Annotated in this window: 110 protein-coding genes, 2 tRNA genes, 1 pseudogene and 1 riboswitch (1 of these 114 cut by a window edge); of the genes and pseudogenes, 51 read left to right on the top strand and 62 right to left on the bottom strand. The window is 57.7% G+C overall.

The window, feature by feature from the left end:
- Positions 1-397: the 5' end (the start) of a ribonuclease D gene (gene rnd / locus PSES9_RS0106295; RefSeq protein WP_010485151.1), read on the bottom strand. 752 nt of this gene lie to the left of the window's left edge; 397 of the gene's 1,149 nt are visible here — the first part of the coding sequence; the start codon lies at positions 395-397; the stop codon falls past the left edge of the window.
- 267 nt (positions 398-664) lie between these two features.
- Here rnd and PSES9_RS0106290 point away from each other — a divergent pair, with 267 nt between their 5' ends.
- Positions 665-1,723: an SMP-30/gluconolactonase/LRE family protein gene (locus PSES9_RS0106290; protein WP_010485149.1), complete on the top strand. Its 1,059-nt coding sequence runs from the start codon at positions 665-667 to the stop codon at positions 1,721-1,723.
- A gap of 42 nt (positions 1,724-1,765) precedes the next feature.
- Here the strand turns inward: PSES9_RS0106290 and PSES9_RS0106285 are convergent, their stop codons facing one another.
- The 3 genes from PSES9_RS0106285 to PSES9_RS0106275 form a co-directional block, all read right to left on the bottom strand.
- Positions 1,766-2,449: a spermidine synthase gene (locus PSES9_RS0106285; RefSeq protein ID WP_010485147.1), complete on the bottom strand. Its 684-nt coding sequence runs from the start codon at positions 2,447-2,449 to the stop codon at positions 1,766-1,768.
- Between the two features lie 68 nt (positions 2,450-2,517).
- Positions 2,518-2,904 carry a VOC family protein gene (locus tag PSES9_RS0106280; protein WP_010485146.1) on the bottom strand — a complete coding sequence of 129 codons (387 nt, stop codon included), beginning with the start codon at positions 2,902-2,904 and terminating at the stop codon, positions 2,518-2,520.
- 36 nt (positions 2,905-2,940) lie between these two features.
- Entirely contained in the window at positions 2,941-3,312 is a 372-nt protein-coding gene (locus tag PSES9_RS0106275) for an STAS/SEC14 domain-containing protein (RefSeq protein WP_010485144.1), read from the bottom strand.
- A gap of 169 nt (positions 3,313-3,481) precedes the next feature.
- Between PSES9_RS0106275 and PSES9_RS0106270 the strand changes: the two genes are divergently transcribed.
- The 3 genes from PSES9_RS0106270 to PSES9_RS0106260 all read left to right on the top strand — a co-directional run bounded on the left by PSES9_RS0106270 (position 3,482) and on the right by PSES9_RS0106260 (position 6,491).
- On the top strand, positions 3,482-4,336 hold the full coding sequence (locus PSES9_RS0106270) for a sulfurtransferase (RefSeq protein ID WP_010485143.1): 855 nt from the start codon (positions 3,482-3,484) through the stop codon (positions 4,334-4,336).
- A 226-nt stretch (positions 4,337-4,562) separates the two neighbouring features.
- Positions 4,563-5,042 carry a hypothetical protein gene (locus PSES9_RS0106265; protein ID WP_029529398.1) on the top strand — a complete coding sequence of 160 codons (480 nt, stop codon included), beginning with the start codon at positions 4,563-4,565 and terminating at the stop codon, positions 5,040-5,042.
- 198 nt (positions 5,043-5,240) lie between these two features.
- Positions 5,241-6,491: an OmpP1/FadL family transporter gene (locus PSES9_RS0106260; RefSeq protein WP_010485141.1), complete on the top strand. Its 1,251-nt coding sequence runs from the start codon at positions 5,241-5,243 to the stop codon at positions 6,489-6,491.
- Positions 6,492-6,629: 138 nt separating this feature from the next.
- Here the strand turns inward: PSES9_RS0106260 and PSES9_RS25490 are convergent, their stop codons facing one another.
- From PSES9_RS25490 to ttcA, 25 genes are all read right to left on the bottom strand, one after another.
- On the bottom strand, positions 6,630-6,755 hold the full coding sequence (locus tag PSES9_RS25490; protein WP_274377980.1) for a hypothetical protein: 126 nt from the start codon (positions 6,753-6,755) through the stop codon (positions 6,630-6,632).
- Positions 6,752-7,960, bottom strand: coding sequence for an MFS transporter (locus tag PSES9_RS0106250; RefSeq protein ID WP_010485139.1), 1,209 nt, complete (start codon positions 7,958-7,960; stop codon positions 6,752-6,754). The genes PSES9_RS25490 and PSES9_RS0106250 overlap by 4 nt, the downstream gene beginning before the upstream one ends.
- A 30-nt stretch (positions 7,961-7,990) precedes the next feature.
- Positions 7,991-8,416, bottom strand: a complete 426-nt coding sequence (locus PSES9_RS0106245; RefSeq protein WP_010485137.1) for a MarR family winged helix-turn-helix transcriptional regulator — start codon at positions 8,414-8,416, stop codon at positions 7,991-7,993.
- A 74-nt stretch (positions 8,417-8,490) separates the two neighbouring features.
- The gene (locus PSES9_RS0106240) at positions 8,491-8,760 is read right to left on the bottom strand and encodes a hypothetical protein (RefSeq protein ID WP_010485135.1); all 270 of its coding nucleotides are present in this window, start codon (positions 8,758-8,760) and stop codon (positions 8,491-8,493) included.
- A gap of 23 nt (positions 8,761-8,783) precedes the next feature.
- Positions 8,784-9,518: an adenosylcobinamide-GDP ribazoletransferase gene (locus tag PSES9_RS0106235; protein ID WP_010485133.1), complete on the bottom strand. Its 735-nt coding sequence runs from the start codon at positions 9,516-9,518 to the stop codon at positions 8,784-8,786.
- Entirely contained in the window at positions 9,515-10,111 is a 597-nt protein-coding gene (locus PSES9_RS0106230; protein ID WP_010485131.1) for a histidine phosphatase family protein, read from the bottom strand. The genes PSES9_RS0106235 and PSES9_RS0106230 overlap by 4 nt, the downstream gene beginning before the upstream one ends.
- Complete coding sequence (gene cobT, locus PSES9_RS0106225; RefSeq protein ID WP_010485129.1) at positions 10,108-11,163, bottom strand: nicotinate-nucleotide--dimethylbenzimidazole phosphoribosyltransferase; 1,056 nt, start codon at positions 11,161-11,163, stop codon at positions 10,108-10,110. Before cobT ends, PSES9_RS0106230 begins: the two co-directional genes overlap by 4 nt.
- Positions 11,160-11,681, bottom strand: a complete 522-nt coding sequence (cobU, locus tag PSES9_RS0106220) for a bifunctional adenosylcobinamide kinase/adenosylcobinamide-phosphate guanylyltransferase (RefSeq protein ID WP_010485127.1) — start codon at positions 11,679-11,681, stop codon at positions 11,160-11,162. The genes cobT and cobU overlap by 4 nt, the downstream gene beginning before the upstream one ends.
- Positions 11,682-11,709: 28 nt before the next feature.
- Complete coding sequence (locus PSES9_RS0106215; protein ID WP_010485126.1) at positions 11,710-13,185, bottom strand: cobyric acid synthase; 1,476 nt, start codon at positions 13,183-13,185, stop codon at positions 11,710-11,712.
- Positions 13,182-14,174, bottom strand: a complete 993-nt coding sequence (cobD, locus tag PSES9_RS0106210; protein WP_010485124.1) for a threonine-phosphate decarboxylase CobD — start codon at positions 14,172-14,174, stop codon at positions 13,182-13,184. Before cobD ends, PSES9_RS0106215 begins: the two co-directional genes overlap by 4 nt.
- Complete coding sequence (gene cbiB / locus PSES9_RS0106205) at positions 14,167-15,075, bottom strand: adenosylcobinamide-phosphate synthase CbiB (protein ID WP_010485122.1); 909 nt, start codon at positions 15,073-15,075, stop codon at positions 14,167-14,169. The genes cobD and cbiB overlap by 8 nt, the downstream gene beginning before the upstream one ends.
- Positions 15,072-15,869, bottom strand: coding sequence for a cobalamin-binding protein (locus PSES9_RS0106200; RefSeq protein ID WP_010485120.1), 798 nt, complete (start codon positions 15,867-15,869; stop codon positions 15,072-15,074). The genes cbiB and PSES9_RS0106200 overlap by 4 nt, the downstream gene beginning before the upstream one ends.
- Positions 15,869-16,513 carry a 5,6-dimethylbenzimidazole synthase gene (bluB, locus tag PSES9_RS0106195; RefSeq protein WP_010485119.1) on the bottom strand — a complete coding sequence of 215 codons (645 nt, stop codon included), beginning with the start codon at positions 16,511-16,513 and terminating at the stop codon, positions 15,869-15,871. The genes PSES9_RS0106200 and bluB overlap by 1 nt, the downstream gene beginning before the upstream one ends.
- Positions 16,510-17,802, bottom strand: coding sequence for a cobyrinate a,c-diamide synthase (locus tag PSES9_RS0106190; protein ID WP_010485116.1), 1,293 nt, complete (start codon positions 17,800-17,802; stop codon positions 16,510-16,512). The genes bluB and PSES9_RS0106190 overlap by 4 nt, the downstream gene beginning before the upstream one ends.
- Positions 17,799-18,410, bottom strand: coding sequence for a cob(I)yrinic acid a,c-diamide adenosyltransferase (gene cobO, locus PSES9_RS0106185; RefSeq protein WP_010485114.1), 612 nt, complete (start codon positions 18,408-18,410; stop codon positions 17,799-17,801). Before cobO ends, PSES9_RS0106190 begins: the two co-directional genes overlap by 4 nt.
- The gene (locus tag PSES9_RS0106180) at positions 18,407-18,979 is read right to left on the bottom strand and encodes a hypothetical protein (RefSeq protein ID WP_029529396.1); all 573 of its coding nucleotides are present in this window, start codon (positions 18,977-18,979) and stop codon (positions 18,407-18,409) included. The genes cobO and PSES9_RS0106180 overlap by 4 nt, the downstream gene beginning before the upstream one ends.
- A 55-nt stretch (positions 18,980-19,034) precedes the next feature.
- Positions 19,035-20,885 carry a TonB-dependent vitamin B12 receptor gene (btuB, locus tag PSES9_RS0106175; RefSeq protein ID WP_010485110.1) on the bottom strand — a complete coding sequence of 617 codons (1,851 nt, stop codon included), beginning with the start codon at positions 20,883-20,885 and terminating at the stop codon, positions 19,035-19,037.
- Between the two features lie 129 nt (positions 20,886-21,014).
- A riboswitch (cobalamin riboswitch) is annotated at positions 21,015-21,244 on the bottom strand.
- An 85-nt stretch (positions 21,245-21,329) separates the two neighbouring features.
- Positions 21,330-21,650, bottom strand: coding sequence for a hypothetical protein (locus tag PSES9_RS0106170; protein ID WP_010485108.1), 321 nt, complete (start codon positions 21,648-21,650; stop codon positions 21,330-21,332).
- 22 nt (positions 21,651-21,672) lie between these two features.
- Positions 21,673-22,335 carry an O-methyltransferase gene (locus tag PSES9_RS0106165; protein WP_010485106.1) on the bottom strand — a complete coding sequence of 221 codons (663 nt, stop codon included), beginning with the start codon at positions 22,333-22,335 and terminating at the stop codon, positions 21,673-21,675.
- Positions 22,336-22,377: 42 nt separating this feature from the next.
- Positions 22,378-22,896 carry a C40 family peptidase gene (locus tag PSES9_RS0106160; protein ID WP_010485104.1) on the bottom strand — a complete coding sequence of 173 codons (519 nt, stop codon included), beginning with the start codon at positions 22,894-22,896 and terminating at the stop codon, positions 22,378-22,380.
- Positions 22,897-22,937: 41 nt separating this feature from the next.
- On the bottom strand, positions 22,938-23,594 hold the full coding sequence (locus tag PSES9_RS23035; protein ID WP_083840247.1) for a C40 family peptidase: 657 nt from the start codon (positions 23,592-23,594) through the stop codon (positions 22,938-22,940).
- A 138-nt stretch (positions 23,595-23,732) separates the two neighbouring features.
- Positions 23,733-24,338 (bottom strand): C40 family peptidase, encoded by a 606-nt coding sequence (locus PSES9_RS0106150; protein WP_010485101.1) that lies wholly within the window; start codon positions 24,336-24,338, stop codon positions 23,733-23,735.
- A 75-nt stretch (positions 24,339-24,413) separates the two neighbouring features.
- Complete coding sequence (locus tag PSES9_RS0106145) at positions 24,414-25,172, bottom strand: NAD-dependent deacylase (protein WP_010485099.1); 759 nt, start codon at positions 25,170-25,172, stop codon at positions 24,414-24,416.
- Positions 25,173-25,207: 35 nt separating this feature from the next.
- Positions 25,208-25,879 carry a DNA-3-methyladenine glycosylase I gene (locus tag PSES9_RS0106140; protein ID WP_010485097.1) on the bottom strand — a complete coding sequence of 224 codons (672 nt, stop codon included), beginning with the start codon at positions 25,877-25,879 and terminating at the stop codon, positions 25,208-25,210.
- Between the two features lie 53 nt (positions 25,880-25,932).
- The gene (ttcA, locus tag PSES9_RS0106135) at positions 25,933-26,757 is read right to left on the bottom strand and encodes a tRNA 2-thiocytidine(32) synthetase TtcA (RefSeq protein ID WP_010485095.1); all 825 of its coding nucleotides are present in this window, start codon (positions 26,755-26,757) and stop codon (positions 25,933-25,935) included.
- A 404-nt stretch (positions 26,758-27,161) separates the two neighbouring features.
- On the opposite strand from ttcA, the gene PSES9_RS0106130 reads away from it, so the two are divergent.
- From PSES9_RS0106130 to PSES9_RS0106115, 4 genes are all read left to right on the top strand, one after another.
- A complete protein-coding gene (locus PSES9_RS0106130; protein WP_010485093.1) occupies positions 27,162-27,770 on the top strand; it encodes a DNA-J related domain-containing protein in 609 nt (202 codons plus the stop codon).
- A gap of 166 nt (positions 27,771-27,936) precedes the next feature.
- Positions 27,937-28,536, top strand: coding sequence for a Yip1 family protein (locus PSES9_RS0106125; protein WP_010485091.1), 600 nt, complete (start codon positions 27,937-27,939; stop codon positions 28,534-28,536).
- A 113-nt stretch (positions 28,537-28,649) separates the two neighbouring features.
- The gene (locus PSES9_RS0106120; RefSeq protein WP_010485089.1) at positions 28,650-29,150 is read left to right on the top strand and encodes a SprT family zinc-dependent metalloprotease; all 501 of its coding nucleotides are present in this window, start codon (positions 28,650-28,652) and stop codon (positions 29,148-29,150) included.
- Between the two features lie 157 nt (positions 29,151-29,307).
- Positions 29,308-30,042, top strand: a complete 735-nt coding sequence (locus PSES9_RS0106115) for a S1 family peptidase (RefSeq protein WP_010485087.1) — start codon at positions 29,308-29,310, stop codon at positions 30,040-30,042.
- A 32-nt stretch (positions 30,043-30,074) separates the two neighbouring features.
- On the opposite strand, the gene PSES9_RS0106110 is transcribed toward PSES9_RS0106115, so the two are convergent.
- Complete coding sequence (locus PSES9_RS0106110) at positions 30,075-31,256, bottom strand: CaiB/BaiF CoA transferase family protein (protein WP_010485085.1); 1,182 nt, start codon at positions 31,254-31,256, stop codon at positions 30,075-30,077.
- Positions 31,257-31,568: 312 nt separating this feature from the next.
- Between PSES9_RS0106110 and PSES9_RS0106105 the strand changes: the two genes are divergently transcribed.
- The 3 genes from PSES9_RS0106105 to PSES9_RS0106095 all read left to right on the top strand — a co-directional run bounded on the left by PSES9_RS0106105 (position 31,569) and on the right by PSES9_RS0106095 (position 36,333).
- Entirely contained in the window at positions 31,569-33,959 is a 2,391-nt protein-coding gene (locus tag PSES9_RS0106105) for a glucose/quinate/shikimate family membrane-bound PQQ-dependent dehydrogenase (RefSeq protein WP_010485083.1), read from the top strand.
- A 93-nt stretch (positions 33,960-34,052) separates the two neighbouring features.
- On the top strand, positions 34,053-35,216 hold the full coding sequence (locus PSES9_RS0106100) for a lactonase family protein (protein WP_010485081.1): 1,164 nt from the start codon (positions 34,053-34,055) through the stop codon (positions 35,214-35,216).
- Positions 35,217-35,334: 118 nt separating this feature from the next.
- The gene (locus PSES9_RS0106095; RefSeq protein ID WP_010485080.1) at positions 35,335-36,333 is read left to right on the top strand and encodes an AraC family transcriptional regulator; all 999 of its coding nucleotides are present in this window, start codon (positions 35,335-35,337) and stop codon (positions 36,331-36,333) included.
- Between the two features lie 18 nt (positions 36,334-36,351).
- Here PSES9_RS0106095 and PSES9_RS0106090 read toward each other — a convergent pair whose 3' ends face one another.
- Positions 36,352-37,536, bottom strand: coding sequence for an MFS transporter (locus PSES9_RS0106090; protein ID WP_029529395.1), 1,185 nt, complete (start codon positions 37,534-37,536; stop codon positions 36,352-36,354).
- 208 nt (positions 37,537-37,744) lie between these two features.
- Between PSES9_RS0106090 and PSES9_RS0106085 the strand changes: the two genes are divergently transcribed.
- The 10 genes from PSES9_RS0106085 to lpcA all read left to right on the top strand — a co-directional run bounded on the left by PSES9_RS0106085 (position 37,745) and on the right by lpcA (position 46,656).
- Complete coding sequence (locus PSES9_RS0106085) at positions 37,745-37,912, top strand: periplasmic nitrate reductase, NapE protein (protein WP_010485076.1); 168 nt, start codon at positions 37,745-37,747, stop codon at positions 37,910-37,912.
- A gap of 47 nt (positions 37,913-37,959) precedes the next feature.
- Positions 37,960-38,220: a chaperone NapD gene (locus tag PSES9_RS0106080; protein WP_010485074.1), complete on the top strand. Its 261-nt coding sequence runs from the start codon at positions 37,960-37,962 to the stop codon at positions 38,218-38,220.
- Entirely contained in the window at positions 38,217-40,721 is a 2,505-nt protein-coding gene (napA, locus tag PSES9_RS0106075; protein WP_010485072.1) for a nitrate reductase catalytic subunit NapA, read from the top strand. The genes PSES9_RS0106080 and napA overlap by 4 nt, the downstream gene beginning before the upstream one ends.
- A gap of 11 nt (positions 40,722-40,732) precedes the next feature.
- Positions 40,733-41,221 carry a nitrate reductase cytochrome c-type subunit gene (locus PSES9_RS0106070; RefSeq protein ID WP_010485070.1) on the top strand — a complete coding sequence of 163 codons (489 nt, stop codon included), beginning with the start codon at positions 40,733-40,735 and terminating at the stop codon, positions 41,219-41,221.
- A 9-nt stretch (positions 41,222-41,230) separates the two neighbouring features.
- Positions 41,231-41,827: a cytochrome c3 family protein gene (locus PSES9_RS0106065; protein ID WP_010485069.1), complete on the top strand. Its 597-nt coding sequence runs from the start codon at positions 41,231-41,233 to the stop codon at positions 41,825-41,827.
- Between the two features lie 112 nt (positions 41,828-41,939).
- A complete protein-coding gene (locus PSES9_RS0106060) occupies positions 41,940-42,782 on the top strand; it encodes an EamA family transporter (protein WP_010485067.1) in 843 nt (280 codons plus the stop codon).
- An 87-nt stretch (positions 42,783-42,869) separates the two neighbouring features.
- The gene (locus tag PSES9_RS23030; RefSeq protein WP_010485065.1) at positions 42,870-43,874 is read left to right on the top strand and encodes an alpha/beta hydrolase; all 1,005 of its coding nucleotides are present in this window, start codon (positions 42,870-42,872) and stop codon (positions 43,872-43,874) included.
- 104 nt (positions 43,875-43,978) lie between these two features.
- Positions 43,979-44,707: a 4'-phosphopantetheinyl transferase family protein gene (locus PSES9_RS0106050; protein ID WP_010485063.1), complete on the top strand. Its 729-nt coding sequence runs from the start codon at positions 43,979-43,981 to the stop codon at positions 44,705-44,707.
- 64 nt (positions 44,708-44,771) lie between these two features.
- Positions 44,772-46,061: a M18 family aminopeptidase gene (locus tag PSES9_RS0106045; protein ID WP_010485061.1), complete on the top strand. Its 1,290-nt coding sequence runs from the start codon at positions 44,772-44,774 to the stop codon at positions 46,059-46,061.
- 7 nt (positions 46,062-46,068) lie between these two features.
- The gene (gene lpcA, locus PSES9_RS0106040) at positions 46,069-46,656 is read left to right on the top strand and encodes a D-sedoheptulose 7-phosphate isomerase (protein WP_010485060.1); all 588 of its coding nucleotides are present in this window, start codon (positions 46,069-46,071) and stop codon (positions 46,654-46,656) included.
- Positions 46,657-46,810: 154 nt separating this feature from the next.
- Here lpcA and PSES9_RS0106035 read toward each other — a convergent pair whose 3' ends face one another.
- Positions 46,811-47,527, bottom strand: a complete 717-nt coding sequence (locus PSES9_RS0106035) for a UTRA domain-containing protein (protein WP_010485058.1) — start codon at positions 47,525-47,527, stop codon at positions 46,811-46,813.
- Between the two features lie 325 nt (positions 47,528-47,852).
- On the opposite strand from PSES9_RS0106035, the gene PSES9_RS0106030 reads away from it, so the two are divergent.
- The 8 genes from PSES9_RS0106030 (at position 47,853) to PSES9_RS0105995 (ending at position 54,108) form a co-directional block, all read left to right on the top strand.
- Complete coding sequence (locus tag PSES9_RS0106030; protein ID WP_010485056.1) at positions 47,853-48,911, top strand: ABC transporter substrate-binding protein; 1,059 nt, start codon at positions 47,853-47,855, stop codon at positions 48,909-48,911.
- Between the two features lie 91 nt (positions 48,912-49,002).
- Positions 49,003-49,809 (top strand): alkaline phosphatase family protein, encoded by an 807-nt coding sequence (locus PSES9_RS0106025; RefSeq protein WP_010485055.1) that lies wholly within the window; start codon positions 49,003-49,005, stop codon positions 49,807-49,809.
- Positions 49,806-50,660 carry an ABC transporter permease gene (locus tag PSES9_RS0106020; RefSeq protein WP_010485053.1) on the top strand — a complete coding sequence of 285 codons (855 nt, stop codon included), beginning with the start codon at positions 49,806-49,808 and terminating at the stop codon, positions 50,658-50,660. The genes PSES9_RS0106025 and PSES9_RS0106020 overlap by 4 nt, the downstream gene beginning before the upstream one ends.
- Positions 50,647-51,444, top strand: a complete 798-nt coding sequence (locus tag PSES9_RS0106015; RefSeq protein WP_010485052.1) for an ABC transporter permease — start codon at positions 50,647-50,649, stop codon at positions 51,442-51,444. Before PSES9_RS0106020 ends, PSES9_RS0106015 begins: the two co-directional genes overlap by 14 nt.
- Entirely contained in the window at positions 51,441-52,430 is a 990-nt protein-coding gene (locus PSES9_RS0106010) for an ABC transporter ATP-binding protein (RefSeq protein WP_010485051.1), read from the top strand. Before PSES9_RS0106015 ends, PSES9_RS0106010 begins: the two co-directional genes overlap by 4 nt.
- A complete protein-coding gene (locus tag PSES9_RS0106005; protein WP_010485048.1) occupies positions 52,430-53,083 on the top strand; it encodes an HAD family hydrolase in 654 nt (217 codons plus the stop codon). Before PSES9_RS0106010 ends, PSES9_RS0106005 begins: the two co-directional genes overlap by 1 nt.
- A 237-nt stretch (positions 53,084-53,320) precedes the next feature.
- Positions 53,321-53,764: a peptide-methionine (R)-S-oxide reductase MsrB gene (msrB, locus tag PSES9_RS0106000; RefSeq protein WP_010485047.1), complete on the top strand. Its 444-nt coding sequence runs from the start codon at positions 53,321-53,323 to the stop codon at positions 53,762-53,764.
- A 62-nt stretch (positions 53,765-53,826) separates the two neighbouring features.
- The gene (locus PSES9_RS0105995; protein WP_010485045.1) at positions 53,827-54,108 is read left to right on the top strand and encodes a DUF427 domain-containing protein; all 282 of its coding nucleotides are present in this window, start codon (positions 53,827-53,829) and stop codon (positions 54,106-54,108) included.
- Between the two features lie 28 nt (positions 54,109-54,136).
- Here the strand turns inward: PSES9_RS0105995 and PSES9_RS0105990 are convergent, their stop codons facing one another.
- On the bottom strand, positions 54,137-54,535 hold the full coding sequence (locus PSES9_RS0105990) for a nuclear transport factor 2 family protein (protein WP_010485043.1): 399 nt from the start codon (positions 54,533-54,535) through the stop codon (positions 54,137-54,139).
- A gap of 189 nt (positions 54,536-54,724) precedes the next feature.
- On the opposite strand from PSES9_RS0105990, the gene PSES9_RS0105980 reads away from it, so the two are divergent.
- The 7 genes from PSES9_RS0105980 (at position 54,725) to PSES9_RS0105950 (ending at position 63,152) form a co-directional block, all read left to right on the top strand.
- A complete protein-coding gene (locus PSES9_RS0105980) occupies positions 54,725-55,921 on the top strand; it encodes an ABC transporter substrate-binding protein (RefSeq protein ID WP_010485041.1) in 1,197 nt (398 codons plus the stop codon).
- Positions 55,922-55,970: 49 nt separating this feature from the next.
- Positions 55,971-56,840 carry a branched-chain amino acid ABC transporter permease gene (locus tag PSES9_RS0105975; RefSeq protein ID WP_010485039.1) on the top strand — a complete coding sequence of 290 codons (870 nt, stop codon included), beginning with the start codon at positions 55,971-55,973 and terminating at the stop codon, positions 56,838-56,840.
- Positions 56,837-59,329, top strand: a complete 2,493-nt coding sequence (locus PSES9_RS0105970; protein WP_010485037.1) for a branched-chain amino acid ABC transporter ATP-binding protein/permease — start codon at positions 56,837-56,839, stop codon at positions 59,327-59,329. Before PSES9_RS0105975 ends, PSES9_RS0105970 begins: the two co-directional genes overlap by 4 nt.
- Complete coding sequence (locus PSES9_RS0105965) at positions 59,326-60,585, top strand: amidohydrolase family protein (RefSeq protein WP_010485035.1); 1,260 nt, start codon at positions 59,326-59,328, stop codon at positions 60,583-60,585. Before PSES9_RS0105970 ends, PSES9_RS0105965 begins: the two co-directional genes overlap by 4 nt.
- A 33-nt stretch (positions 60,586-60,618) precedes the next feature.
- Entirely contained in the window at positions 60,619-61,203 is a 585-nt protein-coding gene (locus PSES9_RS0105960; RefSeq protein WP_010485033.1) for a TetR/AcrR family transcriptional regulator, read from the top strand.
- Between the two features lie 212 nt (positions 61,204-61,415).
- The gene (locus PSES9_RS0105955; protein WP_010485031.1) at positions 61,416-62,453 is read left to right on the top strand and encodes an NADP-dependent oxidoreductase; all 1,038 of its coding nucleotides are present in this window, start codon (positions 61,416-61,418) and stop codon (positions 62,451-62,453) included.
- 21 nt (positions 62,454-62,474) lie between these two features.
- Complete coding sequence (locus PSES9_RS0105950) at positions 62,475-63,152, top strand: type 1 glutamine amidotransferase domain-containing protein (RefSeq protein ID WP_010485029.1); 678 nt, start codon at positions 62,475-62,477, stop codon at positions 63,150-63,152.
- Between the two features lie 26 nt (positions 63,153-63,178).
- Here the strand turns inward: PSES9_RS0105950 and PSES9_RS0105945 are convergent, their stop codons facing one another.
- Together PSES9_RS0105945 and PSES9_RS0105940 are read right to left on the bottom strand one after the other, a co-directional pair.
- A complete protein-coding gene (locus PSES9_RS0105945; RefSeq protein ID WP_010485028.1) occupies positions 63,179-63,874 on the bottom strand; it encodes a GntR family transcriptional regulator in 696 nt (231 codons plus the stop codon).
- A gap of 87 nt (positions 63,875-63,961) precedes the next feature.
- Entirely contained in the window at positions 63,962-65,530 is a 1,569-nt protein-coding gene (locus tag PSES9_RS0105940) for a gamma-glutamyltransferase family protein (protein ID WP_010485025.1), read from the bottom strand.
- 178 nt (positions 65,531-65,708) lie between these two features.
- On the opposite strand from PSES9_RS0105940, the gene zapE reads away from it, so the two are divergent.
- Together zapE and PSES9_RS0105930 are read left to right on the top strand one after the other, a co-directional pair.
- Positions 65,709-66,881, top strand: a complete 1,173-nt coding sequence (gene zapE / locus PSES9_RS0105935) for a cell division protein ZapE (protein WP_010485023.1) — start codon at positions 65,709-65,711, stop codon at positions 66,879-66,881.
- A gap of 91 nt (positions 66,882-66,972) precedes the next feature.
- Positions 66,973-67,848 carry a YihY/virulence factor BrkB family protein gene (locus PSES9_RS0105930; RefSeq protein ID WP_010485021.1) on the top strand — a complete coding sequence of 292 codons (876 nt, stop codon included), beginning with the start codon at positions 66,973-66,975 and terminating at the stop codon, positions 67,846-67,848.
- A 29-nt stretch (positions 67,849-67,877) separates the two neighbouring features.
- On the opposite strand, the gene PSES9_RS0105925 is transcribed toward PSES9_RS0105930, so the two are convergent.
- Entirely contained in the window at positions 67,878-68,936 is a 1,059-nt protein-coding gene (locus tag PSES9_RS0105925) for an NAD(P)H-dependent flavin oxidoreductase (RefSeq protein ID WP_010485020.1), read from the bottom strand.
- A gap of 94 nt (positions 68,937-69,030) precedes the next feature.
- A complete protein-coding gene (gene hmpA / locus PSES9_RS0105920) occupies positions 69,031-70,209 on the bottom strand; it encodes an NO-inducible flavohemoprotein (RefSeq protein WP_010485018.1) in 1,179 nt (392 codons plus the stop codon).
- A gap of 172 nt (positions 70,210-70,381) precedes the next feature.
- Between hmpA and norR the strand changes: the two genes are divergently transcribed.
- Both norR and PSES9_RS0105905 read left to right on the top strand, forming a co-directional pair.
- The gene (gene norR, locus PSES9_RS0105910) at positions 70,382-71,935 is read left to right on the top strand and encodes a nitric oxide reductase transcriptional regulator NorR (protein ID WP_029529394.1); all 1,554 of its coding nucleotides are present in this window, start codon (positions 70,382-70,384) and stop codon (positions 71,933-71,935) included.
- Between the two features lie 90 nt (positions 71,936-72,025).
- Positions 72,026-72,487: a nuclear transport factor 2 family protein gene (locus PSES9_RS0105905; RefSeq protein ID WP_010485013.1), complete on the top strand. Its 462-nt coding sequence runs from the start codon at positions 72,026-72,028 to the stop codon at positions 72,485-72,487.
- Between the two features lie 148 nt (positions 72,488-72,635).
- Here the strand turns inward: PSES9_RS0105905 and PSES9_RS0105900 are convergent, their stop codons facing one another.
- Positions 72,636-73,304 carry a TIGR04211 family SH3 domain-containing protein gene (locus tag PSES9_RS0105900; protein WP_010485012.1) on the bottom strand — a complete coding sequence of 223 codons (669 nt, stop codon included), beginning with the start codon at positions 73,302-73,304 and terminating at the stop codon, positions 72,636-72,638.
- 358 nt (positions 73,305-73,662) lie between these two features.
- On the opposite strand from PSES9_RS0105900, the gene PSES9_RS0105895 reads away from it, so the two are divergent.
- Positions 73,663-74,217 carry a UPF0149 family protein gene (locus PSES9_RS0105895; protein ID WP_010485010.1) on the top strand — a complete coding sequence of 185 codons (555 nt, stop codon included), beginning with the start codon at positions 73,663-73,665 and terminating at the stop codon, positions 74,215-74,217.
- Between the two features lie 16 nt (positions 74,218-74,233).
- Here the strand turns inward: PSES9_RS0105895 and PSES9_RS0105890 are convergent, their stop codons facing one another.
- The 5 genes from PSES9_RS0105890 to PSES9_RS0105870 all read right to left on the bottom strand — a co-directional run bounded on the left by PSES9_RS0105890 (position 74,234) and on the right by PSES9_RS0105870 (position 80,795).
- Positions 74,234-75,733 carry a flavin-containing monooxygenase gene (locus PSES9_RS0105890; protein WP_010485008.1) on the bottom strand — a complete coding sequence of 500 codons (1,500 nt, stop codon included), beginning with the start codon at positions 75,731-75,733 and terminating at the stop codon, positions 74,234-74,236.
- Positions 75,734-75,905: 172 nt separating this feature from the next.
- On the bottom strand, positions 75,906-77,153 hold the full coding sequence (locus PSES9_RS0105885) for a c-type cytochrome (RefSeq protein WP_010485007.1): 1,248 nt from the start codon (positions 77,151-77,153) through the stop codon (positions 75,906-75,908).
- A 10-nt stretch (positions 77,154-77,163) separates the two neighbouring features.
- Positions 77,164-79,344 carry a xanthine dehydrogenase family protein molybdopterin-binding subunit gene (locus PSES9_RS0105880; RefSeq protein WP_010485004.1) on the bottom strand — a complete coding sequence of 727 codons (2,181 nt, stop codon included), beginning with the start codon at positions 79,342-79,344 and terminating at the stop codon, positions 77,164-77,166.
- Between the two features lie 14 nt (positions 79,345-79,358).
- On the bottom strand, positions 79,359-79,811 hold the full coding sequence (locus PSES9_RS0105875) for a (2Fe-2S)-binding protein (protein WP_010485003.1): 453 nt from the start codon (positions 79,809-79,811) through the stop codon (positions 79,359-79,361).
- A gap of 318 nt (positions 79,812-80,129) precedes the next feature.
- The gene (locus PSES9_RS0105870) at positions 80,130-80,795 is read right to left on the bottom strand and encodes a phosphatase domain-containing protein (RefSeq protein ID WP_010485001.1); all 666 of its coding nucleotides are present in this window, start codon (positions 80,793-80,795) and stop codon (positions 80,130-80,132) included.
- A 344-nt stretch (positions 80,796-81,139) separates the two neighbouring features.
- Here PSES9_RS0105870 and PSES9_RS0105865 point away from each other — a divergent pair, with 344 nt between their 5' ends.
- On the top strand, positions 81,140-82,573 hold the full coding sequence (locus PSES9_RS0105865; protein ID WP_010485000.1) for a catalase: 1,434 nt from the start codon (positions 81,140-81,142) through the stop codon (positions 82,571-82,573).
- 247 nt (positions 82,574-82,820) lie between these two features.
- On the opposite strand, the gene lpdA is transcribed toward PSES9_RS0105865, so the two are convergent.
- Positions 82,821-84,224 (bottom strand): dihydrolipoyl dehydrogenase, encoded by a 1,404-nt coding sequence (gene lpdA / locus PSES9_RS0105860; RefSeq protein ID WP_010484998.1) that lies wholly within the window; start codon positions 84,222-84,224, stop codon positions 82,821-82,823.
- A 61-nt stretch (positions 84,225-84,285) separates the two neighbouring features.
- Positions 84,286-85,494 (bottom strand): MFS transporter, encoded by a 1,209-nt coding sequence (locus PSES9_RS0105855; protein WP_010484996.1) that lies wholly within the window; start codon positions 85,492-85,494, stop codon positions 84,286-84,288.
- 144 nt (positions 85,495-85,638) lie between these two features.
- Here PSES9_RS0105855 and PSES9_RS23025 point away from each other — a divergent pair.
- Both PSES9_RS23025 and PSES9_RS0105845 read left to right on the top strand, forming a co-directional pair.
- Positions 85,639-86,178 (top strand): annotated as a pseudogene (locus PSES9_RS23025) (PaaI family thioesterase).
- Between the two features lie 92 nt (positions 86,179-86,270).
- Positions 86,271-86,834 (top strand): TetR/AcrR family transcriptional regulator, encoded by a 564-nt coding sequence (locus PSES9_RS0105845; protein WP_010484994.1) that lies wholly within the window; start codon positions 86,271-86,273, stop codon positions 86,832-86,834.
- A 77-nt stretch (positions 86,835-86,911) separates the two neighbouring features.
- On the opposite strand, the gene PSES9_RS0105840 is transcribed toward PSES9_RS0105845, so the two are convergent.
- The 4 genes from PSES9_RS0105840 to PSES9_RS0105825 form a co-directional block, all read right to left on the bottom strand.
- Positions 86,912-87,706 carry an SDR family NAD(P)-dependent oxidoreductase gene (locus PSES9_RS0105840; RefSeq protein ID WP_010484992.1) on the bottom strand — a complete coding sequence of 265 codons (795 nt, stop codon included), beginning with the start codon at positions 87,704-87,706 and terminating at the stop codon, positions 86,912-86,914.
- A gap of 293 nt (positions 87,707-87,999) precedes the next feature.
- Positions 88,000-89,556: an alkyl hydroperoxide reductase subunit F gene (gene ahpF / locus PSES9_RS0105835; protein ID WP_010484990.1), complete on the bottom strand. Its 1,557-nt coding sequence runs from the start codon at positions 89,554-89,556 to the stop codon at positions 88,000-88,002.
- 179 nt (positions 89,557-89,735) lie between these two features.
- Positions 89,736-90,299 carry an alkyl hydroperoxide reductase subunit C gene (gene ahpC, locus PSES9_RS0105830; protein ID WP_010484989.1) on the bottom strand — a complete coding sequence of 188 codons (564 nt, stop codon included), beginning with the start codon at positions 90,297-90,299 and terminating at the stop codon, positions 89,736-89,738.
- 261 nt (positions 90,300-90,560) lie between these two features.
- The gene (locus PSES9_RS0105825; protein WP_010484987.1) at positions 90,561-91,604 is read right to left on the bottom strand and encodes an alcohol dehydrogenase catalytic domain-containing protein; all 1,044 of its coding nucleotides are present in this window, start codon (positions 91,602-91,604) and stop codon (positions 90,561-90,563) included.
- Between the two features lie 127 nt (positions 91,605-91,731).
- Between PSES9_RS0105825 and PSES9_RS0105820 the strand changes: the two genes are divergently transcribed.
- From PSES9_RS0105820 to PSES9_RS0105810, 3 genes are all read left to right on the top strand, one after another.
- Positions 91,732-93,813, top strand: a complete 2,082-nt coding sequence (locus PSES9_RS0105820; RefSeq protein WP_238530366.1) for a carboxy terminal-processing peptidase — start codon at positions 91,732-91,734, stop codon at positions 93,811-93,813.
- Positions 93,814-93,961: 148 nt separating this feature from the next.
- Complete coding sequence (locus PSES9_RS0105815) at positions 93,962-95,722, top strand: bifunctional diguanylate cyclase/phosphodiesterase (RefSeq protein WP_010484984.1); 1,761 nt, start codon at positions 93,962-93,964, stop codon at positions 95,720-95,722.
- A gap of 137 nt (positions 95,723-95,859) precedes the next feature.
- On the top strand, positions 95,860-96,906 hold the full coding sequence (locus tag PSES9_RS0105810) for an FUSC family protein (protein WP_010484983.1): 1,047 nt from the start codon (positions 95,860-95,862) through the stop codon (positions 96,904-96,906).
- 25 nt (positions 96,907-96,931) lie between these two features.
- Here PSES9_RS0105810 and PSES9_RS0105805 read toward each other — a convergent pair whose 3' ends face one another.
- From PSES9_RS0105805 to PSES9_RS0105775, 7 genes are all read right to left on the bottom strand, one after another.
- A complete protein-coding gene (locus PSES9_RS0105805; RefSeq protein WP_010484980.1) occupies positions 96,932-97,399 on the bottom strand; it encodes an SEL1-like repeat protein in 468 nt (155 codons plus the stop codon).
- 4 nt (positions 97,400-97,403) lie between these two features.
- Positions 97,404-97,769 (bottom strand): hypothetical protein, encoded by a 366-nt coding sequence (locus PSES9_RS0105800; protein WP_010484977.1) that lies wholly within the window; start codon positions 97,767-97,769, stop codon positions 97,404-97,406.
- Positions 97,766-98,083: a helix-turn-helix domain-containing protein gene (locus PSES9_RS0105795; protein ID WP_010484976.1), complete on the bottom strand. Its 318-nt coding sequence runs from the start codon at positions 98,081-98,083 to the stop codon at positions 97,766-97,768. Before PSES9_RS0105795 ends, PSES9_RS0105800 begins: the two co-directional genes overlap by 4 nt.
- Positions 98,084-98,285: 202 nt before the next feature.
- The gene (locus PSES9_RS0105790) at positions 98,286-98,735 is read right to left on the bottom strand and encodes a YkvA family protein (RefSeq protein WP_010484975.1); all 450 of its coding nucleotides are present in this window, start codon (positions 98,733-98,735) and stop codon (positions 98,286-98,288) included.
- Positions 98,736-99,114: 379 nt separating this feature from the next.
- Positions 99,115-99,873 (bottom strand): FKBP-type peptidyl-prolyl cis-trans isomerase, encoded by a 759-nt coding sequence (locus PSES9_RS0105785; protein WP_010484974.1) that lies wholly within the window; start codon positions 99,871-99,873, stop codon positions 99,115-99,117.
- 215 nt (positions 99,874-100,088) lie between these two features.
- A tRNA-Asp gene (locus tag PSES9_RS0105780) sits at positions 100,089-100,165 on the bottom strand.
- A gap of 22 nt (positions 100,166-100,187) precedes the next feature.
- Positions 100,188-100,263: transfer RNA gene (locus PSES9_RS0105775), tRNA-Val, on the bottom strand.
- A gap of 287 nt (positions 100,264-100,550) precedes the next feature.
- Between PSES9_RS0105775 and rdgC the strand changes: the two genes are divergently transcribed.
- From rdgC to sugE, 3 genes are all read left to right on the top strand, one after another.
- Positions 100,551-101,471 (top strand): recombination-associated protein RdgC, encoded by a 921-nt coding sequence (rdgC, locus tag PSES9_RS0105770; RefSeq protein WP_010484973.1) that lies wholly within the window; start codon positions 100,551-100,553, stop codon positions 101,469-101,471.
- A 113-nt stretch (positions 101,472-101,584) separates the two neighbouring features.
- A complete protein-coding gene (locus PSES9_RS0105765; protein ID WP_010484972.1) occupies positions 101,585-102,532 on the top strand; it encodes a bile acid:sodium symporter family protein in 948 nt (315 codons plus the stop codon).
- 143 nt (positions 102,533-102,675) lie between these two features.
- Positions 102,676-102,990 carry a quaternary ammonium compound efflux SMR transporter SugE gene (sugE, locus tag PSES9_RS0105760; RefSeq protein WP_010484971.1) on the top strand — a complete coding sequence of 105 codons (315 nt, stop codon included), beginning with the start codon at positions 102,676-102,678 and terminating at the stop codon, positions 102,988-102,990.
- Between the two features lie 56 nt (positions 102,991-103,046).
- Here sugE and PSES9_RS0105755 read toward each other — a convergent pair whose 3' ends face one another.
- From PSES9_RS0105755 to PSES9_RS0105735, 5 genes are all read right to left on the bottom strand, one after another.
- A complete protein-coding gene (locus PSES9_RS0105755) occupies positions 103,047-104,921 on the bottom strand; it encodes an MFS transporter (protein ID WP_010484970.1) in 1,875 nt (624 codons plus the stop codon).
- Positions 104,922-105,165: 244 nt separating this feature from the next.
- Positions 105,166-105,495 carry an AzlD domain-containing protein gene (locus PSES9_RS0105750; RefSeq protein ID WP_010484969.1) on the bottom strand — a complete coding sequence of 110 codons (330 nt, stop codon included), beginning with the start codon at positions 105,493-105,495 and terminating at the stop codon, positions 105,166-105,168.
- Positions 105,495-106,244, bottom strand: a complete 750-nt coding sequence (locus tag PSES9_RS0105745) for an AzlC family ABC transporter permease (RefSeq protein WP_010484968.1) — start codon at positions 106,242-106,244, stop codon at positions 105,495-105,497. The genes PSES9_RS0105750 and PSES9_RS0105745 overlap by 1 nt, the downstream gene beginning before the upstream one ends.
- A gap of 88 nt (positions 106,245-106,332) precedes the next feature.
- On the bottom strand, positions 106,333-107,175 hold the full coding sequence (locus PSES9_RS0105740; protein ID WP_010484967.1) for a helix-turn-helix transcriptional regulator: 843 nt from the start codon (positions 107,173-107,175) through the stop codon (positions 106,333-106,335).
- Positions 107,176-107,179: 4 nt separating this feature from the next.
- A complete protein-coding gene (locus PSES9_RS0105735) occupies positions 107,180-107,752 on the bottom strand; it encodes a GNAT family N-acetyltransferase (protein ID WP_010484966.1) in 573 nt (190 codons plus the stop codon).
- Positions 107,753-108,035: 283 nt separating this feature from the next.
- Between PSES9_RS0105735 and PSES9_RS0105730 the strand changes: the two genes are divergently transcribed.
- The gene (locus PSES9_RS0105730; RefSeq protein ID WP_010484965.1) at positions 108,036-111,512 is read left to right on the top strand and encodes a hybrid sensor histidine kinase/response regulator; all 3,477 of its coding nucleotides are present in this window, start codon (positions 108,036-108,038) and stop codon (positions 111,510-111,512) included.
- Positions 111,513-111,551: 39 nt separating this feature from the next.
- On the opposite strand, the gene rmuC is transcribed toward PSES9_RS0105730, so the two are convergent.
- Complete coding sequence (gene rmuC / locus PSES9_RS0105725) at positions 111,552-112,907, bottom strand: DNA recombination protein RmuC (protein ID WP_177313040.1); 1,356 nt, start codon at positions 112,905-112,907, stop codon at positions 111,552-111,554.
- Between the last annotated feature and the right edge of the window lie 127 nt (positions 112,908-113,034).

The following is a 113,034-nucleotide window of genomic DNA, read 5'->3' as shown; positions in this document are numbered from 1 at the left end:
GCAACTCGATATCCAGCACAGCCTTGACCAAGCGAGAGTAACCCATTGAAAACCCCAGATTGAGGTATCCAGCCGCAATCTGGCTGTCAAACAATGGCACAGGCAGGCTGCCGGTCAGGCGCAGGAAAACCTCAAGGTCTTCGCTGCAGGCGTGAACCACCTTGATCACCTCGGGATTTTCGAGCAGCGCCGCGAACGGCGCCCAATCACTGATCAACAGCGGATCTATCAGGTAGGCACGCTCACCTTCGCTAACCTGAATCAGGCCGGCAATCGGGTAGAAGGTATCCACCCGCATAAACTCGGTATCCAATGCCACAAAGCCCAAGCGCTGCCATTGCTCGCAGTGCTGGGCCAGGCCCTGGTTGTCACTGATCCACTGAATATCAATCGCCACGCGGCTCTCCCATGCTGAATGGCAAGCAGTATATATGCCTGCGCCCTATCTCGGGGCCTGGTTGAATGATAACAAGCGATAAGACTCGTACTTGACCCTGTTGCCGCCCATGCAAAGCTTAGGCAACCCACTGCGCGCCGTGCCGACCGTCCGGCTGAATGATGCAACCACAAAATGCTGCATAGTTACGCAACCCTTGCTCCGAAACCTGTAGTCTGCCGCTTGGCCTCAACGTGCTGCGCCCATCACTCAACAGGGAAAATAATAATGAAAAAACTGCTTGGTCTTTTGATACTGCTGATCGCCTGCGTTGCGGTCTTCCTTGCCGTCACTCCCAGCCCGATCAATCCAGTCGCCTGGCAGGCACCCAAAGCGCCAGCCATGACCGGTGTACTTGAGCCAAATGACACGCTGATGAAAGCGCAGCTAATTGCCAAGGGTAAGATCCACGGCCCGGAAGACACCGCTGTTGATGCTCAAGGCCGTGTCTATGCAGGCCTCGCAGACGGCAGGATTGTGCGCATTGAGGGCAAGACGGTCGACACCTTTGCCAACACCCAAGGTCGTCCGCTTGGCATGGATTTCGATGCACAGGGCAACCTGATCGTTGCCGATGCCTACAAAGGCCTGCTTTCAGTCGATCCCAAGGGCAGTATCAAGGTGCTCACCACCGGCGCCGAGGGCCTGCCATTCAAGTTTACCGATGACCTGGCCATCGCCCGTGACGGCACCATTTACTTCAGCGACGCCAGTTCACGCTTCGAGCAACCCGACTATTTGCTGGACCTGCTCGAGGCGCGTCCCTGGGGCCGCCTGCTCAGCTACACGCCTGCCACGGGCGAAACCAAGGTACTGATGAAGGATTTGTACTTCGCCAATGGTGTCGCGCTATCAGCCAATGAAGACTTCCTGCTGGTCAATGAAACCTATCGCTACCGCATCAGCCGCTACTGGCTCAAGGGTGAAAAAGCCGGCAGCCACGATGTGTTTATCGATAACCTGCCCGGTTTGCCCGACAACCTGGAGAGCGACCATGCAGGCACCTTCTGGGTAGCAATGCCTTCGCCGCGCAAAGCCGATGCAGACTTCCTGCCCCAGCATCCATGGCTGAAAGCGCAAATCAGTAAACTGCCGCGCATGTTCTGGCCCAAGGCCACGCGCTATGGACTGGTGATTGCGATCAACGAGCAAGGCGAAATAACCCGGAGCCTGCACGATACCAGCGGCAGCCATCTGAGCATGATCACCTCAGCCAAGCCCGTGGGTGACTATCTATACCTTGGCGGCCTTGAAAACGACCGTATCGGCAAGCTCAAGATCCGCTAAGGCGCCGCCGGCAAAGGCTCTCGCCAGGGCCTTTTGCGTGGCTCAGCCCAGCATTTCGGCAATCCAGATGGTGTGGCGAGTGCCCCTGTTGCCATGGGCATAGACCTGCACCGCCTCGGCCTTGAAGCCGGCCTTGGAGATTTTCTCGGAAAACTTGCGATCCGCACTGGACGACCAGACCGCCAAAATACCTTTGGCGCGCAAGGCCTTGTGGCACTGGCGCAGGCCATCCATGGAGTAGAGCCAGGTATTGCTCTTTTGCGTCAAGCCTTCAGGGCCATTGTCGACATCTAGCATGATTGCGTCATAGTCACCCTTGGCGGCGTTGAGCACCTTGGCTACATCATCCTCAATGATTCGGGTGCGCGGATCATTGATTGGATAGCCCGACTTGGCACCCAAAGCGCCGCGATTCCACTCGATCACCCCCGGCACCAGTTCTGCCACCACAACCTCAGCAGACTTGCCCAGGTGCAGCAGTGCCGAGGCCAAGGTAAAGCCCATGCCCAAACCGCCAATCAGTGCACGCGGCTCGGGACGGCCTGCGATCTTTTTACAGGGGATCGCCGCCAAGGCATCTTCCGAGCCATGCATACGGGTATTCATCAACTGGCCGCCATCACCGCCGGCAATCTTGATCACGAAGTCTTCGCCGTACTCGAACAGGCATAGCGCGGAATCGCCATGGGGAATAGGTGCGGTGTCCAGCAACACAAAGCGTTTCATCGGCGACTCACGTATGGATGGCATTGAATGCAGCGCACCATACAGCAGCACCGCCAGGCTTAAAACGCTTAGAGCTCGCCGTGCTGACCGGCCAAGACTACGGTGTAGCCGTCAGGATCGCGCAGCCATACCTCACGGTGCTGCGCATTCGGGTTGACCAGCGGACCCTGCAACACCCTGATTTGCAAAGCGGCAATGCGCACCAGCGCGGCGGCAAAGTCATTGACCTCAAACCACAGCAGCACGCCATTACCGCGCGAGTCCAGACTGCTATCGCCCAAGTACCGATGACTATGGGCATCCCAGGCATGAAGCTGAAGGATCATCTGGCCGCTAGAATTAACCAACTGTTCGTACTCAGCCCCTCCGTGGGCTGACTTGCAGCCCAGCAGTTGCTGGTACCAAAGACTGCTGGCAGGCACATCGACAACTGCGATCAAGGGTTGTGGCTGCATGACTCTAGTTCTCGTGGTTAAAGGCTGATTCGACAATCAGACATTGGCTGTGACATTACGAATCCAGTAGCGCGCCTGATCAAGTTCATCCAGGCCAAAGTTACGGATCTGTGCCTGCATCAGGGGTTTGACCAGCTCGCTGAACCAGCCAATCCATTTTTGATCGGCAACTATCGCCACATGGGAGAAATCCTTGAGGTGCTTGGGCGCAAATTTAAAATCAGCCCAAAGCGCAGATGGAGAGATCGCCCCCACATGCTTGACCACCTCGATAATGCGTACCTCACCATACTCACTGATGACCTGTTCAATGCGCGCGGCCAACAGATCAAACTCCTCACGGCTTAAACCACCATCAAGCTCGAACTCGATGACATTAGTGTGTTCACTCGGCTTAATTGTCAGCATTTTATTCACCTCGCAATTGGCGGATGCTTAAAACGAAGGCTCATGATCAAGCACTACGATAACTAATAAGACCACGCCGCTACGCTTGAGTTTTGCAACATGATAAAAAGCCTGTTGGCCCTACGGATTTTTAAACCGTGCCTTGCCCCACCAGCCCGAGAAGACCCTGATGCCTATTGCCCAACTGATCACCGCCGAACAACTGCACAAGCACCTGCAAGCCCCTGGCACGCGGATTTTTGATTGCCGTTTTGCACTGGATGACAAGGGCTACGGCCGACGCAGCTTCGCTGAGGGGCATATCCAAGGGGCGCAGTTCCTCGACCTGGAAGATGATCTATCCGGTGAAATAAAAACCGGTATCACCGGCCGCCATCCCCTGCCGCAACCGCTGGCACTGACCCGGCGCCTGGCTGAACTTGGCCTGGATAACGAAAGCCGAGTCATTCTTTACGATGACGGCCCCGGAGCTTACGCCGCCAGAGCCTGGTGGCTATTGGCATGGCTGGGCAAACGCGAAGGTGTTTTCGTGCTTGATGGCGGCCTCAAGGCCTGGCGCGAGGCAGGGTTGCCAGTCACGTCCCAGGTGCAGCCTGTGACTGCTGGCAACTTCAGTGGCCAGCCCGACAGTGCGATGGTGCTCACCGCCGAGCAATTGCAGGCCCGCCTGGACAGGCCCGAAATGACCTTGCTGGATGCCCGCGCCCTGCCGCGCTTCAAAGGCGAAGTGGAACCATTGGACCCGGTAGCCGGGCATATTCCGGGGGCTCAATGCGCAGTATTCACCGACAACCTGGACAGTGCCGGCCGTTTCTTGCCCGCCACCGAGTTGCGTCAACGCTTCAGCGATTTGCTCGGACAACGCCAGGCGGAGCAACTGGTGGCCTACTGTGGCTCCGGGGTGACGGCTTGCCACAACCTGTTCAGCCTGTGCCTGGCAGGTTACCCGCTGGCTGCGCTTTACGCGGGCTCCTGGAGCGAGTGGATTACCAATCAAAACAGGCCCATCGCCACTGGCGAGTGATCAGCCATGCAACCGGCAAACCCGCTACATGAGCGGGTTTGTTAATTACCAAGTGCTATATAGATATTTAGTGATCGAAGAAAACAATTTAAAAACAGGCCTTTACAACTCAAAGGTAGCACTACACTTCAACATGAGCGGCTAAACCCGCCCCCGGTAGAGCCTTTGTACGAACAACCAGCTGCCAAGCGCCTGCCCTACCGGTCTCCAGTTTTGTGAGGATGGTATGGGAATCGCGGCCTGCGAACTGAGCCAGCATGTTATCCGCCCGACATTGGTCTATCTGGGCCACTACTCACCTGCTGCGGAGGCCCTGCTTCTGGGAGCTGCGGCCAGTCAATCAAGCCTGTGCGCCGAGCTTGATGACAACCTGGGTCATGGCTTGTTCCGCATTACCGAAACCCGACAACAGCAACTCTGGGACTGCCATCTCGCCTTTGATCCAGACCTTGCCAGCCAGATCCGCGGGCTGGCGAGCCAGCATGCCTTTCTTGATGCCCCGCACATAGAGCTCACGGTCAACCTGCGTTATGCGACCGCCATTGCCTGGATGCTGATTGAAATTGAACAGCGCCCCCTGCCTGAAGTTGATGACCTGGTCGGCATGGCAACAATTTGGCGCCATGTTTTTCGACCAACGGGGCGCGCGCAAGATTTTATTGAGGCATGGCAACGTTGCATTGGCCAGCTCGGTCAAGTTGCCTGACATCCTGCCAAACTGTCCGAATAGTCAGGGTTTGCGTCATTTCAGCTCAGTGCACGCCTGTTCACATTCAGCGAAGATAGCGGCACAACGCCACAAATTGTCCTACAAAACCCGACTTTTCAACTGAACTTTTGCCCTTGGCAAACGCCTAAGAAGCCTGTTAGCTTGCGCTCCCCAGCTACCCTTTGGAGTCCTCCTGTGAGCCAAAAAATTCTAAAAAGCAGTTTGGCCTTAGCCATTAGCGTTGCATCCAGCTACAGCCTAGCCAGCGGTTTTGCCCTCAACGAGCAGAGCATCAGCAGCATGGGTACTGCATTTGCTGGCCGTTCATCCTCTGCCGACGACGCCACCACGCTGTACGGTAACCCTGCTGGTATGTCGCGCCTCAAGCGTGAAGAAGTCTCTGCAGGTGCCGCAGTGGTAATCGCCAAGACCGACATCAAGCACGCCGATGGCAGCCTCAGCGGAAGCAACGACGGCGATATGGTGCCAGTCGTGGGCGTGCCTATGGGCTACTACGTCAAGCCAATCGACGACAAGGTCAGTTTCGGTATCGGCATGTATGTGCCATTTGGCTTGGTAACGGATTACGAGAGCGACTTCCAGGGACGTTATTTTGGCGACAAGAGCGAAGTTCAGGTCATCACGCTGCAGCCAACGGTCAGCTACCGCTTCAATGACAACTTGTCGATCGGTTTTGGCCCGACCATCAACCACATCTCCGGCGAACTGACCTCGAAAATCCCAAGCTTCACCCCTGAAGACGGCAAGGTCAAAATCAAGGGTGACGACGTTGCCATCGGTTATAACCTGGGTGTGCTCTACGAATTCAACGAGCACGTACGTGCCGGTGTGACTTATCACTCCAAGGTGGATTACGAGCTCGATGGCGACACCAAGGTTTCAGTGCCCGATGGCAGCCTGCTCAGTGGTTTCCAAGGCAAGTACGATGCTGGCCTGGATATCACCACGCCTGAATCCGTTGATATGTCCCTGACCTACGACATCAACGACCAGTGGACTGTTTACGCAGGCAGCACCTGGACCCGTTGGAGCCGCCTGGAAGACATCACTGTCAACAACGAAGGCGTAACAGCTCCGTTTGAAACCATCAGCGAAGAGCAAGACTGGCACGACACCTGGGCCCATGCCATTGGTGCAGCCTACAGGCTCAACAAGCAGTGGGTTCTGCGTGCTGGCCTGGCTGTTGACCAGTCGCCTGCCAACAACACGCACCGCTCGCCGCGTATCCCGACCGGCGACCGCAAGATCTTCAGCCTGGGTGCTGGCTGGAGCCCGACCGATGACATGACCATCGACGTGGCTTACTCCTACCTCAAAGAAGACGACGCCAAGCTCGACAACAGCGATCCGCTGCGCGGCAACTACAGCTCTACCTATGAAAACAGCGCCCACGGTCTTGGTGCGCAAGTGACTTACCGCTTCTGATTCGCGGCGCTTAAGCACTCAATTTGTGCGGCATGAATAACAACAAGAAAGCCGCGCAAATCTACCGTCGTTGAAACGCCAAAACCTTTCCCGCCCCATCACGCCTGTGGCAAGCCGCGCTTGCAGGCCGTCGAACGCTCAGCAAATACCAACACCCAGTTGCAACACTGCCAGGCCACCCTGGTACCAGCCCCAGCCAATCAGGCCCAGCAGCGCCAGCCCAACAATTGCTAATCCTGTTCGGATCAACCAGGCTTTGTTCATATCGCGGCCTGGAGATTCTGCAAGCGCGCCACCGGTTGCTCACGCACTGGCCAGTTAAGCGCCGCGGCGATCAGGCTCAAGCCAATCGAGATATACCAGACCAGGTCATAGTTGCCTGTTCGGTCGTACAAATAGCCGCCCATCCAGCCCCCCAGGAACGCGCCCAACTGGTGAAACAGAAAGACAATACCACCGAGCATCGACAAGTTGCGCACGCCAAACATGGTGGCAATGGTACCGTTGGTCAAGGGCACGGTTGAAAGCCACAACAGCCCCATGGCGATACCGAAAGCATAGGCACTCCAGACCGTCAGGGGCGCCCAGATAAAGAGGCCTATCACCACCGCACGTGCCAGGTACAAGGTACTGAGCAGGCGTGGCTTGGAGCGCGAGGTGCCGAGCCAGCCTGCGGTGTAGGTTCCGAAAATATTGAACAGCCCAACCAGTGCCAGCACAGTAGTGCCGACCAGAGCCGGTAAATGCTGGTCAACCAGGTACGCGGGCAGGTGCACGCCGATAAATACCACCTGGAAACCGCAGACGAAAAACCCCAGGGCCAGCAACCAGAACCCCGAGTGCGAACTGGCTTCACGCAGCGCCTCGAGCAGGCTTTGATCGCCTGCCTGGGCCGGGAACGGCACATCCTTGATCATCTTCGCCAAGGGTACGATCAGGGCAACCAGCAGGCCCAGCGCCAACAGTGCCGACGACCATCCCAGCCAACTGATCAAGCCAAGGGTACCCGGCAGCATGGCAAACTGTCCGAACGAACCTGCTGCGCTGGCAATGCCCATCGCCATGCTGCGATCCTCAACCGCAACAGCGCGCCCCACAACGCCAAGGATCACTGAAAACGACGTGGCTGACAGGCCCATGCCAATGAGCAAGCCAGCGCTGAGCGACAGCGACCAAAGCGAGTCGGCAAAGCCCATCAAGCCCAGACCCAGCGCATAGAGGACGCCACCAATAATCACCGTACGTTGCGCGCCAAAGCGGTCGGCAATAGCGCCGGTAAAGGGCTGGGTCAGGCCCCAGATCAGGTTTTGCAGGGCAATGGCAAAGGCAAAGACTTCACGCCCCCAGCCAAAGTCTGCGCTCATTGGCGGCAAGAACAAGCCAAAGCCATGTCGAATACCCAACGACAACGCCAGGATCAACGAAGCCCCAAGAATTATCCAGCCACTTTTACGCCACACATTATTCATATCAATTCCTGGATACGCAGTGACCCGCGCTCAATCGGGGCCTGAATCGAATGCTTGCAACTTGGCGAGCAGGTGGCTCAATTCATCCACCTGTTCTGCCCCCATACGTTCGACAAGCAATTGCTGGACGCCCTGCCATGCGGCAAAGGCCGCCTCGATAACCTGTTCCCCATGGGCACTGAGCAGCACAATGCGATTGCGCTGGTCGGCGCCCTCCTGCATGACCACCAGATCCCTGGCCTCAAGCACCCGCAGGTTACGCCCCAGGGTGCTGCGATCGAGACCCAGGGCCAGGGCAAGATTACTGATGCTCGGCTGCTCCAGACGCTGCAAATGCTTGAGCAGCGAATACTGGGCAACATTGATCCCGATGGCACTTAGCGCATCGTCGTATAACTTGCTGACCCCGCGACTCGCACGGCGCAGCTGGGTACATAGACATTGGGTCGACAACATGGATACGGGTATATACCCGCATTAACCAAAACGCAACTTAAATCGAACTGGAAACTAGTGTGGGCCTTGCCGGACTAGGAAAGCTTCCAGGTCTCTTCAGCGCCTGGCGAGCTTTGAATCCTGGGGCTTTGCCGGCAAACCTGGGCGATGCGCTGAGGTTTCATCTGGGTTTGCCGGGCAATGGACGGGCTGTCCAGTTGACCTTGACCTGAAGCAGCTTTGGCATCTTCAAGACACTTGAGGATAACCCCTTCGTCGATCTTGAATTTCACCCAGCGATAGAGCCAGTAGTGCGCCGCCAAACTGACGATAACGACCAGAGCAATGATGATTTTCTCAGACACAAGCAAGTCCTTCGTAGTGTCGGTCAACCAAGGGCGCAGCCCAAGACCACCACTATCGCGCACTCCATAATCTCGAGCAAGGCGCCCGCGGTATCGCCGGTGGTGCCGCCCAGGCGCTTGAGCATCAACCGACGGCACAGGACAAAAACCAGCCCCGCCGTTATCAGCGCCAGCCAGGCGCCGGGGATAAATACCAGTGACAACCCCGCCACAACAACCAGCAACCAGGGCAACTGCTGACGCGGTAAATGGCTCGACAAGGCCTGCCCCAGGCCGCCCTGGCGTACATAGGGCGTGGTTAAAAACAGCAGCGGCAGCGCACTGCGTCCCAACAAGGGTGCCAGCACCAATACAGCACTCGCCCCAGCCCCAAGCAAGACCACCAGCGCGGCAAACTTGAGTAACAGCAGCAACAGCAGGATCACCACGGCAATAGGGCCACTGCGCGGGTCCTGCATGATATCCAGGGTGCGTTGCTTGTCGCCAAGGCCTCCCGCCCAGGCATCGGCGCTATCGGCCAGACCATCAAGGTGCAGGCCGCCGCTAATCGCCACCCAAAGGCTTAACAGCAATGCGGCCTGCAACAGCGGAGACAGATCGCCGAGTAGATAATGGGCCAGGGACAACACAATGCCGATCAACAGGCCCACCAACGGATACCAGAGCACTGAGCGGCCGTTTTGCTCGGCACTGGGCATCTGACCGAGGCTAATGGGCAGGCGCGTCAGAAACTGCAGCGCAATAAGCAATCCGTTCATCGACATTCGCCCAGGGTGCCGTCCTGCCCGGCCACGAGCCTGACCAGTTGAGCATGGCCAACACTGACCTGCATCAGATCACTGCGCGGCAAGCCCCGCGCCCTCGCCAGTAACAAGCGCATCACCCCGCCATGGGTGACCAGCAAGATACGTTCACCGCAATGGGCCTGTTGCATGCGTTGTACGCTGGCGAGAATACGTGCCTCGAACTGGATCAAGGGCTCGGCATTGGGCGGGGTGTATGCAAAAGGATCGGCCCAGAACCGGCCAAGTCCCTGCGCATCCCGCTGCATGACCTCGGCGCTGCTGAGGCCCTCCCAGTCGCCAAAGTGCAACTCTTGCAAAGCAGGATCGAAAACCAAGGGTATGGCCAGTGCCTGGGCGACCTCTTCGGCAAAGCGTGCGCAACGTTGCAGCGGCGAACTGATCACGCGATCCCACAGCGGCTGGCCTTGCTGTTCACTTAGGACAGTTGCCAGTGCTTCACGCAATTGGGCCCAACCCGTGGCAGTCAGTGCGTCGTCGATCGAACCACGTAAACCGCCGCCCTGCTCGGTTTCACCATGGCGCAGCAAGTCGAGCCGAACTGTCATGCCGACCGCCCAGCAACCGCTGCTTCGGCGAAAGTCGCCATTTGGTTGTGCAGGGCACATGCCATGCGCAGCAGTGGCACTGCCAAGGCCGCCCCGCTGCCCTCACCCAGGCGCAAACCGAGATCCAGCAACGGTTGCCCATCGAGCGCCTGCAAGAGCTTGCCATGTCCAGGTTCTGCACCCTGATGGGCGAAAAACAACCAGTGAACGCAGTCCGGATTCAGGCGCTGCGCAACCAGGGCAGCCACAGTGCAGATAAAGCCATCAACCAGGGCCACAATGCCTTGCTGTGCACAGGCCAGATAAGCGCCAGCCAGGGCAGCAATTTCAAAACCACCCAGACGCCGCAAGCCATCGACCACATCGCTTATCTGCGGGCGATGCAGCGCCAATGCCCTGTCGATGACCTGGGCCTTGTGCTGCACACCGGCAGCATTCAAACCAGTGCCAGGGCCAGCCAGCGCCGAGGCTTCGCATTGCAACAACCAACAAGCCAGCGCCGAAGCCGACGTGGTATTGGCAATCCCCATTTCGCCGGCGACAAACAACTCGCTACCCGCAGCTTGCGCGCGCAGCACTGCGTCACGCCCTGCACCCAATGCCTGCATCACTTGTCCGGCAGTCATCGCCGGGCCATGCAAGAAACTCTCGGTGCCAGCCCCCAGCCCCAGGTGAAGGACGCCAGGCAAGGGATCAAGCGCTGTGGCAATGCCCAGGTCGATCACTTCAAGTTGGGCGCCCAGCTGGCGGCTCAGTACACTGATGGCTGCGCCACCGCCTACAAAGTTACGCAGCATTTGTCCGGTAACTTCCTGCGGGAAAGCCGAAACACCTTCATTGGCAATACCGTGGTCAGCCGCGAAGATACTGACCCAGACCTTCTCGACCTCGGGTTTCTCGCGCCCTTGCAAGCCAGCCAGGCGCACCGCGACCTGCTCAAGCTGGGCCAAGGAGCCCGCCGGCTTGGTCAACTGAGCCTGGCGCGCTTGCGCCGCCAGTTGAGCGGCAAAATCCAACGAACGGCAGCCGCGCTGCAACCATGACTCGTTCACAATGCAGCTCCCTTGAGCACCATGGGCAACCCGGCAACGGTAAACACCACGCGCTGGCAACGCTCAGCCAGGGCCTGATGCAGCCAACCCGCCTGGTCGACATAACGCCGGGTCAGCTCACCAAGGGGAATCACGCCAAGGCCGGTTTCGTTGCTCACAAAGATGATCCGTCCTGGCATCGCCTCGATGCACCTCAGCAACTGATCTATCTCGCTTTGCATTCGCACCTCATCGTTCAACATCAACAGATTGCTTAGCCAGAGCGTCAGGCAATCAACCAGTATGCAGCTATCGGCTGCGGCATGCTCCTGCAGCACCCTGGCCAAATGCACAGGTTCTTCAATCAATTGCCAATGGGCTGGGCGACGCTGGCGGTGATGAGCGATGCGCTGGCTCATCTCGCCATCAAGCGCCTCGCTGGTGGCGATATAGGTCACCGCCATGCCAGACTCCACAGCCAGGCGCTCGGCCAAACGGCTTTTGCCGGAACGAGCGCCGCCAAGGATTAATTCATGCATGGCGCTGCTCCAGATCGATAAATGAACATCAGCTTAAGCCGCACAGGTTTTTAAGCACGGCGCAATCAAGGTGCGCCTCGACCATATCGGCCAGCCGCTCGATGTCGCGCTCGCGCAAGGCCTGGTAATCAACCTCTTCGACCTCAGACAAGCCCGCCCAGCGCAGCAGTGCCGAACAGGCCGATGGCGACTCGAACAAGCCATGCAGGTAGGTCGCCAGAATCTGTCCATCGGCGCTGATGGCTCCGTCGCTGCGGCCATCATCCAGTTCGATCGCCGGTGCCAGCTCAGGGGCGATCAGGCTGACACCCGCATGGATCTCATAACCACTGATGGCCTCGCCGCTCGCCCGCAGCCGCCCAGAGACATTGCGTAATTGCTTGTGCGATTCAAGCACTGTGTCGATGCCCAGCAAACCCAGGCCCGCGCTGCTGCCAGGCGCACCTTCAAGCCCGTGGGGATCATCAATCTGCTGGCCGAGCATCTGCAAGCCGCCGCAGATGCCCAGCACTTTGCCGCCGTAACGCAGGTGTTTGGTTATAGCCAGGTCCCAACCCTGCTCGCGCAAGAATGCGAGGTCCGCACGCACGGCTTTCGAGCCTGGCAGGATAATCAAGTCGGCAGCGGGTATGGGCTGGCCCGGCCCGACAAAGGTCAGCTCGACCTGTGGATGCAGGCGCAGCGGATCAAAGTCGGTGTGATTGCTGATGCGCGGCAAGACCGGGACTATCACCCGCAAGACCTGCTCGGCCTTGCTGATTTGTCGCGTATCAATTGCATCTTCGGCTTCGAGGTGAAAATCCATCAAATAGGGCAACACCCCCAAAACCGGCTTGCCGGTACGCGCTTCGAGCCAGTCGAGCCCAGGTTGCAGCAAGGCGATGTCACCGCGAAAACGGTTGATCACAAAGCCTTTGATCCGCGCCTGCTCGCTTTCCGACAGCAGCGCCAAGGTACCGACCAGGTGGGCAAAGACTCCGCCCTTGTCGATATCGGCAATCAGGATGACCGGGCAATCGACCGCTTCGGCAAAGCCCATGTTGGCGATATCACCCGCACGCAAATTGATTTCCGCAGGTGAGCCGGCGCCTTCGACCATGACCACTGGATAGGCTGCGCGCAAACGCTGGTGCGACTCCAGCACAGCGTTCATCGCGACCTTCTTGTAATCGTGATAGGCCAGCGCATCCATGTTGCTGATCGCCCGACCATGGATAATCACCTGGGCACCGGTATCGCTGCTCGGCTTGAGCAATATCGGGTTCATATCGGTATGCGGGGCCAAGCCTGCCGCTTGCGCTTGCACGGCCTGGGCACGACCGATCTCGCCACCATCTGCTGTCACCGCGCTATTAAGCGCCATGTTTTGCGGCTTGAATGGCACTACTCTGACATCCTGGCGCCGCAACCAGCGGCACAGTGCTGTCACCAGGGTACTTTTCCCCGCATCGGAAGTCGTGCCCTGCACCATTAACGTGGCGCCCGGCTGCTGATTGTCATTCATCCCAAACTCTCATTGAATCTCTCAAGCGCTATCGCCAGACGCTGCCAGCCCGACTCATCGGCAGGCAGGCCAAAACGCAGACTTTCAGGCTGCTGGAAGTAGCGCAGCAAAATACCTTGATTGGCCAAACACCCATGCAGTAGCGAGGCTCGCTCAGTGGCAACCCACTGGAATAACGAGCACCCGCCCAGGGCTGGCAACCCTTGATTTGCCAGCAGTTCACCAAGGCGCTGAGAATCGGTAAGCAAGCGTTGGCGCTGCGCAGACTGGCCTTCAAAATCCCTGAGCAAGGCCGTTGCCATCACCCGGGTCGGTCCACTGATCGGCCAGGGCCCGAGCATCTCGGTAAGCCCCTCAAGCAAGGGTTGCTGCGCCAGGACAAAGCCAAGACGCGCACCCGCCATGGCGAAGAACTTGCCAAAGGATCGCAGCACAATCAGCCCCCGCAGATGGCTGAAACGGGCCAGGCTTTGCTCCGGGGTACAGTCGATAAACGCCTCGTCGACCACCAGCCAGCCGCCGCGCTCGGCAAGACGCGCATGCCATGCCAGCAATTGCTCGGGTTCGATAAGGCGTCCGGTCGGGTTATTCGGATTGACCAGCACCAGCACATCCAGGCGATCAATGGCGCGATTGATACTGGCTTCGCTGAAGCTGAGCAACTTGTGTCCATGACGGCGCCATGCAGCAGCATGTTCGGCATAGGCCAGCGCCAGCATGCCGACCACCGACCTACGACGTAGCCGGGGTAGCGCCTGGATTGCAGCTTGCGAACCGGCCACAGCTAAAAGCGAACTGCAGCCATAATAATCGCGTGCCGCCGCTTCCAGACCATCCTCGGGCTCTGGCAATCGCTGCCAGGCGGACGCAGGAATATCAGGCAGCGCCCAGCCATAGGGAGCAATACCGGTAGACAAATCCAGCCAGTCCGGTAGCGCGATGCCGTATTGCAACGCGGCCAGGCGCAAGCGTCCGCCGTGCTCAAGCACTGAACAATTCCCAGGCACCCAGCAACAACAACCAAAGCACTACACCACCCCAAACCAGGTTGAGCGCCCGTTCGATATCAGCGGCGCGAGCCTGCGGCCCAGCCCCAAGGTCGGGCCGCTGGTGCATCTGGCCGTGGTACTGCGCCGCGCCACCCAATTGCACATTCAAGGCGCCTGCTCCAGCCGCCATGACCGGCCCCGCATTTGGACTGTCCCATAGCGGCGCCTGCTGGCGCCAGCAACGCAAGCCCTGCCGGGTATTGCCAAGCAATGAATACGTCAGGGCAACCAGACGTGCGGGAATGTAGTTAAGTACATCGTCGATCTTCGCCGCCGCCCAGCCAAAGCGCTCAAAGCGCTGATTGCGATAGCCCCACATCGCATCCAGGGTGTTGCTCAGGCGATAGAGCACCACCCCGGGCGCACCGGCGATAATGAACCAGAACAAGGCGGCAAACACGGCATCGCTGCCGTTTTCCAAAACCGACTCGGTACCTGCCCGCGCCACCCCGCTGGCATCAAGCTGCTCCGTGTTGCGGCTGACCAAGTGCCCCACCCGCTCACGCGCCAGGCTCAGATCACCCAGGCGCAAGGCCTGCACTATGGGTCGTGCGTGCTCACCAAGACTGCGCAATCCCAGGGCAATGTACAGCGCGACTATTTCGACAAACCAACCAAAGGCTGACACCTGGCTAAGCAACCAGGTCAAAAGGGTCAATGGCAAGACCGCAAGGCACCAGGCACTGACACCATGACTGCGCCAGCCAGCGCCCGACGGATTAAACCGCTGTTCAATTCGCTCGGCCCACTGGCCAAAAGCCACCAAGGGATGCCAACCCTTGGACTCACCAAAGATCGCATCGGCTGCCACCGCTGCAACAGTGCTCAAAAACAAACTCATCCGCGCGCTTCTACGCAACCTCTTATCAATGCCTGTAGCTGCTGCACGCCATCTGTGAGTGCAGCAGGACCGGGCTGGAGGATATCTGCCGATTTGATCTCATGCAGCTGTTGATTGCGCACGGCCGGAATATTTTCCCAACCCGGACGCGCAGCCACCTGTTCAGGTCGGAAAGGCTTGCCGCACCATGAACCTATTATCAGGTCGGGCGCACGACGAATGACCTCGGCCGGATCGGCGATAATCCGCTGCTTGGCCGCCTTGAGATGGCCCAGCTCGGCAAAGCAGTCGTCCCCGCCCGCCAGCGTGATCAATTCACTGACCCAACCAATCCCGCTTATCAGCGGCTCGTTCCACTCCTCAAAGTAGACTTTAGGGCGGAAAGCCAGTTGCTCGGCAACTTGCCTGATCTGCTGCAGCCCGGCCATTAACTCGTTGATCAACTGGCTGGCACGATCATTGGCATGCACCAGCGCACCCAGGGTTTCGATCATGCGCAGACAGCCATTGATATCACGCTGATTGAACAGGTGGACTTCCAGTCCGGCACGGGCCAGGTCAGCCGCGATATCGGCCTGCAGATCACTGTAGCCAAGCACCAGGTCTGGTTGCAGGGCGAGAATCATCTCCAGCCGGGCGCTGGTGAAACCACTGACCTTGGGTTTTTCCTTGCGGGCCTGGGGTGGACGCATGGTAAAGCCTGAAATTCCAGCGATGCGCGACTGTTCGCCTAGCAGGTAAAGGGTTTCACAGGTTTCGGTTGACAAGCAGACTATACGTTGTGGCCCCAGCATCACGCTCCCCATCGGTCTTCAAACAACAGGTTTTCCAACTCACGCGGCTGTGCCCAACCTTGCGCCTGCAACATCGGTTGCGGGTAGAACTCATTCACAGGCCCGAGACACAAGACGGCGAGTGGCTTACTGCCAACTGGCATGCCCAGTAGTGTGCCTAGGGCTTGAGGATCAAAAAGTGACACCCAGCCCATCCCCAACCCTTCGGAACGTGCGGCCAGCCACATATTCTGAATCGCACAGGCCACAGAGGCCAAATCCATCTCTGGCAATGTGCGTCGCCCGAAAACATGCGCTTCACGGCGGTCCATCAGGCCTACCACCAACAGCTCGGCACATTCGCGAATACCCTCGACCTTGAGCTGCATAAACTCATCGGAACGCTCGTTGAGCGCTTCAGCCGTACGCACACGCTCTTGTTCAACCAACCCGGCAATCGCCTCGCGGGTTTGCGCCTGGGTGATGCGGATGAATCGCCAGGGTTGCATCAGCCCAACGCTCGGCGCCTGATGCGCGGCCTCAAGCAACCTGGCCAGCAACTCCGGAGCGACCTGGCCGCCACTGAAATGGCGCATATCACGTCGTTCGGCAATCACCCGATAGATCGCCGTGCGGTCAGCGGCGCTGTAGGCCTGATCACTCATGGTCGCAACAACTCGGCAACCGCATGGGGGTTGGAAGCAAAATAGAAATGAATATAGGAGGCTGTCAGGCGAGCCTGACGGTAAACCGCTTCGAGCGTGCGCCGGTAATTGGGGCACTCGCCACGTGCGATCTCCGGCAAATCGCCTTCCAGGGAGGAGTGATGATAACTGTGCCCACGCAGCACGCCCTCTGGCAACTCGACTTCTTGCAAGGCCAATGCAGTCAAGCGCGGCTGCAGCGTCGCCCGCCCCTTGAGCAACCCCAGCATGATGCCGGTCTCACCTTGCTTGTCGGTCAAGGACTCAAGTAAATAGAGCATGCCGCCGCACTCGGCCAAAATCGGCTTGCCTGCGCCATGATGCTGCCTGATAGCCGTGGCCATGCCCTGGTTCGCAGCCAGTTGCTGCAAGTGCAACTCAGGATAACCGCCCGGTAAATACAGGCTGTCTACCCGAGGCAGCGCAATGTCGTCGAGGGGAGAAAAGAAGCACAGGGTGGCGCCGAGTTGACGCAATACATCCAGGTTGGCCTGATACAAAAAGGCAAAAGCGGCGTCCCGCGCAACACCAATCCGCACGCCAGCCAACAGCGGCTCAATGGAATGCACTTGAGGCGCTGGAAACGCAACCGGCGGCGGCAATTCAACTTGCGCACTGGCGGCCAGCGCATCGGCGGCGGCATCCAGCCTGGCATCCAGATCAGCCAGTTCGTCAGCCTGCACCAGGCCCAGGTGGCGGCTGGGCAACTCCATCTCGGCACTGCGCGGCAAGGCGCCATACCAGCGAATGGACTCGGGCAATGCGTCGGCCAGGATCTGCCCGTGACGCTCGCTGCCAACACGATTGGCCAAAACCCCGGAAAAGGGCAACCCAGGCTGGAAACTGGCCAGCCCATGGGCCAATGCGGCAAAAGTCTGCGCCATGGCCGAGGCATCGATAACCGCCATGACCGGCACCGCAAAGTGCCGGGCAAGATCAGCAGCCGAGGGTGAGCCATCGAACAGGCCCATGACGCCTTCGATCAAGATCAAATCGGCATCGCCCGCCGCTTGCCACAACAAACGCCGGCTTTCAGGCTCGCCAACCATCCATAAATCCAGTTGATACACCGGCAGGCCGGAAGCGCGCGCCAGGATCATCGGATCAAGAAAGTCCGGGCCACACTTGAACACCTGAACCCGCTTGCCTTGACGTGAGTACAAACGTGCCAGCGCAGCGGTAACCGTGGTCTTGCCTTGCCCGGAAGCAGGCGCGGCGATCAACAGCGCCGGGCATTGGCGCGCGGTCAAAACTCAACCCCTTTCTGCGCCTTCACCCCCGCCTTGAATGCATGCTTGACCAGGGTCATGTCGGTCACGGTGTCCGCCGCTTCAATCATTCCCGGCAAAGCGCCCCGCCCGGTCACTACCACGTGTTGCAACAACGGCCGGGCTTCGATATCCGCCAGTACGGTTTCAAGCTCGAGATAACCATACTTGAGCGCAATATTGAGTTCATCGAGCACCACCAGCATGACCTCTGGATCGCGCAGCAACTGTGCGGCAACCGCCCAGGCCTCACGGGCTTTTTCGATGTCGCGCTGACGATCCTGGGTTTCCCAGGTGAAGCCTTCGCCCATGACGTGGTAACTGACTTCGTCCGGAAAACGGCGAAAGAAAGCCTCTTCGCCGGTGCTCGCCGCACCTTTGATGAACTGCACTACACCCACTTTATAGCCATGCCCCAGGGCGCGAGCTACCATGCCGAACGCAGAACTGCTTTTACCCTTGCCGTTGCCGGTATGCACAAACAACAAGCCATATTCATCCTGGGCCTGAGCAATTTTTTCGTCGATCAGGGCTTTCTTGCGCTCCATTCGCGCTTTATGGCGTGCATCGCGTTCACTTGACTCACTCATGACTGCACCTCGGATTTACGTCCGGCGAACGCTGCCTGCAAGCTAATGAACAGGATGCAGGCCGCTCCCACATACAAGGCCATGCTGGTCAGGTTGCGCGGGTAATACACCCCGATCCGCTCGCCCAACTGGGCCAGGCTTGGGTCCGGGTAACGACCCGAGAAAAACAAGAAACCGCCCCCTGAAAACAGGTAGCAGACAAAGGCGCTCACCGAAACAACAGCTGCCAGCAACAGCAGATTGCTCAACTGCTGGCGGTGCATGCCAGCAAACAAACGCCCACCCAGCCACAGCGAGCCATAGGCTGGAACCAGCATCCAGTAGGCAGGCGACATGCACCAGTCACTCACGCCTGCCCATTGCACAGCGGCCATATCCAGCAGCGACGCCTCAAGAAACAGCACGGGAAAAACCCAGCGCGGCTTGAGCAAGACACCCGCCAGGAAGAATACAGCCCAGGATGCGCTAGGCAGGTTGACCGTGGCGAAATGCTGGCCCCGGGTCATGGCCATCAAGGCCGCAAGCGCAAGGCCGACCAGCAATTGGTGACGTGGTGAAAGGTTCATCATTTTCTCCTGTTGGCAGCCCGCAACGCCCTGGGACGCTCCGGGCAGTTTCTATCCGCTACAGCGCTTGGTAGCGCACGCTGAAATACACGGCCTGGCCTGGCTGGTTATAGCCTTCGGCAGTTTCATAATCGGCACCGAGCAAGTTCGCTACCCGGCTTTGCAGGCGCCATTCCTCGGTCAGGCGATACTCACCACGCAGGTCAACCGTGGCGAACCCCGACAATTCCTTGGTGTTGGCCAAGTCGTCGTAGCGTTGCCCCTCAGCGTGCACAGTGCCGCCGATGCTGAACCTGCCGATCCGGCGGTCAACATCCAGGTTGAACAATTGCTTGGCACGCCGCGCCAGTTCATTGCCATCATTGGCTCCGCTCGACTGGTTTTCCGGGTCCATCAGTGTGTAGTTGGCGTTCCAGTCGAACCCCAGCAACTGACTGGCGACCACCAGTTCAACACCGTTGATACGGGCTTTATCGACGTTCGAAGGCCCCTGGATCGAGGAGTCGTAGGCAATCAGGTCGTCAATTTCATTGCGGAACGCATTAATCGACCAATGCCCCCAGGCGTGCTGACCGGTCAGGCCAATTTCCAGGCTCTGCGAGGTTTCGGCATCCAGGTTTGGGTTGCCGTAGTCGGGGAAATACAGCTCATTGAAGGTCGGCGCCTTGAACGCAGTGCCGTAACTGACGGTGCTGCGCAACCAGTCGGTCAGGGCAAAGCCATAAGCGATATTGCCTGTCTGGTGGTCACCAAACTGCTCGTTATCATCACGGCGCAACGCCAGTTGCCAGTCATGACGGCCCACATCGCCCAGGTACTGGATGAAGTAGCCGTTGTTGTTGCGTGAATCGCTGTCGTAATCGGTGCTGCCACTGATTTCATCGCGTTGGTAGTCAGTGCCCAGGGTCAGGGTCTGTCCCTCGGCAATACTCAGATCGTTCTGCCAGCTGGCGGTATCGCGGCGACTGTCGAAACGCGAGTTGAAGCTGCCATCTGTGTAGGCATCGGACTTGTCCTCACTGCGCCCGACCTGCAAGGTGACCTGCCAGATATCGAACGGAGAGAAACGGGCACGGCCGCCATAGACATTGGACTCGCCATCGGCATTGGCGTTGAAGCCTGAAGTGCGACTGCGGTTGACGCTGTCGTAATCATTGTGCGACTTGGCTTTAAGTACATTGCCGTCCAGCTCGAGACCGTTGTCGAAACGGTAACCGGCACTCAGGCTGCCCGACAGGTTGCGATAGCCATCATCGTCGCTTTCATAACCACTGACATTTGCCGACTTGACGTTGATGCCGTCGGTGTCGGAACTGCTGACCCCAAGGCTGTACCAGGCCTTGTCATCGCCACCGGAAACACCTGCGCTGCCGGTGTAGCTGTCGTGGGTTCCATAACCTGCTGAAAAAAACGGCTTGGCACCACCGCTGCGGCCTTTGCGGGTAAAGATCTGGATAACGCCGCCGATTGCTTCCGAGCCATAGAGACTCGAACGAGGGCCGCGCACTACCTCGATCCGCTCGATCAGTTCAAGCGGCAGATCCTGCAGGGCTGCACCACCCGAACTGACGGAACCGATCTTGACTCCGTCGATCATCACCAACACATGGTCAGACTCGGTGCCACGCATAAACAGTGAGGTCGACTTGCCCGGACCGCCGTTGTTGGCCAGTGAAACACCCGGGACCTTGCGTAATAATTCAGGAACGGAATTGACCTGGCTTTGCTCGATATCCGCGCGGTCGAATACAGTGATGGCAGACAGGCTCTGTTCGGCCGTTTGTGCCGTACGCGTGGCAGTCACCACGCTATCTTCCAGCTGGTTCGGCTCTGCTGCGAAAACCTGGGAACCGCTGGAAACGCCGCACAGCACCACTGCTGCCGACGTCAAAAAGGACTTGCTCTTCATTGTGTATGCTCCGCCGCTCTCACCCGTGCGACATTGGCTGGGGAAGGCATACGGAGAACAGCAGGCGCAATAGCCACAGGTACGCAACTACGTACAGGAAACGCTACGCCCGACAGTGCCCTCCGCAGTGCCGTGAACATGCGACAGGCCGGTCTCCGGGCTTACGAGCAGAGCACTGTTGCCAGCACAGCTACAAACGCACCTTCCCATGCAAATGCACAGTGGTTGAAAAAGCGTTTGATTTGACTCGTTTACCGTTGCGGGGGCAGCGTCGGAATTGTTTGGCGTGGACACGCGAAACGCACCGACTTCCCTGTTTCACCCTGTAAATACAGGGCACCTGAAGCAAGTCGCGCAGAGTAGTGACTTGCGAGCAGAAGGTCAAACAACAATACGCATGCAACCTGCGATTGCCCGATTCAGCAGAAAACCATCCAGGCCTGGTCAGTGACGGGGGTGAAAACCCGCAGGCTTGGCAGACAGCCAGCTCACAAAGGTGCTCAGGCGCTCGTCACTGAGCAGGCGTTCCTTATTGTTGTAGGTCAACGCCAGCTCCTTCTCGGTGAATAAGCGATGCACCTGGTTATGGCAGGCACGACACAACCACAAGGTTGCAGTGATGCGCTCGCTCTTGGCGTAGCGCTTTTGCACATAGGTTTTGTTATGCACAGACCTGGGAATCAAATGATGGCGAGTCAAGGGCGCATCGCGCGCGCACAGTTCACAAGCAGGAGGCTGCGCGGGCAAGCGGAGCGGTTCAGGCATGGCGGCACTATCTCAACAGTGTTTAACGCTTGCGACAGAGCGTCAATCCGTCGCCCAGCGGCAGCATCGACAAATCAATTCGCCTGTCACTTTTAAGTTGCTGGTTTAGTGCCTGAATTGCACGGGTATCCGCGCTTTGCGGCTCGACCTCAAGCACTCGCCCACTCCACAGGGTATTGTCGAAAAGCAGCAGGCCACCCGGCTTGAGCAAGCGCAGCCCCTGCTCGAAATACGCTGGATAATTGGCTTTATCGGCATCGATAAAAATCATATCGACCGCCTCGGCGAGTCCTTCAGCCTCTAGATCGGCCAGGGTTTGCAAGGCTGGCGCCAAGCGTTGCTCAATACATTCACTGACCCCAGCTTGCTGCCAATAGCGCTCGGCAATGGCGTTGTAGTCTGCTGGCAAGTCGCAGCAAATGAGCTGCCCGCCCGTGGGCATTGCCTGGGCCATGCAGATCGCGCTATAGCCCGTGAAGGTGCCAACCTCGATGATGCGCCTGGGTGCAAGCAACTGGACCAGCAACGCCATGAACTGGCCTTGTTCGGGCGCTATTTGCCAACGCGCATTGGCCAGCCCGGCGGTCTCGTCACGCAACTGCCTGAGCAACTCCGATTCGCGCAGCGATACATCGAGCAGGTACTGATACAGGGGTTCGTCGAGGTTGAGCGTCCGATTGGTCATGATCTTTGTGGCTCGCAATAAATCGTTGTCACGCCCCGGATCCTACAGGTTATGGGCAAGCTCGGGACCAAACACCCGCTTGGCATCCAGGTAGACGCCCTGCCAATAGCTGTTAGCCAAACTGTCAAGGCGCACAGTGCCACCGCTGGAGGGGGCATGTACAAACCGCCCCTCACCGACATAAATGCCCGCATGGCTGACCTTGCTGCCACCACTGGTGGCGAAGAACACCAGGTCACCACTTTGCAGGTTATTGCGGCTAACGCTTTGCCCGCGCATCCGACTCAGTTGACTGGTGGTGCGTGGCAGGCTGATACCTGCGGCATCACGATAGACGAAACCAATCAGGCCACTGCAATCGAATCCGCCAGCTGGAGTGTTGCCGCCGTAACGGTATGGCGTGCCAACCAGGCCAATCGCTCGGATCAGCACATCGTCGGCATTACCATTGGCGGCGGGATTGGTTATTCGGGGGACAGGTTGCGGCGTCGGAGGATGACTGGAGCAGGCGCTGAGCAGCGCTGCAAGAGATAGCAATGCAATGCGGATCGGTCGAGTCATGCGAGGCGCACCTTATTCCCTAGTGCGCCTACTCTGCCGCGCTATCGCTTATGACGCAAGTGTGAGCGTGAAGCGAGCAACGGCTGCTCACGCGATGGCTTGCGTGCCGAGAGAACCGTGCGCGTGAAACCGGCCTTGTGGCTGAGCGTCGGTTGGTCCCGCGAACTCTTGCGCACAGCCAGCATTGGCTGGTCCCGCGAGCCATCACCGTTGAGGAAGCGTTTGGCCCCGATGTAGTGACGCGACCAATAGCCACTGCCAAGCTTGCTGATACGGATGGTCTTGCCGGTGCGTGGCGCGTGAATGAAGCGTCCCTCGCCGATGTACAGCCCCATATGGCTGACACGCCCGCGCCCATTGTGGTTGAAGAACACAACATCGCCTGCACGCAGGTCATTCTTGGCAACCTTGGGCGCCTTCATCTTGATCATCTGCGCGGTGGTGCGCGGCAGGTGGATATTCGCCTGGCTACCAAAGAGGTAGACAATCAAGCCACTGCAATCAAAACCACGGCGAACATTGGTGCCACCCCAGCGATAAGGCACGCCGATCAACTCTTGCGCACGGCTAACGACTGCAGCGGCTTTAGGCAGGGAAGCCTTTGGCGCGCCGAGGTGTTTCTCTGTGGCCTGCGCTGAAAAACTGGCCAGAACCCCAAAAGAACAACAAAACAAAATACCGAGTAGAGATCTGCGCATTACGAAACCCAAACAGCAACAGCGGTTGCGGATGCCAAAAAAGTGAAAAAACAGTACGACCGACCCGAGCCATGAGCCCGGGTAAAACCAGCACCAACAAAATTGAAAAAGGCGCCGAAGCGCCTTTGCACATACAACTTATCGGACAGTAACACCCTGCCCGGTTGAAGCCATCGCCAGTACGCGCTTGGCTTCCATATAGGTTCGCTTCCAGTAGGGGCTTTGCAGGCTGTCTACCCGAACCCCGCCACTGCGCCGGCTGGCAGAGTGGATAAATTGATCATCGCCCAGGTAAATCCCGGCATGGCTTACCCGGCCGCGACCATTGGTGCTGAAGAACACCACGTCGCCTGGTTCCAGCTCATCACGCTTAACGATAGGCGCATCGAGATTGATCATCTCGCGGGTAGAGCGCGGCAGTTGCATGCCTGCTTCTTCTTCGAACAAATAGCCGATGAAGCCACTGCAGTCGAAGCCTGACTTGACGCTGCTACCGCCCCAGCGATAACGGGTACCGACCAGGGAAAGGCCATGTTCGAGAATACTGTCGGCCAGCTGTGGCAACTGATAAGACTTCTGTGCAGCAAGCGCATCGGTGAAGTCGGTAAAATCTTCCGTCGCCGGATTAGCAGCCTCAGCCAGAGGTTCAGGCTGATTGATCTGAGTTTGTGGTGCCTGGCCAGCACAGGCTGCCAGAAGAACCGTGAGTGCAATAGGCACGAGGGGTGCGAAGCGTTTTAGCATGGGCACAGCCGTGTCGAATTTAATAAATTCGCGAGACTATGCCTTCTATGGCGTCGATTTGCAAATTCTATCGTCTTAAATGTGACTTAGCAGTTGCGGCAAAACATCTAAGGCCTTCGCGGCGATATAGACATCGACACTGTCGCTCAGGTCGGTGCGCGAAGGGTTTATTTCCGCCGTAAAGCCACCAACGGCCCGGGCGCGCAGAACAGGTTCGACAATATACGCGAAACTGGCACTGGTGCCGATGCTCAATACCAGGTCGAAACCCTCGGCCAGTTGTTGATACAGCGTGGCGATGGCCTTTTCTGGCAGCATCTCTTCAAACAACACCACCGGCGGGCGCATCACCCCCTCGCACTGACGACAAAGGGGCGGCAAGGCCTGCTCCAGACGAGCAGACAGTTGATTGTCCTGCAGCCCACAAGCCTGGCAATACAGCGGTGCAAGCTGGCCATGGATTTCTATCAGCCGCTCTGCGGGGCTGCCTGCGGCGCGATGAAAGCCATCGATATTCTGGGTCAGCAGCCAACACTCTGGCTTGAGTCTTTGCAACTCGGCGATAACCTGGTGCCCGGCATTGGGCTGCGCACCAAGGCAGGCCCTGCCCAGCTCGGCCAGGTACTTCCAGCACAATGCCGGGTCCCGTTGCAGCATAGGCCCGCTGAGCGCGGCTTCGATGGGCACGCCTTCGTCGGTATTGCCGTTATACAAGCCACCAACGCCGCGATAGGTTGGCAGGCCGGAATCTGCTGAAAGCCCTGCACCCGTGATAATCAACACGCGCTCGGCGCATTTGAATGCCTGGGCCAGTTGTTCGATTTCGCTCAGCATCCTCTACCCCTTGCCAGCGCGGCAAATGGTCGCACTCAATGATTAACCGTGTAGGCCAGCATCGTAGACAACTGACACAGCGGCCGCCCGCTTTGCTCATGCCAGGTGTTGAACGCCGCCTGAACTGTTGCCAGGTCCCTGAGACTGGTCGGCACCTTGTCGATAATGCCCTGGGCATTCAGTGCCGCGACCATGTCGTTGGTCGGCACAAAGGTGTCCTTACCGACCATGCGCAAAAAACGCGGTGCCGACAAGCCACCCATTTGCGCACCGTGCTTGGCGATATACTTCCACAGGCCAACGATATCCGTCACTGGCCAACTGGCGATCAACTCACCGAAGCTGCCCTTTTCGTGGCGCACATCGAGGATAAACTGGGCATTGCGCGGCACGCTCTTGAGCTTGCCCAAGTGACGGATGATGCGCGAGTCCTGCATCAGGTTTTCAATCCGCTCGGCCCCCATCAGCACCACTTTCTCGGGGTCGAACCCAAAGAAAACCTGTTCGAACGCTGGCCATTTGGCGTCTATCACGCTGTGGCGCAAGCCTGCGCGAAACACTCGCAAGCTCATCACCGACAGATAGCGATCATCGCTGATGCTGCGCAGGTACTCAGCTGACTCAGGCTGGGGCAAGTGCGCCTCAAGCTCGGCGGCAGAGCCAAAACGGTTTAGACAATATTCATTGAGCCACTTGTAGTCGCGCATGCATTACCTTTGTGAATTGTGTGTGCGCTGCCCGGCCGCTGCTTGCGCGCTTCCTAGAGGTTCATCACATCCACAAAGCGCGGCGTCGCATCCTGATCGATCTTCAGGCTTGCGAAGTCAAACAGCTCCCGGTCGGCCAGTTGCGAGGGCACGATGTTCTGCAGGGCGCGGAACATGATCTCGGTACGTCCCGGGGTTTTGCGCTCCCATTCCTGGAGCATGTCTTTGACCACCTGGCGTTGCAGGTTTTCCTGCGAGCCGCACAGGTTACAAGGAATGATGGGGAACTCCTTGAGGGTCGAATAGGCTTCGATATCGGCCTCGTTGCAGTAGGCCAGCGGACGAATCACCACGTTACGACCATCGTCAGAACGCAGCTTGGGCGGCATGGCCTTCAGGGTGCCGCCGTAGAACATATTGAGGAAGAAGGTTTCCAGAATATCGTCCCGGTGATGACCCAGCGCCATTTTCGTCGCACCAATTTCATCGGCGAAGGTATACAAGGTGCCGCGACGCAGGCGCGAGCACAGCGAACAGGTCGTTTTGCCTTCAGGTATCTTTTCCTTGACCACCGAATAGGTGTCTTTCTCGACGATGTGGTACGCCACGCCAAGGGACTCCAGGTAGGCTGGCAACACATGCTCAGGAAAGCCGGGCTGCTTCTGGTCCATGTTCACGGCGACAATTTCAAACTTGATCGGCGCAACCTTCTGCAGGTGCAGCAATACATCGAGCATGGTGTAGCTGTCTTTACCGCCCGACAGGCACACCATTACCTTGTCGCCATCTTCGATCATGTTGTAGTCGGCAATGGCTTCGCCCGCCTGGCGACGCAGACGTTTTTGCAATTTGTTCTGATTGACCGAGAGGGTGCCCATGGTGCGCTGGTGTCCGCATAGAAATACTAAAGCCCGACAGTTTACCTAGGGTTCCTCCGAAAAAGGTAGCAAGCGACGATAGGACAAGGCAAAAACCACAAAAAAGCGACCGGGGGCGCACTCGAATTTATGTTCTGTAATTGAGCATTTGACGCGCTTCGCTCCCCCCTTTCGGAGCCGCCCCCAGGTGCATTCAGCCGAAAGGCGGCGAGGGTTTTTAACCCAGTAATATCTAGCGCAGTAGTTTTTCAGGATTGCCTGGATTGTGCGCGCTGCCCTACCCCACTAATCGCCTGGGACAGCGATTCAACTGCGCAGGCAGCAAATGAGACTTTGGGCACAGTTACCGCCACTGGAGCTGATCATTCGCTGCCAGCGGGCGACACAGTTGGTAGGCTTGACCCATGACTGAAGCCCTTGATCCAACACTCGATTTACCCGCGCAGGTGCTGAGCCTGTTGCAGGCCGCACCCGAAGGGCTGAGCGAGTACGCGCTTATCCAGCAGCTAATGGCCCTGCATTCAACCCATATTCCCAATTTGCCGCTGACCGACAAGCTGGCCTTGTTTCGCACTCACTTCCTGTTGTTCAACGCGCTCTATCGACTGCGCGACCAGCTTTGGCAGCAACAGAGCGCCGAGTTGCACATCAGCGCGATCCTGATCGAACTGCGCCCCTTTCAAGCAAGCCAGAAGCCAGGCCAGCAGCCCCTGGGCGAACATGATCCACTGCGTAGCTACTACCTGGATATGGACAACCTGCGCGGCATCGAGGAACGAGATGTTGAAAAGTTATTGGCGAGTTTCTGGACGCGAATGCAAGGTGGCGATGAGAAACTGGCGGCACTTGAACTGTTCGAGCTTCAGCACAGCGCTGAAGCCCTCGACCTGACCCGGATCAAGCAGCGCTATCGGCAGTTGGTCAGCATCCATCACCCGGACCGGGGCGGCAATACAGAGCGCTTGCAGTCGATCAACAAAGCCATGGAAATTCTTGCACGCTATTACCAGTGAGCTGTACAGAGCAATTTGCTCTAAGCCAATACCCCTCATTTTCCCCAGCCTCTGCCTATACTGCGACATACGGTCGCATTTAAATTGGCCTGTACCCGGCAACGCTGCCCATGCGTCTCGGGCACTTCGCTGGGGGGCGATCGGATAACAAGAGGAGGTGCCTGGTATGATCCACCATGTTTGGGGGCTCTTCACCCATCCCGACCAAGAATGGCAAGAAATACGTGGCGAGGAAGAATCCATCAGCCACATGTATCTCACCCATGTACTGGTGCTTGCTGCCATTCCCGCAGTATCGGCCTATATCGGAACCACGCAGGTAGGCTGGTCCATCGGTCAACGCGAACCGGTGATGCTCACCGAAAGCAGCGCCCTGTATCTCACCATTCTGTCCTACATCGCCATGCTTGCCGGAGTTGCAGTCATGGGCGCGTTTATCCACTGGATGGCACGCACCTATGACGCCACGCCATCACTCACCCGCTGCGTGGTGTTCGCCGCTTATACCGCAACCCCGCTGTTCATAGGAGGTTTGGCTGCGCTGTATCCGCACATGTGGCTGGGCATGGTGCTCGGCACAGTTGCCATTTGCTACACGGTGTACTTGCTCTATGTCGGCATTCCAACCTTTATGAGCATTCCCGAGGACGAGGGTTTCATGTTCTCAAGCTCAGTGCTTGCCGTTGGCCTGGTGGTGCTGGTGGCGATGATTGCCGCATCGGTCATCTTCTGGGGATTGGGAATTGGCCCTGAATACACCAGTTGATCACTGGCTCAAACCAATGACGAAACCACCAGCCGGTGGTTTCGTCGCTTAATAGCTGCTGAAACAGTCTGGCACGGGCATAATCGGGCCTCTGATTAGTTGCTGTGAAGCCAATGCCCGAACAGATCCACGACCGCGTTGAAGCCTGTTACCTGCAAGCCGAGGCTTTCTTCAAGCGACCTTTCCCGCGCCCGGAAGTCAGCTTCAAGCTGCGCGGGCAAAAGGCTGGAGTCGCCCATCTCACGGAGAACAAGCTGCGTTTCAACCTGCAGCTCTACCGTGAAAACCAGCAAGATTTCCTAAAACAAACCGTCGCCCACGAAGTTGCCCACCTGATTGCCCACCAGTTGTTTGGCTTGAGCATCCAGGCCCATGGCGAAGAGTGGCAACTGATCATGCGTGGCGTTTACGAACTGCCGCCCCACCGCTGCCACAACTACGCAGTCCAGCGGCGCCAGGTGCAGCGTTATATCTACCGCTGTACCTGCCCGGACACCAAGGGTGAGTTTCCCTTCTCGGCCCAACGCCATGCGCTGGTTGCCAAAGGTCGACGCTACTTCTGCCGGCGCTGCAAGGTGACGCTGAGCTTCACCGGTGAGCAACGCGTCGAATAATCCTCGCCAGGCCACTTAGTTGTTTCTCTCGAAGACCAAGGTGGCAGCCTGGTGCCGGTTAGTTGCTTGACCGGCACTATTGCGCAAAATGCCCGTCAAAGCCCCATGCAGGCTCGCAAGGTGCATACTCACCTTCTCTTCGCGCAAGGACAGGCTAATGATCGAACCCATTTTGCTGACGGCCACTCGTTTGTCGACCTTTGACCAGGATCGTCACCTGACCAACGCTACAGGTTTTTACTTCGAGCGGGATAAACGGCTGTTTTTGGTGACCAGCCGACACGTGGTGGTCGATGCAGCAACCGAGCATTACCCCAATCGCATTGAAATCGAACTGCACACCGATCCAGGCAATATTGCAGAATCAATCGGTTTCTCGATCCCCCTGTACCTGGATGGCAAAAGCATTTGGCGCCAGGCTGAAGATGCCACCGGGGAAATTGATGTCGCCGTCATCGAACTCGACTGCGCTGCCCTGCCCGAACAAATGCTCTACCAGGCCTACACGCCTGAACATCTCCAGCACTCACTGGATCAGGTCGAAGTCGGCAGCTCGATGCTGGTGGTTGGTTTTCCACTGGGGTTTCACGACACCCTGCATCACATTCCCGTGGTCAGGCAGGCGGTTATCGCGTCATCGTTCGGCCTGAGATTCCAGGGTGAGGGTTACTTTTTGAGCGATGCCCGCACCCACCGTGGCATCAGCGGCGCCCCGGTAGTAATGCGCGCAACCTCGGAGCAAAAGGACAGGCTCGGTCAGTTGCCCTGGGTGCTGTTGGGCATCCACTCCGCACGCCTGGATGTCGGAACCCGAGACCTTGAACTGGATGAGGCCCTGGGACTCAACTGCACCTGGTACGCCGATGTATTGATGACACTGACCCAAAACTAAGCCGCAAATTGCGCTATCCCTCAAGCAGCCGCTCATATTGCAGCTTTGCTGGCCTTTAGCTCGGTGATCTGCTGCTCGCTGTAACCCAGCTCAGCAAGCACTTCAGCGGTATGGGCGCCAACCTCAACTCCCACATGCCGGGGCGCGGGCAGACCAGCAGAAAACTTGATCGGACAGGCCAGCTGTCTTTGCGCAGCCAAGCCCTGGCGCGGCACTTCAGTGATCAAGCCACGGGCCTTTGCCTGCGGGTGTTCACAGGCCTCGGAAAAGCTCAGCATCGGCTCAACACAGGCATCGATTTGCGCAAAACGCTGGCACAGTTCGTCAAAATCGTGCTTCTCGAACTCGATTTCCAACTCGCGCTTGAGCGCCTGCTGCTCTTCGGGTTTGGCCGACAAACCAGATGCCGCCAGTTCAGGACGGCCAATGGCCGCACAAAACTGCTGCATGAATTGCGGTTCCAGGCTGCCCACCGAAATCCAGCGACCGTCTCGCGTGCGGTAGTAATCATAGAAACTGCCACCATTGAGCGCCTGCTTTTGCATTTCCGGCTCAACACCCGCGGCCAGATACCCCGCACCCGCCATGGCATTGAGGCTGAACGCACAGTCCGTCATGCTGATATCCACATGCTGGCCTTCGCCTGTGACATTGCGCTGGATAACGGCTGCCAGCAGCCCCATGACACCATGTAGCGAGCCACCCGCCAGATCTGCAAGCTGCACGCCCAGCGGCAAGGGCCCGGACTCGCTGCGCCCGGTATAGCTGGCAACACCCGCCAGGGCCAGATAATTGATGTCGTGCCCGGCGCGATCCTTGTAGGGCCCGGTTTGCCCGTAACCGGTAATGGAGACGTAGATCAGCCTGGGGTTTATCGCCTTCAATGCCTGGTAGCCGATCCCCAGTTTGTCCATGACCCCGGGACGAAACTGCTCAAGAACAATGTCGTAGTCCTGCACGAGCTGCCTGACGACCTCGACCGCGGCGGCTTGCTTCAAATCCAGTGCTATGCTGCGTTTGTTGCGGTTTAGGTAGGCATGGCTGGCTGAAACGCCGTCCACATGAGGCGGCAACACACGCACCAGGTCGGTCCGCGTCGGCGACTCCACGCGCAACACCTGCGCCCCCATGTCAGCCAGCAGCAGCGAAGCAAATGGCCCCGGTAGCAGGGTCGAAAAATCCAGCACCTTGAGCGAAGCGAGCGGACCGGTCATTACAGCTCCTTGAGTCTGATTATTGGGCTCGACACAGTCATGCCAAGGCAGTCCAAATCATTTAACTGTCTGGTTATTGAGCCTAGACCCTGTATATACACGCCTCAATGACCCATAAGCTCAGCCTGCATTGACTGTTTCTGTCAGGTACTATGGACAACTGTCACAAACCATTACGAGCAGCGATTTGGCAGTACGCGTGATAGCAAAATGCTCTGCGACACTGAACCAATCGCTGTTCAGGCATTCCGATAATCTATATTGATGCCAAACAGTTAAAACCCTTGTAAATCCGCAAACAGGAGCTTGTATATGCGCACTGCTGGTGCACGGAATCGCGGCCGAATACCCGCCAAACTGCTGGCTGGGCTATTGCTCATCATGGGCTTGGCATTACTCATCGGAGGCATTCGCCTCGGCCTGCTGGGTGGTTCCTGGTATTACGTGCTGGCGGGCATAGGCATTGGCCTCAGCGGCTTCTTCCTGTTCCGCCTGCATCCGGCAGTGATCATTATCTATGCAATATTCCTGTTCGCCAGCACTGGCTGGTCGCTCTGGGAAGTTGGCCTCGACTGGTGGCAACTGGTCCCACGCCTGTCCTTGTGGTTCGCCATCGGCTTGCTGCTGTGGTTGCCCTGGCTACGCCGCCCGTTACAGCCACAACCTGTTGCACTGGCCAATGGGCTGCTTGGCGCCTCGGTGGTGCTGGCAGGAGCTGTGGAAATCGCAAGCCAGTTCACCGGCTATAACGGTGAAATCAAGGGCGAGCTGAGCCGTGCAACCACTGATGTGAAAAGCGCAGCGCCACAAATGCCTGAGGGCGACTGGCAGGCATACGGCCGCACCAGCTTTGGTGATCGCTACTCACCGCTGGGCCAGATCACCCCAGAAAATGCCAGCCAGTTGGAGCTGGCCTGGTCCTACCGCACCGGTGATATTCCAGGGCCGAACGACCCGCAGGAAACCACTGCGGAAAACACCCCGCTGAAAGTCAACGGCATGCTTTATGTCTGTACGCCGCACAGCCAGGTAATCGCACTCGACCCGGACAGCGGCAAGGAAATCTGGCGTTTCGACCCCAAGCTCAGCACGCAAAATGCCGATAGCTTCAAGGGCTGGGCGCATATGACCTGTCGCGGAGTTGCCTACCACGAAGACAAGAACGCAACCCAGGCCAGCACTGCGCCTGAGAAAAACGCCTGCCCACGCCGCCTGTTCCTGCCTACGGCCGACACTCGCCTGATGGCGATCAACGCCGACACTGGCAAGGTCTGCAGCGACTTTGGTGACAATGGCACCGTTGACCTGACGGCCAACATGGGCAGCTTCACCCCAGGTGGCTATTACTCCACCTCGCCGCCTGGCGTCAGTGGCGACCTGGTGATCATTGGCGGTCATGTGACTGACAACCTGTCGGTCGATGAGCCTTCCGGGGTGATTCGCGCCTACGATGTCAAAGACGGCCACCTGGTGTGGAACTGGGACAGCGGCAAGCCGGAAGCAACTGCGCCCATTGCCGAAGGCGAAACCTACACCCGCAACTCGCCGAACATGTGGTCGGTGATGAGCATCGACGACAAGCTTGGCCTGCTGTACCTGCCAATGGGCAACCAGATGCCCGACCAATGGGGCGGCAACCGGTCCGAGGCATCCGAAACCTACAGCGCTGGCGTCACGGCGCTGGACATCAAGACCGGCAAAGTCAGCTGGACTTTCCAGATGACCCACCACGACTTGTGGGACATGGACAGTGGCGGCCAGCCGACCCTGGTTGATATCAAAACAGCCGATGGCATCAAGCCCGCGCTGATGGCCTCGACCAAACAGGGCAGCATCTATGTGCTGGACCGTGCCACGGGCAAGCCCATTGTTCCGGTCAATGAAACTCCGGTTCCGCAAGGGGCGGTCGAAGGCGACTTCACTTCGCCGACACAGCCCATGTCGGAACTCAACTTCATGCCCAAGACCCTGACCGAGAAGGACATGTGGGGCGGCACGCCATTTGACCAGATGCTTTGCCGCATCCAGTTCAAGTCACTGCGCTATGAAGGCATCTACACACCACCTTCGCTGCAGGGTTCAATTGTCTATCCCGGTAACTTTGGCGTGTTCGACTGGGGTGGCATTTCAGTTGATCCTAAGCGTCAGATCGCCATAGTGAACCCCAACTACATGGCATTCACCTCGCAATTGGTGCCCAGCGAAGCCGTAGAAGGCGGCCCGGCACGCAAGAGCGAAACCGAAGGCGTGCAACCAAACAAAGGCGCGCCCTATGGCGTGATCCTGCAGCCGTTGCTGTCGCAACTGGGCCTGCCTTGCCAATCGCCGCCCTGGGGTTATATCGCGGCGGTTGACCTGACCAATAACCAGGTTATCTGGCAGCACAAGAACGGTACGGTTCGTGACAGCTCGCCTGTTCCCTTGCCGCTGCCGATGGGCGTGCCTAGCCTTGGTGGAACCATCACCACAGAGGCCGGTGTTGCCTTCCTCAGCGGTACGCTCGACCAATACCTGCGCGCCTACGATGTGCGTAACGGCAAGCAGCTTTGGGAAGGTCGCCTACCTGCAGGCGGCCAGACCACGCCGATGACCTACACCGGTAAAGATGGCCGCCAGTACGTGCTGGTGGTTGCCGGTGGTCACGGCTCGCTCGGCACCAAGCAAGGCGATTATGTAATGGCCTTTGCCTTGCCGAAAAAATAACAGCGCTCAAACCGGCTGTATCAACTCCAAAAGAGGGCCGCAAGGCCCTTTTTTGGCTTGAGGACCCTCTGCAAAGCCAGCCAAGGAGCCTGTATGTTCAAACCCCTCGCCCTGCTGCTAAGTATTTCCAGCCTAGGCGCCTGCACCACGAGCCCCGCCATGCCCACCCCATACGATCTGTTAATCGGCAGCTACACCCAAGGTGCCAGCCAAGGCATTTATCGCTATCACTACGACAGCCAAGCAGGTCGCATCGGTGACCAACCCGAACAAGTCATCAAGGCAGACAATCCATCGTTCCTGCTTCTGTCAAAGGATCAATCCAGGCTATTGAGTGTCAACGAAAATGGCCCGGGGCAAACTGCCGACAAAGGCCAGGCCAGCAGCTTTGCGATTGCCCCAGACAACCATTGGGTCAGCCCGATCAACCGCGTCGATAGCGGCGGTGATGAACCGACCCATGCCAGCCTGAGCCCCGACGAACGCTTTATGTTCGTCGCCAACTACGCGGTCCAGCCTGACCCCGGCGGCAGCCTCAGTGTATTGCCACTAAGTCCTGACGGCACCTTGCATGCTCCAAGCCAGCGTTTTAGCCACCCACCCAGCCATGTGAACAAAGCGCGCCAGGCGAGCTCGCACGTACATGCTGTGGTAATGAGCCCTGACCAGCGCTACCTGTTTGCCTGCGACCTGGGGGCCGATCGGCTATTCACCTATGGCTACAACCCCAAGCCCGGTTCGAATACTCCCCTGAGCCCCAAGGGCTCTACCGTCTTGCCGCCCGGCAGTGGCCCACGCCACTTGCTATTCAGCAATGATGGCAAGCGCGCCTACCTGACGCTTGAGTTGAGCAACCAGCTTGCGGTGTTCGACTATGGGCAAGGCACGCTGAGACAACAGCAAATTATCGATCTCAACCCGCCAGACACCGAGGGCGAGACTTACGCAGCCGGCGCCCTGCACAACTCCGCGGATGGACGATTCCTGTATGTGGCAACCCGTGGTCCGGTGAGCCAGATTCTGGTCTTTGCCACCGGCCCAAGGCTGGAGTTGGTGCAGCGCCACGCCATAGCGGGTAAAGAGCTACGTGAATTCAGCATCGACCCCAGCGGAAATCAGCTGCTGGTTGCCAACCAGGGCAGCAATGAGGTGCTGGTGATTGCCCGCGATCCTCTGAGCGGAAAACTGGGCGAGGTTCGCCAGCGCCTGCAGGTCGGCAACCCATCGGACCTGGTGTTTATCGGCGCTGATTCATAGCAAAGGATGCGCTGAAACGGCCATTTCGCCGCATCGCCTGTTCATCCGAGCCTCTGCATGCTTGTCCCTGCCTGGCCTGGCTGGCACCATCGGGCAGCCGTCATCAGGGATCAGCTTCATGAGCGAACGAACCATCGCCAGCCATTTTGTCCGCGCCGCTATCAGCGGTGCCCAACGCAATGGCTACGACTGCCTGGCCTTGCTGCGCGGACTCAATATCCAACCGGCGCTACTGGACGAACCCAAGGCACGTATCGCACCTGAGCAGTTCGCCCGGCTTATCCAGCAACTTTGGGAACTGCTCGACGACGAATACCTCGGCTTCGGCAAATACCCAAGTAAACGTGGCACCTTCGCCATGATGTGCCACGCAATAATTCATTGCCGCACACTGGAAAAGGCCCTGAGTCGCGGCGCTCTGTTTTATAGCTTGTTTCCCGAAGCACCGGGCATTCAGATCAGCCATGAGGGCGACTTCGCCTGCCTTACCGTAGACGACTCAAGGCTGGATGATCCCGAGCACTTTCTGGTCGAGTCATTACTGGTCATCTGGTATCGCCTGGGCAGTTGGCTGATTGGCCAGCATATTCGCCTTGAGCAAGCGACTTTCAGTTACGCCAAGCCGGAGCACGAACCCCAATACAAACTGCTGTTCCCCTGCCCGCGCCATTTCAATGAGCCACGCACCAGCCTGCACTTTCACAAACGCTATCTGGCGATGCCCTTGCTGCAGGACGAGCGCACCCTCAAGCACTTCCTGCAGCACTCACCGGCTGACCTGCTGGCGCGCCCCGACAGCGGACACAGCCTGAACAGCCAGATCCGGCGCCTGCTCGGACGAGACTGCAGCGCATGGCCCGACCTGGAGAAAGTGGCTCAGAAGCTTCATATGAGCGCGCAAACCTTGCGCCGTCACCTGCGTGAAGAAGGCACGAGTTTTCAGGAGCTGAAAGACAATCTGCGCCGCGACCTGGCGATCTATCACCTAGGCCGCAATGAAATTTCGATTCAACTGATTGCCGAACAGTTGGGGTTCTCCGAACCTTCGGCCTTTCACCGCGCATTCAAGAAATGGACCGGCCTGACACCTGGCGCCTACCGCTCGCTAGAACACTAGGGAGCCTCAGTCCTATGCCTAGAGTCGTCGAGCATGCCATGCGGCGACCATGAACAGGCCCGCCAGCACACCCAGCAATGACAGCCAACCCGCGTGTTCCCAGACATAGCCGCCAACATAGCCAACCAGGCTTGAGCCCAGGTAGTAAGCACAGAGATACAGTGCCGAAGCCTGGGCCTTGGCCCCTTTTGCGCGTTGTCCCACCTGGCCGCTGGCAACTGCATGGGCGGCAAAAAAACCGAGGGTGAACAAGCCCAGGCCAAACACCACCGCCACCAGCCAAGGCGTCGCGCACAGGCCGACACCGACCAGCATGATGACAATGCCGCCCAGCATGACCTGGCGCGAACCCAGGCGCGGTACCAGCCTTCCAGCCCAACCTGCGCTGAAAATCCCCACCAGATAAACGGTGAACAGCAAGCCAATCACGGTTGATGACAGATTGAACGGTGCCGCCGCCAAACGGAAACCCACATAGTTGAACATGGCGACAAAGCCACCCATGAGCAGGAATCCCATGGCGAACAACAGACGCAGTTCCGGGTTGGCCAGGTGCAAGCGGAAGTTACCCAAAAGCCCCTTGAGCGATAAGGACTGGGCTTGGAAATGGCGCGATGCAGGCAGCAGCCAGATAAACAGCCCAAGGCCCAATACGCCCAGGCCGCCAATTCCAGCCAAGGCCAAATTCCAGCCACCGATATCGCTGAGGAAACCAGCCAGCAAGCGCCCCAGCAAACCGCCTAGCGCGGTGCCACCGATATACAGGCCCATGGCGGCAGGCAAGGCCTTGGGGTCGAACTCCTCACCAACATAGGCCATGGCCAAGGCCGGCAGACCACTGAGCGCCAAGCCGAGCAAGGCGCGCAAAACCAATAGATGGTCCCAGTCGCTGACAAATGCACAGGCAACTCCAAGCACGCTGGCCAGCCCCAAGGCAACAGCCATTACTGGCTTTCGCCCCAAGCTCTCGGCAAGTGCGCCACTGACCAGCAAACAAACGGCAAGACTCAGCGTGGTCAGCGACAACGCCAAGCTGCTGGTCGCTGCAGAAACACTGAAATAGCTGGCCAATAAAGGAAGCAAGGGTTGCACGCAATAGAGCAAGGCAAAGGTCGAAAACCCTGCACAAAATAACGCAAAGGTGGCACGTTTATAGGCGCTGGTGCCTTGTTGCAGATGGCTCGCAAGAGTTGTATCGGACATTTCGCTGCTCACAAAAAACGGCCCCTGACTGGCCGCAGACAAATGTTAGCATGCTATCTACATCAACCGCTGCATGACCGGCCAATAACAGGATAAAAGTTCCTCACTCACATTTAACCTTGCCGTTTGTCAGGTTATTGATCTGGGTCAGTCCGCAATTTCAAAGCAAGACTAGACTTTGCTCACACCTCTTGAGGAGTGAGCCTGTATGCATCAGCCCACTGATGATCAGGGGAGCAAGGGCAAGGAAACCCGACTTTTTCTATTTCTTGTCATCTGCCTTTTCCCTGCCCTGGCAGTCGCTATTGTTGGCGGCTACGGCTTTTTCATCTGGTTTATGCAGATGCTTCTTGGTCCGCCCGGGCCACCTGCCTAAGCACCCTCTCTCAAGTCTGTTACACGCTCAGCCTGGAGCAACGTGACATGGATGAAGCCCTGCATATCGCCAGTTTGCTGGTACACGCACGCCCCGAATTATTTGCCGCGGTCAAAGCCAACCTACGCTTGCTACCCGACCTTGAACTGCATCAGGAGAGCCCTCAGGGCAAGCTTGTTGTGGTGGTAGAAGCCAGCGATGAGCAGCAAATACTCCAGCGCATCGACCAAATCAGCAACATTCCCGGCGTATTGAATGCCGCCCTGGTTTATCACGAACTCCTCGCCAGCGAAGGAGAAACACCATGAATCTGACACGTCGTCAGTTTGCCAAAGCACAGGCCGCAGCAATAGCTGCAGCCGCGGCAGGCCTGCCCATCATTACGACAGCCTCGAACCTGATTACTGAATCGGACATGACCACCCTGAACTGGAACAAGGCGCCCTGTCGCTTTTGCGGTACCGGTTGCAGTGTGATGGTGGCAACGCGCGACAACCAGGTCGTGGCCACCCACGGTGACGTCAAAGCCGAGGTCAATCGCGGTCTTAACTGCGTCAAAGGCTACTTCTTGTCGAAGATCATGTACGGCACCGACCGCCTGACCCAGCCGATGCTGCGCATGAAGGATGGCCAGTACGACAAGCAAGGCGAGTTCCAGCCAATCAGCTGGGAACAGGCCTTCGACATCATGGAAACCAAGGTCAAGCAGGCCCTAAAGTCCGACGGTCCCACAGCACTGGGCATGTTCGGGTCCGGGCAATGGACGGTCTGGGAAGGCTACGCCGCCAACAAATTGATGAAGGCCGGTTTTCGCAGCAACAATATCGACCCCAACGCGCGCCACTGCATGGCTTCGGCGGTCATGGGCTTCATGCGCACCTTCGGCATGGATGAACCCATGGGCTGCTATGACGACATTGAAGCCACTGATGCCTTTGTGCTCTGGGGCTCGAACATGGCGGAGATGCACCCCATCCTGTGGAGCCGCCTGACTGACCGGCGCTTAAGCTTTCCCCATGTAAAAGTGGCCGTGCTTTCAACCTATGAACACCGCAGCTTCGAGCTGGCTGATATACCCATGGTATTCACGCCCCAGACCGACTTGCTGATCCTCAACTACATCGCCAACCACATCATCGAATCCGGCGCCGTGAACAAGGATTTCGTCAGCAAGCACACGCGCTTTGCCAAGGGCACCGATGACATAGGTTACGGCTTGCGCCCGGACAACCCGCTGGAAATGCAGGCCAAGAACGCCGGCAAGGCCAACACCTGGGAAGACATGTCATTCGAGCAGTACGCCGAATTCGTCAAGCCATACACCCTCGAACGCGCGGCCAAGGAAAGTGGCGTCCCAGCCGAACGGCTGCAGCAGTTGGCCGAACTCTACGCCGATCCGAAACGCAAGGTCGTGTCCTTCTGGACCATGGGTTTCAACCAGCACACCCGTGGCGTCTGGGCCAATAACATGGTGTACAACATTCACTTGCTGACCGGCAAAATCAGCGAGCCGGGCAACAGCCCCTTTTCCCTTACCGGCCAACCCTCGGCCTGCGGCACCGCGCGTGAAGTCGGGACCTTCTCGCACCGCTTGCCAGCTGACCTGGTCGTCACCAATCCCAAACACCGCGAGACTGCCGAGAGAATCTGGAAGCTGCCCGCCGGGACAATCCAGGAAAAGCCGGGCTTTCATGCGGTGCAGCAGAGTCGCATGCTCAAAGACTCGGTACTCAAGGTGTACTGGACCATGGCCAGCAACAATATGCAGGCCGGTCCCAACATCATGCAGGAAGTCCTGCCGGGCTGGCGCAATCCAGATGCCTTTGTAATCGTATCGGACCCCTACCCAACCGTGTCGGCTCAAGCTGCCGACCTGATCTTACCGACCGCCATGTGGGTCGAAAAAGAAGGCGCATACGGCAACGCCGAACGCCGCACCCAGTTCTGGCATCAGCTCGTCAGCCCACCGGGTGATGCAAAATCGGACCTGTGGCAACTGATGGAGTTTTCCAAGCGCTTCAAGACAGAAGATGTCTGGCCCGAGGACCTGTTGGCCAAGAAACCAGAGCTAAAAGGCAAGTCGCTGTTCGAGGTGCTCTACAAAAATGGTCATGTCGACCAGTTCCCGAGCGAGCAACTGGCTGAAGGTTATCTCAACGACGAGGCCAAGGCATTTGGCTTCTATGTACAAAAAGGCCTGTTCGAGGAGTACGCCTCCTTTGGCCGCGGCCACGGCCATGACCTTGCTGCCTTTGATGACTACCACAACGCACGTGGCCTGCGCTGGCCCGTCGTCGACGGCCAGGAAACCCGCTGGCGCTATCGCGAGGGGTCGGACCCCTATGTGGAAAAAGGCAGCGAGGTGCAGTTCTACGGTAACGCCGATAAAAAGGCGATTATCTTCGCCCTGCCCTACGAGCCACCAGCGGAGTCACCGGATGACGAATACCCCTTCTGGTTGTGCACCGGTCGCGTGCTTGAGCACTGGCACACCGGCAGCATGACCCAGCGCGTGCCCGAGTTGCACAAGGCTGTCCCGGACGCAGTGGTTTACATGCATCCAGATGATGCAAAAGCCATGAAGGCCCGACGCGGCAGCGAAGTGAAGGTCATCAGCCGACGCGGCGAAACCCGCGCTCGTATCGAAACCCGCGGACGCAACAAACCACCACGGGGCCTTGTGTTCGTGCCCTTCTTCGATGCTCGCAAACTGATCAATAAAGTCACGCTGGACGCCACCGACCCGATCTCCAAGCAAACCGACTACAAGAAATGTGCGGTGAAGATCGAATTGGTCAATTTGGCCTGAGGAATGCAGCCATGAGCTATCGCCTACTGCCACTTTTATTACTTGCCGTCTTTGGCATTGCCGTCGCCAGCGACATCAATTATCCACTCGACGCCCCCGCGCCAGATGGTCGCCGGCCGGGAGGCACCTTGAGCCAGGACCTTGCCGCACCCAAGCTCAGCAGCACTGAAAACAAGGACATCAAGCGCGAACGTAACTACCCCGAGCAACCGCCAACGATCCCGCACAGTATTCGCGGCTATCACCTGGATAAAAACAGCAACAAGTGCCTGTCATGTCACAGCCGTGCCAACAGTGCCATAACCCAGGCACCGATGATCAGCATCACCCACTACATGGATCGGGACGGCCAGGCGCTGGCAGCCGTATCGCCTCGGCGCTACTTCTGCAACCAATGCCATGTCCCACAGAAAGACACCCCGCCTCTGATAGGCAACAGCTTCAAGGACATAGACACAGTACTTGAGCAAGAAACCTCAACCCCTAACAGGAATCCCTGAGGAGGCGTCATGAAATCTTTGTTCGCCTGGCTCAAGGGTTACTGGTGCACACTGCGCCGCCCCAGCCTGCATTTCAGCCTGGGTTTTCTAACCCTTGGCGGCTTTATTGCGGGAATCATTTTCTGGGGTGGTTTCAACACCGCGCTAGAGGTGACCAACACCGAGCAGTTTTGCACTTCGTGCCACGAGATGCGCGACAACGTATTTGCAGAGCTCAAGGACACCATTCACTACAGCAACCGCTCAGGCGTGCGCGCCACCTGCCCTGATTGTCACGTGCCACACAAGTGGACCGATAAGATCGCCCGCAAGATGCAGGCATCCAAAGAGGTGTGGGGCAAGATCTTCGGCACCATCAACACCCGGGATAAGTTTCTTGCCCACCGCCGCGAGCTTGCCGAGCATGAATGGAAACGGCTCAAGGCCAATGACTCACTGGAGTGCCGCAACTGCCACAACTTCGACTTCATGGATTTCACCAAGCAAAGCAAACGCGCTGCCAAGATGCACTCCACCTCCCTGGCCAGCGGAGAAGCCACCTGCATTGACTGCCACAAGGGTATTGCCCACCAATTGCCCAGCATGAGCGGAGTGCCGGGTTGGTAAATTGGCAAACGACAGGCGTACACTCCAGCGTTGCGTGTATGCCGGTCTTCACATGAGGATTGAAGGTACTGCGCGCGTCTGACGCAACGGGTTGTGATAAGGATAAACGCGCTTGGACAGCAGCATTTTCTTCGCTGTATTGGCCGCAGCCATGCTGCATGCGGGCTGGAATGCCCTGATCAAGATTGGTCTGGATCGTTACCTGAGTGTGTGCCTGATTCAGATCGGCGCCGGGGTTGCCGCAACCTGTTCACTGCCATTGCTGCCCCTGCCCGAAACAGCCGCCTGGCCATGGATCATGCTCTCGGCGCTGCTGCATATCGGCTACAACGGCTTTCTCGCCCATGCCTATAAATACGGCGACCTGAGCCAGGTCTACCCCTTGTCGCGGGGTAGCTCACCGTTGATTGTGGCCTTGATCGGCGTCGCCCTGCTTCATGAAACCTTGAGCTGGGGACAAATCAGCGGGCTGCTTATTCTGGTCACCGGCATCTGGCTGATGGCATTACGTACCCAGAAAGACAGCCCGTTCAATACCCCACTGCTCCTGACCGCACTGACTACCGCCAGTTTTATTGCAGCCTACACCCTTACAGACGCAGTGGGCGCACGGGTCAATGGCGATGCACTGTCCTACGCCATGTGGCTGTTTGCAACCAATGGCCTGGTGACTCTGGTGATCCTGGTAGCGATGCGCGGCACCACAGTTCTAGGCAAGCTGGGCCAGCACTGGAAAGGCGGCTTGAGCGGCGGCGTGATGTCACTGATGGCCTACAGCATCGTCATCTGGGCCATGACGATGGCGCCAGTTGCCGTGGTCTCCGCATTGCGCGAAAGCAGCGTATTGTTTGCCCTGTTGATTGGCCGCCTGGTTCTCAAGGAAACATTGCCAGCACTCAGAATCCTGTCTTGCGTGGTGATCCTGCTCGGCGTTGTGACCCTCAAGCTGACTTGATGCCATGCGGCTGGACGCAGCACTGCAGAGCTCCTAATCTGAACCTGTGCCCTTGAATGCCATGGGCACAATCCAGGAGGACTCAGGATGAGCGATTTCGTCGTCAGCGCACGCCGCATCAGGCAAGGAGCCTTTATTGCCGAGCCCGGCCCTTCCCGATTCCTGATCGTCGATGCTGAGCAACTGCCTGCACCCGAGCAAGGGCGCACCGGCGTCACCTGGATCAATGCCTGGCTCCAGCAAATGCTGGCTGAAGCAGTCTGGGGCGTGGATGAGCGCACGGGCGCAAACCGTGGTGACATCCTGATCTTCGTCCACGGCTACAACAACAGTCCCGCCGAGCTTATGGCGCGCCACCGCCAGCTCAAGTCCGACCTGCACGCCGTTGGCTGGAAAGGCGTGGTGGTTTCCTTTGATTGGCCATGCGACAACAAGGCAGCCGGTTACCTTGAAGACCGCCACGACGCCAAGCAAAGCGCAATGCAACTGGTCACCGACCTGATCTCGCTGCTGGCGACCAGGCAAACCCCGGATTGTGCAATCAACACCCACATCCTGGCGCATTCCATGGGTGCCTATGTGGTGCGTGAAGCCTTTGATGACGCAGATGATGCGCGCCTCGACAACAACAGCTGGATGATCAGCCAGCTGTGTTTCATTGGCGCAGATATTTCAGCGCAATCGCTCAATGAAGGCAACGCCACCACCGACTCGCTCTACCGTCACAGCATGCGCCTGACCAACTATTTCAGCCTTGGCGACAGCGTACTCAAGCTCAGTAATGTCAAACGTGCAGGGGTCGCCCCACGCGCCGGACGCATTGGCCTGCCAGCGCTTGCACCGCGTAGCAGCGCCAATGTTGATTGCTCGCTTTACCACCAGGCACTGCTGCAAAGCGCCGCCCTGCAGGCAGCCGATCAACCGAGCGGTTTTCATGGCAACCAAAGCCATTCATGGTTCTTTGGCAATCGGGTCTTTACCCTCGACTTGTTCGAAACCCTCAAGGGCGACCTGGATCGCAGCATCCTGCCGACCCGCAGCCCAAGCCTGACCGAGCGCAGCTTCAACCTGATCCGCCCTGCTGGCACCTAACCGGCAACTTCTGCCACGCCCCGCCACCCAACCCTGGATCTGTATTCGCACCATTTGCTGCAGCCCGTCTAGATCGGGCGTTGCACTCAGGGCACAATGCATAGATGAATGAAGACTACCTACCGAGTTGCTGCACGCCGTTAACCCAGTGCTGGCCCCTGCCCCTGCCAATGGCAGGCACCCAGCTGATCAGCACGCGTTTCGACCCCGGCTTGTTTGAGCCATCGGCCTTTGAACGCTGTGCAATCGCTCCGGTACGGGGTGTCGCAAAGCGCCAGACCGAATACCTCGCCGGACGGCTTTGCGCTCGTGAAGCCCTGCGCCAGGTCACTGGTGTCGCGGGGGTGCCAGCCGTTGGCGAGGATCGCGCTCCTGTCTGGCCGCTGAATGTCTGCGGCTCAATCTCGCACGGCAATGGCCTGGCTGCTGCGATAGTGGCCGAGCGTAATCACTGGCGTGGCCTTGGCCTGGACATAGAGCAGCCTCTGGAAACGCAGCGTGCAGCACGCCTGGCCAGTGAAATTCTGACCCCGCGCGAAATGCACCGAATAGCCAAAACCAGCGCAGAGGAACAAGCCTGGTGGGTCAGCCTGAGCTTCTCGCTCAAAGAAAGCCTGTTCAAGGCGCTGTATCCACTGGTTCTGACTCGGTTTTACTTTGAAGATGCCGAGTTGCTCGAATGCGACAAGGGAACACAAGGCAGGGCCCGGCTGCGCCTGCTGGTCGACTTGAACCAACAGTGGCCGGCCGGCAGTGAAATCAGCGGACAATTCTGCATGTTCGAAAACCAGCTTATTAGCCTGGTTTATGTCCCGCGTCTATCAACCCGCTAGCATCAGTTAATCCCTTCCCGCGCACAAATCCGATAAACTCAGGCAATTGCTGCCAGGAGTACCTATGCGCGACGAACTGAATCAAGGCTTGATCGACTTTCTAAAAGCATCGCCAACGCCCTTCCATGCCACTTCCAACCTTGCGCTTCGCTTAGAAGCAGCGGGCTTTCAGCGCTTGGACGAGCGCGATACCTGGCACACCGAAGCCGGTGGTCAGTACTATGTCACTCGCAACGATTCCGCCATCATTGCGTTCAAAGTGGGCAAGCGACCACTGACCGAAGCCGGTATTCGCCTGGTCGGCGCCCATACCGACAGCCCATGCCTGCGTGTGAAACCGAACCCAGAACTGCAACGCCATGGTTTTTTCCAGCTTGGCGTGGAGATTTATGGCGGCGCACTGCTTGCGCCCTGGTTTGACCGCGACCTGTCCCTGGCTGGCCGCGTGACCTTCCGCCGCGATGGCAAGGTGGAAAGCCAACTGATCAACTTCGAACTGCCGATTGCCGTCATCCCCAACCTGGCCATCCACCTGAACCGCGAGGCCAACAGCGGCTGGGCGATCAACAAGCAAACCGAGATGCCGCCCATCCTGGCGCAGGTCGCAGGTACCGAGCCAGTTGATTTCCGCGCCCTGCTGGCTAACCAACTGGCCCTTGAGCACAGTTTGAATGCCGATGCGGTACTGGATTACGAACTGAGTTTCTACGACACCCAACCAGCGGCGGTCATAGGCCTCAACAGTGATTTCATCGCCGGTGCACGCCTGGACAACCTGCTGTCGTGCTACGCGGGGCTGCAAGCACTGCTCAGCGCCGGCGATGCCGAAACCTGCGTCCTGGTCTGCACCGACCACGAAGAAATCGGCTCCAGCTCAGCCTGTGGTGCCGACGGCCCGATGCTCGAACAGGTCTTGCGCCGTGTCATCCCCCAGGACCAGGACTTCGTGCGCACGATCCAGCGCTCGCTGCTGGTATCGGCTGACAATGCCCACGGCATTCACCCCAACTACGCGGACAAACATGACGAAAATCATGGCCCTAAGCTCAACGCCGGCCCGGTAATCAAGATCAACAGCAACCAGCGCTATGCCACCAACAGCGAAACAGCGGGCTTCTTCCGGCACCTGTGCCTGGAAAACGAAGTGCCGGTGCAAAGCTTCGTGGTACGCAGTGACATGGCCTGCGGCTCGACCATAGGGCCGATCACCGCAAGCCAACTGGGTGTCCGTACCGTCGATATCGGCTTGCCAACCTTTGCCATGCACTCAATCCGCGAACTTGCCGGCAGCCATGACCTGGCTCACCTGGTCAAGGTCCTGAGTGCGTTCTACAGCAGCCCGGAGCTGCCTTGAGGCCCCTATGATCGAGCACATTCGCAACAGCCTGCTGGAGGCGCAACGCGCGCTGGACGACTTCATCAATAACGAGCAGACCCTGCAAAAGATTGAAAGTGCAGCGCAAATGCTGGTCGAGAGCTTCGAGCAAAAGGGCAAGGCCTTCTCGTGCGGCAACGGCGGCTCGATGTGCGATGCCATGCACTTCGCCGAAGAGCTGACAGGACGATATCGTGGCAACAGGCCCGGTATCGCAGCCGTTTCAATCAGCGACGCCAGCCATATCAGCTGTGTGGCCAACGACTTTGGCTACGAGTACATCTTCTCGCGCTATATCGAATCGCACGGCCGTGAAGGCGATGTATTGCTTGCATTCAGCACCAGCGGCAAAAGCCCCAACGTGCTTAACGCGGTGGCGGCGGCGAAACAGCTTGGGGTCAAGGTCATAGGCCTGACTGGCAAGCCCGGTTCCAAGCTCGAAGAGCTGGCGGATATCTGCATTTGCGCTCCGGGCGGCAATTACGCCGACCGTATCCAAGAGCTGCATATCAAGGTCGTGCATATCCTGATCGAGCTGATCGAGCGTAAGCTCAACCCTGAAAACTACGCATGATGCAGGGCGTGAAAAGGCGCAGCCTGTCCGCCAGAACTCGACAAATCAACTCAATATCCGCTGCGAAAATGGTGGGTGGTTAAAGCGCCACCCACCCTGCAAAACAGCCATTAGGGTGTGACAACGCGAGGCTTGCCCACCAGACCTGGCACAATCAATCCGGCACCTCGACGCTGACGTGAATGGCGTCATGACGCCAGTATTCGAGGTCACAGTCGATCAGCCGACCATGTTGATCGCGATTGACCCGGGTGATACGCAACGCCGGGCTGCCCACCGCCACTTTCAAGCTACTCGCGGCCTCGGCATGCAGCGCCGTGGGCATCATGTCGAACCGCACCCGCCCGTAACGAATCTGGTATTGCCTGGCATAGAGTTCGGTGAGCGAGCGTGTCAGGTCAAACTCGAGAATCGCCGGGAAATACAGCGGGTTCAAGTAATGCTCGACGTAGAGCACCAGGCGTCCGTCTATACGCCGCGCACGGCGTATCTGAAACACACTGGTCAAGGCTGGCAGGTCGAGTATCTGGCAGATTTCCGCATTCGCCGGAATCAACCGGGCGCTGAGCACCTCAGTCGCGGGCTCGCGTCCCTGTTCGGCGACCATTGCATGAAAATGGCTGCGCACTAACGGGTTGTAGGCTACGCGCGCGGGGGAGACAAACCAGCCACGGCGTTCCTCCCGGTACACCAGCCCTTGAGCCTCCAGCTGCCCCAGCGCCTCGCGCAAGGTGATGCGCGTGGTAGCAAACAACTCACTCAGCTTACGCTCGGCGGGCAACTTGTTACCGGAGACGAGCAAGCCGTGCTCTATCTGCTCTTGCAGCGCCCGGCAAATAGTAGTGACCGCTCGCGGGGTGACCTCAGGCATCAATTTGATCCTCCTGGACTAGTCCAGCCCTATTGAGGGGCATGAAATACGGCATTTCGGTTGCACAACGATTGCTGCAAGCCTAGGCAGTCTAGATGACCGCTAGATGACAGCCAGACTCCAAGCAGATTTCCTGCCAGCAGATTGTTAGATATGCCCCATTAAAACAGCGACTTATCTATGGTCTACGCTTGAAGAGCAGTACGCCGCCAGAGCGTATAAACAATTAGCGGTAGCGCACGACATAAAACTGTCATTTATTGCGCCTAAATTGGCTCGGGTATTGCTGATCTAGACCAACACTTAATCTGCAAGGGAGTTTCAAATGAAACAACTGCTGCTAGCTACTTTGATGGGCTCGGCCATCGCCATGGCAACACAGGCAATGGCTGCGGATACAGATGTCAAAGCACTCGAGCAGGCCGCTCGCGCCGAAGGACAAGTCAATAGCGTCGGCATGCCTGACAGTTGGGCCAACTGGAAAGATACCTGGGAGGACCTGAACAAGAACTACGGCCTCAAGCACCTCGATACCGATATGAGCTCGGCGCAGGAAATCGCCAAGTTTGCCGCCGAAAAAGATAACGCCACGGCCGACATCGGCGACGTTGGTGCTGCATTTGGTCCCATTGCCGTGCAACAGGGTGTCACCCAAGCCTACAAACCAACGACCTGGGAGCAGATTCCAGACTGGGCCAAGGATAAAGACGGCCACTGGATGCTCGCCTACACCGGTTCCATCGCATTTATCGTCAACAAACAGCTGGTCAAAGATGTACCCAAGAGCTGGGCCGACCTGAAAAAAGGCAGCTACAAGGTTGCCATCGGTGACGTCAGCGCTGCTGCACAGGCGGTAAACGGCGTTCTGGCCGCCGCGATCGCCAATGGCGGTGACGAGAAGAACATTCAACCGGGCCTGGACTTCTTCGGAGCAATTGCCGAACAAGGGCGTTTGTCGCTGTCGAACCCGACTATCCAAACCCTGGAAAAAGGTGAAGTCGAAGTCGGTGTGGTCTGGGATTTCAATGGCCTGAGCTACCGCGACCAGATCGATCCTAGCCGCTTTGAAGTACTGATCCCGTCCGACGGTTCGGTAATTTCGGGCTACACCACCATCATCAACAAATACGCCAAGCACCCCAATGCAGCCAAGCTGGCCCGTGAGTACATTCTCAGCGACGCAGGCCAGATCAACCTGGCCAAGGGTAATGCGCGGCCGATTCGTGCGGAGCACCTGACGCTCCCAGCCGAGGTTCAGGCCAAGCTGCTGCCCAACGAGCAGTATGCCAAGGTCAAGCCGATCAAGGATGCAGCCGCCTGGGAAGCAACCTCCAAGGCATTGCCGCAACTGTGGCAGGAAAACGTCATCATCAATATGGAATAAGCCATCACGGCTAGCTTGAACCATAGGGAGGCAACCTGGGTTGTCTCCCTATATCAATTTGCAACAACCCTGAATCTGCTGTGAGTCGCCTATGAAAGACAATGTCATCCTGGTGATTTTGGATGGCCTGAACCATGAGGTCGCCCAGCATGCCATGGGCCATCTACAGGCCTATTGCGGTGCCGGTCGCGCCAGGTTGTATAAGCTTGAATGCGAGCTGCCATCGCTGTCGCGTCCGCTCTACGAATGCATCATGACCGGAGTTACCCCCATCGACAGCGGCATAGTGCATAACGATGTAGTGCGCCTGAGCAACCAGCGCAGCATTTTTCATTACGCCCGTGATGCGGGCCTGAGCACCGCTGCCGCTGCCTATCACTGGATGAGCGAGCTGTATAACCGTGCGCCGTTTGTAGCCGCACGCGACCGCCACACCAATGACGCCACGCTGGCGATTCAACACGGCCACTTCTACTACGTCGATCACTACCCGGACTCACACGTCTTCGATGATGCCGAGCATTTGCGCGCAGCACACAAGCCCAACTTCCTGCTGGTCCATCCCATGAATATTGATGATGCCGGGCACAAGCATGGGCTCGATTCCGCGCAGTATCGCAACAGCGCCAGACGTGCCGACTTGTTTCTTGCCGAGTACCTGCAGCGCTGGCTGGATGAAGGCTACCAGATCCTGGTGACGGCTGATCACGGCATGAACAACGACCGCTCGCACAATGGCTTGCTTGCCGAAGAACGTGAAGTTCCCTTATTTGTGCTGGGCGATGCATTCAGCCTGGACCCACAGGCCGCGCCCAGGCAAACCGAGCTGTGCGGAACCATATGCCAATTGTTGGGCGTGGCCCACGACAAACCAATGTGCAAGGAACTGCTCAAGTGAGTGCAACCGAACCACGCCAATCACGGAGCAAGTGGCTGGCGGCCCTGTGGCTTGTCCCCTTCGCGCTGTTTTTCTTCGCCTTCCAGATCGCACCGCTGATCTGGATTACGCTGAACAGCGTCAACGTTGATGGCAGTTGGAGCCTGGCCAACTTCGAGAAAATATTCTCCTCCAAGTTCTACCTGCAAGCCATCAAGCACAGTTTGCAGGTTGGTTTTTGGTCCAGCCTGTTCGGCATCATCATCGCCATCATCGGTAGTTACTCACTGCATCAGGTTGATTCAAAGTTGCGCGACTTTGTCATGGCGTTCTCCAACATGACCAGCAACTTTGCCGGAGTGCCCTTGGCGTTCGCCTTTATCATCCTGCTTGGATTCAATGGCGCGATCACCTTGCTGCTCAAGCAGATTGGCTGGATTGACGACTTCAACCTGTACTCCAAGACAGGGCTGATCGTGCTCTACACCTACTTCCAGATTCCGCTTGGAGTAATGCTGCTGTATCCGGCGTTCGATGCCCTGCGCGAGGACTGGCGCGAGTCGGCGGCCCTGCTCGGTGCCAACACCTGGGACTTCTGGCGCCATATCGGCCTGCCGGTACTGACTCCGGCGCTGCTTGGCACCTTCGTGATACTGCTGGCGAATGCACTCGGGGCCTATGCCACGGTGTATTACCTGACCACGGGTAACTTCAACATCATGCCTATTCGTATCGCCGGCCTGGTTTCGGGCGATATCTCGCTCAATCCGAACCTGGCCAGTGCCTTGTCGATGGTGCTGCTCGGCCTCATGGCGCTGATCACCATCGTCCATCAAGTGCTGCTGAAGAGGAGCTACCATGTCGCGCGCTGATACGACTGCCAGCATTCTCTATCACCGCGTGGTGGTTTGGCTGCTGTTCCTGATCTTGCTGTTGCCCCTGGCCGGCACCTTGCTGTATTCGTTGTCGACCAGTTGGTCGGCAACCATTCTGCCCGATGGCTTGACCTTCAAATGGTACTTCGAGCTGTGGGGCGAGCCGCGCTTTCTCAAGGCCTTTGGCCAGTCGCTGCTGATCTGCTTTTCCGCGTTGTTCCTGGCTTCGATACTGATCCTGCCTCTGCTGTTTGTGGTCCACTATCACTTCCCCAGGCTCGATGGGCTGATGAACATCCTCATTCTGCTGCCTTTCGCAATGCCACCGGTGGTGTCCTCGGTTGGCCTGCTGCAAGTCTATGGATCAGGGCCTGTGCAATTGGTCGGCACACCCTGGATCCTGATTGGCTGCTACTTCACCATCGCCCTGCCCTTCATGTATCGCGCGATCACCAATAACCTCCATGCCATCAACCTGCCGGACCTGATGGACGCCGCCCACCTGCTAGGCGCCAGCACCTTGAAGGCAGCCTTCCTGGTGGTGCTGCCAAACCTGCGCAAAGGCCTGATGGTGTCGCTGTTTCTGTCGTTCTCGTTCCTGTTTGGCGAGTTTGTATTTGCCAATATGCTGGTCGGTACGCGCTACGAAACCCTGCAGGTCTACCTCAACAACATGCGCAACAGCAGCGGCCACTTCAACAGTGCGCTGGTGATTTCCTATTTCTTCTTTGTGTTGATTTTCACCTGGGCAGCCAACCGCCTGAACAAGGACAAGTCATGAGTTATCTGAGCATCAAGGGCCTGAACAAAAGCTACGGCAGCACGCAGATTTTCAGCGACATCAATTGCGAGATCGGCCAAGGCGAATTCATTACGCTGCTTGGCCCGTCGGGTTGCGGCAAATCGACCTTGCTGCGCTGCATTGCAGGCCTGACCACGGTCAATGGCGGGCAAATCCTGCTCGACGGCGAAGACCTGGTCCCCGTGACCCCGCAAAAGCGCGGCATTGGCATGGTATTCCAGAGTTATGCCCTGTTTCCCAACATGAGCGTCGAGCAAAACGTTGCCTTTGGCCTGCGCATGCAAAAGGCGGATAAAGCGCAAAGCCAGGCGCGGGTCAAGGAAGCCCTGCAGATGGTCGAGCTCAGCGATTTCGCCAATCGTTACCCGCACCAATTGTCTGGAGGCCAGTGCCAGCGTGTGGCGCTGGCACGTTCGCTGGTGACCCGTCCGCGCCTGTTATTGCTGGATGAACCCCTGTCGGCGCTCGACGCGCGCATTCGCAAGCACTTGCGCGAACAAATCCGTGAGATTCAACAAGAGCTTGGCCTGACGACTATTTTCGTTACCCACGACCAGGAAGAAGCGCTGGTCATGAGTGACCGCATCTTCCTGATGAATGCGGGCAGGATCGTCCAGAGCGGCAAAGCTGAAACCCTGTATACCGAGCCTGTCGATGCCTTCGCTGCAGGTTTTATGGGCAACTACAACCTGCTGGATGCAGAGACGGCCAGCCGTTTGCTCGACCGCCCTATCAGTACAGGCGTGGCCATTCGCCCGGAAGCCATCGCAATCACGGCCGATGGCGAAATTGAGGGCCTTATTCGCAGCCACAGCCTGCTCGGTAACGTTATTCGCTACCGGGTAGAGGCGCGTGGCGTCGAGTTGCTGGTCGATGTGCTCAACCGCAACGAAAGCGACCTGCACGATAAAGGCCAGCGCATCGTCCTGAGCATTGATAGCCAAGCTATACGCGAGGTGGCGTGATGACCCTGGCAATCTTTGACCTTGATGACACCTTGATCGACGGCGACTGTGCCAGCTTGTGGAGCGCCGAAATGGCCAAGATTGGCTGGGTCGATGCCGAGAGTTTTATTGCGCGCGATCATGAGCTGATGAACCTCTATGCCCAGGGCCAACTGGCCATGGAAGACTACATGGCGTTCAGCCTCGCACCACTTGTGGGCCGCACCCCGGAAGAGGTTGCCTTTGTCGTCGAGCCCTTTGTCGAGGATGTGATAGAACCGGTTTTGCACAGCGATGCAACACGCTGCCTGGCCACTCACCGCAAGGCCGGCGACCGCGTATTGATTATCTCCGCCTCTGCGCACTTCCTGGTCAGTGCCATTGCCCAGCGGCTGGGCATCGAGGACGTACTGGCCATAGACCTGGAAATTCAGCACGGCTGCTACAGCGGCCAGACCCAAGGCATATTGACCTATCGCGAAGGCAAGGTCGCACGCCTGCATCAATGGCTGGCTGATAACAACGAACCCCTTGATGGCGCCTATTTCTATTCCGACTCACGCAACGACCTGCCCTTGCTCAAGCAAGTCGATAACCCGCGGGTGGTAAACCCGGACCCACAACTGCGCGCGCATGCCGAACAGGTCGGCTGGCCAATCCTCAACTGGCGCTGAGGCTCCTGGCCCGGATTGGCTGGATGACGGCTTTTCATCCAGCATCAGGCAAGCCAGGCCTTGTAACACCGGGCCGGTTTGCACGTCTCTAGCTAGGCAATCGCTCGACGGCCCGCCGCTGGGGCTCGTGTTCCCGTATTCGGCATACCAGAAGTGAGCCCCAAACAGTGGTACAAAGAGCGGCTACCTGCACTGCCTCAGACGGCTGCACAATCGATATTTAGCTAGGAGCCTTAGATGCATAACTGGAACGATGTTATTTCTCGAGCCACCCACGGCAACCCAGCGCCTGATCGCAAAGTCATCAAGACCGAAGAAGAGTGGCGCGCCCAACTCGATGCCGAACAATACCGGGTCACTCGCCAAGCCGGTACTGAACGGCCCCACAGCTCGCCAATGTGCAGCCTGTTTGAACCGGGTATATACGGTTGTGTGTGTTGCGGCACACCCTTGTTCGATGGGAACAAAAAATATGAGTCCCATAGCGGCTGGCCGTCATTCACCCAGCCGATCAAGGACAACGTGATTGCCTATCACAACGACTCAAGCCACGGCATGTCCCGTATCGAGAACAGCTGCAATGTATGTGGCGCGCATTTGGGCCACGTATTCCCGGATGGCCCGGAGCCCACTGGCTTGCGCTTCTGCATGAACGCGGTCGCCCTGAAAAAGCTCGATTAGGACAATTTGGATAGCGTGGCGCGATTGTGCGCCACGCATTGGCATTCGATCAGGACCGGCAGATGAAAGCAATCTGGAACGACCGCGTAATCGCCCAGTCAGACGCAACCGTGGTCGTCGAAGGCAATCACTATTTCCCCGCTGACGCCATCGTCAGCGAGTACTTCAAGCCCAGCGACTACACCAGCCATTGTCCATGGAAAGGCCAGGCGCACTACTACAGCCTGGAGGTCGAGGGTAAGCGTAATCCCGATGCCGCGTGGTATTACCCCCACCCCAAGAAAGCAGCAGCCAATATCCGTGGCTATGTGGCATTTTGGAAGGGCGTGGTCGTAAGCGATTAGACGGTATTGGCTCACGACCAGCCAATGATCAGGCCTTCGCCACTTCTGGTGCCAGTATCCACTCGGCGCTGTCATTCCAGACATCCATCCGGGTGATCTTGCCATCACGCACTTCAAAGCGATCCAGATAGCGATTGCCACTGAAACTGCGCCCATCGGGCCATTCGCCATAAAGGGTACCGTTGGAGTACACCACCGTATGGTCGCCACGATCTGTCCAGTCAAACTGACCCAGCGCCTTTTTCACCCAGTTGTAGCGTGCGGCATTGAAGGCCGTGATCTCCTTTGCGCTTGGCATCAGCCGCCCGCCGGTGAAGGTGATGCGGACATCGGCTGACATATAGGTCGCCGCCTTGACGGGGTCGGGTGCCATCGATGCGTCTAGAAAGTCACTGACAATTTGTACTGCCGGGTTGTCGTGCTGCATGGTCGCTAACTCCGAATCCATAAACATTGGAATGATTAGATTGGCGCATTGCTCTGGTGCAAGCCGCCCAAATGCTGTGCGCAAAGCTCAAGCATTTTCGCCACAAGCCCCGTAAATACTGGGGTTTCATATGTGGCACCCAGTTTGCTAGCAAACTTCATACAAATGCTAGCAATCTGGAGAAACTACATGCAAAACTTGCAAAAAATACTCTCTCCCCTCGCCAAGCTACTGCCTCGCGCAGTGGCCGGTGCAACTTTGGGCTTGATGACACTCAACAGTGCCCATGCCGCAGAGCCCATCAAGGTGGGTCTGGTTGCAGCGCTTTCCGGGCAATCGGCAAAGTCAGGTGAAGCCCTGACCCGCGGCTTGACTGTGGCCATTGACGAAATCAACGCCGCAGGCGGGATTCTCGGTCGCCCGGTCGAGTTGATCCGCCGCGACGATGAAAGCAATCCGGCCAAGGGCATGCTGGCGGCACGCGAATTGATTCAGCGCGAGCAGGTTGCCGTGCTGTTCGGCGGCCTGGACACCCCGGTTTCACTGGCCATAGTGCCCCTGGCCAACCAGCTCAAGGCGCCCTTCATGGGCATCTGGGCGGCCGGAACCAAAATCACTGAAAACGGCGCCAAGGATAACTATGTGTTTCGCGTGTCAGCCGTTGATGAACTGGTCGACGAAGCCTTGGTTGAATACGGCGTCACTAAAAAAGGCATGCAAAAACCCGGCATGATCCTGATTAACAATCCATGGGGCGAGTCGAATGAAATCGGCTTCAAGCACGCACTGGATAAACGCGGCATGCAAGCGGCAGGCATTGAACGCATAGAAGGCAGCGACCTTGACGTTGTGCCACAGCTGACCCGCTTGAAGAATGCCGGCGCCGACAGCCTGTTGATGGTCGGCAACGTGGGGCCATCGGCGCAGGTGGTCAAGTCTCTGGATCGCATGGGCTGGGATGTACCCATTGTTTCGCACTGGGGTCCGGCGGGGGGACGTTTCGGCGAGTTGGCAGGGCCAAATGCAAGCAAGGTCCACTTCATCCAGACCTATGTATTTACCGACAACAACAGCGCCAAGGGCGACTCGGTGCTGGCGGCCTTGAAAAAACGCTACCCCGAAATCAAGACCCTGGCCGATGTCACTCCAGCTGTTGGTATTGCCAACGCCTACGACGCCATGTTCCTGGCCTCGCTTGCCATTGAGAAAGCAGGCAGCACCAAAGGTACAGAGGTGCGCGATGGCTTTTATGCGATCAATGAATACAACGGCCTGATCAAGGATTACAAGCAACCATTCACCCCCACCAAACACGATGCCCTGGGCCCGAATGATTATGTGTTCACCCATTTCGTAAACGACCAGATCGTCCCGATAGCCCCTTAAACGCAGCTGTGAGCGGCCCTGGGTCCAGGGTCGCCAAAAGGATACTCAGATGATCACCGCCGCCATCATTACCGGCATAGGCCTGGGCAGCATGTACGCCTTGCTGGCCTTGGGGTTTCACATTACCTACGTGGTTTCACGCACGGTCAACTTTGCCCAAGGCAGTGCCATGATGGTCGGCGCCGTCTTCGGCTACAGCTTCTACATCACCTGGGGCTGGCCGCTGTGGCTGGCAGTGCTCGCGACCTTGACGCTGTGCGCAATCTACGGCCTTGCGATTGAACGCTTCCTGGTCAGGCCTTTCCACTCGCGAGGCTCGGAAGCCTGGCTGATGGCGACAGTGGCCGGCGGTATTCTGGTGGATAACCTGGCAATGTTCAGCTTCGGCAAAGAACCCCGCCAGTTCACCTTGGAATTGGCCAATCAAAGTATCGAGTTGTTTGGCAACAGTATCGGCGCATTGCAGATCCTGATTCCGATTGCAGGTGCAAGCATTGCGCTGGCACTGTTTTTGGTGCGCCGCTACACCCGCCTGGGCAAGGTCTTGGAGGCCTGTGTGCAGAACCCGCGTGCCGCCATGCTCATGGGTATAAGAGTCAACCGGGTGGTGGCCATCGCCTTTGCCGTGTCGAGTGTCTTTGCCGCACTGGCCGGCTTACTGATCGCCCCCTTGTTCAATGTCAGCGCCGAAATGGGCACCTTGTTCGGGCTAAAGGCCTTTGCCGTGGCCATCCTGGGCGGTATTTCCAGCGCCAGCGGAGTCTTTGCTGCCGGGCTGATTTTCGGCCTGGCCGAAGCCTTGATCACAGTGTATTTCGGTTCGGCATTTACCCAGATATTTACCTTTGCCCTGGTCATAGTGGCCCTGGCATTGCGTCCCAACGGCCTGTTTGGCAACAAGACACTGGTGAAAGTATGAGCCTGAACAAAACACTGATCGCCCCCGCCAGCATCGCCTTGCTCGCCCTTGCCAGCACTGTCCTGGCACTGACACTCGACAGCTACTCGCTGCTGGTTTTCACATTCTGCGCCCTGACCGTCGTGGTCGGCGTCGGCCTGAATATCCTGATCGGCTTGAGTGGACAAATTTCGTTCGGACACATCGCTTTTTATGCAATTGGCGCCTACATCTGCGCCTTGCTCACCATGGCGCAGATCCCCCTCGGCATGGCCATGCTGGCTGCTGGTTTAGCCTGCGCCGCCATTGGCGGGCTGTTGGCAATTCCCGCCTTGCGGGTGAGCGGTCCATATCTGGCGATGATTACCATTGCTTTTGCATTGGTGGTGCATCACAGCCTGATCGAGTGGCGCTCAGTAACCGGTGGCGCCAATGGCTTGATGGGTATTCCACTGCCGGAGTTTGGCGACCTGGACCCGACAATATCGCTGGCCTTGCTGTCCAGTGCGCTGATGATTGCCTCCCTGGTGTTTTATCAGTGTTTGCGCAATAGCGGCTGGGGCCTGGCGATGCGCGCGGTCAAATCCACCGAGATCGCTGCCAGATCGCTGGGCTTTAACCCGATGCACAGCAAGACACTCGCCTTTGCCCTGTCGGCGGCACTGGCTGGGCTTGCAGGCGCCCTGGTTGCGCCCTTGATGATGTTCATCAACCCGGCCTCCTTTCCCTTCTCACAATCGATCCTGTTTGTGCTGGCCGTGATTGTCGGCGGCAGCGGGACATTGTTTGGCCCCTTGCTGGGCGCCTTGCTGATTGTTCTTCTGCCCGAGCTGCTCTCGGACTTTGCCGAGTATCGCCTGCTGATCTTTTCTGCGCTCTTGCTTGCTGTGCTCTGGGTCGCGCCACGCGGTGTCCTGGGCACCCTCGCCAATCTGTGCATGCGCCCAAACCAGGTGCTTGTGCAAGGCACGCTCAATAACCAGTTACTGGCAGAGTTCTTCGCCCAGCCCGAGGCAAGCGAAGGCTTGCAGGTCAAGGATATCGGTATTCGCTTTGGCGGCGTTCAAGCCGCCCAGGATGTGAGCTTTTCAGCACGCCCGGGCAGTATCACCAGCATCATTGGCCCCAACGGCGCGGGCAAGACCACAGTACTGAACATGATCAGCGGCTTTTATGCACCCGACAGTGGTTGCATCGACCTGGACCAGCCGCTTGCGGGCAAGCCGGCCTGGAAAGTGGCCCGGGCCGGTATCGCCCGCACCTACCAGACCACCCAATTGTTTGCTGAGTTGTCGGTGCTTGAGAACATATTGGTCGCCCTGCAGAAAGGCCGGCTGCAGCATCCGTTCAGCCGGGCGAATGGGCAGCAGCGCGAACTGGCCATGCAGCTGCTGGGCCTGGTTGGCTATGCCGGTTCGGTAAATACCCCGACCGAAGATCTACCCCATGTCGACCGACGCCTGGTCGAGATCGCCCGCGCCCTCGCCACGGGCCCGGCGGTGCTGTTGCTGGACGAGCCGGCAGCAGGTCTGAGCCGCAGCGATACTGACAAGCTGGCCGTTCTGTTCAAGCAACTCGCCGGCTTCGGCATTGCCGTAATCCTGGTGGAGCACGACATGACCTTGGTCATGGCTGTATCCGAGCGATTGCTGGTGCTTGATGCCGGCAAGCCTATTGCCTGGGGTACGCCCGAGGAAGTGCGCGGTAACGAACGTGTGATTGCGGCCTACCTGGGCGGCACCAGCTATCAAGCGACTCCGCGCGAGTGCCCATGGAATGGCTCGCGAGATGCTCGCCTGTTCGTCAAGGACCTGGTGATTGACTACGGCGCCTCGCCTGTTGTGGACAAGGTCAACCTGCTGGTCAATCCGGGTGAGTTGGTGGCGATTCTCGGCGCCAACGGTGCGGGCAAATCAAGCATTCTGCAATGCCTGGCGGGCCTGCACCCGGCAACGTCCGGCAGTATCCTGCTGGATAACGAAAGCATCCACCATGCACCGCCCAACAGCATTGCCGCCCAGGGGCTGGCGCTGGTGCCTGAAGGACGCCAGGTCTTTGCACTGCTGAGCGTGCGCGACAACCTGTTGCTGGGTGGCTATTCACGTCGCGATAGCTATGACGCCGCGGCAGAGGTTGAGGCAATCCTCAAGCGTTTTCCGCGCCTGCGCGACCGTATAGACAGCCCGGCAGGCCTGCTCTCGGGCGGTGAGCAACAGATGGTTGCCATTGGGCGCGGCCTGATGGCCAAACCGAAGATACTGTTGCTCGACGAACCTTCGCTTGGGCTGTCGCCAGCCATGATTGGCGAGCTCTACAACACGCTCGCCGCGCTACGCGATGAAGGCGTGACCATACTGCTGGTCGACCAGATGGCCAATCTGGCCCTGCAAGTCGCCGACCGCGCCTACGTGCTTGAAACCGGACAAATCGTTAAAACTGGCAGTGCCGAGCAATTGCGAGGTGATCCTGAGCTTGAAGCCGCCTACCTCGGTGAAGGAGCCGCAGCATGAACGGCCTGACCATCATCAACGGGCGTCGCACCGACCGACCGGCACAGAACGTCGAACTCTATATCGAAGATGGATTTTTTGTTGCCGCGCCCTCCCCCGGCCGCCAGCATGAGGTGCTGGACCTGAAGGGAAAACTGATAGTGCCGGGCCTGGTCGAAAGCCATATTCACCTGGACAAGGCCTGCATCATGTCGCGTTGCCAACTGCTACACGGCACCTTGAGCGAAGCGATCAGCCAGACCCGTGCGGCAAAAGCCGGCTTTACCGAAGAAGACGTCTACCAACGTGGCGCAAGCGTGCTGGAAAAAGCCATAGTCCAAGGCACCAGCCATATGCGCACGCACATTGAAATTGATCCGCAAATCGGCTTGACCGGGTTCAACGCCATCAAGCGCTTGCAGGCCGACTACGCCTGGGCTATTTCCTTGCAGCTGTGCGTCTTTCCCCAGGAAGGACTGCTGAATAATCCAGGGACCGAGGCGCTTATGCGCCAGGCGCTTGAGCAGGGTGCAACTGTCATCGGTGGCTGCCCCTACATGGACGATCAACCCTTGGCGCATATCCAGCGCGTGTTTGAATTAGCCCGCGAATACGATTGCGATATCGATTTTCATCTCGACTTTGACCTCAACCCTGAAGGTTTGACGGTTGACGAAGTGATCCGCTGCACCCTTGATCATGGCTGGCAAAACCGTGTTGCCATCGGTCATGTGACCAAGCTCTCGGCACTCCCCAAAGCGCAGTTGACCAGCTTGGCGATGGCGCTCGGCGAAGCCGGCGTGCAGGTGACCTGCCTACCCAGTACCGACTTGTTCCTGACTGCCCGCGAGCATTTCCATAACAAGCCCAGGGGCTTGGCGCCTCTGGCCCACTTGCATGCCTGCGGGGTGACCTGCTCGCTCTCGACCAACAACATCGGCAATCCATTCACCCCTTATGGCGATGCCTCCCTGGTGCGTCAGGCAAACCTGTTCGCCAATGTCAGCCAGCTCGCCACCGAAGCAGAACTGCTGAACTGCATGAGTTGGATATCCAGCGAATCAGCCAAGCTTCTGCATTTGCAAAACTATGGGCTTGAACCAAACTGCCGGGCTGACTTTATTGTCTTTGCTGCCGCAAGCAGCGCGGCGGTGGTTGCCGAAATAAGCCCCGCGCTGATGGGGTTCAAGGCGGGCCGGCAGACCTTCCAGCGTGATCAGGCGCAATTGCTGCGTCCCGGCCTAGAACCTGCAGTCATCAATAGCGACAGCCGCTAGCTCATGGGTCGATGTTTCCATTAAGCTATGGACATGAAGCCCAAATACGACGACACCCGCCAGCACCTACTCGACACCGGTCACCAGATCATGTCCAGCAAGGGCTTTTCGGGCGTAGGTCTGAGCGAAATCCTGCAAACCGCCGGGGTTCCCAAGGGTTCCTTCTATCATTACTTCAAATCCAAAGAGCAATTCGGCCAAGCCCTGCTCGAAGACTATTTCAAGCACTACCTCGCCGAACTCGACCAGCGTTTTTCCGAACAGGCTGTCACTGCCCGGGAACGCTTGCTCGGCTACTGGCAGCACTGGCTCGACGGCTACAGCAGCCCAGGATGCGAGGGCAAATGCCTGGTGGTGAAATTGAGCGCAGAAGTGGCAGACCTGTCCGAAAGCATGCGCATTACCCTACGCGACGGCACTGATCAAATCATTGCTCGACTGGCCGATTGCATTGACGCAGCCAATGCCGAGGGCTCGCTGCCTGGTATCGACGCCAGGGCCAACGCGGTAATGCTCTACCAGTTGTGGCTCGGCGCCAGCCTGTTAAGCAAGCTGCACCGCACCAACGCCCCCATGCAGCACGCCATGCGTGTATCGCAGCAGGTGCTCGCGGCCTGAGGCTGCCCCGCCATCCTCCAACTGCTGTCAATCAAGTATCGGCTGCGTGTTTTGAAGGCTTGAACTTTTACTAGACGACCGGTCTAATAAATCCAGTGACAGTCAGGGCAAGATCAATCCAGCGCTGCAATAATTGAAACGATTGGCCGTAAAAGGCACCTAATGCTGGACGCCCCTTTGATAGTGCCAACCCAACAAGGAGTCATGCAGATATGCAGCAATCAACGAGCATCAACCGACAAGTTGTCCTGGCCTCCCGCCCACATGGCGCACCGCGCGTGGAAAACTTCCGGATCGAAGAAAAGCCGCTGCCCACGCCAGGGCCGAATCAGCTGTTATTGCGCACCGTATACCTGTCACTCGACCCCTATATGCGTGGACGCATGAGCGATGCCGCCTCCTACGCAGAGCCTGTCGAAGTCGACGGCCTGATGGTTGGCGGCACCGTTTGCCGGGTCATGAACTCAAACAATCCGGATTTCAAGCCTGGTGACTGGGTATTGTCCTATAGCGGCTGGCAAGATTATTCGTTGTCCGACGGCACAGGCCTGACCAACCTGGGCAGCAAACCGCAAAACCCCTCATATGCCTTGGGCATCATGGGCATGCCCGGGTTCACCGCCTACATGGGCCTGCTCGACATTGGCCAACCCAAGGCCGGGGAAACCCTGGTGGTCGCCGCGGCCACCGGCCCTGTCGGTGCAACAGTGGGCCAAATCGGCAAAATCAAGCAATGCCATGTCGTCGGCATCGCCGGTGGCGAGCAGAAGTGTCGGCATGCGGTCGAAACCCTGGGTTTTGATATCTGCCTTGATCACCACGCCAGCGACTTCGCCGAACAGTTGGCCAAGGCCTGCCCCAATGGCATTGATGTGTATTACGAAAACGTCGGAGGCAAGGTCTTCGATGCGGTCTTGCCGCTGCTCAATACTCGGGCCCGGGTCCCGGTTTGCGGACTGATTGCCCAGTACAACATGACCGCCCTGCCAGATGGGCCGGACCGCATGACACTGCTGACCCGCACCATTCTGACCAAGCGCTTGAAGATTCAGGGTTTCATCATTTTCGATGACTACGCACACCGCTATGACGAATTTGCCCGTGACATGAGCCAATGGCTCGCCGAAGGCAAGATCAAATACCGCGAACAGGTCGTCCAGGGCCTGGAGAATGCGCCCGAAGCCTTTATCGGCCTGCTTGTAGGCAAGAATTTCGGCAAGCTGGTGGTGCAGGTCGGCGCCGAAGACTGATGATCCAGGAGGAAGATTTCCATGAAAGTTCTGATGGTTTTGACATCCCATGACCAATTGGGCGACACCGGCAAGAAAACCGGTTTCTGGCTCGAAGAGTTCGCCGCCCCCTATTACCTGCTCAAGGATGCAGGCGCAGCAATCACCCTCGCCTCGCCCAAGGGCGGCCAGCCACCACTTGACCCCAAAAGCGATGAGCCCGATGCACAAACGGCGGCAACCGAACGCTTCGCCGGGGATGAAGTCGCCAGGAAAGCCTTGGCCAATACCCTCAGGCTTGAAACTGTAAACGCCACCGACTACGACGCGGTGTTCTACCCTGGCGGACACGGCCCGCTATGGGACCTGGCTGAAGACAAAGACTCGATCGCACTGCTCGAGGACTTTTACGCGGCAGGCAAGCCCATTGCCGCGGTCTGCCACGCGCCCGCCATTTTTCGCCATACCCAAGGTGTGGATGGCAAGCCGCTGGTCAATGCCAAGAGCGTAACCGGTTTCAGCAATAGCGAGGAAGCAGCGGTAGGCTTGAGCGATGTGGTCCCGTTCCTGGTTGAAGACATGCTGCAGGCCAATGGCGGTATCTACTCCAAGTCCGCCGACTGGGAAAGCTATGTAGTGGGTGACGGCCATCTGATTACCGGCCAGAACCCCGCCTCATCCGAGGCGACAGCTGAAGCCCTGCTGAACCTGCTTCAGTAGACACCGTTGTGCCCCTCTGCGCCGAGCTAGAGTCCGGCTAGGGCCTGGCGCAGATTCACCTCCTCTGGCTCTTGCTCGTCAAGGGCCAGTTGCCCCTCAAGCTCGTCAAGATGTTCGAGCATGACCCGCACAGCCTTGTCTGTATCGCCTTGTTGCAATGCGGTGATGATCTCCTGATGCTCGTCCGAGGCGCAGGATGGCACGTCGTTGCGCTGGTACAAGGCCACAATCAACGAACTGCGCACCATCAGGTTGGCCAGTATTTCACTGAGCACGCTATTGCCGCTCAGCTCGCCCAGCAACAGATGGAACTCACTTAACTCGCGCACTATCGCACGCCGATCAGTGGCATTGGTGGCGCAGCGTTCGTTGCTTAGATGAGTACTCACCCGCTGCGCATGCTCAGCCATCATGCGTGGGCTGATGCTTTCGACTATCGCGCGCTCGATGGCCCGGCGTGCGGCAAAGACTTCACGCGCCTCTTTAGCGGTCGGCTGGGAAACCAGGGCACCGCGATTGGGCTCGATGGTGACAATGCGTTGCATGGCCAAACGCTGCAATGCCACCTGAACATGATTGCGGTTGGCCTGGAGGGTTTCGACGATCTGCGCCTCGACCAAACGTGTACCTGGGCGCAAGCGATGCTGGGCAATCGCTTTAGACAGCACATCAACGATGCGCTGCACCTCAACTTGTTTAGCACTGACGCTCATCGAACCCATCTTGTCCTCGGTTACCCAGTCGCTAGATTGCAAAAGCCGAGGCTATTATCCGCCACAGTCGACAACCCGGCAAACGCCTGGCCTGACTTAATCCGCCTGGCCCAAACTGACGCCCTGACCACGCGGATCATGCATTGCAAAGCGCTTGCCAGTGTTTTCAATGGCGATAGCCCCGGCTTGGCCGGTAAATGGACTGCGTGCGGGTATGACTTCCACTTCATGGCCCAATGCGGCCAACTGTTCGATCACCTGGCTGTCGATATCTGCTTCAAGCTTCAGGTTGTCAGTGCTGTCAAAGAAGCTTCTGCCCAACAAAAAACGTGGCATGCTCAAGGCTTTATCAATGGGCTGGGCGAAGTCGATCAACTGGGTCGCCAGCACCATCTGTGTTTGCGGCTGGCCATCGCCACCCTGGGTGCCAAAGAACCAGCGACGCCCGTCGTCTGCCAGGTAACAGGAAGGATTGAGCGTATGGGCCGGACGCTTTCCCGCCGCCCAGGCATTGGCGTGCGCGGGATCTGCGCTGAAACCTGCCGCCCGGTTTTGCCACAGCACGCCGGTGTCACCCAGGATGCAACCCGAACCAAAATCATGGAACAGGCTCTGGATCAAGCAGGCGGTGCGTCCATGCTCATCAGTGGCCGCCATCCATACCGTGTCGGCTGGCCGCCCCGGCTCGGTCCATGCTGCGGCTCGGTTCTCATCAATCTGCGCGGCATAGTGTTGGGCACTGGCATCAGACAGGCTGGCGTTGAAATCCCATTGGCAAGCACGCGGGTCGCACAGTTGCGCATTACGCCGCAACAGACCTTGCTTGATGGCCTCGACAAGGGCGTGATAGTAACGCGCGGAGCCATTGCCATAGGCATCCAGCGGCTTGTGCTGCAATGCCGACATGGCCTGAAGGGTATAGAGCCCCTGGCACGGAGGGGCAACATTGAATAGCTGGCCCTGGCGATAGCGAATGGAAATTGGCGCGACCTCCGGCGCTGTTGTTGCCGCAAGATCTGCGGCGGTCAAGCCACACTCCAACTCGCTGAACGACTCGGCGAATGCCTGTGCCAGTTGTCCTCGATAGAAGTCGTCAATCCCGGCGTGCGACAGCTGCAGCAAAGTATTGGCCAGTGCAGGCTGACGCAGGATATCGCCCCTTTGCAGCCAGCGACCATCACGCTTGCACAGCGCGTGGAGGTCGGGCAGCCCCTCGATCATGTCTTTACGCCGCGCTTGCCAGAACAATTGCGACTCAGAAACTTCAACCCCCCGTTGCGCGGTTGCGGCAGCGTCTGCCAATAAATCACTCCAGCCCAGGCGTGAACCCCATTGCTGGCTGATTTGCCGAGCGGTTTTCCAACTCGCCATGGCCCCCGCAGTGGTTGCAACCGCACCGGGGCCGCGCAAGGTAATGGCACCGCCCTGTGGTAACTGCTGCCCAGCCTGCCCTATCCCCATAATGGTGCGCACGCGACTATCGTGAATCATCCATAGCGCATCGCCACCCAACCCCGTCATGTGCGGATACACCGCCGCCAGCATCGCACTGGCCGCCAACATGGCATCGATTGCCGTACCACCGGCATCCAATATCTGCATGCCCGCGGCACTTGCATCGGGGTGCGGGGTACAAATCACGCCGCGACGGGACTCTGCTATCATCGGTTCAGCTCCTGACTTTGCTAGCTATCTACAACCACTTTGCTAACAAAGTAAGCAATAACTGTTCCCGGTCTTTTCGCCCCCTGCGGTGGGCAGGTTACAATCGATCATTTGCCATCAAAGCTGCGCGGTCAATTACGCTGTATCGCCGAGCGCAACCCACAGCGAGCCATGCATCATGCCCGATCTTGCCCCTCTTGCAGCCTATCGAAATGCGCTGGACCACCAGGGTTTCAAGCCCGATGAGTCGCAACGCTTGGCCGCTGAGCAACTGCAGGCCTGTTATCAGGCGCTGCATCACTCGACAGCTGATGCAGCGCCAGCAATCGGCGTGTATCTATGGGGGCCGGTGGGGCGCGGCAAGACCTGGTTGATGGATCAGTTCCATAAAAGCCTGCAGCTACCAAGTCGGCGCCAGCACTTTCATCACTTTATCCGCTGGGTACACCAGCGCATGTTCCAATTGACGGGTACGGCCGATCCACTGCGGGCACTGGCTTGCGAGCTGCGCGATGAAGTTCGGGTTTTGTGTTTTGACGAGCTGTACGTCAACGACATTGGCGATGCGATTATTCTCGGCAAGCTGTTTCAGGTGATGTTCGAGGAAGGCGTGGTTATGGTCTGCACTTCAAACCAACCGCCCGACCAGCTTTACGAGGGAGGTTTTAACCGTGAGCGCTTTCTCCCCGCCATCGCAGCGATTGAAGCCAATATGCAGGTGGTGAGGGTCGATGGTGGCCAGGATCATCGCTTGCATCCAGGAACACAAATACAGCGTTACTGGCTCACCGCCGATGATAGCCCCAGCGCCCTGCACGGCGTCTTCAACCGGTTGAGCGAGGGCCAGGCCAACACAGCTGAGCCAATCAGCCTCAACCAACGCAGTATAGAATTGGTACGCCGCGCTGACACTGTAATCTGGTGCCGCTTTGCCGACCTCTGCGTAGCCGCCCTGGCAGCCAACGACTACATAGCCCTGTGCGACCAGTTCAGCGCTATCTTGTTGAGCGAGGTACCAAATCTAAGCGCTCGGCAGCGCAGTGCAAAAATCGCCAGGGGCACCGAGGATGGCGCGCAACGGATCGATGCCGGTGATCGCGAGCTGCCCAGCCTGTCTGTACACGACGACAGCGTTCGACGTTTTATCGCCTTGGTCGACGAATGCTACGACCGTCGCGTGCCCTTGTACATTGAAGCTGCCGTGCCGCTCGCTGAGCTCTATACCGAAGGCTATCTTGAGTTTGCCTTCAGGCGCACGCTCAGTCGCCTGCAAGAGATGCAGTTGCAGCGCTTCACCGGTCAGTCTCAGCATGAGCACACAGAACCAGCTGTGGAACTGGACAGTGTTTAACCGCTCAAGCGACTGAACTGTTGTCACTCAATCGTGCTCAAAACCAGGCAGCATATCGAGTTCATATCACCACGCGCAGAAAGGAAGCCGCATGCTTTTTCCGGATTTGACCGGTATCAAACTCCACCGGGTCATCAAGAAAACCGTCATCGATTTCGTCGACGACGAGTTGCCCACCTATGCCTCGGCGCTGGCCTTCCAGATTTTTTTCTCGCTGTTCCCCTTCCTGCTGTTCTTGGTCGCGATCATAGGTGTGCTTGATTTGCAGCCATTCTTTGACTGGCTGCGCGAACAGGCCGCGCTGGTGATGCCACGGGCGGCGTATGACCTGGTCAACCCGGCGATCGATCAACTGCAAACGCAAAAAGCCGGGCTGTTCTCGGTCGCGATCCTGGTTGCATTGTGGACGGCTTCATCAGCTGTTCGCTCAGTGATGGTCGCGATCAACCGGGCTTATGGCGTCAAGGAGGGCCGCCCGGCGTGGAAGCGCTTTCCACTGTCGTTTGTCTACACCATCGCCATCGCCATAACCTTGCTCGGCGCTGCGGGCCTGATGGTGCTGGGACCACAGGCGATGAACTGGCTTGCGCAGCAACTCGGCATCGAGCAAATCGTGGTGACGCTCTGGTCCATCCTGCGCTGGCCCGTCGCGATCTGCATGCTGATGCTGGTGGTATCGGTGGTCTATTATGTGGCGCCGGATGTGGAGCAGGAGTTCCGTTTTATTACCCCTGGTTCCATTCTCGCGGTAATCGTATGGATTTCGGCGTCGATGGGCTTTAGCTATTACGCGCAGAACTTCGCCAACTACAACGCCACCTACGGCAGTATTGGCGCAATCATCATCCTGTTGCTCTACCTCTATATCTCTTCGGCGGTGCTGTTGTTCGGGGCCGAACTGAACGCCGTAATAGAGCACAGTGTCGAGGAGGGCAAGGACCCGGGCGAAAAGGAAATCCACCCTTGACCCAAAGCCCTGCCCTACCCGACAGAGGGTCAACGCTGCGCCGCTTGATACTCCTGCACCAGTAGCGCAAAGAGCTCGGCCGCTGGCAGTTCGCGAGCCAGTGCAGCGCCCTGCCCGGCCCAGTAGGCTGCGAACTCCAGGTTGCCCGCTGCCGCAGCCGCTGCGATCAACTGTTTGCCCGCGTCATAACCGATGCCGAAACCAGGTACGGGCGGGTGCCCGGCTGCGCCAACCTCGCGCATAAAGCGATTAACCATGCCCCGCGCCGGACGTCCGGAGATCACCTTGGTCACTTGCGTGGTGCGAGCTCGCTCGCTGGCGAGCATGCTGCGATAACCTGGGTTAGCTGCGCTTTCAGGGCATAGCACAAAAGCCGTCCCCAACTGCGCGGCACTGGCACCAAGGGCCAGAACCGAGGCAATGCCTGCGCCATCCATAATCCCGCCTGCCGCAACCACCGGCAGGCGTGTATGCGTGACCAGCAAGCGCACCAGGGCGGTTGTACCAATCGCCTGATCTTGTTCAGGGTCGAATACACCGCGATGGCCACCGGCCTCAATCCCTTGGGCGACAATCACGTCAATGCCAGCCTTTTCCACCAACAAGCCTTCTTCAAGACTGGTTGCCGAGGCGAACAAGGTAATACCGGCCGCCTTGAGTGCGTCAATTCGCGACTGCGCCGGCAAGCCCAAGTGAAAACTGACCACTGCCGGGCGCTCAGTCAATAGCACTTCGAGTTGGTCATCGTTGTTGCAAAAACTGCTGTAGATATCTTTCAAGCCGCTGGGCGCGGGCACGCCGAATTCATCGAAATAGGGTTTCAGATGCTCGATCCACGCCTGCTCGACCGCTGCATTTGCACTGCTCGGCTGGTGACAGAATACATTCACATTAAAGGGCGCTGAGGTCAGTGCCCGTGTCTCGGCAATCATCCTTTGTCCGCTGCTGGCATCTACCGCGGCAATCGCGATAGAGCCCAGCCCTCCGGCGTTGCTGACCTGTGCAGCCAGTTGCGCGGTTGAGGTTCCCGCCATGGGTGCCTGGATAATTGGGTGTTCGATTCCCAAACGCTGGGTTAAAACTGTCATCTTGCGCCCCTTATGAACTCACCCGGCTGCCAACGCGGCTTGGTCGTTAAACCGCGTCGCCAGCTCAATTTACATGTCAAGCCTAACCGAATGCTCAGGCCTCGAGCGCACTGGCTGGACCAAAAAACTCGTAATGGCATTGGTCGCCCGGCACACCCAGGTCGCTCAAGTGCCTCTTGACCTGCGCCATAAAGGGTTTTGGCCCAAGGAAGTAAGCATCCAGGTCCAGGTTCTCTGGCAGCCACTCAGCCAGTTGTTCGCGGCTCAACAATCCCTTGGCATCGCTCTGATCATTGACCGCAGGCTCGCTGTAGCAGAAGAACCTGAGCAACTGCGGGTGGGCCGCCACCTGGCTATCGACCCAATCCTTGAATGCATGCACGGCCCCATTGCGCGCGCAGTGGATAAAGTGGATGGGCCGGCCACTGGCTTTGGCGGCATCAAGCATGGTCAGTGCCGGCGTAATACCAACACCTGCGGTGATCAGCGCCAGCGGCTTTTGCGATTCACGCAGGATAAAGTCACCAGAGGGTGCGAACAGCTCAACTTCATCACCCTCGGCCAGGTTGTCATGCAAATGGTTGGAGACCAGCCCCTTGGGCTCGCGCTTGACGCTGATGCGATAGGATTCGCCGTTGCTCAACGCCGACAACGAGTAATTGCGCCGTACCTCTTGGCCGTCAACCCTGAGCAGCAAACCAATATATTGGCCTGGCTGATGCACCAGCACGGGCTTGCCATCGACAGGGACCAGGTAGAACGAAGTGATTTCATCGCTCTCGACCACTTTCTGCGCAATCTTGAAACTGCGCCGACCACGCCAACCACCGGTAGCGTTTTCATTGGCACTGTAAACACCCTCTTCGGCCGCAATCAAAATATCGGACAACTGGCCATAGGCCTGTGCCCAGGCTTCGATCACCTGGTCAGTGGCGATCTCTGCACCCAGGACTTCGCGGATTGCCCGCAGCAGGCAACTGCCAACTATCGGGTAGTGTTCCGGCAAGATATTCAAGGACACATGCTTGCTGACGATCTGACCGACCAGCGGGCCAAGCGCATCCAGATGATCGATATGCTTGGCATACATCAACACGCCATTGGCCAGGGCGCGCTGCTGGTCACCACTGGCCTGGTGTGTCTGGTTGAACAAGGCACGAACCTGTGGGTATTCACTGAACATCAGCGCATAAAAATGCCGTGTCAGGGCTTCACCACCGGTTTCAAGCAGTGGCACGGTTGATTTGACGATTGCACGTTGCTCTGGAGTCATTCTGGCATTTCCTTGTTCAAGGTTTGCACGCTGGCAGTCGCGTGATACTGTTTGTTCACTGTCAAACAATCATTTTCCATGCCATATTTTTTATTCATTAAATTCAATAACTTAAATAATAACTAGTCTTTATGACCTAGCAATATTCAAGTCATAAAGACTCCATGGAGTCATCTTGACAAACCCTTTGTTACTGGCACTTATTCCGCTGGTGGCCGACCTTTCGCGCGATCTGCCGGACGATGAGCGCTATCGACGCCTGCTGCTTGCGCTACGCCAACTACTGCCCTGCGATGCCGTGGCCCTGCTCAAGCTGGAAGATCAGCAGTTGATCCCCCTGGCAGTCAACGGCTTGAGCACCGATACCCTTGGGCGGCGCTTCAAGGTGGATGAACATCCACGCTTGAAAGCACTGCTGGAAAACACCGGACCAACCCGTTTTGCGACTGACTGCGAGCTGCCCGACCCCTATGATGGTCTGGTCGAAAACCACCGGGGCCACCTTGAAGTTCATGACTGCCTGGGCTGCCCACTCTATGTTCAGGAACAACTCTGGGGATTGATCACCCTGGACTCGCTCGATCCCTCCAGTTTTGGCGCCGTTGACCTGAGCAACCTCGAGGCGTTTGCCAGCCTTGCTGCTGCAACAGTGATGGCCAGCGAACGCATCAAGCTGCTTGCCCGTAACGCTGAAGATCAACGCCAACTGGCCGAGATCTACAAACGTGCAGCCAGCACTCATAACAGTCGCGAGTTGATTGGCCAGAGCAACAGCCAGCGACAGCTTCGCCGAGAAATCGAAATTGTCGCCAACAGCGCATTGAGCGTGTTGATCACCGGCGAAACCGGCGTCGGTAAAGAGCTGGTCGCCGAAGCCATTCACAGACAGTCGCCACGGGCGCGCAAGCCCCTGATCAGCCTCAACTGCGCCGCCCTGCCGGAAACCCTCGCCGAGAGTGAGTTGTTTGGCCACGTCAAAGGCGCGTTTTCCGGCGCAATGAACGAACGCAGCGGCAAGTTCGATTTGGCCGATGGCGGCACCTTGTTTCTGGATGAAGTCGGCGAGTTGCCCCTGGCCATGCAAGCCAAGTTGCTGCGCGTATTGCAGAGCGGACAGTTGCAGCGTGTCGGCTCCGATAGCGAGCACCATGTCGATGTGCGGGTGATTGCGGCCACCAATCGCGACCTCGCAGAAGAAGTGCGCAGCGGACGCTTTCGCGCCGATCTTTATCATCGCCTCAGTGTTTACCCCTTGCATGTGCCTGCGCTGCGCGAGCGCGGTCGCGATATCTTGTTGCTGGCTGGCTATTTCCTCGAGGAAAACCGTGCACGCCTGGGCTTGCGCAGCTTGCGTCTAAGCAACGACAGCCAAGGCGCACTGCTCGCCTACGGCTGGCCCGGCAATGTGCGCGAACTGGAGCATCTGATCGGCCGCGCAGCACTCAAAGCCATGCAGGCCAAGCCTGAAAGGCCGCGAGTATTGACCATTGATCAAGATGCCTTGGGGCTGGATATCCAGGCTTCGAACAGGACTATCGCGGCCCAATCCGGCAGCGCAGCGCCCGTGCGCGGGCGAGACTTGAAGGAGTCTGTAGATATCTACCAAAGCAGCTTGATCAGCGACGCGCTGATCCGCCATCAGGGCAATTGGTCCGAAGCAGCCCGCGAACTGGGGGTCGATCGCGCCAATCTCAGCCGCCTGGCCAAGCGCCTTGGGCTGCGTTGAAAACAGGCCAGGACAATAGGTTCAGCAGATAACCGATCACCCCAACTACAGCAGCTTGATCCGCCAGGCCTCAGACAGGAAAACCAACCGATGACCTCAGTAAGCACAGATGGGTTTATGGCCGTAAACGACACCTTGAGCCGGTTTTTCCTGGCATTCGATGATCGTGACTGGCAACTCATGGGCGACTGCCTGGCGCCGCAGTTGCATATTGACTACGCCTCGTCGGGGCGAGAGCAGCCCGGCACGATGAGCAATCAGGCGTTTGTCCAACGCCGGCAAAATGCCGTGGACAACCTGAACAAGCACCACAGTTTTTCCAATCTTTTACTGTCGAAAAGCGCCGAGGGGATCAAGGCCCGCTGCAACTACCTGATATTGCGATTCGACAGCAGCGAGCGCACAGAAGGCGACGACTTTTTCCACTCCTGCGGCGCTTATGAGTTTGTACTCAGCGAAGTGGACGGCCAATTAAAAATCACCAGCATTACCCAGCGAGCACTACGCAGTTGGGGCAACCGCCAACTGCATGGTGGCTCCCGGAAAAGTTAGCCCCTGGTTGGGTGCGCAGCTGTGGTGGACAAGCTTCGCGTTGTTACACCCTGCCAGCCGCCTATCGTTTTATACCCAGCTTGATTTGTGGACAACGCATGTTGTCCACCAACTGCCGCAGCTGAACGCCAGGATCTATTCATCCCGTTTAGAACCACTGGTCATTACGCTTACGACGCACTCGCAACAAAGACGGCAGGATCAAGCCAGCAAACAAGCCACCCCCCGCAATCGCACCGCCATACACCATATAACGCATCAATACTTGCTGCTGCTCATTACCCAGTTGCGCCCTCGCTTCGCGCAGTTCCGATCGAGCCTGGCTCAACGCGGTGTCTTGCGTGGTTCGCGCAGTTTGCAACTCGTCGATCAGCTTCTTGCGCGCATCCATGGTTTCCTGCATGCCCTGGACCCGGTTTTTCCAGTTCTCATCAATGCCGGACAACTCTGCCGTCAGCTCGGCCACTTTTTGCTCAAGCTGTGGCAAGCGCTCGGCCTGCCCCGGCACCTCCTGCAGGTCGCGACTTGGAATCCATACCGTGTCGCCATTTTCACTGCGTACCTGGCTGTAATCACCTTGGGTTTTCAATAGCTCAAGTTTCTGCCCGGAGGCCAGGGTTCCGACAATACGGTAACCATCGGTAGGCCCACTGCGCACATAGGTGTTGAGGCTATCACTCACCCAACGTGCATTGGTTGCTGGCTCCTCGGCCTGCACAGGCGCGCCAGCTATAAGCAAGCCGCCGAGCACACAAGCACTGAGTGCGCGGTGCTTGAATGGGTAAACACGAACAAGGGAATGGCTAAATAAGGACATGAGGCAATATCTTCACATGACAAACGAATGAAACCCGGCAAACGGGCGCGCAAATAAATCGGCCAAGTTAAGTGCACAAATACGCGCAGGTGCAGGCATGGGCGACCAGGTAGCCCTTTGCTCCCCCTACAGCTCACCCGGCGGACCGACAAGAGACAGACAGCAGCCCAATAGATTGAGTTCACTGTAAAGAGATAGATGGTGACGGCGATTGCGCACGCGTGCGTGCAATGGGCTCAAGGTCTCACAACCCAGCGTGGCAAACCGAATCAAGAGACTGGATAAAATTGGCCAAGACCGCCATCCTAGCCATAGATTTTCAATACAGCCCTGATGCCGTCGTTAGCGGAGCACTCCCATGCAAGACCAACCTCTCAATGCTGTCGACTTCGACTTTATCGAAGACACCCTGCTCGAATACGGCGATGATAATTGCGTACTCAATTGCTCCGAACTTGATGGTTATTTCACGGCGCTGGTTTCAAGCCCCGTCCAGGTGGATATCAGTGAGTGGTTCCCAACAATCTGGGGTGGCCAAACGCCTGACTGGAGCAGCCCCGAGCAAGCCAAGCAATTTATCGACCTGTGCGTGCGCCACATGAACAGCCTGGCCAGCCAGTTGGCGATGAACCCTCAGGCGTTCAATCCACGGTTTGAGCAAACCGAGCATCAAGGTCAACCGCTGCCCCTGGCTGAAGAATGGTGCTTTGGTTACCTGCGCGGTGCCGCCTTGGGCAATTGGCCAGATTTGCCTGCGCCCCTGACGGCCAAGTTCCAGGCCATCTCGCTATGCGCCGAACAGGACAACTTTGAACCGGCCGCAGACCTCGACATGGCGCTTCATAACCAGAGCGTTGCCGCCATCAAACCGGCGGCGCTGGCCATTCACGATCACTGGATAGCCCAACGCTGAGCCTGCTCTATACCATTTAGCCCGGTTGCGGCTCGGCCTTGAGCGAGGCGCGCACAGCCTCGGCCGGGGCAAACTGCAAATAGCGATCGGCAATTGGCTCGTCGAGCAACATCCGTGAATCGCGGGCGTAATCATTCAGCAGTCGCCATGGCAGCTTTGAGCCCTGACGCGGCAGGACTTCATTGGCACGCTGCACATAGCCAGATTGCAATGCCCCCATTATGGACTCGCTTTCAGCACAGCCCTCGGCATCGTGCGCCACCACGGTTTGATACTGGTGCTGGTCCATGTGCTTGAGCAGGCGACAAAAGTACCCTGCCGCAATATCGGCCTTGAGTGTCCAGGACGCATTGGTGTAGCCAAATATCCAGCCCATGTTTGGTACGCCATCTACCATCACCCCTTTGTAGGTCAGGTGCTGGTTGAGCTGGCACGGCTTGCCATCCAGGCTCAATGCAAGGCCGCCAAGTACCTGCACCTGCAAACCCGTTGCGGTGATGATGATATCGGCATCCAGTTGTTGGCCGGACTCAAGCGCAATGCCCCGTTCGCTAAAGGACTTGATTCGATCCGTCACGATAGACGCCTTGCCATTACTGATTGCGCGGAACAAATCCCCATCGGGCACGGCGCACAGGCGCTCATCCCAGGGCATGTAACTCGGGCTGAAATGGCGCATATCAAAATCATCGGGCAGCTGTTTCCGCACGCCCTTGAGCAATATCGCACGGACTTTATTGGGCCAGCGCCTTGCCGCCTTGAACATCCAGCGTTGCAGGCGGATATTGCGCTTGCGCGCCAATTTGTAGACCCAGGACTCAGGCAGAAAACGGCGCAGCAAGGCACTCAACTTGTCCTGCCCCGGTACCGAAAAAATATAGGAAGGCGAGCGTTGCAGCATGGTGATATGCGCAGCGCTCTCAGCCATGGCCGGCACCAGCGTGACCGCCGTCGCACCACTGCCGATCACCACAATGCGCTTGCCTTGGTAATCGAGATGTTCAGGCCAATGCTGCGGATGAATACACTGTCCATTGAACTGCTCGATACCAGGAAAATCAGGCAGGTACCCACTGCGATGGTTGTAATACCCCGTGCAGGAAATCAAGAAATCGCAGGTGATATGCCGGGTCTGGCCGCTGGCATTGTCCTGTACCTCCAACGTCCAGCGCTGCTCAGCGCTCGACCAATCGGCGGCACTGACCTCGGCGCCAAACCGAATATGCCGGGTGATGCCGTATTGCTCGGCCGTTTCGCTGATGTACTGGCGTATCGAAGGGCCGTCGGCCAGCACTTTCAACTCGTTCCAGGGGCGAAACCGGTAACCGAAGCTGAACATATCCGAATCCGAGCGAATACCCGGATAGCGAAACAGATCCCAGGTACCGCCGATATTGTCACGTCGCTCAATAATGCTGAAGCGCTTGTCCGGGCACTCCCGGGCGAGATGACAAGCCATGCCGATACCAGACAAGCCTGCACCAATAATGACGATGGAGTGATGTTCATGAGCCATATAGTTTTATTCTCGCACTGAACACATTTGCTCTTGCAAACAATAGCACCAAGCAACTGCTTGGTTTAACCCAATACCCAATAAACATTGGCGCTGATAGGCGCTTATAAAAACGCCGGGACTCTGAATCAAGGGGCCCGGCGCAGGTTTGGGGTCGCAACCGTGGTTGGGATCAGTGACTTTTCACCTTGCGCCGCTCCGCTACGGCTTCTGGTGTCACCACGCCGCCACTCTGGCCAAAGTGCTTGAGCACGAAGGAACTGACGGCGGCCAACTCCTGGTCGTTATAACCCTTGGCAAAGTTCGGCATGCGTTGATCAACAGGCGAACCCATATTGCTATGGCCATTGAGCAGGACCCCGAGCAAGTTTGCCGCCGCTGGATCATTTACGGTCTTCAAACCAGCCAACTTGGCGGTCGGGCTCTGGTTACCCTCACCGTCCCAGCGGTGACATGCGGCACAGGCTTCAGCAAAAATCTTGCTGCCCAGATCATCGACAACCACGGCCCTGGCGCTCAGGTCGTCGGTTGTGGCGCGAGCAATTCCGCTGCTGTGCGCTGGTGTGCTTTTCAGGTAGACGGCGATAGCCTTTTGATCTTGCGGGGTCAGCTGGCTCAAGCTGTGTTCAACCACCGAAGCCATTGGCCCACCTGCAAAGCCATGGCCAGATGCATAGCCCTTGGCCATGTAGTGAGTGAGATCCTCGACCGACCAGGCACCAATGCCGTACAGCGGATCAGCGCTTATGTTGTAGGCCTGCCAACCCTGGATAGGCGCACCGGCCAGGGCTTGATCCTTGTCGAGCGACTGGAAAATGGTACGCGGCGTGTGGCACTCACCACAGTGGCCGGGTCCCTGAACCAGGTAGGCACCTCGGTTCCACTCGGCCGACTGCTTGCTATCCGGCTCGTACCGCTGGTTATCGAGAAACAGTGCATTCCAGAAGAACATGCCCCAGCGCTGGTTGAATGGAAACGACAAGGTGTTTTCGATCGGCGCCTGCTTGACCGCAGGCAAACTGAACAGATATGCCTTGATCGCCAGGATTTCATCCCTTGGCATCAGGCTGTACGAAGTATAGGGAAATGCCGGGTAATAGTGCTTACCGTCACGCCCCACGCCTTCTTGCAGCGCACTGACAAATTCATCATCAGTCCAGGCTCCGATCCCGGTGTCGACATCAGGGGTGATATTCGGCGAAAAAAGCGAACCGAAAGGCAGCTCGAATTCGACGCCACCGGCAAAGGGCTTGCCCTTTTTGGTGGTATGGCAAGCCACACAATCGGCTGCCTTGGCCAGGTAGGCGCCCTTCTTGACCAGCGCATCGGCCGAGGCTTGTGTATCGGTGCCAGCAGCCATAGCCCCGCCGGAGACGAGGGACAAGCCTAAAAGCACCAGGATGTTTTTCAAAGTGTTCATGAGTTCATCCTTAAACAATGTAGTAACCCGCGCGGGTCAGCGGCAAGCGCCGCACACGCTCGCCAGAGGCGGCATGCAGTGCATTGACCAGCGCCGGTGCAATGAGCGCGGTACCGGCTTCGCCTACGCCACCAGGCAACTCCAGGCTAGGCATCAGATGCACCTCCACCCCAGGTACTTCGCTGATACGTATCTGCCGGTAGTTATGGAAGTTGGTTTGCTGGACCTGGCCTTGCTCGAGCAAAATCTCGTTGAAGAATGCTGCGGACAAGCCGAACAAGGTGCCACCTTCAATCTGCGCCATGACCGAGGTCGGGTTGGTCACCAGGCCACAGTCGATAACACTGACCAGACGCTTGATGCGCACGCCTTTGTCGCCCTGCATCTCCAACTCGACCATGCTCGCCACAAAGCTGCCAAACACCGCACTCACCGACAAGCCGCGCCCTTGCCCGGCAGGCAGCGGCGTTTTCCAATCCGCTTTTTCCGCAAGCATTTTCAACACCGCTTGTGCGCGGGGCTGGCCTTGCATCAGCTTGAGGCGATACTCCAGCGGGTCAGCCTTGGCGTTATGCGCCAGCTCATCGATAAAACTTTCCAGCACATAGGTGCTGCGCAATGGCCCAACTCCGCGCCACCAGGAGACCGGGATGGCTTTTGGCTCTTCGCGGATGTAGTGCACCTGCAAATTGTCCATGGCGTATAGCGGCTCGATTGCCACTTCCACGGCGTCGGCATCCACGCCGTTTTCCGGCAGGCTACCCGCATAACGGGCCAACACCGAAGCACCTGCAATGCGATGCTGCCAGCCCAGCAGCTTGTCGCCCTCGAAGGCGGCAGTGATGCGATCGACATAGTGAGGACGGTACATGTCGTGGGTCATATCCTCCTCCCGGCTCCAGATCAGCTTGATCGGATAGCTGACCTGCTTGGCAATGGCCACCGCCTGGGTGATGAAGTCGAAATCCAGCCGCCGGCCAAAAGCACCACCAATCAACTGGTTATGCACGGTGATCGTTTCCGGGGCCAAACCTGTGACCTGTGCAGCGGTCTGCTGGGCAAAAACCGGCACCTGGGTGCCGACCCAAAGATCGCAAGCATCCGGGCGGACATGGGCAACGCAGGTCATGGGTTCGAGCGGCGAGTGAGACAGAAAGGCTTGCTCATAAACCGCTTCAAACTGGCTGCTGGCCGATTTCAGGCTGGCGCTGATGTCGCCTGTTTTATGGGCAATCACGCCATCACGGCTGCTGGCATCTTGCAGGGCCTGCTCCAGCTCAGCCGAGTTGATCGACGCATTGGCGCCCAGGTCCCAGTCGATTTTCAGGGCATTGAGGCCTTGCTGGCAGGCCCAGTAATTACTGGCGATAACCGCGACGGCGTTGTCTAGCTTGACCACATCACGCACCCCCGGCACTTTACGCGCGGCGCTATCATCAACACTGCGCAAGGTTCCGCCATGCACCGGGCAAGTAAGTGTCGAGGCGATCTGCATGTCCGGGACACTGAGATCGATGGTGAATTTGGTTTTGCCATTGACCTTGTTTGGCGTATCGACACGCTGCAGAGGCTTGCCAATCAGCTTGAACTGCTCAGGCTTTTTAAGCGGCACATCAGTGGGCACCGGCAAGGCACTGGCTGCATCGACCAGTTCGCCATAGCCTGCTCGCAAACCATTGGGGCCAAACACCACTGCGTTTTCTGCGTGGCACTGGCTTGGCGCAACCTTCCAGCCCAGCGCAGCGGCCTGGATCAACAGGATCCGCGCAGTTGCCCCAGCCTGGCGCAATGGCTCCCAGGTGACACGCGTCGCAGTTGAACCACCGGTGCCCTGAAACTCCAGCAACGCATCACTGTATAACTTGTGGTTTGGCGGTGCATCGACCACCTCGACCTGGTCAAGGCTGACTTCAAGCTCTTCGGCAACCATCATCGCGATGCCGGTATGGGTGCCCTGGCCCATTTCGATCTTGGGTGAGATCACCGTTACCCGGCCATCATGCCCAACCCGCACAAAAGCGCCATAACCCGTTGGGCTTTGTTCGCCAAGACGGCCTGGAGCTACGGCGTCGGCCGCCGCACTTCGCGCTATCAGGGGCGGCAACCAGGTACTCAATACCAGCCCCCCCATGGCCAGTGTACTGCCTTGCAAAAAGCGTCGACGAGAAGATTTAAAGCGTGGCTTTTCCATGGGTAGACTGCTCCTTAAGCCTGGCTGACGCTTTTGATGGCGGCACGAATACGGGTGTAGGTGGCGCAACGACAAAGATTGCCAGCCATGGCCGCATCAATGGCCGCGTCATCCGCGTCTGGCTGTTTCTCAAGCAAGGCCACAGCGGACATTATTTGCCCGGACTGGCAATAACCACACTGCACCACCTCATGCTCGAGCCAGGAAGCCTGGACCTTCTGGCCGACCTCGGTTTCGCCTATGGCCTCGATGGTGCTGATCTCGTGGCCAACCGCGGAGCTGATGGGCAGTACACATGAGCGCACGGCTTTGCCATCAAGGTGCACAGTGCAAACCCCGCACTGGGCAATTCCACATCCAAACTTGGTGCCGGTCATCCCCAGCACATCACGCAGCACCCAGAGCAACGGCATATCGCCGGGCACATCAACCTGTTGTTCATTTCCATTGATCGAAAGTGTGTGCATGGCGACCTCACATAAAAATTAGCTAAGTCCAAAGACAAGGTTCACGCAGCGAGCATCCTCAGCCCTGGTAAGACAGGGAAAACAGCGCAATGTCGACACCCGGTCATCTAAATCCATTGGCTAAAATACCCTAAAAGTCAAACTCGCCCAGTGCAAAGCAGCGCGACCTATCTAAAGTTCTGGGTCAGGAGAATAGACCAGTCGTCTATTAAATTCACCCTGTAACTGAAGCTGCACCTGAAGTGTTGCAGCTTGCCTGATACCTGAAAGAACAGCCGCCCGACCGAGGAACAGCCGTGATGCAGGCTTGGCTTGAAGTTAGCGACTAGCTGCCAGAACGCTCTGAAGCCACTCACTGGCATAGCAGGTCGAAAATAGCGTTGTGCTGCATTGGCCTGTCCGATATGCGGCGCGAATGGCCACGGGATCAACCTGTTCAAGGTAAGCCAGCGCGTCTTCCATCTCGCGGGGATTGCCATAACCACCGCTGCGCATCTCGCTCAACGCCTCTGGCTTGCTCCAGCCCTGGATAACCATGCGATACATCGCGGCCATCAGGCCTGTGCGGTCGCGGCCATGCTTGCAGTGCATCAATACCGCGCCCTCTGTCTGCGCCCGCTCAATCACGTGCAGCACCCGGATGACATCGGCATCGGTCACCCGATCAGCATGCAACGCAATGTTTACCCTCTGCATTGGCGTGTCACCAAGCCATTGCTTGTCATCATCCTTGATAAAACTGACAACGGTGCCAATCCCGGCGGCCTGCAGGGTTGCGACATTGCTCTGGTCCGGCAGCGCGCTACGGTAGAGGCTTTGAGTCATCCGATACAGGTTGAAGCGCTTATCTACCGGCGTAGCCCATTGCTGCTGGTGCTGCTCCGCAACCGGACTGATCGGGTGACGAGCCGCGCTGGCAAAAGCAGTGGCTGCAATGCCGATGGCAGCGAGGCCCAGAATGATTTTTCGAGACAATAATGGCATTGACAGCTCCCGTTATCAGGAGCACAAGGGTATGAGCCAGCATGTAAAAAGCCGATGAAATGGATGTGAAGAAAACGCCATGCGTAATCGTGGGCAATAAAGACTGTCTAGTCTCGGGAGCCTCTGAAAATGATCGCGAGCGACGCAGCGCAGTGGTTTTTCAGAGGCTCCCCAAGAACGTATACCAATAGACAGTAGAAGCCCTGCATAAAGCTGACTAGTCTGGGTGATAGTACCCACCGTAAAGACCAGCAACCTGGCCCATGAAGCCCTGAAAACTCCAGATTCAGCCGTTTTTCAAGTGTTTCAACTGCAGAGCCAACTCAATAACTAGGAACTCAGCAATGACCGAGAAAAGCCTGACCCACGCCACTGGCGCCCCCGTAGTCGATAACCTCAATACCCAAACGGCCGGTCCCCGTGGTCCGGCACTTCTGCAAGACATCTGGCTGATTGAAAAACTGGCGCATTTCGACCGTGAAGTGATTCCGGAGCGGCGCATGCATGCCAAGGGCTCCGGCGCCTACGGTACCTTCACCGTAACCCACGACATCAGCCAATATTGCCGCGCAGCACTGTTTTCCAAGGTGGGTAAGGAAACCCCGCTGTTCCTGCGTTTCTCAACGGTGGCCGGTGAGCGTGGTGCCGCCGATGCCGAGCGCGACATCCGTGGCTTCGCCGTCAAGTTCTACACCGAGGAAGGCAACTGGGACCTGGTCGGCAACAATACCCCGGTGTTCTTCTTCCGTGACCCAATGCGCTTCCCTGACCTCAATCACGTGGTCAAGCGTGATCCACGCACGGGCATGCGCAACGCGACCAGCAACTGGGACTTCTGGACCCTGCTGCCGGAAGCGTTGCACCAGGTAACCATCGTCATGAGTGACCGTGGCATCCCGAAAGACTTCAGGCACATGCACGGCTTTGGCAGTCACACCTTCAGCATGCTCAACGCCGCGAACGAACGGGTCTGGGTCAAGTTTCACTTCGAGTGCCTGCAAGGCATCGAAAACCTGACTGACGCAGAAGCTGAAGCCGTAGTCGGTAAAGACCGCGAAAGCAGCATGCGCGACCTTTACGAAAGCATCGAAGCGGGTGATTTCCCGTCCTGGAAGCTGCGTATCCAGGTCATGACCGAAGACCAGGCGCGCCATCACAAACACAACCCATTCGACTTGACCAAAGTCTGGCCCCATGGCGACTACCCGCTAATCGACGTCGGTGTCATGCAGCTCAATCGCAACGCTGAAAATCATTTCGCCGAGGTTGAACAAGCCGCCTTCTCGCCCGCCAATATTGTGCCCGGCATTGGCTTCTCACCCGACAAAATGCTGCAGGCGCGCCTGTTCTCATATGGCGATGCACAGCGCTATCGCCTGGGCGTCAACTTCAACCACATCCCGGTCAACGCGCCAATCTGCCCGCACCAAAGCTTCCACCGCGATGGTCATATGCGCACCGATGGCAATCTCGGTTCGAAAATCGCCTACTGGCCCAACAGCCAGGGCGAATGGGCCGATCACCAGGCATTGGCCGAACCGGCGCTGCCACTCGATGGCGACGCCAAGGCCTGGGATCACCGGGTGGATGATGACCACTACGAACAGCCAGGCGACCTGTTTCGCCTGATGAGCCCGGAGCAACAGCAAGCCTTGTTCGACAACACCGCTCGCGCCATGGACGGGGTGCCGAATGAGATCAAGCAACGCCATGTCGACAACTGCACCAAGGCCGACCCGGCCTACGGCGCAGGCCTGGCCAAGGCTCTTGGTCTGTAAAGCCTAAAAAGCCCGCCAGGCCAAACCTGGCGGGCTTTCGTCACGCAGGCCCAATCCGGTTTCCCGGTGATCCTCTGAGAAAGGCAGCGAGCGACAACAGGACAAGGCGCAACGAACAACGGGAGCAACAGCCAAAGGCTGGCCCGAAGGGCGAGCGCAGCGAGTAAAAAACTGCGAAAAAGCCACCGGATCGCGCTCGACTTTAGGTAGCGAAGTATATCGAGCGCAGCAGTTTTCCAGAGGGTTTCTAGGCTTGCATGGCCCAGCCGTGCACATTCATTGCCGCCTGGCGCAATGCCTCCGAGCGTGTTGGATGTGGGTGGCAAATCAACGCAATATCTTCGGCACTGGCCGAAAACTCCATCGCCACGCAATACTCACCAATCAACTCACCGGCACTTGGGCCAATGATATGCACGCCGAGGATCTGATCGGTGCGCTCGTCCGCCAGCACTTTGACGAAACCTTCGGCCTCATGGTTTATTTTCGCCCGGCTGTTGGCCGTGAACGGAAACTTGCCGACCTTATAGGCACGCCCCTGCTCCTTGAGCGCCTGCTCGCTGCTACCGACACTGGCCACCTCGGGCCTGGTGTAGATCACACTGGGAATCACCCCGTAATTCACTTCGGCAGCATGGCCGGCAATGCGCTCGATACAGGCAATGGCCTCATCTTCGGCCTTGTGCGCGAGCATCGGCCCCGAAGTGACATCACCTATGACCCAGATACCTGGCACTTCGCTGCGATGCTGTTGATTGCCGAGCATGCCACGCTTATCGGTACTCAGGCCAACGTTCTCCAGCCCAAGGCCTTCTGTGTATGGACGCCGGCCAATGGCAACCAGCACATAATCGGCCTGCAAGACTTCACTCGCACCACCTGCGGCAGCTTCTATATTCAGTTCAACTCCACTGTCCGAGCTTTGCGCGGCCACAACCTTGGCACCCAACTTGAAGCTGATGCCTTGTTTCGCCAGTGTGCGTTGCAGCGCGGTGGCCGTCTCGGTGTCCAAGCCGGGGCAGATACGATCCAGGTACTCAACCACAGTCACCTTGCTACCCAGGCGTCGCCATACCGAGCCCAGTTCCAGCCCAATAACTCCTGCGCCGATAACCACCAGATGTCCGGGCACCTCAGGCAGTTCAAGTGCGCCGGTAGAGTCGATGATGCGCTTGTTATCGACCGCGACGCCCGGTAAAGGCGCTGGCTCCGAGCCGCTGGCCAGCACGATGTCGCGGGCCTGCAACTGGCTCTGGCTACCGTCGGCATGGCTGACGCTGACCTTGCCAACGCCCTCGAGCCTGGCCCAGCCCTTGATCCAGTCGACCTTGTTCTTGCGAAACAGAAACTCGATACCCTTGGTCAACGCGCTGACGCTGGCATCTTTCTGTTTCATCATTTGCGCCAGGTTCAGGGTCGGTTGCACCTCAACACCCAAGCTGTTCAGCTCGCCGCTGCTGGCGGCCTCATACAGCTCAGAGGCATGCAGCAGGGCCTTCGATGGCATGCAGCCAACATTGAGGCAGGTGCCGCCCAGGGTTTCACGGCCCTCGACGCAGGCAACCTTCAACCCCAGTTGTCCGGCACGGATGGCTGCGTTATACCCGCCAGGCCCACCGCCAATAATCACCACGTCGTAGCTTTCACTCATGTCGATTACCTTCAAGATTGCTGTTGTTCAGCTTAAAACGGCACCAAAACGCAGCCAGGGATCATTGCACTGCAAGCTCGGCGGCACGGCGTCGGCGTTGCAGCAGGTGGAACAGCGACCAGGCAATAAATGCGAAGCTGGCATTGAGAAAAACCATAGCCCAGGCGCTGCCATCTTGCAGAGCGGTCAACAGCACACCGCTGAAGGTTGCCCCGGCCATCTGGGCAAAGCCCATGAACCCTGCCGCCAGGCCGGCCCTGTGGGCGTTGGGTATCACCGCACCGGCGACGCTAGCGGGCAGCACCATGCCGCCGCCCAGGGTCACCAAAACCTGTGGTAGTGAAAGCCCCAGCACGGACAACCCCAGACCTTGATGAATCGCCAGGGTCGCAACCGCACCAAAGGCAGCCAGGCTCACGCCGATGCTGACGATTTTGTCCGGTCCCAAGCGGCTGATATTGCGTTGAGTAAAGAGCGCACCGCCAATCAAGGCTGCCACAATCGCGCTGATGGTCATCCCGTATTGGCTGGGACTCAGGTGCAGCAGGCCGATATAGACAGCTGAGGAACCGGCAATCACCGCAAACATCGCGCCATAGGTGAACGCCAATGTCAGGGCCAGGGCCCGGAAGGAAGAGTCCTTGAGCAAATCGGCATAGTTGGCGACCAGTTTTGTCAGCCTTCCTGCTTGAGGGTCCAACTGCCGGTTGCTTTCCCGGTAAAAACACAACGCCGCCAGGACAATTGCACCAGCAACCAGCAGCGCCATCAGAATAGGCGCCTGCCAACCGCCGATGCGCACCAGCAAGCCGCCCAGCGCCGGGGAAACCACGATGGCGCAGAGCATGCCTATCACGGTCATGGCCAATGCCGGCCCCGCCTCGGCCTGCCATACATCGCGCACAATAGCCCGCGCCATGACCAAGGCCGAACAGGCCCCCAAACCTTGCAAGGCACGGGCGGTGATGAATTCCACCATGCTGTTGGCCAGCAACATCCACAAGGTCGCACACAGGTAAACCAGCAACCCCGCGAACAGGATCGGTCGCCGCCCCAGTCGATCGGAAAGCGGGCCAAGCACCAGTTGGCCCAGGCCAAAAGCAGCTACGAACACTGACAGCGCCAGCAAGCTACTGCCGGGCTTGGCGGCCATCACCCACTCGATTGCCGAGAGGGCGGGAATAATCAACTGAGTAGAGATTTCACCCAGCGCGGTGAGCGCCATGAGTAATACGAGGAGCTTGCGTGAAGGTGTAAGGACGCTGTGCATAACGATTTCCTGCTTAGCAATGCTCGAACCAATGATCCGATAGCCCTGGACATATTTATATTACGACTATAATTTACACAATTAGATTACACATGTAATTTAATAAAGCAATCGACTTATCCAACATCCGCAGAGGGCCGTCAGATGGACAAGGTTTCCCGAGAAGAACAATTGGCAAGCTGGATTGATGCCGAGCAAGTCGCCCGCAGCAAGCTGGCCGCACCTGGCAGCATGAGCCTGGCACAGGTCAGTGAAATGTCACCCACCGAGTTCTTCAACGGCATTGGCAAAGGGCAACTGCCTTGCCCACCGTTCGGGCACTTGGTCGACTTTGTGCCGATTGAATGGGCAGAAGGTTTTTTCTTGTTCCAAGGCTCCCCCGATACCCGCCACTACAACCCATTGGGCATAGTGCATGGCGGCTACGCTGCCACCCTGCTCGACTCTTGCATGGGCTGCGCGATTCATACTCGCTTGCAGCGCGGCTAGGGCTATACGACAACCGACTTGCGCATCAGCTATCTACGCGCCTTGACCGATAAAGTCGGGCCGATACGTGCCGAAGGCCGCATCGTGCACCTGGGTCGCACGACGGCAATCGCCGAAGGGCGCATTTATGATGTTGATGATCGCCTGTACGCGGTTGGCTCCACCACTTGCTTGATAATGGGCAGCCCCAGCTAAGGTATTCAGCACCAGGCTGGCCATCAACCTTTACCCAAAAGATGCAGGGTCAATTAATATGTTGGCCAACATGTAAAAACACGAGGCAAGCTATGCGTTACTCGGACGATCACAAGGCCAAAACCCACCAGCGCATCATTGAAGAGGCAGCACGCCTGTTTCGCCGTGACGGCATTGGTGCAACCGGATTGCAGCCCTTGATGAAAACCCTGGGCCTGACTCACGGTGGCTTTTATGCGCACTTCAAGTCCAAGGATGAATTGGTTGAAACCGCATTAACCCATAGCGCCGAGCAACTCAGCGGCCAGACGAAACAGCTGTTTGCCGGTGAAGCGCCGCTGGCCACATTTATTCGCAGTTATCTGTCCAGCGCCCATTGCGCCAATCCGGCAGAAGGTTGCCCACTGCCAACCATGTCAGCGGAACTTGGCCAGCGCGGCCAGGCCAGCCCGGTTACCGACCAGTTGATACAAGAGCGCCTCAAATCCATCGAGGATTGCCTATCGGGCGACAATGCCGCCGAACAAAGCGTGGCCCTGCTTTCTACGATGGTGGGCGCACTGGTTCTGGCCCGCAGTGTCAGTGATCCCGAACTGTCGCAACGCCTGCTCAAGACAGCTCGTCAACAATTGTTGGAGCAGGTCCCGGCCGGTTGATTGAGTCAGGCTAAAACCTTGCCCACATAAAAAGCCCGAACCAGGATTGCTGGCTCGGGCTTTTTGGTCTTGCCGTCTTAGCTGTAGCGCGCCGCCGCCTGATTGCGCGATAGATTCGGTCCCAGTTTGGTCCGCGCCGTAACCAATGCCTGCCAGTCCGCCGCGTCCGGAAGGGATGGAATAGTCACCAGTTCACCCTGGTCGAAACCTGCCAGGGCGGCATCCACCATATCGCCAACTTCCATGATCATCTCCGCAGGCAAGGCCGAAGCATCCATACCCGAACGCTCCCAGATTTCGGTGCGGGTAACGCCGGGCAATACCGCCTGGACCTGCACCCCTAGGCTGCTGACCTCTGCCTGCATGGTTTGAGTCAGGCTCAGCACATAAGCCTTGCTGGCACTGTAGACCGCGTTGAACATTTCGGGAATCAACGCGACCACCGAAGCGATGTTGATGATTGAACCACGCCCAGCTGCACCAAAGCTTGCAGCGGCGGCTGCGGAGAGATGAGTCAGGGCCACGATATTCAACTGAATAAGAGTGTTGACCTTGGCCGCGTCCGCCTCGGCCAGGGTGCCATTGATTGCAACGCCGGCATTGTTGACCAACATGCTGATGCTCGGGTCCGTACGCAAACGCTGTTCGACACGCTGCAGGTCAGCGCTGTCAGTCAGGTCGGCCCTGAGCACTTCTACCTTGACCCCAGATGCCTGGCGCAGGTTCTCGGCAAGCCCATCGAGCCGTTGCTGGTCACGCGCGACCAACAACAGGTCATAACCACGCTTGGCCAGGCGCTGCGCATAGGTGGCGCCGATCCCCGAGGATGCGCCAGTAATCAAGGCAGTGCCTTTGTTTGTAGATTGATTCATTGCTGTTTCCTCAGGTTGGTGTGGCTGCTATCGAGCCGGTGAAGTCACTATCGCGCACGTTAGATTACGATCATAATTCTATATTTATATTACAGTCATAATTCAAATCAACCAATAGAAATCTTGCGCGACCAGGAAAGTCTAGCCGAGGGTTGAACCGTGCAACCCCGGCAGTTGTTATCGATCCAAGCCACAGACTGCCAGGCCAATAAGGCATTGACCCAATCTGCGGGCACAAAAAAGCGGGTAACCATCTCTGGTTACCCGCTCGGAGGCCTAGCGCCAGCGCGGATCTAGACGCTGCGGATCAAGTGATCGAAGGCGCTCAATGACGCCTTGGCACCCTCACCCACGGCGATGACGATTTGCTTGTAAGGCACTGTGGTCACATCGCCTGCGGCAAAAATGCCGGGGATATTGCTCTGGCCTTTGGCATCCACGATGATTTCACCCCTTGGGGACAGCTCGATCGTGCCTTTGAGCCAGTCACTGTTCGGCAGCAGGCCGATTTGGACGAAGATGCCTTCCAGCTCGACGGTCACTGACTCATCCGTATTACGATCCTTGTAAACCAGGGCATTGACCTTCTGGCCATCACCCAGCACTTCAGTGGTCAAACCGCTCTTGATCACAGTCACGTTGGCCAGGCTGGCAAGTTTTTTCTGCAACACCGCATCGGCGCGCAACTGGCTGTCAAACTCGATCAAGGTCACATGGGCAACAATACCGGCCAGGTCAATCGCGGCCTCGACACCCGAGTTGCCGCCACCAATCACAGCCACGCGCTTGCCCTTGAACAACGGGCCATCGCAATGCGGGCAATAGGCCACACCACGACCACGATATTGCTGCTCACCAGGCACATTCATCTCTCTCCAGCGCGCGCCCGTGGCCAGGATCACCGTCTTGGCCTTGAGCGATGCGCCGCTGTCGAATTTAACCTCGTGCAAACCACCTGCCGCACTGGCTGGGACCAGTGCGCTTGCGCGCTGCAGGTTCATGATATCGACGTCGTATTGGCGCACGTGCTCTTCCAGGGCGCGGGCCAGTTTCGGGCCCTCGGTTTCTTGTACCGAGATAAAGTTCTCGATGGCCATGGTATCGAGTACCTGGCCGCCGAAACGCTCGGCAGCCACGCCAGTGCGAATACCTTTGCGCGCGGCATAGATTGCCGCCGCAGCACCAGCCGGACCACCGCCGACGACCAGGACATCGAAGGCATCCTTGCTGTTGAGTTTTTCAGCGTCACGTGCGGCTGCACCGGTGTCGATCTTGGCCAGGATCTGCTCGACATCCATGCGTCCCTGGCCAAACAGCTCACCGTTGAGGTAGATGCTCGGCACGGACATGATCTGGCGTTGCTCGACCTCGGCCTGGAACAGTGCCCCGTCGATAGCCACGTGACGAATATTAGGATTGAGTACCGCCATCAAGTTCAGCGCCTGCACCACATCCGGGCAGTTCTGGCACGACAGCGAGAAGTAGGTTTCAAAGCTGAATTGACCTTCGATAGCCTTGATCTGCTCGATCACATCAGCGGCCAACTTCGATGGATGCCCACCGACTTGCAGCAGTGCCAGCACCAAGGAGGTGAACTCGTGCCCCATCGGGATACCGGCAAAACGCAAGCCGATATCAGCACCAGGGCGATTCAACGAGAACGACGGCGTGCGAGCATCTACACCATCTGTCTTCAGGGTAATTTTGTCGCTAAGGCTGCGAATATCTTCAAGCAAGCCATGCAGTTCGCGGGATTTGTCGCTGTCATCAAGGGACGCGACGATCTCGAACGGCTGGGTGACCTTTTCCAGATAGGCCTTCAACTGGTTTTTCAGATTGGCGTCCAACATGATTTGGCTTCCCTTTATATGAATTTCAGAGACAAGAACGCCCGGACGGATCGCGCCCAGGCGCTTGTGCGTTTCAATAGATTTGCCGGCTTTGTCTAACGGCTGAGGCGCCTATGCACCTCAGCCTTCATCGGCCATTACAAGCGCCAGCCGATTAGCTGGCGGCCCGCAAAACAGATTTAGATTTTGCCGACCAGGTCCAGCGATGGAGCCAGGGTGGCTTCGCCTTCTTTCCACTTGGCTGGGCAAACTTCGCCCGGGTGAGCAGCAACGTACTGAGCCGCTTTTACCTTGCGCAGCAGTTCTTGTGCGTCACGGCCAATGCCACCGGCGTTGATTTCAACGATCTGGATCTTGCCTTCTGGGTCGATGACGAAAGTGCCACGATCTGCCAAACCGGCCTCTTCGATCATCACGCCGAAGTTACGGGTGATGGTGCCAGTCGGATCACCAATCAGCGGGTACTGGATTTTGCCGATGGTGTCAGACGTGTCGTGCCAGGCTTTGTGGGTGAAATGGGTATCAGTCGATACGCCGTAGATCTCGACATTGAGCTTCTGGAATTCAGCGTAGTTATCAGCCAGATCGCCCAGTTCGGTTGGGCAGACGAAGGTGAAGTCGGCTGGATAGAAGAATACGACCGACCACTTGCCTTTCAGGTTGGCTTCGCTAACGTCAACAAATGCGCCGTTGTGATAGGCAGTGGCGTTGAACGGTTTAACTTCGCTATTGATATAAGACATCGATGAACTCCTTGGGAGGGTTGAAAATTTACCCTGCAAAGGTTACTCACCGCTTGGCAAAAGGTCATATTGATTGATCCCATTGCGCTGATTAACTTACTCAATAGAACCTTATAAAATCCTTTTAAAAACATATAGATAATCTGCATTCTCAATTACCGAAAATGCACATTCAGTACCCATGACAAGCCAAATAACAGTCGCGGGCCACCCCTTTCCCGCCAAATCCCGGGTGGGTCCGCGCTTTATCACTAGGGCTGATCAGGACAATTCAGGATCAATCACCAAGACCAGCTTGCCGTTGACCTGGTTAGTCGCAAGCTCGGCAAACGCCGCTTCGGCATCTTTGATCGGCAATGCCTTGAGCAACTGTGGACTCAGCCGTCCTTCGCTGAACAATGGCCAAACCTGCTGGCCAAGGTCGCTCATCAGGTCGGCCTTGAACTGATCATCGCGGCTGCGCAGGGTCGAACCGATAAACTGCACGCGTTTGCTCAACAGCAGCGCCATATCCAGTTCAGCCTTGCGTCCGCCCATCAGGCCAATATTCACCCAGCGCCCGTCGAGCCCGAGCAATTGCAGGTTGAGCGCTGCATATTTGCCACCTACCGGATCAAGAATCACATCGAAAGGCGCAAAATCGCGCAGCGCCTGCGGCCCTTCTTCGCCACGCAAAACACCGCCCTGCGCCCCCAGCCCTTCGCAATACGCCAGCCGATCGGCCGAGCCGACACTCACCCAGCACGGGCTGCCAAAGGCCTTGCACAACTGGATGGCCGCAGAGCCAACCCCACTGGCACCTGCGTGCAGCAAGACCCTTTCACCCGGTTTGAGCCCCGCCAGCTGAAAAAGATTGAGCCAGGCGGTTGCGTATACCTCGGGAATAGCCGCCGCTTCGTGCAACGAGACGCCTTCGGGAACCGGCAAGGCGTGCCGTGCATCAACCACCACTTCTTCAGCCATGCCGCCACCGGCGAGCAACGCACAAACCCGATCGCCCACTTGCCAATCACTGCCAGCACCGACTTCGGTGATCACTCCGGAGCACTCAAGCCCAAGCGCGGCGCTGGCTCCGGGTGGCGGCGGGGAACTGCCAGCACCGACTTCGGTGATCACTCCGGAGCACTCAAGCCCAAGCGCGGCGCTGGCTCCGGGTGGCGGCGGGTAAAGCCCGGCACGCTGCAACAAATCAGCTCGGTTGAGCCCTGCGGCAGCCACTTTTATGCGGATTTCACCCACATCACATGATGGGGATGTGATGTCTAACCATTCAGTACGGCCTTCAACGCCTTGCAATGCCTTCACGCTGCCTCCATAGTGCAATTGAACCGGGCCCGGCACGACTGTCGGGCTTTTGCATTGCGCCGTTGGAACTCGGCGCCCTTAAAGATGGCCTAATATGCTTTATCAACAGCCCCTACGTCGAATCAGCATGAAGCGTTCTTTTATCAGCGCCACCCTCGCCCTTGCCCTCGGATTGAGTGCATTGCCTTTGGCAGCAAAGACCACCAGCGATCACAGCTGGGACTATTTGACGCCTGATCGCGAACAAGTCATTGCCAGCCTCAACGTAGTGGAGCTGCTCAAGCGCCACCACTACAGCAAGCCGCCGCTCGATGATGCCCGTTCGGAAATCATCTACGCGGGCTACTTGAAGATGCTCGATCCTCAGCGCAGTTATTTCACTGCCGCCGATATCGCCGAGTTCGACAAGTGGAAAGATCAGTTCGATGACTTTCTCAAAAGCGGCAACCTCGAGCCCGGCTTTGTCATGTACAAACGCCATCTCGATCGCCTGAAGAGCCGCCTCAACTACGCATTGACCATGCTTGGCAAAGGTGTCGACAAGATCGACTTCAGCGTCGATGAAGAACTCACCCTCGATCGTGAGAAATCACCCTGGGTCAAGGACGAAGCGGCGCTTGAAGACCTATGGCGTCGCCAGGTCAAGGACGAAGTACTGCGCCAGAAGATCGCGGGAAAAGACACCAAGACCATCCAGGAAACCCTGATCAAGCGCTACAAGCGTCAGTTGGTTCGTCTAGACCAGACCCGCAGCGAAGATATCTTCCAGACCTACATCAATGCGTTTGCGATGTCTTACGATCCGCACACCTCTTATCTGTCACCGGATAACGCGGAAAACTTCGACATCAACATGAGCCTGTCGCTCGAAGGTATCGGTGCGGTGCTGCAAAGCGATAATGACAATGTCAAAGTCGTGCGCCTGGTTCCAGCCGGCCCAGCGGAAAAGAGCAAGCAGATTGCCCCAGCCGACAAAATCATCGGTGTCGCCCAGGGCGATGACGAGATGGTTGATGTCATCGGCTGGCGCCTGGACGAAGTGGTCAAGCTGATTCGCGGCCCGAAAGGCTCCAAGGTTCGCCTCGAAGTGATTCCGGCGAGCAATGCACCCAACGACCAGACCAGCAAGACCGTCACCATCACCCGCGAAGCGGTGAAGCTTGAAGATCAAGCGGTGCAAAAAAAGATTCTCAAGCTCAAGCACGACGGTCGTGACTACAAGCTCGGGGTCATTGAAGTTCCTGCGTTCTATCTCGACTTCAAGGCGTTCCGCGCCGGCGACCCGAACTACAAGAGCACCACGCGTGACGTCAAGCGGGTACTCACCGAGCTGAAGAAGGACAAAGTTGATGGCGTGGTCATCGACCTGCGCAACAACGGAGGCGGTTCCCTGCAAGAAGCCACTGAGCTGACCGGCCTGTTTATCGACCAGGGCCCGACGGTTCTGGTACGCAACAGCGACGGCCGGGTCGATGTGCTCAACGATGAGGAACCCGGTATCTTCTACAAGGGCCCGATGGTGTTGCTGGTCAATCGCCTGTCCGCCTCGGCGTCGGAGATTTTCGCGGGCGCCATGCAGGACTACCACCGCGCCCTGATCATCGGCGGCCAGACCTTCGGCAAAGGCACTGTGCAAACCATCCAACCCCTGAACCACGGCGAGCTGAAGCTGACCCTGGCCAAGTTCTACCGGGTTTCGGGGCAGAGCACACAAAATCAGGGCGTACTGCCTGATATTGCCTATCCCGATGTGATGGACACCAAGGAAATTGGCGAAAGCGCGCTGCCGGAAGCCATGCCCTGGGACACCATCAACCCAGCGATCAAGCCAGAGCGTGACCCGTTCAAGCCTTATTTGGTGCGCCTCAAGGAGCACTATGAACAGCGCACGGCGAACAACCCGGACTTCACCTTCTCCCGTGAACGCCTGGCGCTTGCGCAGAAGCTGATGAAAGAAACCGAAGTCAGCCTCAATGAGGTCACGCGCCGTGCACAGCATAAGCAGATCGAAGGCGAGCAATTGGCCATCGAAAACAAGCTGCGCAAGGCTAAGGGCGAAGAGCCGCTGACCAAGCTTAAAGAAGTCGATGAAGACAGCGTTGCGGTCGAGGACAAGAAGACCAAGCCCGAGGATGATGCCTTCCTCAGCGAAGCCGGTCAGATCCTGCTCGACTACCTGAACCTGACTTCAGCCTTGGTTAAAAAGTGATGCACGCCCGCTCAAGCTCGGAGCCGGGCTTGAGCGGGCTCACGCTTGAGGCTGAGCCGAGCTGTCATTAAAGAGTCATTAATTTGTCGCAAAATCAGGGGCTGATATCACTATCAGCCCTTTGTTTTTTCCGACTCAGAGACTCCAAATGACCGTCACCGAGCAGTTGAGCACGCTGGACCACATCCTCGCTCACGGCGACTTGCATAGCCTCTTTCAGCCTATTTTTTCGTTATCCGAGCGGCGCATCGTCGGTTATGAGGCCCTGACTCGTGGCCCCTCCAACAGTGCCCTGCACTCGCCGATCAACCTGTTCAGTGTGGCGCGTCAAGCTGGTCGCCTCAGTGAACTGGAAATGGCTTGCCGCAAAAGCGCCTGCCAGCAATTCAGTCAACAAAAGCTTGAGGGCAAGCTGTTCCTCAACGTTTCCCCCGACTCGTTGCTCGAAGCCAACCACCGCCCTGGTCGCACGCTGCAGCTGCTGCAAGCCTTTGGCATATCGCCCAACAATGTGGTGATAGAACTTACCGAACAAACCCCTACCGAAGACTTCGCCCTGCTCGATACGGCCTTGCATCACTATCGCGCCATGGGCTTTTCAATTGCACTGGATGATCTTGGCGCAGGTTATTCAAGCCTGCGCTTGTGGTCTGAGTTAAGACCCGACTATGTGAAAATTGACCGCCACTTCATCGATGGCATACATCTCGACTCGGTCAAGCGAGAGTTTGTCGGCTCCATCCTCAAGATGGCCCAGGCCTCACGCGCCACCGTAATTGCCGAAGGCATCGAGCTTGAAGAGGAACTGGCAGTACTTTCCGAAATGGGTGTCGACCTGCTCCAGGGCTATTTGCTCTGCCGCCCGCAAGAACAACCGCCACGTGACGCACGCCTGTTGCTGCCACAACTGCTCAGCTCGCCCGGCACCCTCAGCGAAGAAGACAGCGACCTCTGCGCCCTGCTCAACGAGCAACCCGCAGTGACTATCGATACCTCGACATCCGCGGTACTCGAAGCCTTTCGCCTGCAGGCCAACCTGAACTCCCTGGCGGTACTCGATGAGCACAGGCAACCCGTTGGCATTGTCCATCGCCATGCGTTTGCCGATGCTCTGCTCAAACCCTTCGCCGCTGAACTCTTTGCCCGCAAACCCATCAGCCGGTTGATGAGCACGGACTTCCTCAGCGTGGAAGTAAGCCAGTCCCTGCAAAAGGTCAGCCGCCTGCTGACCAGCCGTGCACGCCAGCGTATCGAAGAGGATTTCATCATCACCCTCAACGGCCGCTACCAGGGGCTTGGCCGGGTCATCGATGTACTCAAGCTGATTACCGAGTTGAAGATCCGGCAAGCCAAACATGCCAATCCATTGACCATGCTACCCGGCAACGTGCCCATCCAGCAGTGCCTCACGCGCCTGCTGCAACAAGCCATACCGGCAGTGGTTTGTTATGTGGATATTGATAACTTCAAACCCTTCAACGACCTGTATGGCTACGCCAAGGGTGACGAAGTGCTGCTGTATCTCGCCCAATGCCTGAGTGAATGTGTGGACCCAACCCGCGACTTCGTTGGTCACATTGGCGGTGATGACTTTCTCCTGGTCTTGAGTTCAGAGCAGTGGCGCAAACAATTGAGCAGGCTGTTTGAAACCTTCCAGAACCAGTGCCGGCGCTTTTACCGCGAAGAGGACCTGAATGCCGGTTGCTTTGTTTCCCATGACCGCCACGGTACGCGCCAGGAGTTTGCCTTGCTCTCGATTTCCATAGGCATAGTCCAGGTCACCCCCCAATACGCTGCCGACCTGGATGCAAGCCAACTGGCGGCCTTGGCCTCAGAAGCCAAGCACCACGCCAAGGCAATCCCCGGCTATAGCTTTCACCTGATTGACGCACAAAAAATCTCAGCCTGAAGCGCAAGCCATCGACGGTACTGCGACACAGGCCCGGCTTGCGCTAAGATTGTGCTGTCGACCGGTATGATGGTCGGCCACCAGAAATACTCTCTACCAAGGCCGGTAACTTGCGCACATCTTTTATCAGCGCCTTAATGCGCAAAATCGCACGCCCCATCACAGATCCTTATCGACGTTACCGCAATGCCCGGCTGATTCATTCAGCACGCATTTCGGTGGGCCTGCTGGCCTCCATCCTTTTGACCACCGGTTTCAATCTACCCCACGGCGAGTGGGCCTCGGTGACCATGCTGGTGGTCATTGGCGGCCTCCAGAACCATGGCAATATCCGCAGAAAGGCTGCCGAACGGGCTGTCGGCACATTCATTGGCGCGGGCCTGGGCTTGCTCTTGGTGATCCAGCACAACTACATGGAGCTAGCGGGACTCACCTATGTATTGATGTCCATCTGCTGCGGCTTCTTTTCCTATCACGCTATTGGCAAAGGTGGCTATACCGCCTTGTTGGAGGCAATCACCTTTTTTGTGGTCGCAGGCCACGGCGAGAACCCGGTCAGTGACGGTATCTGGCGCGGCGTCAACATTCTCATCGGTATCGCGCTAGCCCTGATATTTTCATTCGCCCTGCCGCTGTATGCCTTCTACTCGTGGCGCTATAACCTGTCGGGCGCACTGCGTGACTGCGCCACTATTCATCGGCGCATCATCACCGGCTTGCCAGTGACCGACGATGAGCACCAAAAACTGATCAACCGCCTGAATAAACGCATGGTTGAACAACGCTCGCTGATGCCATCTGCATCAAAGGAAATGCATGTCTCCATGACTCGTCTGGATGCGATCCAGCGCAGCTTGCGCATGTGCATCAGTACCCTTGAAATTCTCGCCCATACGCGCCCCGAGGCTGGCGACAGCAAAGGTTTGGAATTACTTCAGTCGACCTTGGCGCCTGAAAACAAGCGCATCCGGGTGTTGTTGCTCGGCATGGCACGCGCCCTGCGCCTGGGCTCGGCAAAAATGCTTAATGAAGCTGATCACAAACCAGAAAAGATGCTCGCACTGGAAGCTGCCGCCGCATCGGGCATGGCTGGTTATGTGCTGCTGACATTTGAGTTGTCCGCCACCCTAGAAACCTTGCGCCAACAACTTGCCGACACTGCCAAGCGCTGGAAAGCCCATTGAGTTCTATTGTGCGCGGAGGTTGAATTTATAACCCGAGCGACTCTGCGCGCATGGCAAAGTGCTCTGCTTGCACCGGGTCCGCCTCCAGGCCCGGCGCCCCGTCACGGTAGAGCTCAGACAACCGCTGGGCCGCAAGTGGATGACCTGCTGCCGCAGCCAAGGCCCACCAATGTGCAGTCTGGCTGGCATCCGGAGCCTGGCGGGTATCGCCCTTGAGACTCAGCAGCCCCATTTGATAAGCCGCCTTGGCATCGCCCGCCGTCGCAGCCAGTCGTAGCAGTCGCACACCCTCTTCCCGTGCACCCAGGCCCTGGCCACGAAACAACAGTATGTGCCCATAGAAACTTTGCGCCTGCACGTCACCCAGATTGGCCATCCGTGCAAACTGGCCTTCGAGCCATTGCCAGCCGCGCGGCTGCTTGACCAGCCATGACCAGTGGAACAAGCGTCGGGCTAGCCAGTAACTTAACCGAGCGCGTAATTTATGCAGCATCTAATTAATGCTCCGGCGGGTAATCAAACTCAAAGACCCGCGCCACCTCGGCAGCATGCCAGGAGGCAGCCGCCACGCCATCAGTGGGCCCGCTGAAACGGCCAAGACGAGTAACGCAGTCAAAGTAGCCGGTACGGGGAAGACGGCTTGCTCCCTGGCTGATTACCAGTGAACTGCGCAGTGGACGATCCGCTTGTGCATCCAGGGCCGCCAGGTGCTCGAGTGCGGCAGTCAGCGTTTGCATTGCCGGCGCAGGCAGTGCCAGGCGCTCGATCAATGCACGGTAGGTCAGGAGGTGCCGCTGGCGTCGGGCATCGTCCAGGGCAGTCAATAACGCATCATAGTGTTGACGAGTAATTCGAACACTCAAGAGCTCGCCTCCCAACCCTCAATGCCAAGGTTCCAGGCCAAGGCACGCTGAATAGCCGCATCTGGTTCACGCTCGCCGCTTTCGATCATTTTCAGGTAATGGGGACTGATGCCAACGGCGCGCGCCAGGGTGTCTATATCCATGCCCTTGGCTTCGCGCAGGCTGCTTAGCCGACTCAGTGGGGAAACATCATTGGACACAGGCTCAGCAACAACCTGAAGGCTCCCTGCAGCTTGTAACAGCGCTTGATAATGCGCCCATGGAATCACTGCATATTCAGGCTCACCATCACGTGAGATAACTTGCACACTCATGTTCAACTCTCCACCCTGCTACTTCTACTAATGCAAAGCCGGTGCTTGCGAAAAGTGCGGCGCTTGATAACTATCTGCATCCGCTTATCAACATCTTAGCAGTCCATGGGACCAATAAGCGTGAACAGGGCCTGCTTGGCGCCATTGAACAAGTTTTGAGGTCGACTACTTGTCCGGGCACGGGTTGCCGGACGCGCTGGAGTCAGGGCTTGAGCTCTTCCAATTCCAGCGGTGCTGAGTCAGGTAGGTGCTCTATGCGCTTGAGCTCCTGGGCAGGCTGTTGCGACTGCCATAGACGAAACATGCGTAATTCATCCGACCAGGTCCGCAGCACCCAGGCCAGTACGGCTATGTCATCGACAAAACCTATACCGAGAATCCAGTCGGGTAACGCATCGATGGGTGTTACGAAGTATAACAACGCCCCCACAAACGCCAGTAACGCTTCGCTACTTATCGCGCGATACTCGCCACGCCACCAAGCGATGCACAGGCTTTGCAAAAGCGCCAAGTCTTGTTTCAAACCGCTCAGCGCCGGGCCCTTCTTGGCGATTTTCTTGGTCGTCGCCGCCAACAGAGCCGGCAATCTGCCATTACTTAAAAATTTTTGCGCAAGCTTCAGGTAACGGGAAAAATTTCGAGGTGCTTTCATCGTGCCTCCCTCGCCAGCCCGCGTCTTTCAAGGGCTGGCATGGGTTATCCACCAAAGCTGTGGATAACCTTGTGAACAAATACTGGATTAGCTTACCAAACGCCCGGCTCATGCGGCTTCTCTACAGATCGGGCATTTTTTGCCCAGCAAATAAAACCCTTATTTTTCAATAAGTTACATAAATCAAAGGGTTTTTTAAGGCGCGCTAAAATCGCTAAAAATGAAACCCTCGCTAAATGTGCATAACCGTAACATTCACTCGCCACTGCCTCCACATTAAGACCGGACAGTCGCTTTTTGGTTCTATTTATGACCCGTACAAACGACAACGCCCCGTCGAAACGGGGCGTTGCTTGCATCTCAATAAAGCGAGTGTCAATTACTCTGCCTTATCAGCCTCTGCAGCTGGCTCAGCAGGTGCATCCGGAGCACCAGCTTCTGCTTTTGGATCCTTGATTGCGATCAGTTCCAGATCGAAAACCAGCACCGAGTTTGCTGGAATCGCAGGGCTCGGGCTTTGCGCGCCGTAGGCCAGATCACTAGGGATGTACAGCTTGATCTTCTCGCCAACGTGCATCAGCTGCAGGCCTTCAACCCAGCCCGGGATCACGCCGTTAACGGGCAAGTCAATCGGGCTACCACGCTCAATCGAGCTGTCGAAAACAGTGCCGTCAGTCAGCTTGCCTTCGTAGTGGACGGTAACGATATCGGTTGGCTTGGGTTGCGCACCGTCAGCCTTCTTGATGATTTCGTACTGCAGGCCGGAGTCAGTGGTCACGACGCCATCGCGCTTGCCGTTCTCTTCCAGGAACTTCTTGCCTGCTGCCTTGGATTCGTCGCTCAGCTTGGCCAGGCGCTCTTCGGAACGCTTTTGCAGGGAAGCAAAAGCTTCAACCAGCTCTTCGTCTTTCAAACGTTGTTCTTTCTTGCCGATCGCATCTTCAATGCCCTGGGCAACTGCTTTTGAATCAAGATCGTCCATGCCTTCTTGAGCCAGGCTTCTGCCCATGTTCAGGCCAATACCATAAGAGGCTTTCTGCGCTGGGGTTTTCAGTTCCACGCTGTTGGTTTGCGAATCACAACCAGCGAGCACCAGCCCAACCAGGGCTACCGCAGCTGCTAAACGATGCTGTTTCATGCTTATTCCTTGTTCGGTGCACGCCCGTAGGGCATTCGAGTGAAAGCGCGAGCTTAGCAGGCCGCAACGATCACTGGCTACCAGCTTAGGATTAAGAAAATGCTTATAAGTTCAGCTATTTAGGTCGAACTTCGACGAAAACAATTGGTTTGCAGGGAAAGGGGTAGAATCTAGAAGAAATGATGCAATGCGGGGAAGCATGAAGAGGGGGGAAATGGCGCAGCGGACGGGACTCGAACCCGCGACCCCCGGCGTGACAGGCCGGTATTCTAACCAACTGAACTACCGCTGCGCGTAACTTCAAAAAGCGAGTTTGGTGGGTGATGACGGGATCGAACCGCCGACCCTCTGCTTGTAAGGCAGATGCTCTCCCAGCTGAGCTAATCACCCTTCACTCTCGAAGTGGGGCGCATTCTAGAGAGCCAATCGCACCTTGGCAACCCCCTTTGCCAAATAAATTTTATTTAGCAGGCAAAGGCTTAGATAAGGTCTGAAAAACTACCCTGGCAGGCACTCCTGCGTTAAAACGTTGCCCAACCTATGGCTTCACTACCTGATTTTTAAATTTGCACTGCTGCCACTTACCTGCTTTTCCAGCGATTCCTTCACACAGGGTTGGCCTGGGACGATTAGGCGGGAATAATGGCGGCTTTGCGTTAATGGAGAGTCACCCTGCTATGTGGTTTCGTAACCTGCTGGTTTATCGCCTCACCCAAGATGTACCCTTTGATGCAGATGCGCTGGAAGCCGCACTTGCTGCAAAACCGGCACGCCCATGCGCTAGTCAGGAACTGACCACTTACGGTTTCGTCGCCCCCTTTGGCAAAGGTGCTGACGCTCCCCTGGTTCACAGCAGCCAGGGGTTCCTGTTGATTGCCGCACGCAAGGAAGAACGCATTCTGCCCGGCAGCGTGGTGCGTGACGCGGTCAAGGAAAAAGTCGACGAGATCGAAGCCGAGCAGATGCGCAAGGTCTACAAGAAGGAGCGCGATCAGATCAAGGATGAGATCGTCCAAGCCTTCCTGCCTCGCGCCTTTATCCGCAAATCTGCAACCTTCGCAGCCATCGCCCCGGCCCAAGGCCTGATCCTCGTCGATGCATCCAGCCCGAAACGTGCCGAAGACCTGCTTTCGACCCTGCGTGAAGCCATTGGCTCACTGCCGGTACGCCCGCTGACGGTGAAGATCGCCCCGACGGCGACCATGACCGAATGGGTCAAGACCCAGAAAAGCGCCGATGACTTCTATGTCCTGGATGAGTGCGAACTGCGCGACACCCATGAAGATGGCGGCGTGGTGCGGGTCAAGCGCCAGGACCTGACCAGCGATGAAATCCAGCTGCACATGGAGTCGGGCAAGCAAGTCACCCAACTGTCCCTGGCATGGCAGGAGAAGCTGTCGTTTGTACTCGACGACAAACTCACGGTTAAACGCCTGCGCTTCGAAGACCTGCTGCAAGAGCAGGCAGAGCAAGACGGTGGTGATGACAACCTCGGCCAGCTGGACGCCAGCTTCACCCTGATGATGCTGACCTTCGTTGAATTCCTGCCAGCGTTGTTTGAAGCCCTTGGTGGCGAAGACACACCGCAGGGACTCTAAGCAGCCTGTTGCCAGGATGCGTTCTACTGCGCATCCTGGCGATGCTTTACCGGGCAACATGAACAAGCCGCTGGACATATGAGCGGCACCCCGTCACCCAATGGATCAACAACATGCGCGCATTGATTAGCCTAAGCCGCTTTGTCGGCAATACCTTCGCCTTGTGGGTACTGTTATTTGCGATTTTGGCTTTTTTCCTGCCAAGTGTTTTTCTACCGCTTACCGCTTGGATAGTGCCACTGCTTGGCCTGATCATGTTCGGCATGGGCCTGACCCTGAAGACCGAAGATTTCCGTGAAGTCGCCCAACGCCCCGCGCGGGTATTGGCCGGCGTCATCGCTCAATTTGTAATCATGCCGTGCCTGGCCTGGTTACTGTGCAAACTACTGAACCTGCCTGCCGAAATTGCCGTCGGGGTGATTCTGGTGGGCTGCTGCCCGGGCGGAACAGCTTCCAATGTCATGGCCTGGTTCGCCCGCGGCGACGTGGCGCTGTCAGTGGCAATCACCTCCGTGACCACCCTGCTCGCCCCGCTGGTGACGCCGGCGCTGATATGGCTGCTTGCCTCGCAGTGGTTGCCCGTGTCCTTTATGGCAATGTTTATCTCGATCCTGAAGATGGTCCTGCTGCCAATCATTCTCGGGTTGGTCGTCCAGCGCCTGCTGGGTGAGCGAGTCAAATTGGCTGTCGATGTGTTGCCGCTGATCTCGGTGGTCAGCATCGTTGCCATCGTCGCGGCTGTTGTTGCCGCCAGCCAGGCCAAGATTGCCGAGTCGGGCCTGCTGATCATGGCGGTTGTGATTCTGCATAACGGTATTGGCCTGGCGCTCGGCTACCTTGCAGGACGGGTGATGGGCATGCCATTGGCACAGCGTAAAACCATGTCGATTGAAGTCGGCATGCAGAACTCCGGGCTGGGTGCTGCACTGGCCAGCGCGCATTTCTCACCTTTGGCTGCCGTGCCCAGCGCGCTATTCAGCGTTTGGCACAACCTGTCCGGCCCACTGGTCGCCAGCATTTATCGACGCATGAAAGATGACGCGCCTGAGAAAAACCAATAAATCAGAAATATTTGGATATTGCGGCGACTTGCCTCGCCGCAGGACTCGGTTAAACTAGTACCCGTTTTGAGGACGACCTCAGACTGCATATCCATCTGGCGGGGACGACCCCAGCGACGCAAATTAATCGTCTGGAGGTCTGTATGTCCTGGATCATTCTGTTTTTCGCCGGCCTGTTCGAAGTCGGCTGGGCTGTTGGCCTTAAATACACCGACGGCTTTACCCGCCCCCTCCCTACCGCACTGACCATTGCCGCCATGGGCATAAGCCTGGTGCTGCTCGGCATTGCCATGAAAGACCTACCGCTGGGTACCGCCTATGCAATCTGGACCGGCATTGGCGCCATCGGCACGGTGATTGCCGGAATCATCCTGTTCGGTGAGTCAATGGCCCCCATGCGCATACTCAGCGTGGCCTTGATCGTCAGCGGGCTGCTGGGCTTGAAACTCAGCCACTAGCGCCTAAAGCCCTGCCAGCGCCGCATATCGCCGCGCTGGCACAGGACACTATGACCTCAACGAATATCGCCACGCAGCCCGGCTACCTGCTCTTGCAGATTGGCGCGACTGGCTTGTTGTGCAGCAATCGGTGAGCCCGCCACCAGGCAAATGCGTGACCACAGGCGCCGTAAAAAGCCCTTGTTCGGATCGCGACTGAAAAAACTGCCCCATAAACCTTGCAGCGCCATCGGAATCACCGGCACCGGGGTTTGCTCAAGAATGCGTTCGACACCGCCCTTGAATTCATCAATTTCACCGTCGCCGGTCAATTTTCCCTCGGGAAAGATACACACCAGCTCACCGTCTCGCAGGTACTGCGCGATTTGCTTGAACGCAGCGTCGTAGATCAGCAGGTCTTCGTTACGTCCGGCAATCGGCACGGTGCCAGCGGTGCGGAAGATAAAGTTGAGCACCGGCAGATTATAGATTTTGTAGTACATCACGAAGCGCACCGGACGCCGGATAGCGCCACCAATCAGCAAGGCATCGACAAACGAGACATGGTTGCAGACCAACAATGCGGCGCCTTCATCTGGGATCGCCTGCAAGTTCTTGTGCTCAACCCGGTACATGGAATGGCTGAGCAGCCAGATCATGAAACGCATGCTGAACTCGGGCACAATCTTGAAGATATAGCTGTTGACGGCAATGTTCATCAGCGAGATGACCAGGAACAACTGCGGAATCGACAGCTTGGCCAGGGTCAGAAAAGCAATAGAAACAATCGCCGAGACCACCATGAACAGCGCATTGAGAATGTTGTTTGCCGCAATCACCCGCGCCCGCTCACTCTCGACACTGCGCGATTGAATCAGCGCATACAGCGGGACTATATAGAAGCCGCCAAACAAGCCAATGCCCATGATCGAAGCCATGATCGCCCACGCCTGGGCATGACTCAAAACCCCAAGCCAGTCATGGGGCTGGGCGGCTTGCGGAAAGTCGCCGGACACCCACCAGAGTAAAATGCCAAACAGGGTCAGGCCGATGGAGCCAAACGGCACCAGGCCAATCTCGACCTTCTCACCCGACATCTTTTCACAGAGCATTGAGCCCAGGCCGATGCCCAGCGAGAACACCGTGAGGATCAGGGTAACCACGCTCTCGTCGCCATACAGCCAGTCCTTGGCGTACGCCGGGATTTGGGTCAGGTATACAGCGCCGAGAAACCAGAACCAGGAATTACCCAGCAAGGAGCGTGAAACGGCCGGGGTTTGGCCCAGGCCAATTTTCATAGTGGCCCAGGACTGCCGGAAGATATTCCAGTCCATTTTCAGCTCAGGCAAGGCCGCAGGCCCGGAAGGAATCTTGCAACTGCACAGGTAGCCCAGCACCGCGACACTTACCACGGCTCCGGCAACAATACTGGCGTAGCTGCTGCTGGCCATGATCACACCAGCGCCGATGGTGCCAGCCAGAATCGCCAGGAAGGTTCCCATTTCAACCAGCGCGTTACCGCCAATCAACTCACGCTCGCGCAAGTGCTGCGGCAAAATCGAATATTTGACCGGACCAAACAACGCCGACTGGGTGCCCATGGCAAACAGCACCAACAACATCAGGGGCAAATTGCCCAGCAGAACCCCGGCGGCCCCTGCAAGCATGATGATGATTTCAGCGAACTTGATCTTGCGGATCAGCCAGTCCTTATCGAACTTCTCGCCAAATTGTCCGCCCAGGGCGGAAAACAGGAAAAACGGCAGGATAAATAGCAATGCGCAGAGGTTGACCAGTAGATCACGGTCAGCGTCGACAGTGAGCTTGAACAGAATGGCCAGAATCAGTGACTGCTTGAAAATATTGTCGTTAAAAGCGCCGAGCAACTGGGTCAAGAAAAACGGCAGGAACCGCTTGGTGCCGAGTAACGCAAACTGCGATTGTTGGGTCATCGTCCATGTACCTGTGGCGGATTCGTTATGCATTTGACTGCAACCCATCCATCGAAAGCCACACCCAAAGCAGATTTTTGCAGAGGATTAACGAAAAAAGCGCCCTCGGGCACTCTTTCAATAAGTCCTTCTGCAGGGTGGAAGACGCCTCACCCCTCCACTAGCATTTGACGTCGATCTCGTGCCTCGCGCTGGACAAGCTCCACGTTGTCGCACCCTCGCCCCGGTGACTTCTGGTTTTCCACTAGATCGGCAACTGACCCATTGCCCAGCGCAGCAGGAAAAACACCAGCAAACCTCCGCCGATTGTCGCCAGCAGGTGCCGGGTAAACGCCGCAATCGCGATGGTGACCAGGCCCGCCACCAGGTACGCGTTATTCAGCGCCAGTTGCCAGTTCTGGCCATCGGGCAACAACATGCCGGGCACCACGATCGCCGTCAGTACCGCTGTCGGCACATAATGCAGCCCCTGGCGTACCAGCGGCGGAAAACTCAGGTTTGGCAAGGCGAACAAACTGTAGCGAATACTGAAGGTAATGACCGCCATGCCGAAAATCAGCAACCAATTGTCCATCAGGCAAGCTCCTCTTCGGGCAGATCACTGCGTCGTTCCAGGACCACGCCGACAAGGATCCCGCTGAATGCCGCGGCCATCAGCCCCAACTTGTATGGAAAGTCATAACAAGCCAGAGCAACTGCAGCGGCAACCAAGGCGGCTGCAACCTGAGGGCAATTGCGCAGCATCGGCACAACGATGCCAATAAAGGTCGCGAGCATCGCAAAATCCAAGCCCCACTCGGCCAGGTTCGGCACCGACTGGCCAAAAACCAAGCCGATGACCGTACACAACAACCAGTTGCTGTACATCGCCAGTGCAGCGCCGAGGAAATACCAGTGCTTGTTCAACGACTGATCAGCGAGCGCATAGCGGTGCTGGACTACGGCGAAGGCTTCATCGGTCAACCAGAACGCCAGGCCCATACGCCAGCGCGCAGGTAGATGACGTACGAACGGTTGCAAACTGGCGCTGTACAAAGCATGGCGCAGATTGACCACGAAGGTGGTCAGCAATAGAACGGTGAGACCGACACCGCTGCTGAGCAGACTGATCGCAATAAACTGCGCTGAGCCTGCAAAAACCAGACTGATCGCAATAAACTGCGCTGAGCCTGAAAAAAAAAAAACCGACATGGCCAGGGTCTGCCATGGGCTCAGCCCAGCCGCAACCGCCAGGCTGCCATAGATGATGCCAAATGGCATGGCGCCCAACAGCATGGGCAGCATGTCACGGACACCTTGAGAAAATTCCTGCACACGGGTCATAACCTGTCTCCTTGACCCGCAAGCCTATCTCAACCAGCGGCAGGCAGCTTGAACGATATTGCTCAACTGCGCGCCTTCGCCGAAATCACTATTGCAGGCTTGGCAGACCCGAACTGGCAGCACGGTACGCACCAGGAGATACGCCGAATACCTGCTTGAACTGGCGACTCAAATGACTCTGGTCGGCAAAGCCGAGCTGCATCGCCACGTGCAAGGGCATGCACCCCTGCTTGAGCAGGGCACGGGCCTGGCTCAGGCGCCGCTGCTTCAACCATGCGTGGGGAGGCAGACCGGTTGCCCGGCGAAATACCCGTGCGAAATGAAAAGGTGAAAGGTTCACCGCCGCCGCCAACTCTTCAAGCGAGGGCGGCGCGGCCATTTGACTGCTGAGCAATTCCTTGGCCTGCTCCACCGCCCGGGTTTCACGTCCGGGGGCGCGAGGCTCGGCGACCTTGGCGTAGCGTTGAAACAGCAGCAAGACTGCTTCGCGCCAGACGATTTGCTGATGCAAGGCATCGGCGCCGCCTTCCAGCAGAAGGTGCAGTTGGGTAAATGCATTGTGCAGTTGTGGATCGTGCAGCACGCTCACGGCGAAGCCAGGCATTCCGCCGCCGGCGAGATCCAGCTCTCGCAATACCCCGAGCACCTGGTGGTTATCCGGATAAAAGCCCCGGTAACGCCAGCCGTCGTCATGGGCCTTGGAGCCGGTGTGGACCTCATCCGGATTGATCAACACCATGCTGCCCTGCGGCGCCAAATGATCACTGCCACGGTGCCTGAATCGCTGGGCGCCGTTTTGGATAACAGTAAACACAAAGCCTTCATGAACATGTGGGGCAAAACGCTGTTGCACATATCGCGCATGCAGCAGTTCGACATCGGCCAGGCCCTTGGCCTGCCAAAAACGGATTTGTTCACTCGCCTCGCTCATGGTTTTACAACGCGCCGAATCGCGCCTCCAACTGCTGCTTGATGGCAGGCCATTGCTGGTCAGTAATGCTGTATAGCACGGTGTCATCAAGGCGCCCATCGGCCAGGCGACGATGATTGCGCAACAGGCCCTCTCGTTCAGCGCCGAGCTTTTCAATCGCCGCCTGTGAACGCAGGTTACTGGCCGCCGTTTTCAGTTGCACACGGACCATCCGCCAGCTTTCAAAGGCGTGGCGCAACATCAGGTACTTGATCGTGGTGTTGAGCCCAGTGCCGTGCTGCGCCCGGTCAAGCCAGGTCCAGCCAATTTCGGCGGCAGGCAGTTTGGGCATGAAATCGGCAAAGCGCGTGGTTCCGACCAGTTGATCGCCCAGGCGGATAACAAATGGCAGCGCCTTGTCCTCGCGCTGATCAGCCAAGCCCTGGCGATACCAGTCAAGACGCTGCGCGCCGTCGACATACACCAGTTCGCCACGATTGGCCTCGGCCAGGGCTACCAAGGCCGGGATGTCCGCATCAAGCATCGGCTCGATGCGCAAGGCGCCACGCTGTAGGGTTATTAATTGCGGTCTGAACATAAGGCTCCTCTACATGCGTCAACGCCAACGGATCAACTTAACAGGGTGATAACCACTTCACAATTAACAGGCGCACAATTATTCCCGGCAGCAGCCCTGCGACCAAGGTCGCAACTGACGTTTGCAGACTTTGCTGCGACACTGTCGGCTGTAACACCCAAGCATTTGTAAGCAGTTGCTCTGGTGCAACCTGCTACTGCTCACAAAGGCGCAAAATGTCATAGCCGTCGGTTGTTGAAGTTAAGACCGAACCGTTCGCACTTAGTTTGTTGTTGGAGTCTGCATGTCGCTGTCCGGCGGGCTAATCGCTGCTGTTGCCCTCACCTATATGGCTATCCTGTTCGCCATCGCATTTTATGGCGACAGGCGCCGCAAACCCTTGTCGCCTAAAGTTCGCGCCTGGGTCTACAGCTTGTCGCTGACCGTTTACTGCACCAGTTGGACATTCTTTGGCGCCGTGGGCCAGTCGGCCGAACAGCTGTGGTCTTTCCTGCCCATCTATATCGGCCCGATTCTCTTGCTGCTGTTCGCCCCCTGGGTGCTGCAGAAAATGGTGCTGATCAGCAAACAGGAAAACATCACCTCGATTGCTGACTTCATTGCTGCGCGCTACGGCAAATCCCAAGGCCTGGCCGTAGCCGTTGCCTTGATCTGCCTGGTTGGCGTGCTGCCTTATATTGCCTTGCAGCTCAAGGGCATTGTGCTCGGGGTGAACCTGCTGGTTGGCTCGGTGCCAGACTCCACCGGCACCCGCGCCCAAGACACGGCGCTGATCGTGTCGCTGGTACTGGCCCTGTTCACCATTTTGTTCGGCACACGCAACCTGGATGCCACCGAGCACCACCGCGGCATGGTGCTGGCGATTGCCTTTGAATCACTGGTGAAGCTGCTGGCGTTTCTCGCGGTTGGCGCCTTTGTTACCTTCGGCTTGTTCGATGGCTTCGCCGATTTATTCACCCAGGCAAAAAACTCCACTGAACTCACGGATTTCTGGCAAGTGGCGGTCAACTGGCCGGCAATGCTGGTGCAAACCTGCCTGGCGATGATTGCCATCGTCTGCCTGCCCCGGCAGTTCCACGTCACGGTTGTCGAAAACATCGAGCCGCAAGACCTGCGCCTGGCGCGCTGGGTTTTCCCTGCATACCTGGTGCTTGCCGCGATGTTTGTGGTGCCCATCGCCCTCGCCGGGCAGATGCTCCTGACCCAGGGCGTAACGCCTGATTCATTCGTGATCAGCCTGCCCCTGGCCGAGGCCCATCCAGCGCTGGCCATGCTCGCATTCATCGGCGGCGCCTCGGCGGCCACCGGCATGGTCATTGTTGCCTCCGTGGCACTGTCGACTATGATTTCCAATGACATGCTCTTACCTTGGCTTTTGCACCGCAATAGCACTGAGCGGCCTTATGAAGCATTCCGCCACTGGATGCTGACGGCACGCCGCGTGAGTATTGTGCTGATTCTATTGCTTGCCTATGTCTGCTATCGACTGCTCGGCTCTAACGCCAGCCTGGCGACCATCGGCCAGGTCTCATTCGCCGCCATCGGCCAATTGGCACCGGCCATGTTCGGTGCTTTAGTCTGGAAGCAAGCCAATCGCCGGGGCGTGTTCGCCGGGCTTATTGTCGGCGCGCTGATCTGGTTCTACACCCTGGTGATCCCGCTGATCATCGGCAGCCTGGGCTGGTCCATAGAGCGCGTGCCCGGCCTGCACTCGCTGCTCCATGCACCGATCGGCTTCGAGGTGGATGCACTCACTCGCGGCGTGGTGCTGTCTCTGGCTGGCAACACGCTGCTCTTCGCCTGGGTCTCGTATTTTTCCCGTACCCGTGTATCTGAACACTGGCAAGCCGGACGCTTTATCGGCCACGACCTGGGCAGCAAGCTCGGCGCACGCAATAGCCTTGCCGTGCAGGTTAATGACTTGCTGATACTGGCCAGCCGCTTTGTGGGCGAGGAACGCGCCAAGCAAAGCTTTATGCGTTTTGCCGCACGCCAGGATCTGGCGTTCAACCCCAATCATCAAGCCAACAGTGAATGGATCGCCCACACCGAACGCTTGCTGGCCGGTGTGCTCGGCGCCTCATCGACACGTGCCGTGGTCAAAGCAGCCATTGAAGGCCGCGACATGCAGGTCGAGGACGTCGTACGCATAGTCGACGAAGCCTCTGAAGTGCTGCAGTTCAACCGGGCATTGTTGCAAGGCGCGATCGAAAACATCACCCAGGGCATCAGCGTGGTCGATCAGTCGCTGCGGCTGGTGGCCTTGAATCACCGCTACATCGAAATGTTCGAGTACCCAGATGACCTGATTTACGTTGGCCGCCCCATCGCCGATATCATCCGTCACAACGCCGAGCGTGGCCTGTTTCGCGAAGGTGGCGTCGAAGCCAATATCAGCAAGCGCCTGTACTGGATGCGCCAAGGCACACCGCACACCTCTGAACGCATGTTCCCCAACGGCCGGGTGATCGAACTGATCGGCAACCCCATGCCCGGCGGCGGTTTCGTCATGAGTTTCACAGACATTACCGAGTTCCGCCAAGCCGAGCAGGCGCTCAAGGAAGCCAACGAGGGCCTCGAACAGCGAGTCAGCGAGCGCACCCACGAGCTGTCGCAATTGAATGTCGCCCTGACCGAGGCCAAGGGCAATGCCGAGGCCGCCAACCAGTCGAAAACGCGCTTCCTCGCTGCCGTGAGCCATGACCTGATGCAGCCTTTGAATGCTGCTCGCCTGTTCTCTGCAGCCCTGTCGCATCAGGACGAAGCACTTCCCCATGAAGCCCAGGAACTGGTACGCCATCTCGACACATCGCTGCGCTCTGCTGAAGAGTTGATAACCGACCTGCTGGATATCTCGCGACTGGAAAGCGGACGCATCACCCCCGACTGCAACCCCTTCGCGCTAAGCACGCTGTTTGACACCCTCGGTGCTGAGTTCAAGGTGCTTGCCGCCGAACAGGGCATTGATTTCCGCCTGCGCGGCAGCCGCCAACGGATCGACAGCGATATCCGCCTGTTGCGCCGTGTGCTGCAGAATTTCCTGACCAACGCCTTCCGCTACGCCCAGGGCCGCGTGATTCTGGGCGTACGCCATATCCCCGGCCATTTGCGCCTGGAGGTATGGGATCGCGGTCCCGGGATTCCCGAGAACAAGCGTAAGGAAATCTTTGAAGAGTTCAAGCGCCTGGACAGCCATCAGACCCGTGCCGAAAAAGGCCTGGGCCTGGGCCTGGCGATTGCCGATGGCCTGTGCCGGGTGCTAAACCATTCACTGGAAGTGCGTTCATGGCCAGGCAAAGGCAGCGTGTTCAGCGTCACCGTACCGCTGGCCAAGGCCTCGCTGCACAAGCCAGCCAGCAAAGCCGTCGAACAGAACAATGCCCAACTGCCAGGCTCCCAGGTGCTCTGTATCGACAACGAAGACAGCATTCTGACGGGCATGCACAGCTTGCTGTCGCGCTGGGGCTGCCAGGTTTGGACCGCACGCAATCGCTTGGAGTGCGAGCACCTGCTCAGCGAAGATGTACGGCCGCAGCTTGCCCTGATCGACTTCCACTTGGATGAAGGTGATACCGGCACCGAACTGATGGCCTGGCTACGCACCCGGCTCGGCGAGCCTGTACCTGGCGTAGTGATTAGCGCGGACGGACGCCCCGAACTTATCGCCGCGGTGCATGCGGCTGGGCTTGACTACCTGTCCAAGCCGGTCAAGCCTGCGGCGCTGCGCGCCTTGCTCAGCCGTCATCTAACCTTGCGCTAAAGGAGCTTGCGGGTAGAGCTACCCGCAGCTTGCCCACCGTCAGGCATCGTCCTCAAGGGGCAATTGCGCGGCCTGCTCCAGCAGGTCGGCCGGCAAGCTTTTACTTGCCCGCGCGCCCAGCAGCTTCAGGTTCTCAACACGATTGATGATATTGCCTCGCCCGTCGCACAGCTTGTTACGTGCCGAAGCGTAGGCTTTATCCAGCTGTTGGAGGCGCGCCCCCACTTCGTCCAGGTCCTGGATAAAGGCAAAGAACTTGTCGTACAGCGCCCCAGCGCGTTCGGCAATCTCGCGGGCATTCTGGCCTTGGCGTTCCTGGCGCCAGAGACTGTCAGTCACACGCAGCGTTGCCAGCAATGTGGTTGGGCTGACGATCACGATATTCTGCTCAAAGGCTTCCTGGAACAGCCCGGGCTCAGCCTGGAGCGCAGCAGCGAATGCAGCTTCGATTGGTACGAACAGCAATACAAAGTCGAGGCTGTGCAAGCCTTCAAGCCGCTGGTAATTCTTGAGCGACAAACCCTTGAGGTGGCTGCGCAATGATTGCACATGCTGCTTGAGTGCCGGCTGTCGCGTGGCATCATCCTCGGCGGCCACGTACTGCTGATAGGCAGTCAGGCTAACCTTGGCATCGACCACCACTTGCTTGTCTCCGGGTAGCTGAATCAATACATCCGGCTGGAAGCGCTCGCCCTCGGCGCTTTTCAGGCTGACCTGGGTCTGGTACTCACGGCCCTTCTCCAAGCCAGCATGCTCGAGCACCCGCTCAAGAATCAGTTCCCCCCAGTTTCCCTGGGTCTTCTGCCCCTTGAGCGCACGCGTCAGGTTGGTCGCCTCATCACCCAGGCGCTGATTGAGTTGCTGTAGACGCTCAAGCTCCTTGCCCAGGGAAAACCGCTCACGCGCCTCATGTTGATAGCTTTCTTCGACGCGCTTCTCGAACGACTGGATGCGCTCCTTGAGCGGGTCAAGCAACTGGCCGAGGCGTTGCTGGCTGGTTTCTGCAAAGCGCTGCTCGCGCTCATCAAAAATTTTCCCGGCAAGCTCGGCAAACTGTGCGCGCAATTCATCCCGCGAGCCCTGCAAGTCCGCCAGGCGCTGCTGATGATGCTCCTGTTGATCACGCAGTTCTGCGGCAAGTCCCGCCCGTTCCGAGCCCAGGCGGCGCAACTCCGCCTCCTGCTGCTCGCGCTGTTGCTGCCACTCACGAGCGGCTTCGCGGGAAATCTGCTGTTCGTGCTGCAACAGTTCAGCCTCGCGGCGCATGGCTGCAAGTTCTGCCTGCTGGTCGGCTTTGATCTCGGCGATCTCGCTGACTTCCTCGCGGCAGGCATCAAGCTGCGCGCTCAGGCCGGCTTGCGCCAGCTGCGCACTGCCCAAGCGCTCCTGCAGCAAACTGCACTCGAAGGCCTGGGCCGAGGCGCGACGCTGTAGCACCAGGGCAAGCACCAACAAGGGTATTCCCGCTCCGGCAAGGCCGATAAACAAGCTCGGTAGATCGATTGGCATACGCAACTCCGCA

It is taken from the genome of Pseudomonas sp. S9 (genome assembly GCF_000222125.1).
GTDB lineage: Bacteria > Pseudomonadota > Gammaproteobacteria > Pseudomonadales > Pseudomonadaceae > Aquipseudomonas > Aquipseudomonas segetis.
Note: the sequence above shows the minus strand (reverse complement) of the source record. Positions and strands in the feature narration are given on the sequence as shown.

Excerpts from the sequence above, each read along its gene's own strand:
- PSES9_RS0106160 (WP_010485104.1), bottom strand. The coding sequence starts at position 22,896 with ATGACTCGACCGATCCGCATTGCATTGCTATCTCTTGCAGCGCTGCTC.
- ttcA (WP_010485095.1), bottom strand. The coding sequence starts at position 26,757 with ATGGGCACCCTCTCGGTCAATCAGAACAAATTGCAAAAACGTCTGCGT.
- PSES9_RS0106115 (WP_010485087.1), top strand. The coding sequence starts at position 29,308 with ATGATCGAACCCATTTTGCTGACGGCCACTCGTTTGTCGACCTTTGAC.
- PSES9_RS0106050 (WP_010485063.1), top strand. The coding sequence starts at position 43,979 with ATGAATGAAGACTACCTACCGAGTTGCTGCACGCCGTTAACCCAGTGC.
- PSES9_RS0105965 (WP_010485035.1), top strand. The coding sequence starts at position 59,326 with ATGAACGGCCTGACCATCATCAACGGGCGTCGCACCGACCGACCGGCA.
- PSES9_RS0106080 (WP_010485074.1), top strand. The coding sequence starts at position 37,960 with ATGGATGAAGCCCTGCATATCGCCAGTTTGCTGGTACACGCACGCCCC.
- PSES9_RS0106030 (WP_010485056.1), top strand. The coding sequence starts at position 47,853 with ATGAAACAACTGCTGCTAGCTACTTTGATGGGCTCGGCCATCGCCATG.
- PSES9_RS25490 (WP_274377980.1), bottom strand. The coding sequence starts at position 6,755 with ATGAACAAAGCCTGGTTGATCCGAACAGGATTAGCAATTGTTGGGCTG.
- PSES9_RS0105880 (WP_010485004.1), bottom strand. The coding sequence starts at position 79,344 with ATGGAAAAGCCACGCTTTAAATCTTCTCGTCGACGCTTTTTGCAAGGC.
- cobO (WP_010485114.1), bottom strand. The coding sequence starts at position 18,410 with ATGAGTGAGTCAAGTGAACGCGATGCACGCCATAAAGCGCGAATGGAG.
- PSES9_RS0105735 (WP_010484966.1), bottom strand. The coding sequence starts at position 107,752 with ATGTTCAGACCGCAATTAATAACCCTACAGCGTGGCGCCTTGCGCATC.
- cbiB (WP_010485122.1), bottom strand. The coding sequence starts at position 15,075 with ATGAGTTTGTTTTTGAGCACTGTTGCAGCGGTGGCAGCCGATGCGATC.
- PSES9_RS0106150 (WP_010485101.1), bottom strand. The coding sequence starts at position 24,338 with ATGCTAAAACGCTTCGCACCCCTCGTGCCTATTGCACTCACGGTTCTT.
- napA (WP_010485072.1), top strand. The coding sequence starts at position 38,217 with ATGAATCTGACACGTCGTCAGTTTGCCAAAGCACAGGCCGCAGCAATA.
- PSES9_RS0106110 (WP_010485085.1), bottom strand. The coding sequence starts at position 31,256 with ATGACCGGTCCGCTCGCTTCGCTCAAGGTGCTGGATTTTTCGACCCTG.
- PSES9_RS0106230 (WP_010485131.1), bottom strand. The coding sequence starts at position 10,111 with ATGACAGTTCGGCTCGACTTGCTGCGCCATGGTGAAACCGAGCAGGGC.
- PSES9_RS0106245 (WP_010485137.1), bottom strand. The coding sequence starts at position 8,416 with ATGTTGTCGACCCAATGTCTATGTACCCAGCTGCGCCGTGCGAGTCGC.
- PSES9_RS0105730 (WP_010484965.1), top strand. The coding sequence starts at position 108,036 with ATGTCGCTGTCCGGCGGGCTAATCGCTGCTGTTGCCCTCACCTATATG.
- PSES9_RS0106170 (WP_010485108.1), bottom strand. The coding sequence starts at position 21,650 with ATGCCTGAACCGCTCCGCTTGCCCGCGCAGCCTCCTGCTTGTGAACTG.
- lpdA (WP_010484998.1), bottom strand. The coding sequence starts at position 84,224 with ATGAGTGAAAGCTACGACGTGGTGATTATTGGCGGTGGGCCTGGCGGG.
- PSES9_RS23030 (WP_010485065.1), top strand. The coding sequence starts at position 42,870 with ATGAGCGATTTCGTCGTCAGCGCACGCCGCATCAGGCAAGGAGCCTTT.
- PSES9_RS0106145 (WP_010485099.1), bottom strand. The coding sequence starts at position 25,172 with ATGCTGAGCGAAATCGAACAACTGGCCCAGGCATTCAAATGCGCCGAG.
- PSES9_RS0105740 (WP_010484967.1), bottom strand. The coding sequence starts at position 107,175 with ATGAGCGAGGCGAGTGAACAAATCCGTTTTTGGCAGGCCAAGGGCCTG.
- PSES9_RS0105745 (WP_010484968.1), bottom strand. The coding sequence starts at position 106,244 with ATGACCCGTGTGCAGGAATTTTCTCAAGGTGTCCGTGACATGCTGCCC.
- PSES9_RS0106070 (WP_010485070.1), top strand. The coding sequence starts at position 40,733 with ATGAGCTATCGCCTACTGCCACTTTTATTACTTGCCGTCTTTGGCATT.
- ahpF (WP_010484990.1), bottom strand. The coding sequence starts at position 89,556 with ATGTTGGACGCCAATCTGAAAAACCAGTTGAAGGCCTATCTGGAAAAG.
- PSES9_RS0106085 (WP_010485076.1), top strand. The coding sequence starts at position 37,745 with ATGCATCAGCCCACTGATGATCAGGGGAGCAAGGGCAAGGAAACCCGA.
- PSES9_RS0106250 (WP_010485139.1), bottom strand. The coding sequence starts at position 7,960 with ATGAATAATGTGTGGCGTAAAAGTGGCTGGATAATTCTTGGGGCTTCG.
- hmpA (WP_010485018.1), bottom strand. The coding sequence starts at position 70,209 with ATGACTCCAGAGCAACGTGCAATCGTCAAATCAACCGTGCCACTGCTT.
- PSES9_RS0105755 (WP_010484970.1), bottom strand. The coding sequence starts at position 104,921 with ATGACCCAACAATCGCAGTTTGCGTTACTCGGCACCAAGCGGTTCCTG.
- PSES9_RS0105765 (WP_010484972.1), top strand. The coding sequence starts at position 101,585 with ATGCGCGCATTGATTAGCCTAAGCCGCTTTGTCGGCAATACCTTCGCC.
- PSES9_RS23035 (WP_083840247.1), bottom strand. The coding sequence starts at position 23,594 with ATGCGCAGATCTCTACTCGGTATTTTGTTTTGTTGTTCTTTTGGGGTT.
- PSES9_RS0105890 (WP_010485008.1), bottom strand. The coding sequence starts at position 75,733 with ATGGCTCATGAACATCACTCCATCGTCATTATTGGTGCAGGCTTGTCT.
- PSES9_RS0105885 (WP_010485007.1), bottom strand. The coding sequence starts at position 77,153 with ATGAACACTTTGAAAAACATCCTGGTGCTTTTAGGCTTGTCCCTCGTC.
- PSES9_RS0105870 (WP_010485001.1), bottom strand. The coding sequence starts at position 80,795 with ATGCCATTATTGTCTCGAAAAATCATTCTGGGCCTCGCTGCCATCGGC.
- PSES9_RS0105840 (WP_010484992.1), bottom strand. The coding sequence starts at position 87,706 with ATGAATCAATCTACAAACAAAGGCACTGCCTTGATTACTGGCGCATCC.
- PSES9_RS0105955 (WP_010485031.1), top strand. The coding sequence starts at position 61,416 with ATGCAGCAATCAACGAGCATCAACCGACAAGTTGTCCTGGCCTCCCGC.
- PSES9_RS0106100 (WP_010485081.1), top strand. The coding sequence starts at position 34,053 with ATGTTCAAACCCCTCGCCCTGCTGCTAAGTATTTCCAGCCTAGGCGCC.
- PSES9_RS0105950 (WP_010485029.1), top strand. The coding sequence starts at position 62,475 with ATGAAAGTTCTGATGGTTTTGACATCCCATGACCAATTGGGCGACACC.
- PSES9_RS0105895 (WP_010485010.1), top strand. The coding sequence starts at position 73,663 with ATGCAAGACCAACCTCTCAATGCTGTCGACTTCGACTTTATCGAAGAC.
- PSES9_RS0105855 (WP_010484996.1), bottom strand. The coding sequence starts at position 85,494 with ATGCACAGCGTCCTTACACCTTCACGCAAGCTCCTCGTATTACTCATG.
- PSES9_RS0105750 (WP_010484969.1), bottom strand. The coding sequence starts at position 105,495 with ATGGACAATTGGTTGCTGATTTTCGGCATGGCGGTCATTACCTTCAGT.
- PSES9_RS0105815 (WP_010484984.1), top strand. The coding sequence starts at position 93,962 with ATGACCGTCACCGAGCAGTTGAGCACGCTGGACCACATCCTCGCTCAC.
- PSES9_RS0105845 (WP_010484994.1), top strand. The coding sequence starts at position 86,271 with ATGCGTTACTCGGACGATCACAAGGCCAAAACCCACCAGCGCATCATT.
- PSES9_RS0106165 (WP_010485106.1), bottom strand. The coding sequence starts at position 22,335 with ATGACCAATCGGACGCTCAACCTCGACGAACCCCTGTATCAGTACCTG.
- PSES9_RS0105960 (WP_010485033.1), top strand. The coding sequence starts at position 60,619 with ATGAAGCCCAAATACGACGACACCCGCCAGCACCTACTCGACACCGGT.
- PSES9_RS0106005 (WP_010485048.1), top strand. The coding sequence starts at position 52,430 with ATGACCCTGGCAATCTTTGACCTTGATGACACCTTGATCGACGGCGAC.
- PSES9_RS0106095 (WP_010485080.1), top strand. The coding sequence starts at position 35,335 with ATGAGCGAACGAACCATCGCCAGCCATTTTGTCCGCGCCGCTATCAGC.
- PSES9_RS0105905 (WP_010485013.1), top strand. The coding sequence starts at position 72,026 with ATGACCTCAGTAAGCACAGATGGGTTTATGGCCGTAAACGACACCTTG.
- PSES9_RS0106105 (WP_010485083.1), top strand. The coding sequence starts at position 31,569 with ATGCGCACTGCTGGTGCACGGAATCGCGGCCGAATACCCGCCAAACTG.
- PSES9_RS0106280 (WP_010485146.1), bottom strand. The coding sequence starts at position 2,904 with ATGCAGCCACAACCCTTGATCGCAGTTGTCGATGTGCCTGCCAGCAGT.
- PSES9_RS0106290 (WP_010485149.1), top strand. The coding sequence starts at position 665 with ATGAAAAAACTGCTTGGTCTTTTGATACTGCTGATCGCCTGCGTTGCG.
- bluB (WP_010485119.1), bottom strand. The coding sequence starts at position 16,513 with ATGAGTGATCAGGCCTACAGCGCCGCTGACCGCACGGCGATCTATCGG.
- ahpC (WP_010484989.1), bottom strand. The coding sequence starts at position 90,299 with ATGTCTTATATCAATAGCGAAGTTAAACCGTTCAACGCCACTGCCTAT.
- PSES9_RS0106125 (WP_010485091.1), top strand. The coding sequence starts at position 27,937 with ATGATCCACCATGTTTGGGGGCTCTTCACCCATCCCGACCAAGAATGG.
- PSES9_RS0105990 (WP_010485043.1), bottom strand. The coding sequence starts at position 54,535 with ATGCAGCACGACAACCCGGCAGTACAAATTGTCAGTGACTTTCTAGAC.
- PSES9_RS0105785 (WP_010484974.1), bottom strand. The coding sequence starts at position 99,873 with ATGAAACAGCATCGTTTAGCAGCTGCGGTAGCCCTGGTTGGGCTGGTG.
- PSES9_RS0105805 (WP_010484980.1), bottom strand. The coding sequence starts at position 97,399 with ATGCTGCATAAATTACGCGCTCGGTTAAGTTACTGGCTAGCCCGACGC.
- PSES9_RS0106275 (WP_010485144.1), bottom strand. The coding sequence starts at position 3,312 with ATGCTGACAATTAAGCCGAGTGAACACACTAATGTCATCGAGTTCGAG.
- PSES9_RS0106065 (WP_010485069.1), top strand. The coding sequence starts at position 41,231 with ATGAAATCTTTGTTCGCCTGGCTCAAGGGTTACTGGTGCACACTGCGC.
- PSES9_RS0106140 (WP_010485097.1), bottom strand. The coding sequence starts at position 25,879 with ATGCGCGACTACAAGTGGCTCAATGAATATTGTCTAAACCGTTTTGGC.
- PSES9_RS0105995 (WP_010485045.1), top strand. The coding sequence starts at position 53,827 with ATGAAAGCAATCTGGAACGACCGCGTAATCGCCCAGTCAGACGCAACC.
- PSES9_RS0105820 (WP_238530366.1), top strand. The coding sequence starts at position 91,732 with ATGAAGCGTTCTTTTATCAGCGCCACCCTCGCCCTTGCCCTCGGATTG.
- sugE (WP_010484971.1), top strand. The coding sequence starts at position 102,676 with ATGTCCTGGATCATTCTGTTTTTCGCCGGCCTGTTCGAAGTCGGCTGG.
- PSES9_RS0106285 (WP_010485147.1), bottom strand. The coding sequence starts at position 2,449 with ATGAAACGCTTTGTGTTGCTGGACACCGCACCTATTCCCCATGGCGAT.
- PSES9_RS0105925 (WP_010485020.1), bottom strand. The coding sequence starts at position 68,936 with ATGACAGTTTTAACCCAGCGTTTGGGAATCGAACACCCAATTATCCAG.
- PSES9_RS0106265 (WP_029529398.1), top strand. The coding sequence starts at position 4,563 with ATGGGAATCGCGGCCTGCGAACTGAGCCAGCATGTTATCCGCCCGACA.
- PSES9_RS0105980 (WP_010485041.1), top strand. The coding sequence starts at position 54,725 with ATGCAAAACTTGCAAAAAATACTCTCTCCCCTCGCCAAGCTACTGCCT.
- msrB (WP_010485047.1), top strand. The coding sequence starts at position 53,321 with ATGCATAACTGGAACGATGTTATTTCTCGAGCCACCCACGGCAACCCA.
- PSES9_RS0105940 (WP_010485025.1), bottom strand. The coding sequence starts at position 65,530 with ATGATAGCAGAGTCCCGTCGCGGCGTGATTTGTACCCCGCACCCCGAT.
- cobU (WP_010485127.1), bottom strand. The coding sequence starts at position 11,681 with ATGCATGAATTAATCCTTGGCGGCGCTCGTTCCGGCAAAAGCCGTTTG.
- PSES9_RS0105875 (WP_010485003.1), bottom strand. The coding sequence starts at position 79,811 with ATGCACACACTTTCGATCAATGGAAATGAACAACAGGTTGATGTGCCC.
- PSES9_RS0105975 (WP_010485039.1), top strand. The coding sequence starts at position 55,971 with ATGATCACCGCCGCCATCATTACCGGCATAGGCCTGGGCAGCATGTAC.
- PSES9_RS0106215 (WP_010485126.1), bottom strand. The coding sequence starts at position 13,185 with ATGAATGACAATCAGCAGCCGGGCGCCACGTTAATGGTGCAGGGCACG.
- PSES9_RS0106120 (WP_010485089.1), top strand. The coding sequence starts at position 28,650 with ATGCCCGAACAGATCCACGACCGCGTTGAAGCCTGTTACCTGCAAGCC.
- PSES9_RS0106270 (WP_010485143.1), top strand. The coding sequence starts at position 3,482 with ATGCCTATTGCCCAACTGATCACCGCCGAACAACTGCACAAGCACCTG.
- lpcA (WP_010485060.1), top strand. The coding sequence starts at position 46,069 with ATGATCGAGCACATTCGCAACAGCCTGCTGGAGGCGCAACGCGCGCTG.
- PSES9_RS0106180 (WP_029529396.1), bottom strand. The coding sequence starts at position 18,979 with ATGATGAACCTTTCACCACGTCACCAATTGCTGGTCGGCCTTGCGCTT.
- btuB (WP_010485110.1), bottom strand. The coding sequence starts at position 20,885 with ATGAAGAGCAAGTCCTTTTTGACGTCGGCAGCAGTGGTGCTGTGCGGC.
- PSES9_RS0106035 (WP_010485058.1), bottom strand. The coding sequence starts at position 47,527 with ATGCCTGAGGTCACCCCGCGAGCGGTCACTACTATTTGCCGGGCGCTG.
- PSES9_RS0106130 (WP_010485093.1), top strand. The coding sequence starts at position 27,162 with ATGACTGAAGCCCTTGATCCAACACTCGATTTACCCGCGCAGGTGCTG.
- rdgC (WP_010484973.1), top strand. The coding sequence starts at position 100,551 with ATGTGGTTTCGTAACCTGCTGGTTTATCGCCTCACCCAAGATGTACCC.
- PSES9_RS0105810 (WP_010484983.1), top strand. The coding sequence starts at position 95,860 with ATGCGCAAAATCGCACGCCCCATCACAGATCCTTATCGACGTTACCGC.
- zapE (WP_010485023.1), top strand. The coding sequence starts at position 65,709 with ATGCCCGATCTTGCCCCTCTTGCAGCCTATCGAAATGCGCTGGACCAC.
- PSES9_RS0106090 (WP_029529395.1), bottom strand. The coding sequence starts at position 37,536 with ATGTCCGATACAACTCTTGCGAGCCATCTGCAACAAGGCACCAGCGCC.
- PSES9_RS0106025 (WP_010485055.1), top strand. The coding sequence starts at position 49,003 with ATGAAAGACAATGTCATCCTGGTGATTTTGGATGGCCTGAACCATGAG.
- PSES9_RS0105945 (WP_010485028.1), bottom strand. The coding sequence starts at position 63,874 with ATGGGTTCGATGAGCGTCAGTGCTAAACAAGTTGAGGTGCAGCGCATC.
- PSES9_RS0105930 (WP_010485021.1), top strand. The coding sequence starts at position 66,973 with ATGCTTTTTCCGGATTTGACCGGTATCAAACTCCACCGGGTCATCAAG.
- PSES9_RS0105795 (WP_010484976.1), bottom strand. The coding sequence starts at position 98,083 with ATGAGTGTGCAAGTTATCTCACGTGATGGTGAGCCTGAATATGCAGTG.
- PSES9_RS0106015 (WP_010485052.1), top strand. The coding sequence starts at position 50,647 with ATGTCGCGCGCTGATACGACTGCCAGCATTCTCTATCACCGCGTGGTG.
- PSES9_RS0106235 (WP_010485133.1), bottom strand. The coding sequence starts at position 9,518 with ATGAACGGATTGCTTATTGCGCTGCAGTTTCTGACGCGCCTGCCCATT.
- PSES9_RS0106200 (WP_010485120.1), bottom strand. The coding sequence starts at position 15,869 with ATGCTGGGGCCACAACGTATAGTCTGCTTGTCAACCGAAACCTGTGAA.
- PSES9_RS0105970 (WP_010485037.1), top strand. The coding sequence starts at position 56,837 with ATGAGCCTGAACAAAACACTGATCGCCCCCGCCAGCATCGCCTTGCTC.
- PSES9_RS0105900 (WP_010485012.1), bottom strand. The coding sequence starts at position 73,304 with ATGTCCTTATTTAGCCATTCCCTTGTTCGTGTTTACCCATTCAAGCAC.
- PSES9_RS0106045 (WP_010485061.1), top strand. The coding sequence starts at position 44,772 with ATGCGCGACGAACTGAATCAAGGCTTGATCGACTTTCTAAAAGCATCG.
- PSES9_RS0105865 (WP_010485000.1), top strand. The coding sequence starts at position 81,140 with ATGACCGAGAAAAGCCTGACCCACGCCACTGGCGCCCCCGTAGTCGAT.
- PSES9_RS0106010 (WP_010485051.1), top strand. The coding sequence starts at position 51,441 with ATGAGTTATCTGAGCATCAAGGGCCTGAACAAAAGCTACGGCAGCACG.
- PSES9_RS0105790 (WP_010484975.1), bottom strand. The coding sequence starts at position 98,735 with ATGAAAGCACCTCGAAATTTTTCCCGTTACCTGAAGCTTGCGCAAAAA.